Origin of the sequence: Nonomuraea sp. NPDC005730 (assembly GCF_040630865.1) — a bacterium.
GTDB lineage: Bacteria > Actinomycetota > Actinomycetes > Streptosporangiales > Streptosporangiaceae > Nonomuraea.
On sequence record NZ_JBEXYK010000009.1, the window covers coordinates 56,130 to 165,736 of the forward strand.

Sequence of the window (109,607 nt, forward strand, 5' to 3'; positions counted from 1 at the left end):
TCTCCGGCGCGCTCTGGCCATGCGGATGCCCTTCGTCGGCGGCCTGCGGTAGCTGATGTATAGCTGATGGGACGCTGCGTAACCGCCGTGTTGACGAATTCGGTCTGGAAGGGGGCGCGGCCCCGAATTCGGCGACTTGAGTTCGCCCATAGGCGAACTCCTAGCGTCTCTGCCATGACGGAGAACAACGCCGACAGCCGCCTCCGGATCGCCGTGGTGATCGGAAGCGTGCGCAGGCCCAGAATGGCCGACCCGCTCGCCGCCTGGCTGGAGCGCGAGCTCACCACGATCGACTGGCTCGACCTCGACATGATCGACCTGGCCGCGGTCTCGCTGCCGATGCACGAGCTGCAGCCCGGTGGAGGGGCCGCGTCCCCGATCGGCGACGCGCTCGCCTCCGCCGACGGGTTCGTGTTCCTCGTACCGGAGTACAACCACAGTTTCCCCGCCGCGGTGAAGAACGCGATCGACTGGCACTTCACCGAGTGGGCGTACAAGCCGGTCGCGTTCGTCGGGTACGGCGCCTCCGGCGGCGTCAGGGCCGTGGCGCAGTTGCGCATGGTCTTCCCCGAACTGCGGGCCGCCACGGTCCGCGAGTCGGTGCTGATCCCGATGGCGTGGGAGCACCTGGACGCCGACGGCCGTTTCGTTCCTCCGCCGGGCACGACGCAGGCGCTGCACACGACGATGGGCGAGCTGCGCACGTGGGCGCGGGCACTGCGTTCCGTCCGCGTCACGGACCTGGCCGGTCGGCGGTGAGCGGACTGACCGGGCCGGAGCTGCGCGCCGCGGTCGTCCTGATGGCCGGCGGGCTGCTGGCGGTGCTGGACGCCACGATCGTCGTGGTGGCGCTGCCTGCGCTGATGGCGACGTTCGGCGCGTCGCTGAGCTCCGTGCAATGGGTCATCACCGCGTACACGCTCGGGATGGTGGCGACGATGCCGCTCGCCGCCGGGCTGGCCGCGCGCTGGGGCGCCCGGCGGGTGTACCTGGCGGCGCTGGTCGGTTTCGCGGTCGCCTCCGCCGCGGCCGGCGCGGCCGGCGGCCTGGACGGGCTGATCGCCGCTCGCGCGGCGCAGGGCCTCAGCGGCGGCCTGATGGCGCCGCTGGGGATGGCGATCGGGTTCGGCGCGGTCGCGCCCGAACGCCGCAGCCGGATGACGGCGGTCGCCGGGCTGCCGATGTTGATCGGGCCGATCCTGGGCCCGCTGCTCGGCGCGGCGCTCCTGGGCGCCGGCTCCTGGCGTGCGCTGTTCTACGTCACCGTGCCGCTGGCGCTGCTGACCGCCGCGGTTGCGCCGGCCTGGTTGCCGGCCGACCCCGAGCGCGGCCGGCGCGTCCGGCTGGACCTGGTGGGGGCGATGTCGCTGGTGCCCGGCATCGTCGCGGTGGCGTACGGCATCAGTGCCCAGGACAGCCCGGCCTGGACGCGGATCGCCGCGGTGGCCACCGGCGCGGTGCTGGTCGTGGCCTTCTGCGCGCGGGCGCTGAGGCGTCCGGAACCGCTGCTGCGGATCCGGCTGCTCGGCGATCCGACGTTCGGCCGGGGCGCCGCGGTGCTCGCCCTGTACGCCGCCCCCTACTTCGGCTCGGCCCTGCTGATGCCCACCTACGTTCAGACGCTGCGTCTCGACAGCGCCTCGGTCACGGCCGCGCTGATGATCCCCGGCGCGGTCGGCATGGGCCTGAGCCTGCAGGTCGCCGCCCGGCTGCTGGAACGGCTCGGCCCTCGGCGGGTCGTCGGCACCGGGCTCGGACTCGTGATCGCCTCGGGCGTGGTCCAGGTGATCATCCTCGCGCCGGACACCCCCTATCCGGTGCTCGGCCTGTTCGCGCTCCTCCAGGGAGCGGGCACCGGCGCGATCATGATGCCGACGATGTCCGGTTCCAGCCGGAACCTCCACGGCCCCGACCTGGCCTCGGGTTCCGCGCTGTTGTCGCTGGTGAGCACGGTCGCCAACGGCATGGGCACCGTGGCGGTCGGCGCGCTGTTCACGGCGCTGACCGCCGCGATGACCGGTGGCGCGTCGCTCGCGGCCCTGGCCGCGATGGACGCGGCGGACCGGGCCGCGCAGGCTCTCACCGTCACCGACGCCCTGCGGCTGACCCAGGCGGCGGCCCTCGTGGTGATGTCGCTGGCCCTCGTCGTACGATTGCGCTCTCCGGCCCGGCCTTCGGCGATCGCGGGCCGGCGGGAGTCGGCTGAGAGGACGGTGGGCGCGCCATGACCGTCACCGCCCGTCCCGGCTCCGAGGCGATCCCGGCCTCGCTCACCGTCGGGCAGGTGGCCAGGGCCGCCGGGGTGACGCCCAACGCCGTCCGCTTCTACGAGCGCTACGGCGTGATCACCGGCCATCGCAACAGCGGCAACGCCCGCCGCTTCACCGTGGACGCGGTCTGCCGGATCAAGCTCGCCCTCGCCGCGCAGCGGGTCGGCATCACCCTCAAGGAGAGCGCCGACATCCTCTCCGGCATCCCGCCCCTGTCCCGCGACCTCGGCCAGTGGGTCGCCGCGGGCGAGGAGCTCGTCCGGATCGGCCGCGCCCGCATCGACCAGCTGCAGACGACCGTGAACGAGCTGGCCACCCTGGACTTCCTCCAGTCCCCTTGATCGCCCTGCGGGCAACGAGCGGCACGCCTGCCACCCGCCCGCCCGCGGCCTTCGGGTGACTCATCCCGATCGACAGGAACCCATCATGAGCAACCTCCATGGCAAGACAGCGCTCGTCACCGGCGCGAGCAGAGGGATCGGCCGGGCCATCGCCCAGCGCCTGGCCGGTGACGGCGCGCGCGTCGCCGTCCACTACGGCGGCAACGACCAGGCCGCCGCGGAGACCGTCGCCGCGGTCGAGGCGGCGGGCGGGCAGGCGTTCGCCCTGCGGGCCGAGCTGGGCACGCCCGGTGACGCCGAACGCCTGTGGGCCGCCTTCGACGCACGCGCCGACGGGCTGGACATCCTGGTCAACAACGCCGGCATCCTGAACGACGAGCCCGGTATCGAGCACGTCACCAGACAGCAGTTCGAACGGCTCTTCGCGGTCAACGCCACCGCGCCGTTCTTCGTCACCCAGCTCGCACTTCCCCGGCTGCGTGACGGCGGCCGGATCGTCAACGTCTCCACGATGCTGACCCGCGGCTCGGCGATGCCGACGGCGATCAGCTACGCCATGTCCAAGGGCGCGCTCGACGTGCTCACCTCGACGCTGGCCAAGCAGCTCGGGCCGCGCGGGATCACCGTCAACACCGTGGCGCCCGGCGTCATCGACACCGACATGCACCAGGGCAGACTCGTCGGGGAGGCGCTGACCTGGTTGTCGTCGCTGTCCCCCATGGGCCGCGTGGGCACCCCCGCGGACGTGGCCGACGCGGTGGCCTTCCTGGCCGGCGACGACAGCCGCTGGGTCACCGGCCACTGGCTGGACGCCTCGGGCGGCACCCTGCTCTGACGGCGCCGAACGGGCCGTCCCTAACCGAGCAACCACAGGACCCGCGCGGCCTGAACCGCCAGGGGGCCGTCGAGGCGGGAGATGTGCTCGCACAGCTCGCCCAGCTCGAAGGCGCGATCGTTGCGGCCGGAGTCCTCCCAGTCGACGAGCCGGACGCGGCGGTCGTGCTCGTCCCACAGGTAGTTCGCGCGGTTGCCGTCGGCCACGGCCGCCACGGGCCCCCAGGGGGGCGGGCCCGACCGTTTCCACCACCCGGCGCGGAAGCCGGTGCAGCCGGTTCAGGGCGCCGGCCAACGCCTGGATCTGCTCGTCGGTGGCCTGCTCGCCGCGCAGGACGCGGCCGGGCAGCCGGCTCATCACGATCATCGGCGGACGACCGTCGAGCGCGGCCCGCACCGGGGGCAGGGGCGAGGCCGGGGGCGTGTCGGGCGAGGAGGGTGAGCGCCTGCCATTCCCGGCGCGGTTCTCCCCGCCCCCACGAGGCGTAGCGCTTGATCACGACGTCGTCGTGGAGTTCGAGGTCGTGCGTGCATCGGCCGGCCGTCATTCGCCCCTTCCGGTCCCGTGCGGTCGGTGGACGGGTGGTCCTCCGGCCAGGTAGGCGGAGCGGAGCCCCGACAATGGGAACATTATGGACAATCACCTCACCGCAGCCACCAGGGGACGCGCGCGGGCGCGCGAACTGGGCGTCGTCGTCGGCGCCCTGCCGACCGGGCCGTTGAACGCGATCACCGACGTCGAAGGCGTCCTGGTCGGCCACACCACCCTCGACGACGGCGCCGATCTGCACACCGGGGTCACCGCCATCGTTCCCCGTCAGCTCACCGCCGAACGGCGGGCGCTGCCCGCGGCCGTGTACGCCGGCAACGGATACGGCAAACTGGTCGGCTCCACCCAGATCGACGAACTCGGCGTGCTGGAGTCGCCCGTCGTCCTGACCGCCACGCTGTCGGCGTTCCGGGCGGCGGACGCGCTGCTCACGTACCTGATGGAGCGCAGCCCGGAGGGGATCTCCTTCAACCCGGTCGTGGGCGAGACCAACGACGGTTTCCTGTCCGACATCCGGCGCCGCCCGATCACCGAACGGCACGTGCTCGACGCGCTGGAGGGTGCGTCCGGCGGGCTGCCCGCCGAAGGATGCGTGGGAGCGGGCACCGGGACGACGGCGCTGGGCTTCAAGGCGGGCATCGGCACCTCGTCCCGGCGGCCGGTGGCCGAGGGGGCAGCGGTGACGGTCGGGGCGCTCGTCCAGGCGAACTTCGGCGGCGTGCTGACCGTGGGGGGCGTCCCGATGCCGGTCGAAGAGCTCGTCCCGGGGGCGGCGAACGAGGAGCCGATCGGCAACTCCTGCATGATCGTGGTGGCCACCGACGCGCCGCTCGACGCGCGTCAGCTCGCCCGGCTGGCCCGCCGGGCGATCTTCGCGATGGGCCGCGTCGGGGCGTCGTACTCCAACGGGAGCGGCGACTACGCCATCGCCTTCACCACCGCGCCGCCGGAGCTCCCTCGCCTGCCCGACGCCGGCCTGAACCCGCTGTTCGCCGGGGTCATGGACGCGGTGGAGGAGGCGCTGCTCAACTCCCTGTTCACCGCCACGACCACCACCGGCGTCCGCGGCCGGACCCGGCACGCCGTTCCGTACGACCGGCTTCCGCGGACCGGCGCGGCAGAGCCGGTCGGCTAGTCACCGGTCAGGACGACTGGACCTCGTCGAAGACGGCGAGGGCCGTGGCGGGATCCGGGCCGACCAGACGTTCCAGGCCGTCCGCCGTCATCTTCGCCCACTTCCCGGCCCGTTCCCACATCCGCTCCTCGAAGGCGCGGACGGCCTCGTCCGGATCGCCGGGGGCGGCGGCGAGGGCCTCGGCGAGTTCGGCGCCCTCCAGCATCGCCAGGTTCGCGCCCACCCCCAAGGGCGGCATCAGGTGGGCGGCGTCCCCCAGGAGCGTCACCCCGGGGACGTGGGTCCAGGTGTGGGAGACGGGCAGGACGTAGAGGGGACGGTCGGCGAACGCGGTGCCGTGGCGCAGGAGGTCGAGCACGGGGTCGGCCCAGCCCTCGAACAGCGCCAGCAGGCGGGACCGCACGGCCTCCACGCCGTCCGTGCCCGCGTGCCGGTCCAGCGGCGCGCGGAACTGGGCGTACACCTTGACGTGGCCGCCGCTGTTGCGCTGGGCGACGATGGCGCGGTTGACGCCGTAGACGGCCAGGGAACCGTCGCCGATCAGCCGGGCGAGGTCCGGGTGGCGGGTGTCGACGTCGTCGAGCGAGGTCTCGACCGCGGTGACGCCGGTGTAGTGCGGCGTCGCGGCGGAGACCGCCGGGCGGACCCGGGACCAGGCCCCGTCCGCACCGACCACGAGGTCGAACGTCTCCTGCCGCCCGTCGGCGAAACGGACCGGCACGCCGTCCCGGGTTCCGGGCGCCACCTCCGTCACGCCGTGTCCCCACCGGACGTCCAAGGGGCCGAGCAGCAGGTCACGCAGCTGCCCGCGGTCGATCTCCGGATTTGCCACGTCGTCCGGACCGGGCCGCCAGTCGCGGAGCACGGCCCCGTCCGGGGCCAGGATGCGCATGGCCTGCCCCTCGGGACGGGACAGCGCCCGGAACTCCGCCAGCAGCCCCGCCTTGTCCAGCGCGCGCTGGCCCATCCCTTCGTGCAGGTCGATCGTGCCGCCCGGAGGACGGGCGTCGGGCGCGGCATCGCGTTCGAAGACGGTGACGGGGTGGCCATGGCGGTGCAGGACGCGGGCGAAGGTGAGGCCCGCGGGGCCGCCTCCCACTACAGCGATACGATGTCTCATGTCGATACACTGTATTTGGCCGAGACGCTGTATCGCAACACTACGATGTATCCATGACTGTGTGGGACCGCCCGGAGCCGCCGACCCGACCCGCGCCGCTCGACCGGCAGCGGATCGTCGACGCCGCCGTCGCGCTGGCCGACGAGGGCGGGCTGGAGGCGGTGTCGTTGCGCAAGGTCGCCGCCCGGCTCGACGTCGGCCCGATGCGGCTGTACGGATACATCTCCACCAAGGAGGAGCTGTTCGACCTCATGGTGGACGAGGTCCACGCCGAGATCCTCCCCGACGGGCGGCCCGGCGACTGGCGGGAGGCGTTGCGCGGCCACGCGGTCCGCACCAGGCAGGCCGCCCTCCGTCACGAATGGCTGGCCGACCTGCTCGGCGGCCGTCCGAGCCTGGGCCCGAACGCCCTCGCCGTGACCGAACGCACGCTGGCCGCCCTCGACGGCCACGCCGACCTCGACACCGTCATGCACGCCGTGCGGACCGTCGGCGCGTACATGACCGGCGCGATCAGGCGCGAGATCGCCGGCCTGCGGGCCGAGCGCGCCACGGGTCTGTCCAAGCTCGACTGGCAACGCGCCTACGGCCCGCACGTGAGCAGGATGCTGGCCACGGGCCGCTACCCCACCCTGGCCAAGTTCGTGCACGACGGCACGGAGGTGGACGCCGAGGAGTCCTTCGCGACCGGCCTGGAGTGGGTCCTCGACGCCGTGGCCGCCAGACTCGACCGGCCGCCGGCGTGACACCCCCCGGGCCACCTTCCGGGCCACCTTCAGTGCCCCCCGGGGGGTCGCCCGCGGCGGCGCGGCGGCGGATGTGGCCGCTGTACGCGGCCGGGTTCACCACCGCGTTCGGCGCGCACGGCATCGCCGCCAACCTCGGCGGGTTCTCCACGGACGCGGTCACCTCGCTGCTCGTCCTCGGCGCGCTGCTGGCCCTGTACGACGGCGCCGAGGTGCTGCTCAAGCCGCTGTTCGGCAGCCTCGCCGACCGCGTCGGCGCCCGTCCGGTGCTGGTGGGCGGGCTGGTGGCGTTCGCGATCGCCTCCGGCCTTTACGTCGTCGCCGACACCCCCGGCTGGTTGTGGGCCGCCCGCCTGGGCCAGGGAGCGGCGGCCTCGGCGTTCTCCCCGTCGGCCTCGGCGCTGGTGGCCAGGCTCAATCCGGCCGCCAAGCTCGGCCGGGCCTTCGGCGGCTACGGCTTCTGGAAGTCGATCGGCTACACCCTGGGCCCGCTGCTGGGCGGCGTGCTGGTGTGGGCGGGCGGCCTGCGGCTGCTGTTCGCGGTCCTGACCGTGCTGGGCGCGGCGGTCGCCGTATGGGCCGTGCTGGCCGTGCCCGCGGTGCCGCCGCTGCCCAAGGTCCGCCAGACGGTGCTGGACCTGGCGCGGCGCCTGGCCGATCCGGCCTTCCTCGCGCCGACCGCCGCCCTGGCCGGAGCCACCGCCGCGCTGTCGGTCGGTGTGGGCTTCCTGCCCGTGTCCGGCCGGGCCGCCGAGCTCGGCACGGTCGCGACCGGCGCGGCGGTGTCCGTCCTGGCGGCGTGCGCGGCGGTGGTCCAGCCCAGGGCCGGACGGGCCCTCGACGAAGAGCGGCTGTCGGCCCGTACCGGCCTGCTGGGCGGGCTGCTGGTCACCGCGGCGGGGCTGGCCTGCGCCATGCTGCCCGGCCTGGCCGGCATCCTGTCGGCCGCCGTGCTGATCGGGGCCGGGACGGGGCTCATCACCCCGCTCGGGTTCGCCGCCCTCGCCGCCCGCACCCCCGCCGAACGTATGGGCCAGACCATGGGCGCCGCCGAACTCGGCCGGGAGCTGGGCGACGCCGGCGGCCCGCTGCTCGTGGCCGGCGTCGCCACCCTGGCCTCCCTCACCTACGGTTACGCCGCCCTCGCGCTCCTGCTCGCCGCCGGCCCGCTCGTCGCCCTGGCCCTTCACCGCTCCCGCACACCCTGAAGACCCCCCGAAAGACCGCCACGACACCGAGGCGGTCCGGTGCTCACCGGGGCACGGGTGGTCGCCGGTGCCGGCCTGGTGCTCGCGCTCAGCGCCGTCCTGGGCGCGTACGCGGCGTTCGCGACGTGGCGGGCCCTGCGCCGCCGGGCCGCGCCGGGACCGCCCGCGCCGCCCGGGTCTGGCATCATCGCCGGGTGATCCCCATGACGACCGACCGGCTGCTCCTGCGTCTACCGGACGACGACGACCTCGTTTCCTTCACCGCCATGAACGCCGATCCCGAGGTCATGCGGTACATCGGCGACGGTTCCGTCCTGCCGCCGGACCGGGACCGCGCGGCGGCGTGGATCGCGCGCGCCCGCCGGGAATGGCAGGAACGCGGCCACGGCCCGCTCTCCGTCGTCGTGCGCGAGACCGGGTTGACGGCCGGCTGGGTCGCCCTGACGGTGCCCGCGTTCCTCCCCGAGATCCTCCCCGCCGTGGAGATCGGCTGGCGGCTCGGACGACCGCACTGGGGCAACGGCTACGCCACCGAGGCGGCCGGAAGGTTGCTGCGGTTCGGGTTCGCCGAGTGCGGCCTCGACCGGATCGTCAGCATCCGTCACGTGGACAACCAGCGGTCCCGCCGGGTGATGGACAAACTCGGCCTGCGGTTCGCGTTCGAGACGGTGGTTCCGGGCCACGGGCGGCCGGTCGCCGTGCACGAGATCACCAGAGCCGCCCACGACGACCCGGCGCCTCACCCGCGCCTGCCGTAGAGGAAGAGCACGAGCGGCCCGCACACCGCGGCGCCCCCCGCCAGACCGACAGCGAGCGGAACCGGTCGACGGCCCCCACGACGTCGTGCCGCCGCGCCTCGAACGTCATCCGGCGCGGCCAGGACACCGGCGACTTCGACCGGTCGCCCCCGCCGCCTGGCCGGCCGCCGCCGTCGTCGGGCTCCAGCACGCCGGCGGCCGCCTCACCGTCCGGACGGCCAGGCGACGTCGTCCACCGCGAGGAACGGCGAGAGCGCGACCGCGGCCGGCGTCACCCCCGCGAAGGTCATGACGTCCCTGTGCAGGTGCGACTGGTCGGCGTAACCGCTCTCGGCCGCCACCAGGGCGGCCCGCTCACCGGCGGCGAGACGGTGGGCCGCGTGGTCGAAGCGGATGAGCCGGGCGACCCGCTTGGGCGTGAGGCCGACCTGGGCCCGGAACCGGGACCACAGGCGCTTGCGGCTCCAGCCGGCCTCGGCGGCGAGCCGCTCGACGGGCACCCGCCCGCCGCTGGCCGCCATCCGCCGCCACGAGAAGGCGACCTCCGGATCGGCGGGCCTGCCCTCGTCGGCCCGCCTGGCCAGCGCGTCCCGCGCGATCGCGAACCGGTCCTCCCACGACCGGGCGGCCCGCAGCCGCTCCTGGACGCGTTCTGCCTCGCGCCCCCAGAGGTCGTCGAGCGCGACCACCGTGCCGCTCAGCTCGGCGGACGCGCCCAGGACGGCGTGCGCCGCCATCGGCGACAACCGGATCTGCAGGCACTCCATCCGGCGGGTCAGCCCGCTCCCCCGCACCTGCCGGGGCGCGAGGCCGGCGACGACACGTCCGAGCCGGCGCGAGCCGCGGTCGTCCTCGATGACGAACGGCTCGTCGCCGAGGTCGAAGAGCAGGGTGACCGAGGGGTGCGGGACCAGGGCGAGGTCGCGGAACTCGTTGGCCCGGTCGCTGAACCCCGCCATGACGACCCCGGGCAGGCCGCCGGGCCGCGACGGGACGGTGATCTCCCATCCGGGCATATGACCGCGAACCGGCGCAACTGACCGCACCCCGACATCGTACGAGCCCCGCGCGCGAGGCGGTGGACGGTCACCGGAAGGCCCGGCGCAGTGCGGAGACGCGGTTCGCGACGGCGCGGCGGGTGATCTCGGCGTCCGGGACCAGCTTCTCCGAGCCGTGGAAGACGCCGGGGTAGACCTGGAGCTCGGTCGGCACGCCGGCCTGGGCCAGGCGCATGGCGTACAGGATGGCCTCGTCGCGGAAGACCTCCAGCTCGCCGACGTCCACCAGGGCCGGTGGCAGGCCGGACAGGTCCTGCGCGCGGGCGGGGGCGGCGTGGCCGCCGACGGAGCCGGTGGCGCGGCGGTCGCCGAGCAGCGCCGTCCACGACTCGACGATGTAGGCCCGGTCGATCACGAGGACGTCCTCGTACTGGGTCATGGACGGAGTGCCGGCCCGGTCGTCCAGCATGGGCGAGCTCAGCGCCTGGAACACCGGGGAGGGGCCGCGCCTGTCCCTGGACAGCAGGGTCACCCCGGCCGCCAGGCACGCGCCCGCGCTCGCGCCGCCGATCGCGATCCTGGCGGGATCGACGCCGGGCCCGGCGGCGGCGACCCACACCAGCCCGGCGTAGCAGTCCTCGACGGGGGCGGGGTCGGGGTGTTCCGGGGCGAGGCGGTAGTCCGGGGAGACGACCACGCACCGCAGCTCGCGGACGAACCGGGCGGCCACGCGGTCGTCCTGCTCCGGCTGGCCCAACGTCATGCCGCCGCCGTGGATCCAGTAGACACAGGGCAGCGGCCCGTCCGGCTCACCGGCCGGGCGGTGCACCCGTAACCGCAGCTCAGGGCCGCCCGGGGGCCCCGGCACCCACACGTCCTCGATCGTGACCGCCGGGTCGGGCACGAGGGCGGCCCGCCGCGCCGCGGCCATGCGCGCCCGCACCCGCGCCAGCTCTTCGAGGCTGTAACCGCGGGCACCGGTCTCGGGCAGGTCGAGGTGGACGAGCGCGGCGGCGAGCTCGGGGTCGAGGTTCTGGAACATCTTCATGGACGGTCTCCTCTCCCCTGCTCCGAGCCGGGACCGCGCCCGGCGGATACCACCCGGCTTCGTTGCTAGGGTCACGCGCATGCGATCGACATATCTCGCCTGGGACGATGCGGTGGACCTGTTCGAGCGGCGCGGCCTGCCGAAGGAGACGTACGGGAACCTGTACGCGGAGGAGTACATCCTCGTGCCCGGTCCCGCCACGGTGACCGGCGAACTCCCCCTCGACGAGCACGAGCGCACGCCTTGGCAGGAGGGCACGCCCGACGCCGCGACCGGCTACATCGTGGACGGCGACCTGGTCGTCGACGGCAACGTCACCGACGTGGACGACGGCTCCGCCGCGCTGATCGTCCTGGGCGACCTGCGGGCACGGAACGTCTACCTGGCCGGTGACGCCAAGCTGGTCGTGCGCGGCCACGTGACGGCCGAGACGTTCGTCGGCGACATGACCGACAAGCTGGTGATGATCCATGGCGACCTGCGCACCACCGTCTCGATCTTCTGGAACGAGTTCTGCCCCGACCTGGTCGCCGGCACCCTGCACGGCAGGGCCCTCACGCCGGCCTACCTCGACCTGTCCGGCGCCGCCGTCGGCGCCCTGGCCGACCCGACGCCCGAGGTCCCGCTCAGTGACCTCCTCGTGCCCGAACTGCTGGTCAGCGGCGCCCCCGGCCCCGACGACCTGCCCGAGATCGGCGTCCGCGGGGACGTACTGCGCGACCGCCTGCTGTCCGGCCTGCCCCTCACGACCGCAGGATGGGCCCCGGACGCCGATCGCGCATGACAGGTGTTTCCACCACACCGGCCATGTCCCCCGAACCACCCACGACCACTGATCACGGTCAGACATTTTGACGACGTGCCTTCGACGGGGGCCGCGGTTCACGCTTTGGGAGCGAATTCCGCGATCTACCGAAGGACGGTCATGTCACTCCAGCTCAGGAAATGCCGGAAATCACTCCTGGCGGCGGCCGCCGTCACCGCGCTGACCGCGGTGACGGCGCTGACCGGCGCCACCGCCGCGCACGCCGCCGCCACCGATCAGAACGTCAGCACCTTACGAACGGGTGACGGGTTCGACGTGCTGATCGGCGGCCAGGCCCGCGTCCACCTCGCGCAACCGGAGAGGTCGGACGGCGTCGTGACCGCCGCCGGCCCCGGCCACGTCGCCGTCATCCCCGACCACGACGGCTCCCGCGGCAGCCGCCTGATGACCTACGACACCCGCACCGGGCGCACCCGCACCCTCGTCCGGGGCGAGGTCGTCTCCGCCGCCTTCTCCCCGGACGGCACCCGGCTCGCGTACACGGTCGCCGGGCAGGCCGGCGCCGACCTGTACGCGGGCTCCGCCGAGGCGCCCGGACGCCGGATCGCCGCGATCCCGGGCGCCCGTGTCGAGGTGGTGGGCCTGTCGGGCGACGCGAGCGCGGCGTTCGTGGCCGCCTACCCCGACGCCCGCGACGACCGGCGGTACGCGGCGAGCCTGCTGCGCGTCGCCCTCGCCGACGGCTCGGTGACGCCGCTCATCGCGAGCGACCCCGCCCACGGCCAGGTCTACGCCGACTTCCGCCTGGTGAACGGCGAGCGTCAGCTCGTCAGCTTCATCCGGCGGTCCGGGCCGTACCTGTGCTCGGGACGCTCCGAACTCGGGCTCGCCGACCTCGACGGCCGGACCGTGGCCACGTACGGCGCGAGCTCCGGGACGGCCTACCGCGAGGCGGTGTGGAGCGGGGACGGCGACCGCCTCGCCTACGCCGCCCAGCCGTGCGCGTCCCAGTCGAAGGCCGCGGCCGACCCGGCGGCGACGGCCGCCCGTACGCGCGAGGAGTCGGGCACCTTCGTGGCCCGGGTGTCGGGCGGCGCGCCCGTACGCGTGGTCAGCGGGGTGACGTCGGAGTTCGGGATCGACGGGTTCGACGGCGACCGGGTGCGGCTGGCCTCGGCCCGGCTCGGGGAGCGCACCGTCGGGGCGGACGCGGTGGCCCGCGGCGTGGCGCAGCCGCTCGCGGCGGCGAGCCTGGACGGCGTGTCCCGCTCGCCGGCCGGCGGCCGGACGAACCGCGCCGTGCACATCAACCAGATCTACGACACACGGGACGAGTTCGACGGGCGCGGCTCGTGCGGCCCGACCACCGCCGTCATGACGCTGGCCGGCTACCAGCTGGGCGAACGGGGCCTGTGGGTGAACTACGGCGGACGCCACTACTCGCCCTACGGCCTCTACATAACCGACCAGTACGACTACAACGGCTCGACGTTCTCCTGGACCGCGCCCGACTACTCCGGCAACGGCTCGTGGAAGGGAGCGCACGGCGCGATCTACGACCCGCAGTACGGCGCGGTCTGGGCGGACATGTTCGGATACATGAACCGGCACACCGGCTGGACCAAGCAGAGCGGCTGGAACCCGGACTTCGTCCGGAACCAGATCGACATCGGCAACCTCGTCGCCGTGTCCGGTCAGATGACCTCCGCCGGGCACATCGTCCTGATCAAGGGCTACACCGATGACGGCAGGTGGGTCGTCAACGACCCGTACGGGCCGCACACGAACGGCGGGCCCGGCGGCGCCGACCAGGTGTACGACACCGCCTACCTGCGCCCCGTCCAGGTCTGGGGCAACTGACCCGGGCAGCCCGCGCGCCGGGGCCGAGGACACCGCCCCGGCCCCGGCGCGCTCACAGCCGCCTGTGCGGCAGGCACATCGCACCCGCCAGGACGACGAGGAACACGCCGATGACGCCGACCGCCCCGACCGGCGCGCCCGCGACCGCGCCGGGCAGCACCGCCCCCGCCGCCGCGGACGTCGCCATCTGCACTCCTACCCGGCGCCTGCAACGAGGGTGTTCAATGCCTTCCGGCTTGCACTCACGCGCCCTGGGCAACGTCCAGCCCATCAGCCCAACTGGCCCGGACCCCTAAGTGTGAACCTTGAGGCTTTTTCAACCTGATCGGGCTGATCAGCAGGAGAGAACCGGGACGGGTTGGCATGAGAAGAGGCTCTCGGCAGCTCGTACGCCCGGGTCTGACCCCATGAAGACCAATAGGCTGCTGGTTGCCAGATGTGCCGGTTGAGCGGTCTTTGACGGCTCGGATCATGTGTGGAGGGATCTCGGTGATGATGATCAGCCAGCTCGTGATCGCCGGGCTGTTGTTACCGAACCTGTCCGTACCGGCACAGCCCCCTCTCCTCCACGTGATGACGTGGAACGTCTGTGCGGGCACCAACGCCGGGTGCGCGCTCTTTCGCCGCTCGAACGCCGAGCTGGCCTGGCACGTGGCAGTGCTGGCGACCGAGGCGGACGTGGTCTTCCTCCAGGAGTTCTGCACGGGCGCCGACGCCGACCTGGAACACGAGCTCGAACGCCGTACCGGCCGGAATTGGAGCGTCCGGTCGGCCGGGCTGATGTACTCGGACGGCTCCCCGTACCAGTGCCTGCCCGACAGAAATGGCAGGCCGCGTGGGGTGCTGAGCGTCACCCTGGCCGTGGCCGGAGCGGACACCGGCCTCGTCGTGCACGCGCTGACCTCGCCGCCGTGGGGAGCCCGCAGGTACGCCGTCTGCACGGCCGACCGGGCGTTCTGCACCGCGCACTTCTCGTCGGGATCGAGCTACGACGACAGGCAGAAGGGCAGGCCCTACCGCCACATCCAGTTGCGCGAGCTGTTCAAGCTCGGCCGGGGTGTGATCGGCGGCGACCTCAACCTTGTGCCGCGCGACGCCGCCGCGGCCTACAAGGGCCGCGACGAATGTGACCCGCGCCGGCGCTGGACCTACGTGACCCGCAAGCGGAAGATTGATTACGTGTTCGCCGGCGAGGGCCGCGTACGGAAATGCTTCGTCGATTACGCCCGGAGCACGTGGTCTGATCACGTCCCGCTGCACGCCTGGGTGAGAGCAGGCTCAACGCCGCCTGCACCACGTTGAGCCGGCCCAGCACCAGGTTGTTCGTCATGCCCTACCAGCGAAGCGCGGATTTGCGCATCCACCTCACCGGCCAGGGACGAATGGGGATGCGCCCTCCCTGAGGCCTTTCATCCGTGGGTGAGCTCGTAGTTCTGCAGGACGGCGATCGCCTTGCATGCTGTCCTGCCTTGTGCGGGCAGCAGCGAAGCTTGCGGAGGATGCGCCAGCCTTTGAGCCGGGCGTTGGCGCGTTCCCAGGGCCTGCAGAGCCGGGCGTGGGAGCGATTGGCCGCCTTTTGTGACAGGGGCTTGTCGTGGCCCTTGTACGGTGTGGCCATCGGGCCTTCGGCGCCTTGGTAGCCCTTGTCGGCCAGGGTCAGCATGCCAGCCTGCGCCAGCGCGCGGAGGACGGCCCAGATGCGAGCGGCGGTCAGGTCGTGGGTGCTGCCCGGCAGCGAGCCGGGGGTCCAGATGATCGTGCCGTCTGGAGAGGCGATGACCTGGATGTTCATCCCATGCATGCGGTGCTTGGCCGAGTAGTACGGCCGGTCGGCGCGCACGCGGTCGATGGGGATGAGCGTGCCGTCCAGCACCAGGTAGTGCAGGCCGTCTCGCGCGGCGTTGCGTAAGGCGCGGTCAAGCTTGGGGGCGCGGGCGCGCAGCAGGGCTACGGTCTCTTCCACGTACCGCCAGGCGGTGGCCACCGATACGCCGAACCCAGAGGCGAGCTCGTTGTACGTCTCGCCTTTGTGCAGGTAGATCAGGAGCCCCTGGTGGTGACGGCGTTGATTGTGGTGATCCACCCGTCTACCAGGGGTTCTTCGCGTCATCAGGCGAACGCCGAACTCGCGATCATGCTGTGATCAGGCAGCAGTTACTTGATCAGGGGCCGAAGCAAACTTCGGCCCGAGTCCGGTGGGATCGTGGCGGCCACCGCCGCGTGGTCCTCAAGGATCTGCAGCAAATGAGGTAGCGGGACCATCTCGCGCTCGCGGTGCACGAACGGAGCGATGGCCTGCCAGGTTCGAACGACTCTGTCGTTGAGCGTCATCAGGTACCGGTCGTCGATGATGCCGAGCCGCTCCAGAATCACGAAGTTGTGCAGGAAGAAGGCGACGTCGTAAACGGCTTCCTGGGCTTCCATGGGAAGGCCGGAGATACCGAGCTCGGGGTCGTGTTCGGCTCCGAGCCGCTGAACGACATACCGATGGTGTTGATGGAACGTCGGCGACCGGAAGACGTCGAGCAAGGCCAGGTACGCCGGAACGTAGTTGGCGCGCCTCATGGATGACACCTGCTGGAAGGCGAAGTAGACCGAGCTCAGCAGCGCCAGGACGGACAAGCCGATCGCCACAACGTTGAGTATCACGTCCAACCCCCAGCCCGCGAACCCGTATGGCAGTAGAACGGAACCAGTGAGATGTTGGTTCCAAAGTCCTTGAGCAACGCCGCGTCTTCGAGGCTGGACCGCAGTTCCGGTGAGCGAGGGAGCCCGCATGGTCGGCGAGAACGTCCATTCCGTGCCTGACTCCATGACACATGCGCGCGAGAAGGCGGCGATCGCCATGACGGGTGCTGCCACCGCCTGGCTGAGCTCCCTGAACGACCGCCAGTTGGCCCTGGCCGCATGGGCTTCCCCCATGGATGCGGCAGCGGAGACGGAACGGCTGCGCTGGTTCTACACCCCCACGGATCACGGCGGACTCGCCATTCGTGAACAGGACGCCCGTCAGCAGAGCCTGGCCATGCAGTTGGTGGCCACCGGGCTGTCGACAGAAGGCTTCGCCATCGTCGCCACGGTGATGGGAATGGAGAACATCCTGGACCAGGTCGAGGGCTGGGGGTCCGCTCTGGGCCGCCGGCGCGGCCGGGATCCGGGTCAGTACTGGCTCAGGCTCTTCGGCAGGCCTGGCGACCGCGTCTGGGCGTGGCGGTTCGGAGGCCACCACATCTCACTGAACAATGTGATCATCGACGGTAAGGCCGTCGCTACCACGCCCTGTTTCATCGGCGCCGATCCGGCCAGGACCGAGTTGCTAGGAGGCTCTTTGCGGCCTCTTCAAGGGGTCGAGGAGGCAGCCCGTGAATTGTTACGGACACTCAGTGACAGCCAGTTTCGGCAGGCGCTTCTCCATACTTCCGCGGTGTCGGACATCGTCTCCGGCAACCGGCCGCAGGTGTGCCATGGCGACACGATGATTCATATGCAGGATTTGTGGAGAAGACCGTTCCCTGACCCCGCGCTGGACGAACTCGTCAACGAGATCGACCGCCAGGCGGAAACGAGCAGCGGATACACCGAAGCCGACCACGCACGCGTGGCGATCACCATTCCACCCCAAGGCGTCAGCGCCCGGGACCTGGACGCCGAACAACGTCACCTACTACGGCGCCTTCTCAGCCGCTACACCGGGCGTGCCCCTCACGACCTCGCTGCCGCGCACGACGCCCATCATGCCCTCGACTCCATGCTCGACCAGATCCATTTCGCCTGGGCGGGAAGCGCTGACGAGGGTGAACCGCACTATTACCGGGTTCAAGGCGCTGGCATCCTGGTTGAGTACAACCACACCCAGCGGAATGGCAACCATGCCCACTCGGTCTGGCGTGACCTGAAATCGGACTTCGGCTTGAGCGAACTGGCCGAATTCCAAGCTCTCTGAGCAGCTCCAAGCGCCTCACCCTCAGCTACTCGGTGAGTGGATGTCCTCCCGACAGAGAACTGGACACGACGTACCCCGCGACGCCGAACGGCACGACGAAACCCAGCGCCTCGACCGGCTGTCGGAGGTCGAGCCGTACCGACGGCCAGGTGATGCCGCCCACGTTGTCGGGCAGGGCGATGGAGACATGGGCCACATAGGCCAGGAAGATCAACGGCACGCGAAGGCCACCCTTCCGGGCTGCGCATCAGGAGCGGAGCGGGCGCAGCACGCGTCGGACGAGATCAGGGATCCGAGTCAGCGCGTGCCGGGACGACCGGGTGGGGCCGCACCGGCCGTCCCGGTGCCGGACAGTTCCTCCATGGCGGGTGACGTTAGCGCCACGATCCGCACGATTCCGGCGCGTCGGTGGACGGCCGGCCCCCGGCCCGGTTGCTGATATCTCAACTTCTGCCTACTGTGATCCCAGTTTGGCCGGATAGGGGCGCGGGCCGTCGCGCTCGCCGGAGACACTGGACGGAGCATGTCGTGACCACTGCACTCCTCATCGGCGACATCCAGCGGGGCATCACGGGCGGTTACCCGTTCGCCCGGCAGGTCGTGCCGCCGCTCACCGAACTGCTGCCCCGTGCCCGCGCGGCCGGCGTCCTGGTGGTGTTCGTGCACTTCGCCTTCCGCGCCAACGGGGCCGACGTGCCGCCCGGCAGCGCGCTGATGAAGTCGTTCTTCGAGGCCGGGGACACCTTCCACGAGGGGTCGGCCGGAACCGAGCTCGCCCTGCCGGTCGCCGAGGAGGACGTCGTCGTGCTGAAGCGCCGTGGCAGCGCCTTCGCCGGCACCGACCTCGACCTGGTGCTCCGCGCGCGGGGTGTCACCACTGTGGCGGTCGCCGGGGTCGCCACCAGCGCGATGGTGGCCGCGACCTGCTACGACGCGGCCGACCGCGGCTACCAGGTGACGGTGCTGAGCGACGGCTGCGGCGACGGCGATCCGGCGCTGCACGACTTCTTCGTCGACGCCGTCTTCCCGAGCCGGGGGTTCGAAGTGGTGTCGTGCGCGGAGTGGCAGGTTTGATCGCGGACGGGCGGGGGGCGTCCCGGCCGCTCCACCCCGTGACCGGCGCGATGGCGCACCTTCCCGCGTTGCTGCTGGTCGGCCAGGAGGACACCGGTCTCGACCGCACCGGCCAGGCGTACCGGGCGATCAGGCGCCAGATCATCGACCTGACGCTGCCGCCGGGCAGCAGCTTCAGCGAGGCGTCGCTCGCGCGGCAGTGGCAGATGAGCAAGACGCCGGTGCGGGAGGCCCTGGCCCGCCTGCGGCGCGACGGGCTCGTGGACGCGCTGCCGCGCGCCGGTTACGTCGTCAGCCCGATCACGCTCCAGGACACCGACGACCTGTGCGCGCTGCGCACGCTCCTGGCCGGCGAGAGCGCCGCCGCCGCCGCGCGCCGCGGCGTCGCGGGCCCGGCGCTGGAGCGGCTCGAAGAGCTGGCCGAGGTGCCCCTCGCGCTCGCGGCGGGCGAGGCCGACCTGGAGCAGTCGCTGCGTGCCGGGATCGAGTTCGAGGCCGTCATCGCCGACTCCAGCGGCAACAACCGCTACGCCAAGGCGATCGTCGGCGTGCTCGACGAGCTGGAGCGGGTGCTGCGGATGGCCGCGTTGATCGCACCGGAGGTGGCGAGCCCGCCCGGGGAACTGGCGGGCGTGCACGAGCGCCTGCGCGCCCGGGACGCGGGCGGCGCCCGCGAGGCCATGCGCGGCCGGTGCGAACGCGTGCGCCGCGACGTGCTCCGGGTCCTGACGAAGAGCGCCTCCGTCAGCCGGACCGGCATCGAGATGCCACCACCGGCGTAGGGGCCGCACGATCTCCGCGACCTTGATTGCAAACAGTTCTTCGCGAACAAGTCTTTGCGAAGAACTGTTTGCGGTCTAGGGTTCGAGGCATGACCGAACCCTCCGAGAGCGTGGTCGTCCTCGACGCCAAGGGCCTGCGGGCACTGGCCCACCCGGTACGGGTGCAACTCGTGGACCTGCTGCGCAAACACGGCCCGTCCACCGCCACCCGCCTGGCCGAACGCCTGGGGGTGAACTCGGGCACCGCCAGCTACCACCTGCGCAGGCTCGGCGCCGCCGGGTTCGTGGCGGAGGACACCGAGCGCGGCAACGCCCGCGAGCGCTGGTGGCGCTCGGTCCACCACGTCACCCGGCTCAGCGACGACGAGCTGGCGGAGCGGGAGCCCGAGGCGGTGCTGGCCTACATGCAGTCCATCGCCGCCCTGTACAGCCTGCGCACCCAGCGGACGCTGAACGAGCTGTCGACCATGCCGGCGGAGTGGCGGCGGGTGCTCGACCTCAGCTCCGTCGCGCTGCGGATCACCCCGGAGGAGGGGCGGCGGCTGCGCGAGGAGCTGACGGAGGTCGTCGACCGCTACCGCCGAGACACGCCCGGCCAGCCGGCGCCCGAAGGGGCCGCGCGGGTCTCGCTGATCACCCAGCTCCTGCCCGAGCTGCCCGAGTCGCCCGAGGACGCGTGATGGCGTCGCGCGAGTCGTTACGCCCGATGGCCGGCCTGCTCGCGGCCATGACGGTGTCGCTGACCGCGACGCGGGTGTCGGCCATCGCGTTGCCCTGGTTCGTCCTGACGACGACCGGGAGCCCGGCGCGGACCGGGATGGTGGCGTTCGCCGAGATGGCCCCGTACGTGCTGGTCAAGGCGCTGGCCGGGCCGCTGGCCGACCGGGTCGGGCCGCGCCGGATCTCCTGGGTCGGGGACGTGGTGAGCGCCGCGGCGGCCGGGGCGGTCGTCCTCCTGCACGCCCTGGACCGGCTGCCGCTGGGGGCTCTGCTCGCCCTCGTCGCGGTGGTCGGCGCGGCCCGCGGTCCGGGCGACCTCGCCAAGGAGATCATGATTCCCGAGGCGGCCGAGCGCGGACGGGTGCCGCTGGAACGCGCCACCGGGCTGATGGGCGTGACCGAGCGGCTGGCCCAGACGGTGGGGCCCGTTGCGGGCGGTGCGGTGGTGGCGCTGCTCGGACCGCTGGCCAGCCTCGGCATCAGCGTCACCTGTTTCGGGCTCGGCTCGGTGATCGTGGCGTGGGCGCTGCCGCGCGGCATGGGGCACCGCGCGCCGGCGCAGGAGGCGCAGGAGGCGGAGGAGAGGTACTGGCGGCGGTTCGGTCAGGGCTTCACGTTCCTGCGCGGCGAACCGCTGCTGCTGTCCGTGGTCGTCATGGTCGGCATCACGAACCTGCTCGACGCGGCCTTCAGTCAGGTGCTGGTGTTCGTGTGGGCCAGGGAGTCCGGTCACGGCGCCGCCGTGGTCGGCCTGAACAGCAGCGTGATGGGGTTGACGGCGGTCGGCGGCAGCCTGGTCGCGGCCGCCGTGGCGCACCGGATGCGACGCAGGCCCGTCTTCTTCGTGGCGTTCCTGCTCGCCGGGCCGCCCCGGTTCCTCGTCCTGGCGGTGGACGCGCCGGTGTGGGCCATGGTGGCGGTGTTCGCGGTGGGCGGGTTCGCCGGCGGGTTCCTCAACCCGATCCTCGGGGCGATCTCCTACGAGCGGGTGCCCCGGAGCCTGCTGGGCCGGGTGAACGCGCTGAAGGACTCTCTCGCCTGGGCCGGCATCCCGCTCGGCGGGCTGGTGGGCGGGGCGCTGGTGGCTGCCGCGGGGCTGACGCCGGTGCTGCTCGCCGGTGGGGCGGTCTACGCCCTCACCACGAGCCTGACGGGACTTCGGCCCGAGTGGCGGCAGATGGACCGGCTCCGCGGCCAGGGCCCGCCCGTCCCGCCGGCGCCACCCGCGCCGCCCGCGCCGCAGGTCAGACGCCTGCGGCGATCTTGAGGAGCACCACGCCGCCGATGATCGCGGCGAACGAGGCGAGCTTGGCCGGCGTGATCTTCTCCTTGTAGATCAGCGCGCCGAGGACGACCGTGCCGATCGAGCCGATGCCGGTCCAGATGGTGTAGCCGACGCCGACGTCCAGGGACTTCAGGGCCAGGCTCAGGGTGAAGATGCCGCCGGCGGCCGACAGCAGGGTGAAGACGGAGGGCCACAGCCGGGTGAAGCCCTGGGTGGCGTTGGTGCCGAGCGCGAAGCCGATCTCGAAGACGATCGCGATGGAGAGGTAGATCCAGGCCATGATGACGTTCCTTGGGCAGTGGTGGGCGGATGGTCAGACTGCGGCGGGCTCGGTGGTGGCGGGCTCGGCGGCGGCGGGCTTGGCGGCGGACAGGTGGTCGGCGAGCTTGAGCCCCAGCACACCGCCGATGATCAGGACGAAGGCCAGCCCCTTCCAGACGGTCAGCTCCTCCCCGAAGATCACCGAACCGAGCAGCACGGTGCCGACCGAGCCGATGCCCGTCCAGACGGTGTAGCCGACGCCGACGTCCAGGGTCTTCAGCGCCAGGCTCAGGAAGAAGATCCCGCCGGCCGCGGCGGCGGCGGTCAGCAGGGACGGCCACAACTGGGTGAAGCCCTCGGTGGCGTTGGTGGCCAGGGCGAAGACGACTTCGAAGACGGCGGCGATGAGCAGGTAGATCCAGGCCATCTCAGGTTCCTTCTTTATTTGCATGTACGTGCAAGCGGTTGGGCGACAGAGAGAAGCTTGCATGTGCATGTATGCTTTTGTCAATCCCGCGTCCGAGAGACCCGGGTCCTCAGAGAAGGAGGAGGCTCCCATGGCTCCGACGGCACCCAGCCCACGCCCGGCCCCGGCGCCCTCGGCGGTGTCCAGCTCCTGGAACGACGTCCTGCTGCTGCACGCCCGCGTGGAGAACGCTCTGGCCACCGCCCTCCAGCGGCGGCACGGCATCGGCCTGTCGGAGTACCGGGCGCTCGGCCATCTCGCCACCTCGGACGCCGGCGAGCTGCGCATGCAGGAGCTGGCCGACAGGATCGGGCTCAACCAGAGCTCCGTGACCCGGCTGGTGACCCGGCTGAACACGGCGGACCTCACGTACCGGGACCTGTGCCCGGACGACAAGCGCGGGGTCTACACCGTCATCACCGACGCGGGCCGGGCCCGCTACGCCGAGGCGAACGTCACCTACGAGGCGACGCTCAGGACCGCCCTGGAGGAAGCCGCGCAGGCCGACCCGCGACTGGCCGCGGCGCTGCCGGTCCTGGGGCTGCTCGACCGGTAACCGCCATCCCGTTTGTCGCGAATATCGAGGAGTTGAACATGCGTGCTGTGCGGATCACCCGCTTCGGCGGCCCGGACGTCCTGACGGTCGCCGAGGCGCCGCCGCCCCGGGCCCGGGACGGCGAGGTGCTGGTGAGGGTCGTCGCCTCGGCCCTGAACCCGGTTGACGACAAGACCCGTGAGGGAGCCATCGGAGATGGCGCCCCTCCGCTGCCGATGACCTTGGGATGGGAACTGGCCGGCATCGTCGTGGACAGCCGGGACGATGCGTTGCCCGTGGGTGAGCGGGTCTTCGGCATGTCCCATCAGCTCGGTACCGGCCGGGGGACGTGGGCCGACCTCGTGGCCATGCCGGTCGGTTCGCTGGCCGTCGCGCCGTCGGCGGTCAGCCTGGTGGAGGCGGCGACGCTGCCGTTGCCGGGGCTCACCGCGCTGCAGACGCTCGACTGGCTGGCCGTCCGGGCGGGCGAGCGGCTGCTGGTGGCGGGCGCGGCCGGCGCGGTGGGCGGGCTGGCCGTCCAGCTGGCGCGGGCGCGCGGCGCGCGAGTGGACGCGCTGGTCTCCAGACCGGCCCAGGTCGAGGTGGCCACCGAGCTGGGGGCCGACCGGGTCACGACCGACCCCGCCGCCCTTCCGGCGGGGGCCTACGACGCCGTCTTCGACACCTTCGGCGCCTTCGCCGTCGAGGCCGTGGCCGACGGAGGCCGCTACGCCTCCGTCGCCACCCAGGCCGGGCCGGTGCCCGACCTGTCTCATCGATCGGTCCGCACCACCGTCAACCAGGTGCGCGAGGACGGCCCCGGCCTCGCCGAGCTGGCCAAGGCCGTCGACGCGGGCCAGGTCAGGGCCCGGGTCGAGGCCCAGTACGGCCTGCAGGACGTACGAGCGGCCCACGAGCACTTCCGGCGCGGCCGGCTGAACGGCAAGATCGCCCTGGTGTTCTGAGACCGACGCGCTCAGATCATGCGTCGCAGCGCGGTCTCCACGGCGTCGATCAGCGGATCGCCCTCGGTCTGCGGATGCCGGGCCAGGCCGAGCTCGACGTCGGGCAGGGCGGGCAGGGCGTCCTGGTCGTAGCAGGCCATGTCCGGTTCGAGGTTGCCGGGCATGAGCGCGGCGACCCCGAGCCCGGCCCGCAGCGCCGCGAGCACGCCGGCCAGGCTGTTGCTCTCGAACACCGGCCGCCACCGCCGGCCGGTGCGGTCGAGCGTGTCCACCACCGACGTACGCCACGCGCACGTCCCGGTGAACAGCACCACCGGCAGCGGATCGGCGGCCGGGTCGACGCCCTGGCCGACCGCCCACACCAGCGGCCGCCGCACGGTCCAGCGCGGCGGCCCGGGAAGGTCGCTCGCCTCGTCGAGCACGAGCTGCACGCGGCCCGCGTGGTAGGCCTCCCGGGTCGTGACGCCGGAGAGGCTCAGCACCTCCAGCGTCGCGCCGGGGTGCAGCCGGGCCAGGTCGGCGAGGGCCTGCGGCAGCTGTGCCGCGGCCAGGTCCTCCAGCAGGCCGACGCCGCAGCGGCCGGTGAGCGCGCGCCCGGTCGCGGTGAGCGCCTGTGCGGAGAGCGACAGGATGCGCTCGGCGTAGGGCAGCAGCTCCTCCCCCGCCCGGGTCGGCGAGACGCCGGACGGCGACCGGTGGAGCAGCGGGCGGCCGACCGCGCTCTCCAGCTTGCGCAACTGCTGGCTGAGTGCGGGCTGGGTGTGCCCGAGCGCGGTCGCGGCGCGACTGATGCTGCCCGCCCGCACAGCCGTGACGAACGACCGCAGCAACGCCGTCTCCAGATCCTTGGCCATAAGCATTCATTATGGCGGTTCCAACGAAACAACGTCTTCCTATGGCCTCCGATGATGACCTAGCGTCGCCCGGGTGACCGGATACCGACAGGTTCTCGCCGTGCCGGGGATGGCGGCGCTGCTGGGCGTCTCGCTGCTCGCCCGTGCCGCGATCACCGCCGACGTGACCGCGCTGACCATGTACGTCGTGCTGAGCCTGGACCTGGGCTATGTGGCGGCGGGCGGCGTCGCGGCCGCCCTGACCGCCGGGGTGGCACTGAGCGGGCCGCTGCTGGGGCGCATGACGGACCGGCGGGGGCTGCGCACCGTGCTCACGATCACCGTCACCGCGCAGGTGGTGTTCTGGGCGAGCGTGCCCGCCCTGCCGTACGCGGTGCTGCTGGGCGCCTCCTTCGTGGCGGGGCTGCTGATGGTGCCGGTCGGGGCGGTGGCCCGGCAGGCGATCGCCGCCATGACGACGCCGGGTCAGCGGCGGGCCGCGTTCGCGCTGGAGTCGGTGCAGGGCGAGCTGGCGTACATGGTGGGGCCGCCGGTGGTGATCCTCTGCGCGGCGGAGCTGTCCCCCCAGGCGGTGGCGTGGGGGCTCGGAGCGGTGATCGCGGCCGGCGGGATCGGGGTCGCCCTGCTCGATCCGCCGCTGCGGGCCGAGGGCGAGGCGGAGACCGGTTCGCCCGGACGTCCGGCGCGCCGGGAGTGGCTGGACCGCCGCATGGTCGCCATGCTGGCGATGGGGTTCGGCGCCATGGTGCTGCTCAGCGGCATCGACCTCGCCATCGTGGCCACGCTCAAGGAGGCGGGCCAGGTGTCCCGGGCCGCCGCGGTCGTGGCCGTGTTCGGCGTGACCTCCGTCGCCGGCGGCCTGGTCTACGGCACGCTGCGCCGTCCGCTGCCGACGTGGCTGCTGCTCGGGCTGCTCGGGCTGCTGACGATCCCCGCCGGGCTGGCCCACGACTGGCGCTGGTTGTGCCTGGCCGTCGTCGGCGCCGGGCTGCTCACCGCGCCGACCCTGTCCACGGTGGCCGACGCGGTGAGCCGGCTGGCGCCGGCCGCTGTACGGGGCGAGGCCACGGGCCTGCAGGCGTCGGCGGCGAGCGCGGGCTTCGCGCTCGGATCGCCGATCGCCGGGCTGGCGATCGACGCCGCACTGCCAGGTGGCGGCTTCGCTGCCGCCGGGCTGGCCGGCCTCGCCGCGGCCCTCGTCGGACACCTGCTGTCCCGCGCCTGGCGGGCGGACGACCGCCCGCCGGGCCGACAGCTTCGACTCACATCAGAAGAAAGGAAAAGTCCTGTTTCGTCCTCCGATTCGGTGGGATGTCGATCTTGATTCGGCGGGCGACCTCGTCCCGGCCGACGCCCAGCCCGAGGCCGATCAGCCGTTCGGGACGCAGCGGGACGGGATCGTCGAAGGCGACCGTGATCCGGACGGGCCACGGACTCTCGGGGACGGGCGGCGCGTCGAGCTCCCAGCACCCGTCCCAGTCGAACGCGTACCGGTTCCGGCGGGCGGTCGACGGGTCGAGCAGGACCCGCGCGACGAGGGACGGCGAGTCGTCCGAGTACCCCGCCAGCAGGCCGGCGTCCAGTGAGCGGACCGGAACCCGGTCGTGGACGGTGAGCTTGCCGGTCCGGTCACAGGCCACGCAGTTGACCAGGAGCCAGACGTCGAGCAGCTTGCCGTTGGCGTTGACGCGGAACCGGCCGTCACCGACGGTGGCCCGCCCGGATGGGCAGGCCACGCAGCGCAGGACGAGCAGGGGCAGGCGGGTGCGCCGCACCACCCAGGGCAGCACGATATGAGGATGTGAAGACATGATCTCTCTGAAGACCTGACGAAGAGCACGGAAAACAGAGCCGACGGCGTCCGTCGGCGACCGATGCGCAGGAAGGTGTCAGGTCTAAAGAGCAGGCGGCGTCATGCGCGCGAAGTCCTCACGAAGGGGTGGTCAGGGGGCGGCGCTCAGCTCAGGCGGGCGCGCAGCAGGCAGAACTCGTTGCCCTCGGGATCGACCAGGACGTGCCACTGCTCCTCGCCGGTCTGGCCGACGTCGGCCGGGCGCGCCCCGATCTTGAGCAGGCGGTCGAGCTCGGCGGCCTGGTCGCGGTCGGTGGCGTTGACGTCGAAGTGCAGCCGCAGCGGGCCCGTCTTGGGCTCGGTGGTGGGGCTGAAGACCAGAGTGGGCTGCAACCCGCCGAACCCTTCCCGCGGGCCGATCTCCACCGAGCCGTCGTCCGGGGTGTCGAGCACGACGAAGTCGAGCACCTCGCACCAGAAGGCGGCCAGGCCGTGGGCGTCTTGGCAGGGGACGATCAGTTCGGAGATGCGGCAGGCCATGATCGGCACCCTACCGGTCGCCGGCCGCCCCTTTCCAATGTTTAACGGCCCCTCGGCGACGTGCGGCCCCGGCATCCGCGGCGATCACTTTGCAGTGGCTTGATCGCCATCGTTCTCTCTCCGGGTACGTGAGCTGATACACCCTGTAAGGGAGGGGGCGGGCGATGACCGTGAGAATGGCATGGGTCTGCGCGCTGCTGGCCGTGATCGCCGCGGTGATCCCGCCGGCGCTGAGCGCGAAGCGCGCCAAGGGGCCGTCCGCCGCCCGCCCAGACCTGTCCGCCGTCCCGTTCGGGGTGTTCCTCGCCTCCGACTGGCGCGGGCCGTACCTGCTGGGCGCCTTCGAGTCGTGGCTGGGGGCGGAGGTCCGGGTGGGGCGGACGTACGTGCCGGGCGAGGCGTGGAACGCCCTGGGCGGCCCGGACTTCGTCCTGCAGCCGTGGATGCGGTGGCGGGCGGCCAAGCCGGGGCGCATGCTCGTGCTCAACGTGCCCATGGTCATGCCGAACGAGGGCGACCTGCCGGACGAGGCGGTGTCGGTGCTGCTGAACGCCGGCGCGGACGGCGCGTTCGACCCGTACTTCGACCGGCTGGCCCGGACGCTGGTGGCCGGGCGCGCGTCGGACACGGTGATCGTCCCGGGCTGGGAGATGAACGGCCTGACCTACTCCAGCCGCTGCTCGGCCGATCCGCAGGCGTGGCAGGCGTACTGGAGGCGGATCGTCGCCGTGATGCGGGCGGTGCCGGGGCAGCGTTTCCGCTTCGACTTCAGCCCCAACCGAGGCCCGGACGCGATCGGCTGGACCGAGTGCTACCCCGGTGACGACGTGGTCGACATCATCGGCATGGACAGCTACGACCAGGGCCCCGGCTACCGGTTCGCCGACTACGTCGACCAGCCGTACGGGCTGGCGGCGCAGGCCGACTTCGCCTCCTCGCACCGCAAGCCGATCTCCTTCCCCGAGTGGGGGCTGTTCCGGTACGGGGACCGGCCGGAGTTCGTGCGCGACATGCTCGACTGGATCGCCCGGCACGACGTGGCCTACCACTCGATCGTGGACTACTGCCCGCACGGCGTCTGGCAGTGCCCGGCCAACCCGCGGTCGTCGCAGGTCTTCCGGCAGCTCATGCGCGACCCCGGCTTCCGGCGCGGTCCGTCGGCGCCGCCGGCCTCCCCGCCCGCCACGTCCCCAGCCCCCTCCTCCGAGCCGAGCGGGAGCGGGTCGCCGGAGTCTCAGCCCCGCCCGGCCGTCACGTCCGCGCCCACGGCGGCACCGGCCGCGGGCTGACCCGGCCGGGCCAGGCGCAGCGTGTGCGCCGCCAGCCGGTCGAGGGTGACGCCGAGGTCGAACTCGGCCGCCCGCGGCGGCGCCGCCCGTTCCTCCGCGCGCCGCACGGCCGGGTCGGTCAGCCGGGCCACGATCGCCGCGGCCAGCGCCGGCGGGTCCTGCGGCTCGACGAGCGCTCCGGTGGCCGGGGTGACCACCTCCGTGAGGCCGGGGACGGCGGCCGCCACCACGGACCGTCCGCTGGCCATGGCCTCCAGCACGGTCAGCGGCAGCCCTTCCCAGCGGGAGGGCAGCACGACCAGGTCGGCGGCGGCGTACCAGGGCCGCGGATCGGCGCTGGCCCCCGGCATGAGGACGCCGGGCGGCGCGTCGCGGCGCAGGCGGGCGAAGTCGTCCCCGTCGCCGACGAGTGCCAGGCAGGCGTCCGGCACCCGGGCCGCGACCTGCCGCCAGGACTCCACCAGCAGGTCCTGGCCCTTCTGCCGGGTGATCCGGCCGACGCAGACGACCAGCGGCCCGCCCGGGGACAGGCCGAGACCCCGGCGGGCGGCGACGCGTTCGTCCGGCGTGGCGGGGCGGAAGCGGGCCAGGTCGACGCCGTTGCGGACGACGGCCAGCGGGCCGCGCACGCCCGCGTCCCCGGCCTGCCGGTGCTCCCCCTGGCCGACGCAGAGCACCAGCTGCGTCCACCGGGTGGCGGCACGCTCCCAGGAGGCGGCCGCGGCGGCCAGCGTGCCCCGGCCGGCCAGCCAGGACCAGCCGTGCGGCTGGAACAGCGTCGGCACGCGGCCACGCAACACCGCCCGGCCGACCAGCCCGGCCTTGGAGGAGTGCAGATGCACCACGTCGGGACGGAACCGGCGCACGATGCGGCCGAGGACGGCGGCGGCGGCCAGGTCGGCCGGATGCGGTGCCCGTACGGCGGGCCAGGGCAGATGCGGCAGCCCGAGGGCGGCCAGCCGTTCGCCGAGCGGTCCGCGCGGCGGCGCGGCGACGGCGACCGTCCAGCCACGCCGGCGCTGGTCGGCGCAGGCGCTCTCGACGTAGGCCGCGACGCCGCCCTCGGTGGGCTGGGTGACGTGCAGCACGCGCGGGGCGTGCGGGGTGAAGGTCGTCATCGCGGCCTGCGCAGGGCCCGGTCGAGCGCGCCCCAACGGCCGCGGAGCGCCCGGCCGCCGACCCGGGCGCGGGCGGCGAGGGCGTAGAGCGTCGCGGCCGGCGTCCTGGCCAGCAGGAGCCGGTTGCTGACCGCCTGCCGGCCGCCCCACTTGGTCTTGTGGGACTCGGCTCCGCGCAGCAGCGACATCGTCGGCCGGCCCAGCCGGTGGGCGAGCCCGAGATCGGTGCGCAGCAGCATGGTCACGACGTCGACCTGGGACCGCAGGTCGGGATGTGTGCCGTAGAGGTAGCCGCCGACGAAGTCCTTGCCCACGACCAGCAGGTCCACCGCGACGACCCGGCCGTCCAGGTGGTATTCGGTCAGCCGGGCCTGGCGGTCGGCCACCAGCCGCCGGGCGGCGCGGGCCAGGTGGGCGTGGAAGCGCGGCCTGGTGTGCTCGACGTTGACGCCGCGGCCCTGCCATTGGAGGGCGTGCAGGTCGAGCAGGCGCGCGACGGCGTGCTCCGCCTCCTCGGCCGGCACGTCCCGGACCTGGATCGGGGCGTCGTCCACGCGTCGGAGCTCGCGGCGCAGCTTGGTCCCGTGCCTGCCGGGCAGCCCGGCGAGCAGCTCGTGGAGGGGGACGCCGGGCAGTTCGACGCAGGTCGAGGCGGGCAGCCGCCAGGAGCGGCCCGGCCAGGCCGCCGCGAGCCGTTCGGCGTCGGCCCCGGGGCGTACCTCGGGCAGGTCGAGCACGTCCCACCCCGGCAGCTCGGTCAGGGCCCGGCCGAGCGCCGCCGGCAGGTCGGGGCCCCCGTCCCCGATCAGCACGTCCGTGTAGTCGGACTGGTCGCCGCCGAGCGGCCGCAGGACGCGCAGCCCCGCGCGGCGGACGGTCATGACGGGGGCCGCGGCCACCAGCCGTCCCCGCCGGCGCAGCAGGACCACGTTCAGGCTCGCGCCGTCGCCGTATGTCTCCCACCAGGACGACAACCAGGCGTGCGACTGGAACGGCGTCCCGGCCGGGGAGCGGTCGTGCAGGTCGGCCCACTCCCCCGCCAGGGTGCGCAGGCGTTCCGCGCCGGTCACGACCTCGGTGACCAGGTCCGAGACCTGGCGGATCGCGGTGGTCACGCCGACGCCGTCTCGGCCGGCCGGCGCGTGGGCGGGACCTGCTGGTCGTCCTGCCGGTCGTCCCGCCGTCGCCCGGCGGGGGCCGCCAGCCAGACCAGGGCGGCCAGCAGCAGGCCGCCGGCCGTGCTGACGGCGGTGGCGAGCAGGGGCCGGGGCGAGCTGGGCGTGGCGGGCGGCGCGGCGGGGGCGAAGCTGGACAGCCGGACGCCGGTGTCGGCGCTGTGCCGGTTGGCGTAGGCGGTGAGCGCGGCCGTCGCGCTGTTGGCCCGCCGGGCGGCCTCCTCAGGGGTGCCGGCGAGGGCGGCCAGCCGGATCAGCGGCGCGTCGGGCGAGGCCGACGCCTGCAGGGTGGTCCGCAGCAGCTCGCCGTCGGCCAGGTAGGCGTCGCCGTTCCCGGCGAGCAGGCCGGGATGGACGGCCACCCTGGCGTAGGCCTGCGCGAAGTCGGCTTCCTGGATGGGAACGTCCTGCCGTACCGAGCTGACGACCGCGTAGGCGTCGGCGGTGTAGACGGGCTCCTGGGTCAGTGAATACGCCAGCCCCGCCCCCATGCCGATCAGCGGGAGCGCGAGCAGGGACCAGGTGCGGAGCGCGCCGGCGGCGCGCTGGACCGGGTGAGTCATGACAGCCTTTCCTGGTGGCGCCTGGTGAGCAGGCGGTCGTAGAGGTCGTGCAGGCGCCGGGCTTGCCGGCGCACGTCGTAGCGGTCGAGGGCCGGGGGCGGCGGCAGGCGCGTGCGGGGCCCGGCGAGGGATGCGTCGAGGAGCGCGGCCAGCTCGGCGGCCAGCCGGTGGGGCGCCACCCGGCGGGCGCCGGGCACCGTCCCGGGGGGCAGGTCGTCGATCGCCGGGCACGCGCCGTACAGCACGGGCAGCCCGGCGGCGAGCGCCTCGACGACGGCCAGGCCGAACGTCTCCTCCTGCGAGGGGGCGGCCAGCACGTCCATGGCCGACAGCAGGGCGGGCACGTGCACGCTCTCCCCGGCGAGGACGACGCGCCGCCCGACGCCGAGCCGCTCGGCGAGCGAGCGCAGCCGGGGTTGTTCCGGGCCGGCGCCGACGAGCAGCAGCACCGCGCCGTCCAGCCGCGGCAGCGCCTCGACGAGCAGGTGGAAGTTCTTGCCCGCCACCAGGCGGCCGACCCCGCCGACGACGAACGACTCCGGCGGGATGCCCAGGCTCAGCCGGGCCTGGGCGGCGGCCCGCGGATCGTGGCGGAAGGCGGCCAGGTCCACGCCGTTGGGGATGGTGACGACGCGCGAGGGCGGCAGGCCCCAGCCGTGCAGCCGGTCGGCCACGGTGGGCGAGACCGCGACGACGGCGTGCGTCAGCCGGGCGGCCGCCCGGTACAGCGTGCGGACGGGCGCCGTGACCGGCCGCCCCTCGATGTGCCTGGCCCCCGCCGAGTGCTCGGTGGTGACGACGACCGGCACGGCGGCCAGCCGGGCGGCGAGTGGCGCGTAGACGCAGGCGCGGTACAGGTGCGCGTGCACGACCTGGTAGCGGCCGGCGCGCATGAGGCCGGTGAGCCGGGGCAGCGCCCGCAGGTCCCGGTTGCCGCCCATGCCGACGGCGTGCACGGGCGTCCCGGCGGCGCGGATGGCGTCGGCCAGGGCGCCGGGCCGGGTCAGGACGGCGACCTCGCCGGCGCAGTCCATGTGCGGCAGGAGCGTACGCAGCTGCTGCTCGGCCCCGCCGGCGGCCAGCCCGGTGATGACGTGCAGGACCTTCATCGGTGCCGCCCCCAGCGCAGCCGGTGGCAGGCGGTCTTGGCGAGCAGCCGGGCGGCGGTGTCGCGGTCGCCGACGTAGCGGCGGGGCAGGGCGTGCCTCCCGGCGAGCCGGCCGGGGCGGACGGCGCAGGCGTGCTCGTAGCCGGCCTGCCGTACGGCGGCGACCTCGCGGGCGGTCAGCTCGCCGTAGGGGTAGGCGAAGCCGGTGACGGGGGCGCCGAGCACGTCCTGGAGCACGAGTCTGCTGGTGGTCAGCTCGTCGGCGAGCTCGTCGGGGCCGGCGGCCGGCAGGTGGGGGTGGCTGCGGGTGTGGGAGCCGACCTCCATGCCGGCGGCGGCCACCCGGCGCAGCGTGCCGGCGTCCATCAGGGGGCGGGGGGCGACGTCGCGGTCCCAGGCGTTGTGGCCGCCGATCCGGCCGGCGACGACGTACACGGTCGCGGTGAAGCCGTATCCGGCCAGCACCGGAACGACGTCGGTGGCGAAGTCGGCGTAGCCGTCGTCGAAGGTGAGCCCGACGAGCCCGCGCCGGTCGCCGGGATGGTTCAGCAGTTCGCGCACCGACACGCCGCGCAGCCCGCGCCGGGCGAGCCAGCGTATGTGCGCGGCGAAGCGCTCGGGGGTGACGACGATGTCGAAGGGGTCCTCGCCGCGCTCGGCGACGGAGTGGTACATCCAGATGAGCGGCAGCGCGCCGATGCGCGTGCTCATACGCGCTCTCCTTCCCTGACGGTCGTGACGGCCCCCCGGAGCGGCGACAGGCCGAGGCGTTGGAGACCGGCCAGCATGAGGGCGGCGGTCACGGTGATCCCGGCGGCGTTGGCCAGGGCGATGCCGCCCTGTGCCATGCCGGGGACGAGCGCCGCGGCCAGCACCGCGGTCAGGGCCAGGCCGGCGGCCATCGCCAGGGCCGGGTACCACAACCCGCGCCACCCTCCGGCGCAGAAGTAGGCCCGGCAGACCACGCCCACGACGGTGTGGCCCAGCAGGCCGATCGTGTAGAGCCGCAGGACGTGCGCGGTGGCGGTGGCGGCGGCGTCGTCGAAGGCGCCGCGGCGCAGCAGCACGCCCACGATCGCGGGCGCGAAGGCGATCAGCAGCGCGGCGGCGGTGACCGTGACGGCCGCCGCCGTCGCCAGGTCGCGGGCCAGCAGCCGCCAGGCCCGGCGGGTGTCGCCCGCGGCGATGCTGCGGGCCAGGTGCGGATAGGTGACGGTGGCCAGCATCAGCGAGACCACCATCGGCACCTGGGCGATCTTCTGGGCGTAGTTGAGATGGGAGATCGCGCCCGCGGGCAGGTCGGCGGCGAGCACGCGCTCGACCAGCACCTGGCCCTGCCGCAGCAGCGTGAAGGCGATGATGGGCAGCAGCGCGGCGACCGGCAGCACCAGTCGCCGGGGCAGCCGCCGGGGCAGGCCGACCCGCCGCAGGTACGCCGGCGCCTGCATGGCCACCATGAGGACGGCGCCGGCGGCGACGCCCCACGCGGCGGCCCGCACGCCGAGCGAGTCGTGCCAGATCGTCAGGCAGCCGACGAGCGCCAGGTTGTAGGCGAGGCCGGTGGCCGCGGGCGGGCCGAAGACGTGACGGGCCCGCAGGGCCGCGCTGGCGTACCCGGCCAGCGCGAACGGCAGGATGCAACCGCAGCAGATCCGCCAGCACTGGACGGCCAGCCCGGTCTGGGGCAGACCGGGGACCAGCGCCGCCACCAGCCAGGGCGCGCCGGCCGCGGCGCAGACGGCGACGGCGGTGAGCGCGGCGGCCAGGGCGGGCAACGTCCGCTCCACCAGCGCCGCCCGCTGCCGCGCCCCGGACGCCGTGCTGAACAGCGGGACCAGCCACAGGGCCATGGCCCCTTCGATGAGCAGCGGCGCCGCGGTCTCGGGCACGGTCCAGGCGACCAGGAAGGCGTCGGTGTCGGCGTTGGCGCCGAACAGCGCGGCCATCAGCAGGTCGCGCACGTAGCCGAGCGCCGAGCCGGCGCCGACGAGCATCGTGGTGAGGGCCGCGGCGCGCAGGTCGGCCGCGCCCCGGCTCAGCACGCGGGCCGCCGCGACGGGAGCGCGGCGGAGCCGGTCCATCCCGTCGCCAGGCCCAGCATGACCGACATGACCAGGCTCGTCGCGCCGCCGATGTCGGCGTAGGCGAAGTCCACCGCCAGCCACGTCACGAAGCCCGCGGCGGCCAGCCCCGCCGGGCCGGAGCGGCCGGGCCGGGTGAGGGTGCGCACGAGTGCCCCGCCCATGAGCAGCGCGAACGCCGCCAGACCGAGGAGCCCCTGCTCGCTGAGCACCAGCAGGTACATGTTGTGCGGGGACAGCAGCGGCTGGCGGCGGTATCCGCCGGCCGGGTCCTCGACGTCGCTGCCCGAGGACAGGGCCAGCGGCGCGTAGGTGTCCCGCCAGGCGGCGAACCCCTTGGGGCCGACGCCGGTGACCGGGTGGTCCTGCCACATGCCGGCCGCCGCCTGCCAGAGCTGGTACCGGTCCGCCACGGACCGGTCGGGCTGGTCCACCGAGGAGGAGATGGAGGTGACGCGCTCGGCGATGACCCCGCCGCCGGGCCCGACCAGGAGCGTCAGGAGCACGGCGGCGGCCACGGCCGCCATGGCGGCCCGCGCGGCCAGCCGCGCGCCACGCAGCACGAGCATCACCGCGACGGCGCAGGCCACCGCGAGCCAGGTGCCGCGGCTGAGCGACAGGACGAGCGGCGGGCACAGCGCCGCCGCCGAGACCAGGGCGGCGGCGCGCCGGGCCGGGCCGCCGGTGAGTGCGACCGCCAGGGCGATGATCAGCCCGAAGCTGACCACGCTCGCCAGCGCCATGACCTCGCCGGCGCCGAACGTGCCGACCGCGCGGATCGGCAGGCCCGCGTAGGAGGCGCCGCTGCCCGTGAGCGCCTGCCAGCAGCCGAGCCCGGCCTGGACGACCGACACGGCGGCGACGGCTCCCCCCACCAGCAGCAGGTCGGACCGCTGCCGCACCGCCACCGTCACGGCGACGGGGACCAGGACGAACACCTGGAGGAACCGGGCCAGGCCGGGCAGCGTCAGCAGGATGTCGGGCGCCGCGAGGGCGGCCGCCGTCGCCGCGAGCGCCGCGGGCGCGGCCAGCAGGGCCCACCGGCCGGGACGCGCGCCGCCACGTGCCAGGCTCACCGCGACGGACACCAGCAACGCCAGCGACATCAGGTCGGCGAGCCGCGGCTGGACGACGTCGGCGGCGTGCGGTCCGGCGGGCACGCACACGGCGATCACGGTCAGCGCGGCCCACAGGCTGGGACGGGCCGGCAGGCGGCACAGGGACGGCAGGAACGCCCTGATCACGATCGGCCCCGCCACAGCAGGCAACCGACCGTCCGGATCATGATCTTGATGTCGCGGCGCAGGGACCAGGTGTCGATGTAGTGGTTGTCCAGCCGCGCCCGGTCCTCGATCGAGGTGTCGCCCCGCAGGCCGTGGGTCTGGGCCCAGCCGGTGAGGCCGACGGGCAACCGGTGGCGGCGCCCGTAATGGTGGTCGCCGCGTGAGAACAGCTCCACGAAGTGCGGCCGCTCGGGCCGGGGGCCGACCAGGCTCATGTCGCCGCGCAGCACGTTCCACAGCTGCGGCAGCTCGTCCACGGAGCAGGAGCGCAGCAGCCGGGCCGCGCGGGTCAGTCGGGGGTCGTCGTCGATGCTCCAGCGGGTGTCGGACTCGCCGGCGCGCAGCGGGGCGAACGTGCGGAGCTTGATGATCTCGATGGGCGTCCCGGCCATCCCCACCCGGACCTGGCGGAACAGCACCCCGGGCCCGCCCTGCCCGCGCAGCAGCAGCATGCAGGCGGCCAGCACCGGAGCGCTGACGACCAGCCCGGCCGCCGCCAGCACGACGTCCAGGGCGCGCTTGAGCGGCCAGGACGCGCGCCGCTGCGGCAACGGCCGCATGCGCAGCACCGGGAACCCCCGGACGTGCTCGCCGGCGGGCACGAAGTCGACCAGCACGCCGCCGGGTTGCGGCGCCAGGTACACCGGGTACCCCGCCAGCCGGGCCTGTCGCGCGAGCCGGTGGGTCTGCTCCTCGCCGCCCGGCGGCGGGGCCAGGACCACCACGCGGGCCCGGTGCCGGCGGGCCATGGTGAGCAGGGTCTCCGGATCGTCCACGATCGGCGCGTACGGGGCCTGGCCCAGCACGTCGCAGGCGCCGCCGACGGGCAGCAGGCCGTACTCGGTGTGCCGCACCAGGGTCAGCGCGAGGTTCCTGGCGTGCGCGCCGGACCCGACGACCAGCGTGGGCACCCGTGCGCCGCGGCGGCGGGCCTGGCGCAGCACCGCGCAGACCAGCCCCCGCCCCACCAGCGTCAGCCCGAGGTAGACGGCGACGATCCGCGCCGACTCGCCCGTCCAGGCGGCCAGCGTCGTCTGATGGTCGAGGGCGGCGACGGTCAGCGCGCCGGCGATGGCGGTGGCGCATCCGCCGCGCCACATCCACCCGTCCATCACGGACGGCGACAGCCGGATCCGGTACGTGCCGCCCGCCAGGTTCAGCAGGACGAGCAGCACCGCCGCCAGGCAGGCGAGCAGCGCGCCGTAGCCGGCGTCGAGCACGGGCGCGGCCAGCGCGGCGGCGTCGACGCTCGCGTCGGCGAGGGAGCAGATGGTCCAGCATGTCACCGGACGCCGCCGGCCGGGGGCGTGGCGGGGGCCGCCTCGCTGCGACAGCAGCATGCCCTTGGACGGGGAGTGCGGGAAGGGTTCCTCTTCCCGAAGGGGTGTGACCATATCTGCTCCACTGCGGAAAACCAACGGCGATCATTTCAGAGCGTGATATCCACGAACAGGGGGTGGATATGGCAGTCTTACTTATCGCGAAAATTCGCTCATCTTTGGCCTCCATTCCGATAATCGCCCCGATTCGCGGGCAGCGACCAACTTACTTGGAGTGTTCACGGGTACGACCGTGTGGACGGGATGGCGTCCCACAAAGATTGCGAATTTTCGGGTGTCGCGAAGCCCTGCTATTTGTCCCGGTTCGCCGCTCAGATAGTGATGAAGATCTTTGCCGGGCCATGGCGGCGGTATGACGCCGCAGGCCGGCCCGGAGGGTCAGCGGGGGGCCGATGTCCGCTGATCGGCGCCGGCGGTTGAGCCGCGAACTGAGGGCGTAGCCCGAATCGGCATTACCGCCATACTCAGGAACCGGGCGATAGCGACATTCCGTCCGTCGATTTCAGGACGTTTTTCCCAGCCGGTACGGCTTCAGGATGTTTTTCCCGGCCGGTATGGCTGACGTCGCCCGAACAGCCGTCCGAGCTGGTGGTCGACGATCGCCTCGGCGTCCGCGGCGGTGTAGTGGCCGATGAGGACGGGGTTCACCAGGCCCTGGGCGAGGGCGAACAACATGTCGGCCTCCTTGGCCGCGTCGACGTCGGCGGCCACCTGCCCGGCCGCCTGGGCCGCCCTGAGCTGACCGGCGTAGAAGTCGAGGACGATCGGCAGGCCCGCGCGCAGCAGCGCGGCCAGCGGCTCGCTCACCACGGAACGGGCGAGGAAGGCCAGCCCGACGCGCGCCTCGAAGCGGCGCTCCTCGTCCAGGGGCAGGAGTTCCAGGAGCGCCACGCGCAGCAGGCCGAAGGGGGTGCCGTCGTGCGCGGCGGCGGCGACGCGGGCGGTGATCCGGGTGTTGAGGTGCTGCAGGGCCAGCGTGAGCATCTCGTCCTTGGTGGCGAAGTAGTGCTGCACCGCGCCCATGGACATGCCCGCCTCGGCCGCGACCTCGCGCAGGCTGACGCTGTGCATGCCCTTGGCGTCGATGACGCGGTGCACGGCGTCGGCGATGTGCCGCCGGCGGGTCTCGTGGTCGACGATCTTCGGCATCGGTTCCCAGGTTTTTGTCATGCGGTCGCATTGTGAAACGCGTGCCCGCCGTTTACCATGCGAGTGCATGATAAACGGCGGGCGAGGAGGGCGTCATGCGCGTACTGATCGTCGGCGTGGGCACGCAGGGCGACGTGGCCCCGTACACGGGGCTGGGCGTGCGGCTGCGGGACGCCGGGCACGAGGTGGCGATCGCCTGCCACCAGCCGCACGCCGCCCTGGTGACCGGCGCGGGCCTGGAACATCGCGACATCCCGGGCGACCCGCTGCCCCTGCTGCCCGCGGGCAAGGGCGGCGCGCGGGTCTCCCTGTCCGCGAAGCTCGCCATGTTCGCCGAGTACGCCGGGCAGATCTCCGACGGCATCGTGCGGGCCGCGGCGGCGGGGACCGACGTCCTGCTGCTGAACGTGGCCGCCTCCGCCGGGCAGCACGTGGCCGAGGCGATGGGCGTGCCGAGCATGGGCGTGCACCTGCAGCCGGTGGCGCCGACGGGGGACTTCCCGCCGGTCATGAGCGTCCTGCGCCGCTCGCTCGGCCGGTGGGGTAACCGGACCGCCGCCCGGCTGGCCTTCGCCGTGCCCTCGCCCGCGCACTCCGGGTCGGCCAAGGAGTTACGGGCCCGGCTCGGGCTGCCGCCGATCAGCTCGCGGGAGGCGTACCGGCGGCTGGAGGCCGCGCGCTGGCCGGTCCTGCACGGGTTCAGCCCGGCGGTGCTGCCCCGGCCCGCCGACTGGCGGGACGGGCTGGAGGTGACGGGCTACTGGTGGCCGGTGCGTCCGGCCGGTTGGCGGCCCGCCCCCCGGCTGAGCGACTTCCTCGCCGCGGGCCCGGCGCCGGTGTTCGTGGGCCTCGGCAGCCAGGCGGGCCCGCGCGCCGAGCACTACACCGACCTGGCCCTTCGCGCCCTGCGGCGGGCCGGGCTGCGCGGCGTGCTGCAGACGGGCGTGTCCGGGGAGCTGGACGACGACGTGCTCGGCGTCGGGGACGTGCCGCACGACTGGCTGTTCCCGCGCATGGCCGCCGTCGCCCACCACTGCGGCAGCGGGACCACGGGGGCCGGGCTGCGCGCGGGCGTGCCCGCCGTCGGCCTGCCCGCGCTGAACGACCAGCCGTTGTGGGCGTCCCGGCTCGCCGCGCTCGGGGTGGGCCCGGCCGCCGTCCCGTTCCGCCGGTTGACCCCGGAACGGCTCGCGGACGCGCTGGGTGCCGCCGTGAGCGAGCCCTCGTACCGGCGGCGGGCCGCGGAGCTGTCGGAGCGGATCGGGGCCGAGGACGGGAGCGCGGCCGTGGTGGCGGCCGTGGGCAGACTGGCGTGACCGTTCCCTCCCCCCGGGCCGCCGTCCAGGGGCACGCAGGTCGGCATGACCATGCGCTGAGCTCACCTTTAAGGCAACTGAAAGATCATTTTCTAACGTTGCCCACATGAGATTCAGCCCATTCCTGGCGGCCATCGCCGCCGCCATGCTCCTCGCCCCCTCACCTGCCATGGCCACGGCCAAGGCCGCGGCCCCTGCCGCCACCGAGGAGTCCGACCGCGAGATCGTCCTGGCTCAACTCGACTACACGACCGGGCTGTCGGTGACCTTCACCGACAGCGTCCCGTCCAACGAGGTCGGGATGGTCCAGACCGGCCCGATCGGACGCGCCCCCCTCATCGTCCGTGACGACGAGGACACCCTCCTGGAGACCTATCTGGAGGTCACCCCGGCCGACGTCGCGGTCCCCCGGCGTCTCGTCGAGGACCACGGCGCCGACCTGCCCGCCGAGCTGCAGCGACGCAGGATCACCAGCGAGCCGGTCACGGCGGGTGGCCTGACCGCCCCGGCGAGCGCGGTCCGCTCCGGTGCGGCGACCTGCACCTGGTCGATCTTCGGCTGGACGGGCTGGCACGACGACGGCATGCCCGGCCTGCCGTTCAAGTCGTACAGTACGTTCGACTTCGGCGGCTTCAAGCAGAAGACCGCCGAGAGCTACATCGCCAACTGCACCCCGCCGAGCTCGACGAGCAACCTCTGGGCCCGGCACCGGGTCTACTACAGGAACGCCCTCGGCAACTTCGTGAAGCACTTCGAGGGAATTGTGCCGCCGGGGCACCACCAGGCCGTGACGAAGAAGGGCGTGATCAAGCGCCACCGCGCCGTCTCCTACGACGACAACTGGAACGCCGACCCGGCCTGCTTCGACTGCATCTACGCCCGTGAGGGCCGTTTCCGCAGCTAGAAGCTCCACGGCCGCTTCTCGCGCAGCGCGCGAGAAGCGGCTTGCCGCATGTCAGGCCCGGAGAACGTCCGCAGGGATGCCGTCCAGGCCCTGGTCCCCACCGTCCTGGAGGGCTGCGGACCGGTTGATCCGGCGGGTCGCGCTACTGTTCCGTAAAGGGAACGCCTGACGAAGAGGAGCCACATGACGTCCCAGGAAGACACGGCCGCTCCCGGCCGGCCCGTGCACGCGGGGCCCGCCGGCCCGGAGGCGCCCCTGGCCGGGCAGGTGGCGATCGTCACGGGCGGCTCGGCGGGGCTCGGCCGGGCCATCGCGCGGGGTCTGGCGTCCGCCGGATGCACGGTGGTGCCGGCCGGCCGGCGGTTGTCGGCGTGCCAGGAGGCGGCGGCCGAGATCACCGCCGCGACCGGCGTCGTCGCCTCGGGCATGGCCTGCGACGTCACCGACGAGGACGCGGTCCACGGTCTGGTGCGGGACGTCGTCGCCGCGCACGGCCGCCTGGACGTGCTCGTGACCAGCGCCGGAATCCAGGCCCGGGGCGAACTGGCGGCCCTCGACGCCGCCACGCTGCGCCGCTGCCTGGACGTCAACGTCGTCGGCACCTTCCTCGCCTGCCAGGCCGCCGTACCGGTGATGCGTGCGGCGGGGTACGGCCGCATCGTCACCCTGGCCAGCGCTCTCGGGCTCGTCGGCGCCGCGGGCCGGGCCGGCTACGCGGCCAGCAAGGGCGCGGTCGTCCAGCTCACCCGCAGCCTCGCCGTCGAGCTCGCGGGCACCGGCATCTGCGTCAACGCCCTGGCCCCCGGCCCGTTCCGCACCCCGCTGAACGAGGGCGTCGAGGACGACCCGCACGTGCGGGAGTTCCTCGACCACCAGGTCCCCATGAGGCGCTGGGCCGACCCCGCCGAACTCGTCGGCGCGGCGGTCCTGCTGGCCGGTCCGGCGGCCTCCTACCTCACCGGCGCCGTGCTGCCGGTCGACGGAGGCTGGACCGCCCACTGAAGGCGTCGGACCGCTGTCTGATCCCACGAAGCCCCGGGTGCTCTTTGGTGTCCCGCACGATTCGGTCCCGCCGCACGGTGCCGTAGCGTCACCGTGACACTTGAGCATTCGGAGGGCCGGCACGTTGATCGCGATCAGGGAACTCCATGGGATCGCGGAGTTCGAGCAGGTCAGTGAGCTGTTCGACGGGATCTGGCACTTCGACCCGGACAGCCGGCCGATCACGGTCGAGCTGATGCGGGCGATGTCGCACGCGGGCAACTACGTGGCCGGCGCGTACGACGACGCGGGCCGCCTGGTGGGCGCCTCCGTCGGCTTCTTCGGGGCGGCCAACACGTTGCACTCCCACATCACCGGCGCGGCGAGCGGCCACGGCGTCGGCTTCGAGCTGAAGCTGCACCAGCGCCGCTGGGCCCTGGAGCGCGGCATCGACCGCATCACCTGGACCTACGATCCGCTGGTGCGCAGGAACGCCCACTTCAACCTGGCCAAGCTGGGCGCCCGTCCCGAGGAGTACCTGCCGAGCTTCTACGGCGTCATGACCGACGCCATCAACCAGGGCAGCGACTCCGACCGGGTGCTGGCCTCCTGGACGTTGTCGGCGCCGCACGTGGCGGCCCTCGTACGGGGCGAGCCCTGCCGGCGGCCCCTCCCGGCGGACGCCGCGGTCGTGCTGGCCGACGAGGACGGACGGCCGGTGACGCGCGACAGCGACGCCTCCACCCTGCTGGTGGCGTTGCCGGAGGACATCGAGGCGCTGCGCGTCGCGGACCCCGGAGCCGCCAAGGCGTGGCGGCTGGCCGTCCGGGAGGTCCTGGGCGGCCTGCTCGTGGAAGGCGGCGTGGTGACCGCCTTCCACGACAAGGCGTTCTACGTGGTGGAGCGGCCCAGCCTGGGCACGGCCTCCAGCAACGACCGGGTGTAGCCGTGGGTGGGGGCGCCGACCACTTCCTCGGTCGGCCCCAGCTCCACGATGCGCCCCTGGTGCAGCACCGCGACCACGTCGGAGACGTAGCGCACCACGGCCAGGTTGTGCGAGATGAACAACATCGACAGGCCCAGCTCGTCGCGGAGCCTGCGCACGAGGTTCAGCACCGAGCCCTGGACGGACACGTCCAGGGCGCTGGTGATCTCGTCGGCGACCAGCAGGTCGGGCTCGGCACCCAGCGCCCTGGCGATGGCCACGCGCTGCCGCATGCCGCCTGACAGCTCGCGCGGGTAGCGCCGGGCCACCTCGGGCGGCAGGGAGACGAGCGACAGCAGCCTCTCGACCGAGTCCCTGCCGCAGCCCTCGGCGACGGACGCCCCGACCTTCATCCGGGGGTCGAGCGAGGCGTAAGGGTCCTGGAAGACCATCTGGACGCGGCTGGCGCCGGTGATGGTGCCGGTGTGCGGCACCAGTCCGCTCACCGCCCTGGCCACCGACGACTTGCCCGACCCCGACTCGCCGACCAGCCCGACGATGGACCCGCTCGGCACCTCCAGGGTGATGTCGTCGACGGCGGTGAACGAGCCGAACCGCACCGTCAGGTTCTCGATGATCATCAGACCTCCCAGCAGGCGACCTGGTGCGCCTTGCCGTACGTCGTCAATGGGGGACGCTCGCCGGCGCAGCGGGCCGTGGCCAGCTCGCAGCGGGCGGCGAAGGCGCAGCCGTCGCCCACGTCGGAGGGGGCGGGCTGACGGCCGGGGATGCTGGCCAGCGGCAGCGACCTGTCGGTGTCCATGTCGGGCAGCGAGTCGATGAGCGCCCGCGTGTAGGGGTGCGCGGCGCCGCCGGCCAGCAGTTCGACCGGCAGTTGCTCGACGACGCGGCCGGCGTACATGACGACGACCACGTCGCACAGCTCGCCGACGACGGCGATGTCGTGGGAGATGAACAGGGCCGCCGCGCCGGTCTCGTCGGTGACCTCGCGCAGCAGCTTGAGTATCTGCCGCTGCACGGTCACGTCGAGCGCGGTGGTGGGCTCGTCGGCGATGAGCAGCCTGGGGGTGCCCATGAGGCCCATGGCGATGACGGCGCGCTGCCGCATGCCACCGGACAGCTCGTGCGGGTGCCGGCGCGCCACCCGTTCGGGCGCGGGCAGGTGCACGTGGCCGAGCCGGTCGACGGCGCGCTGGTGGGCCTCCGTCTTGCCGGCGCCCTGGTGCACGATCGCGACCTCGGCCAGCTGGCCGCCGACCTTCAGCGCGGGATTGAGCGAGGCCATCGGGTCCTGGAAGACCATGGCGAGCGCGGTTCCGAGTTCCTTGGGCGACATCTCGGCGATCTCCTGGCCGGCCAGCGCCAGCCTGCCCGCCGTCACCACGCCCGGGTACGGCACCAGCCCGCCGATCGCGGCCGCGGTGAGGCTCTTGCCGCTGCCCGACTCCCCGACCAGCCCGGCGATCTGCCCGGGCGCGACGGTCAGCGACACCTCGCGCACCGGCGTGACGCCGCCGGGGAAGGTCACCGTCAGGTCCTTGACCTCCAGCACCGCCTCGGGGTCCGGCTCGCCGGGGACGGGCGGCGCGGCGGGCCTGGCCTCCCGCGTGTGCACGGCGGTGCGGGAGGCGGCCTTGGCCAGCGCGTCCCCCAGCAGGTTGAAGCCGATGCCGGCCAGCGCGACCGCCAGGGCGGGCCCCAGCGCCACCTCGGGCGTGACGTAGATGCGGCCGAACCCGTCGAACAGCAGCCGCCCCCAGTCGAAGGCGGGCGGCTGCACGCCGAGCCCCAGGAACGACATCCCGGCCAGGCCCAGCAGCGCGCCGCCGAGCGCCTGGGTGAGGTTGAGGATGAGCGGCTCGGCGATGTTGGGCAGCACGTGCCTGGTCAGGATGCGCATGCGCGGGACGCCGAGCATCCGGGCGGCCGCGACGTAGTCGGCGCCCGCGACGGTCGCGGCCAGCGTCTGGGTGAGCCGGGCGAAGCTCGGGGCGATGGCCACGCCGATGCCGAGCACCGCTCCCTTGGCCCCGAGCCCGGCGATCACCGCGGTGAACATGGCCAGCAGCAGGCCGGGGAAGGCGACGAGCGCGTTGACGGCGCCGGTGACGAAGCGGGCGCCGCGCGCCGGCAACACCGAGGGCAACGCGCCGAGCACGGTGCCGACGGCCGCGCCCAAGAGCGTGGCCGCCAGCGCGAGCAGGAGGGAGAAGCGGCCCGCGACCAGGACTCTGGCCAGCAGGTCGCGTCCCAGGTTGTCGGTGCCGAGCGGATGGGCGGCCGAGGCGCCCTGCAGGATGGCGCCCGCGTCGATCTTCTCCGCCGCCGCGCCCCAGATCGGCGGGCCGACGACGGCCAGGACCACCATGAGCGTGACCAGCACGGCTCCGGCGACGGCGGCCGGGGTGCGCAAACGCATCAGTTTTCCTTGATCTTGGAGGTGGGGTCGAGCGCGCCCAGGATCAGATCGACGGCGAGGTTCACGACGAGCACGATCGCGCCGTAGACGAGGATGACGCCCTGGGCGACGGGATAGTCCTTCTGCGTGATCGACTCGACGATCTTCAGGCCGAGCCCCGGCCAGGCGAAGACGTACTCCACGAGCACGCTGCCGGCGATCAGCGAGGTGAGCAGCAGCCCGCCCACGGTGAGCGTCGCGGTCAGCGTGTTGGGCAGCACGTGCCGCAGGTGCAGGCGGGCGGCGGGCAGCCGTTTCGACCGGGCCAGCCGCACGTAGTCGGTGGCGAGCTCGCGCAGGGTCTCCACCCGGGAGATACGGGCGATCATCGCGACCGGGCCGATCGCCAGCGAGGCCACCGGCAGGATGTACGACATCGCCCCTTCCTTGCCGGCCGGCGGGAACAGGCCGAGCCCGATCGAGAAGACCGCCACCAGCGCGATGGAGTAGAGGAACTCCGGGACGGCGACGGCGGTGCCGGTGACCGAGCTGAAGGTGATCTCGGTGCCCCGGTTCCTGCCGTTCTCCGTGCGGATGGCCGCCCACATGCCGAGCGGCACGGCCAGCAGCAGCGCCACCACCGTGGCCAGCAGCGCCAGGCCCAGCGTGTTGGGCAGCCGGGTGGCGATGACCTCGCCGACCGGCTCGCCCGTCAGGAACGAGGTGCCGAAGTCGCCGGTGAAGATGTGCCCGATGTAGGCGGTGAACTGCTCGGGCAGCGACTTGTCCAGCCCGAGCAGTTGCTTGCGGGCGTTGACCAGCTCGACCGGCGCGGCCGGGCCGAGCGAGGCCCGCACCGGGTCGCCGGGGATGAGATGGATCATCGCGAACGACGCCACGAGCAGCACCGCCAGCGACACCACGAAGCGCACGAGGCGCCGTAGGCTCACTCAGCCTCCCTGGGTGAGGCGGATCGTCGAGGGCAGGAACAGGCCGGCCATCGTCCGGAAGGTCGCGCCCTTGGTGGCGGTCAGCGTGTTCATCTCCATCACGGGCACCAGGTCGGCGGCGTCGAACAGGGCCGACTCCGACGCCTCCCACTTGGCGCAGCCCTCGGCGCCGGTCAGCTTGGCGGCCTCGGCGATCAGCGTCTCGTACTGGGCGTTCTTCAGGTGGGCGAAGTTGGCGCCCTTGGGGGCGGCGGGGCCGGACAGGAAGCCGACCAGCTGCGAGGGCAGCGTGACGCCGATGGGCAGCCAGACGACGTCCCAGTCCTGGGTGGCGTTGAGCGACTCCGCCAGCTTGGTGTCGATGACGCCGTTGAGCTTCACGTCGACCCCGACCTTCTTCCACGCCGCCGCCATGTACTCGGCGGCGGCCACGATGCCGGGGCCCTTGGTGGTGCCGTACATGAGGCGCAGGGAGAGCTTCTTGCCGTCCTTCTCCCTGATGCCGTCGGCCCCGGCCGTCCAGCCCGCCGCGTCCAGCGCCGCGGTGGCGGCCGCCGTGTCGAAGGCGGGCACGTGACCGGTGACGGTGTCGCCCTGGCACGGGCGGGGCGGGGCCACGAGCCCGGTGGCCGGCTTGCCGGTGCCGCCCGAGGCGATGCCGCCCAGCTCCTTCAGGTCGAGCGCCTGGGTCAGCGCCTTGCGGACGGCGGGATCGTGGCCGGGCCTGTCATCGCCCTGGTGGTAGAAGAACTGGCCGTTGCCCTGCGCCTCGATGATCTTGCCGAGGGCGGGGTTGGCCTCCAGGCGGGTGCGGTCCGGGCCGTAGAAGGTGGCGGCGTTGAGCGAGCCGGCGAGGAGCAGGTTGGCCGCGGTCTGCTCGTTCGGCACCACCTTGAGCACGAGCGTCTCGGGGATGTCCTTGGCGGTGGCACCGTCCGGGCCCCAGGTGTACTCCCGGCGCACCTTGAAGGTGTAGTGGTCGCCGGGGACGGCCTCGGTGAGCTGGTACGGGCCGGTCCCGGAGGTGGCGTGCGCGAGAAGCGAGCGGTCCTTGACGGCCTTGCCGCAGACGATGAACAGCAGCCGTGAGCTCTCCAGGATGAAGCTGAACGGCTCGGGCGTCGACAGGGTCACGGTGCCGGCGGCCTCGTCGGCCTCGGCCTTCATGCCGGCCGGTACGAGCACCCCGTAGATGGGCGACTTGGTGGCGGGGTCGGCGATGTGGTTGACGTTCTCGGCGACGTCGGACGGGGTGAGCTTGGAGCCGTCCGAGCAGGTGACGTCCTTGCGCAGGGTGAAGGTCACCCTGTCGGGCTTGACGTCCCACTTCTCGGCCAGGGCGGGGACGGTCTTGCCGTCCGCCGAGACGGAGACCAGGGTGTCGTAGGCCACCGACAGGGTCTCGTTGGTGACCGAGAGCACGCCCATGGCGGGGTCGAGCACCCCGGGGTCGGCGCTGATGGCGGCGGTGAACGTGCCGCCCGTGACAGGCTTGCCCGTGCTGCCCGCCGTACCTCCGCCACTGCCGCACGCGGCCGCTAGCAGGGCCAACGCGGTGAGCACCGCTGTCTTCTTCATGGCGACTCCAGGAGAGCGTGGGGTGGTGACCCACATTCGTCCCTCTCGGCCCGACGTTCTTCGTCGCCCGTCACAAAAAGCGGGGACGGCCTCGTGCTAGCGCCCGAAGATCCGCATCTGCAGCATCACTGTGAGTCGCGCGTCGGGGTCGGACAGGTCGAGCCCGCTGATCTCGGTGAGCCGTTTGAGCCGGTAGCGGAAGGTGTTGGCGTGCACGTGGACCTTCGCGCAGGCGGCGTTGACGTCGCCGAACGCGTCGAGGTAGGCCCGCAGGGTGGCCACCAGCTCGCTGCCGTGCTCGGCGTCGTGCGCGAGCAGCCGCTCGTACGGGCCGGTGGGCACCTGCTCCTCGGCGGCGACCACGTCGGAGACCTGGAGCAGCAGCGACTCGAAGTGCACGGCCGTGTAGCCGGCGACCTGGCCGGCCTGGCCGCGGGCGCGCAGCACGCGCAGCGCCCGGTCGGCGTCGGCGCGGGCCCGTGCGACCTGGGAGAGGTTGGCGGCCAGCCGGCCGACCCCGATGTTGGCCGCGTGCCGCGGCCCGACCCTGGACAGGAAGGACTCGGCGACGCGCACGGCACGCGTCTCCTCGTCGCCGCCCGAGCTCAGCGGGAGGACGGCGTAGGCGACCGAGCCGATCATCGCGGCGGCCGCCTTGGGATGGATGGCGCCGACGTGCAGCGCCAGGGCGTCGCAGAAACGTTGCCGGTCGCTCTCGGCGCGCGCCGGGTCGGCCGCGTCGCCGTCGGCGAGCTGGGCGGCGAGCACGCACAGGCGCTCGGTGGCGATGCCGAGCCGGCCCGCGGCGTCGGCCGCGTCGGAACCGCCGGCCAGGACCGTGGACAGCAGGTCGGCGCGCAGCCGCCGCTGGGTGTCGGCGCCGGCGCGCTCGCGCAGCAGCTGCAGCGCGACGATCTTGGCCGCGTCGGCCAGGGCGCGCTCGCGCTGCGGGGTGAGCGGCTCGCGCACGGCGACCCAGATGGAGCCGAGGATCTCGTCCCCGATCCGCACGGCCACGGCCGCCCGGTTGATGCTGTCGCCGTCGAGCTCGATGTAGATCGGGTCGCGGCTCTGGTAGAGCTTCTTGAAGAAGCCGCGCTCGTCGAGCATGCGCTGGAAACGCTCGGGCACCTGGCGGCCGAGCACGGTCTCGACCCGGCCGGGGTCGGCTTCGTCCTGCCTGCCGGAGAAGGCCAGGACGCGGGTCGACCGGTCCTCGATGGTGACGGGCGCGTCGAGCAACGCGCAGACGGCGTTGGCCAGCGCGAACAGATCGCCCTGCGGCCCCTTCTCCGGCATGGCCAGGTCGCCCTCGGCCAGCAGGGAGCGCAGCAGCGCGGCGACCTGCGACCAGGACGCGGCCCTGGTCAGCCCGAGCACGGCGACGCCGGTCTCCAGGACCTTGCTGCGCACCTGCTCGTCGACGTCGACCGGCAGCTTGACGACGATGCCGCTGGCCTCGCGGGCGGCGTCCAGCAGGCCGCAGATGGCGGTGGCGCCCTGTACGCCGACGGCCAGCAGCAGCCCACCCGGCGGCACGTACAGCTCGTCGAGCGGGTCGTAGATGTGCACCCCGGTGACCTCGGTGTCGAGGTCACCGGGTGAGGCGGCCACGTCGAGGACCGTGCTGCCGAGATCGAACAGGATCCGCTCAAGGCTGGCGCGCGGACGGCTGTTCATCCGCTCACGATAGTCGACGTAGACCGTCATCAGCCGCGCAGGTGCTCGACGGCGAGACGGGCGGCCTCGCCGATGGCGGCGTCCGCGGCCGGAATGCGGAAGGCCAGGTTGTCGCCGTGCAGGAACACCGCGACGGCGTACCGGCCGCCGTCGGGGTACTCCACGACGCCCGCCTCGTTGCGCACGCCCCACAGGGTGCCGGTCTTGGCCGACACCCGCACCTCGTCCGGGAAGCCCGAGGAGAGGCGGTGCGGCCAGATCTGCCTGCTCATGATGTCGCGCACCTCCGCGCACGCCTCGGCGGGGCCCGCCTCGTCGCGCCAGACGGAACCGAGCAGGGTGGTGATCTCGCGGGGCGTGCCCGCGGTGGTCCGTTCCGGATCGCGCACGGCCAGCGCCCTGATGCGCTCCTCGGGGATGCCGGCCACGTCGATGGTGCCCAGCTCCTCGACCACGGACTCGAACAGCGTCGCGCAGCCGCCGATCAGACGGGTGCGCCTGAGCCCGAGGCCCTCCAGCGTGGCGTTGACGCGGTCGAGGCCCACCCGGCGCAGCAGCACGTCGGTGGCCGCGTTGTCGCTCATCGACATCATGAAGTGGGCCAGGTCGCGCAGCGTCAGCGACACGTCGTCGGCGCAGCCCGAGGTGCCGATGCCGCCGTCCTTGTCCGCCGCGGTGACGGTGAGCCGTTCGGTGCGGTCCACCTCGCCCGCCGCGGCCTGCCTGGCGTACTCCAGCAGGATCGGCAGCTTGAACACCGAGGCCAGGACGACCGGGGCGTCCGGGTCGAGGCCGATCTCGGCCGCGCCGTCCACGTCGCGGGCGTGCACGAAGCCGCGCACGCCCGCCGCCGCGAAGACCCTCTGCGCGTCCCGTTCAAACACGCGGGACCGCCCGGCCGTTGTGCAGGTGCGTGGCGACCCCGTCCCGCACGACGAACGTGACGGTGTCGTGCCTGCCCTCCTCGGGCTGCTCGGCGATGAAGGTGTCCTCGGCGAGGTGGACGTACCTGGCGGTGGTGCCCTGCTGGCCCATGCTGGCCATGAACGCGCCGGGGATCAGGGTGACCTCGACGCCGCCGTCCGCGGGCGAGACCTCGTAGGCCAGCTGGGGCCCCTCGTACCGGCCGGTGTACGGCGCGGGGTCCACGGCCCGCGGCTGCTCCGGCGGGGCGGGCAGGTCGGGGGCCGCCAGGCCGCCCTCCCTGAGCAGCGGCAGGAGCAGGTCGTTCATGACGCCGAAGAAGTTGCCGCCGTTGATGCTCATCGCGATCGCGTACGAGCCGTCGTCGGCCACCCGCCAGAACGTGCTCTGGCCCGGGGTCCCGCCGTCGTGCCCGTAGGCGCCCCAGGTGAACAGCTCGAAGCCGAGCCCCCAGTTGGCGGCCATCAGGCCGGGCACGCCCGGCACCGCGGCCTGCGGGGTGCGCATCGCGGCGACGCTCTCCGCCGACAGCACCCGGGTGCCGTCCTCGGCCAGGCCGCCCGCGGCGAACATGCGGCCGAACCGCACCAGCTCACGCGGGGCCAGGCACATGGTGGCTCCGGCGGGCGCGTTGGAGCGGGGCATCTGCCACTGGGGGCAGACGTCGTTGCCCGGCCCGATGTGCCCGGCCGCCGCGCGGAACAGCACGGCCTCCTCGGCCAGCAGCGCCGCGTGGGTGGCGCCGAGCGGCTTCAGCAGGTGCTCCCGCATGGCCTGCTCCCAGGTCGTGCCGCGCAGCCTGGCCACGATGGCGCCGAGCACGCAGTAGCCGGCGTTGCAGTACGAGAACAGCTCGCCCGGCTCGTGCACCTTGCCCGCGCCGTGCAGGTAGGCCACGAACTTCTCGAGGCTGTCGTCGCCGCGCCCGGTGTCCTCGAACAGGTCGCCGTCGAAGCCGCCGGTGTGCGTCAGCAGCTGCCGGACGCTGATCACGGCGTCGTAGGACAGGGCGAACTCGGGCAGGTACGCCCCGATCTCCTCGTCCAGGTCGAGCAGGCCCTCCTCGACCAGCTGCATGATCAACGCGGCCGTCCACACCTTGGTGGTGGAGCCGACCTGGAAGACGCTGTCGGGGGTGGTCTCGACGCCGGTGTTGCGGTTGACCACGCCCGTGGCCGCCTCATGCAACTGGCCGCCGGACCACACGGCGATGGCCGCGCCCGGCACGTTGTGGGCCTTGGCCGCTTCGTCGAGGCGTTTCTGCAGATCCATGCGGTCTCCTCAGGCGATCTTGGGGGTGGCGCGGACGCCGAGGTGGAAGTAGGGCGAGCCGTCGTCGAGCTGGTAGAACACGCCCGAGACCCAGTCGGGGTCGCCCTCGCGGCGGCCGACGAAGGTGACGTCGTCGACGGCGACGAGGTCGAGGTCGAACGGCTCCTGCAGGGCGGCGAGCGCGCCCGTCGCCTCGACGCGCAGCCTGAGCGCGCCGTCGTGCATGCTGGCGGTCATGCGCGCGCCGACCCGCTCGTAGACGCCGGCGTAACGCTCGACGTCCACCTGCACGGGGGTCTCCGGCGGGCCGAGCACCGGCGGCACGGCCAGGCCGTCGAGCTCGGCGAACAGCTCGGTGGCCACGGCGTGGGTGAGGGCGCCGCTGTGGCCGCCGTTGGTGGTCACGCACACGACGGTGCCGGTGTCGGGCACGACCCAGAGCATGGCGTGCTGGCCGATGGTGTTGCCGCCGTGCGAGATGACGCGGTGGCCGGACCACTCGTCGAGGATCCAGCCGATGCCCCACTGCCTGCCCAGGGTGTGCGGGTTGGGGATGTCGACCTGCGGCTCCCACATCGCCCGCGGGTCGTCCAGCAGGCCGCCCTCCAGGTGGGCGCGGCCGAAGGCGACCACGTCCCGCGGACGGGCGCAGATGAGGCCGGCCGGGCCGCACGAGCGCATGAGGCCCCACACCGGGGCCGCCTTGCCGTCCTCGACGTGGCCGTGCGCGGCGCGGAAACGCAGCACGTCCTCCGGCAGCGTCCAGGTGTGGGTCAGGCCGAGCGGCTCGCAGATGTTCTCGCGCAGCACCTCGTCCCAGGTCTTGCCCTCCAGCACCTCCAGGATGCGCCCGGCGATGACGAAGCCGGAGTTGCAGTAGGACTGGGTGGCGCCGAGCGGGTGGTTCTGCGCCAGGTCGGCGCAGGCCTCGACGTACTTCTGGATGCAGTCGTCGCCGCGGCCGGTGTCGAGGAACAGGTCCCCGTCGATGCCGCTGGTGTGCGACAGCAGGTGCCGGACCGTGACGGTCTTGGTCACCTCGGCGTCGGCGACCCGGAAGCCGGGCAGCAGCTCGGCGACCGGGGTGTCCAGGGTCAGCCGGCCGCGCTCGACCTGCTGCATGAGCAGGGTCGCCGTCCAGACCTTGGAGACCGAGCCGATCTGGAACAGGGAGTCGGGGGTCGCCTCCACGCCGGTGTCGACGTTGAGCACGCCCGCGGCGAACTCGTGCAGCTCCCCGTTGTGCAGGTAGGCGAGCGCCGCGCCCGGGACCTCGTACTTCTCGATCAGTTCGGCGAGACGCTGACCCATTGTTCCAGCCACGCGAGGATCCTTTCGTTGTAGTCGAAGCGGTGTGAAGGCCGTCCGTTGAGGATAAAAAGGTGTGAACCACCGGGATACCGGACCAGGCGGACCGGCACCCGGCGCTCGCGCAGCGCCTCGAACCACTGCTCGGCCTGGCCGATCGGGCAGCGGTCGTCCGACCCGCCGTGCAGGATCAGGGTCGGGGTGACGACGTCGCCGGCGTACGTGATCGGCGACTGCTCGACGAACTCGTCCCTGACCTCGTGCTTGGCCAGGAAGTAGCCGAGGTCGGCGGTGCCGAGCATGCTGCGCAGGTCGACCACGACCCCACCGGGGACGGCCGCGGCGAAGCGCCCGGTCCTGCCGGTGAGCCAGCACGTCATGTAGCCGCCGTAGCTGTAGCCGGTGACCGCCAGCCGGGCGGGGTCGGCGACGCCCTCCTCGACCAGGACGTCGAGCGGGGTGTGGAAGTCGTCCTCGTCCGAGAGGCCCCAGGCACCGGCCGTGGCGGTGTAGAACGCCTCGCCGTACCCGTCGCTGGCCCGGGGGTTCACCAGCAGCACGGTCCAGCCCTGGGCGGCGAGCGCCTGGTGGTAGAGGTGCACGCCGTCGAAGACGGGCGCCCAGGCGTTGTGCGGGCCGCCGTGGATGTCCAGCAGCAGCGGGCCCGGCTCGGTGAGCGTCTCGTCGCGCAGCACGAACGCCTCGACCGGCGTGCCGTCGGGGGCGGTGAAGGTGCGGCTGCGCGCCTGGAACAGCTCGACGCCCTCCGGGGCGTGGTCGGTGAGGGCGTCGCCGTCGAGGTAGACGTCACCGGCGCTGCGCGGCGTGGAGGCGACGTAGGCCACCCGGCCGGCGGCGACGCTGACGCCGGCCACGTTCCGGTCGGCGTCGACGATGCGCTCGGCGACACCGCCGGGCGCCAGCCGGTACAGATGGGTGAATCCGCGGTCGCGGACGCAGAACAGCAGGTCGTCGCCGTTGAGCGTGGGCGTCGCCCCCGGGTAGCCGGGCGCGCCGATCATCACGTTGCGGTCGAGGCCGGTCTCGATCTCGGCGAAGTCATCCCCTTCCAGGGCGAACAGCCGGGTGTGGCCCTCGGGCACGCCGCGGTAGCCGGCCACGATCCAGCGGCCGCCCAGCCACCAGACGCCCATGCAGATCACGTCGTCGCCGCCCGCGCGTTCGAGCGCGCCGTCCTGCTTGGGCTCGACCAGGTAGAGGCCGCCGCAGATGTCCAGGTCGCGGTCGGGGTCCAGGCCGGCGGTGAAGGCCAGCAGGTCGCCGTCCGGGGCCCAGGCGGGCGCGCCGGCGTGGAAGTCGCCCGAGGTCACCTGTGCCGAGACGCCGTCCTCGACGTCGACGACGAACAGGTGTGTGGTCAGGCCGCACAGCAGCCCGGCGCCGTCGGCCTTGTACTCCAGCGTGTCGATGACGATCGGCGCGTTCGGGTCCACCTCGCCGGCCGGCCCGGCGTAGGCGATTCGGGTGCCGTCGGGCGACCAGACGGGCACGCCGGCGCCGAGCGGCGCCGAGGTGAGGACGCGCGGCTCGCCGCCGTCCATGGGCAGCAGGTGGATCTGCGGCGGCCCGCCGGCCGGGCGCAGGAAGGCGAGGGTGCGGCCGTCGGGCGACCAGCGGGGGGCCGCACCGGTCGCCAGCCTGCGCGGGGCGGCGCCCGGGGTGGCCAGCCAGATCTCGGTCACGTTGGCATCGGACTCGCGGTCCGCGGTCGTCAGGGTGTAGGCGACGGCGGAGCCGTCCGGACGCAGCTGCGGATCACCGGGTACGGCCAGGCCGTACAGGTCGTCGAGGGAGAGGCGGCGCATGACCGAACGCTAGGCCAGGCCGCCGCAGTCCTCTTCATCGTGGACGACGAATAGCGTCTGAGACCTTGTGCCCGGGGCCAAAGCGCCCCCCGGGCCGCCCGTCTACCGCGTCGTGGCGCTCTCGCGCTCTGCCCGCTCCCTGATCAGCTCCTCGACCGCGCTCGGCAGGGTCGTCTCGAAGTCGATCAGCTTCACCCACGTCGGGGTGACGACGATGCGGACCATGCCGTCGTAGAGCGAGCGGACCTCGGCCTCCCACTCGACCCGCTGCTCGGGCGTCATCTCGTACGAGCCGTTCATCTGCAGGAACTCCTCCGGGATGCCGTCCACGACGTCCAGTTCGGCCCGGCCGCGGATCAGCAGGATCTTGGGCGGGTGCACCTCGGTGTCGATCGTCAGGGCGACCATCGGGTTCGCGCGCAGGGCCGCGAGCTTGGGGGCGTTCTTCGTGGTGCACATGACGATCCGGGAACCGTTCCAGGTGAACGAGATCGGGACGTTGCGCGGCGTGCCGTCCTTGGCCACGTACGCCAGCCGGGTCAGGTCGCGGGCCAGCAGCTCCCGGCTGATCGGCCGGTCCATGATCTCGGTGATCTCGGTCGTTCGCATGGTCGTCCCTCCAGGGTCGTCGTGTTCCGCCCCTGGGACGGAGCCGCCGGAGCGTTCTCGACATCCGCCGGCGAAGTTTTTTCGGCCTACCGATGGCTATCCCCGCCGGCCGGACGGAGTACCCGGCGCACGGCGTCACGCAACCACCGGTGGGCCCCGTCGGCGGTGTGGCGCGGGTGCCAGGCCGTGCCGATGGTCAGCGGCGGCAGCGGCACCGGGATCTCCAGCAGGCGCAGCCCGAGCGCGCGCGCCGCGTCGCCCAGCGGCGAAGGCGGCTCCCCCGGCAGCTCGGCCGGCACCAGGCAGACCGCGTCACCGGCCGCGGCCAGCGCCATCGCCGCCAGATGTCCGGGCAGGACGGCGCTGACCCGCCGGCTGAGCCCCTGCTCGGCGAGGGCCACGTCCAGCGGGCCGGTGAAGCGCCCCCGGCGGCTGACCGCCACGTGCTCGGCGGCGGCCAGCCCGGCGGGCGTCAGGGGTCGCCCGGCGAGCGGGTGCCCGTCCCTCACCCCGGCGGCCATCCGCAGCGTGACCAGCTCCTCGACCCGGGTCTCCGGGTCGACGTGGTCGATGGCCCCGATCTCCAGGTCGACACGGCCCTCGCGGAGCGCGGGGCCCGCCTCCCACTCCTCGGCCAGCACCCGCAGCGAGACGCCCGGCGCCCCACGCCGGGCCAGGTCGAGCAGGCCCGGCGCCAGCGCCGCGCCGACCAGGTCCGACGCCTGGACGGTGAAGGTGCGCCGCATCGCGGCCGGATCGACCCCGCCGCTCGGGGTGAGCAACGCCTCCAGCCGGCGCACCACCGCGGCGGCCTCGTCCCGCAGCGCCTCGGCGCGGGGCGTGGGCACCATCGCCTGCCCCGCCCGCACCAGCAGCGGGTCCTGCAGCACCCGGCGCAACCGGGCCAGGGTGCGGCTCATCGCCGCGGGTGACGTTCCCAGCCGGGCGGCGGCACGGGTGACGCTCTGCTCGGCCAGCAGGGCGTCGAGGGCGACGGCGAGGTTGGCGTCCAGGTTCGGGGTCGTGCTGGTCAACGGCGTCATTCCAGTTCGGGCAAGGATTGCATGCTGAAGTTCCCATTGTGGCAATACGGGCCGGATCTGCACGATGAAAGCGCTGTACCGATCCGACAAGAACCGCGAGGTTTCTCATGATTGTCATCACCGCCCCCACCGGGAACATCGGCCGGCGGCTGCTGTCCCTGCTGGTCGAGGCCGCGCCCGCCCGCGGAGAGGAGGTGCGCGTCGTCGTCCGCGACCCCGCCCGGCTCCCCGACGCCGTCCGCGGCCGGGTCGAGGTGGTCACCGGCTCGCACGGCGACGCCGCGACCGTCGAGCGCGCCTTCGCCGGGGCCGACGCCGTCTTCTGGCTGGTGCCGCCGGACGCCTCGGTCACGCCCGAGAAGGGGTTCAGCGGCTTCACCCGACCGGCCGCACGGGCGTTCGCCGCCTCCGGCGTCGGCCATGTCGTCGGCGTCTCGGCGCTCGGCCGCGGCACCCCGCAGGCCGCCCGGGCCGGGCTGGTCACCGCCTCCCTGGCCATGGACGACCTGATCGCCGCCTCCGGCGTCGCCTACCGCGCCCTGGCCTGTCCGTCCTTCCACGAGAACCTGCTGGAGGAGGCCGGCTCGATCCGCGCGGACGGCGTCTTCACCGACACCGCCGCCGCGGACCGTCCGGCCCCGATGGTGGCCGTCGCCGACATCGCCGCGACGGCGGCCGGGCTGCTGCTGGACCGCTCCTGGACCGGCGTCGGCAGTGTTCCGGTGCTCGGCCCGCAGGACCTGTCGCCCGACGACCTGGCCCGCATCATGACCGAGGAGCTGGGCCGTCCGGTCCGCTACCGGCGTCAGCCGTTCGGCGAACTGCGGTCGGCCCTGCTCGGCCACGGCCTCGACGAGGCGTTCGTCGAGGCCGTCGTCGAGATGAAGCGCGCCAAGGACGAGGGCCTGGACGCGGGCGTCCACCGCGCGCCGCAGGCCGCACAGGCCACCGGATTCGCGCAGTGGTGCGCGCGCACGCTCAGGCCCGCCGTCCTCGGCACGCCGGAGGCAGCCGATGCCCGCTGACCGGACCGAACCGCCGGTCACCGCGTTCATGCTGGTCAAGACCACGCCCGAGTGGCTGGCGATGACCGTGGCCGAACGCGTGCACGCCTTCACCACCCAGGTCGTCCCGGTGATCGAGGCCCGCACCCGCGGCGTGCGCTCCCGCTTCTACGACACGGAGTTCTACTCGGCTCGGGTCACCGACATCTGGGTCTGGGAGGCCGACGACCACGACGCCTACCGGCTGCTGATCGACGCGCTGCGCGAGACCCCCTTCTGGGACCGCTACTTCGACGTCGTGGACCTGCTCGTGGGCACCGAGAACGGCTACGCCCGCACCTACGGCGTGGCCCCGGTGGCCACCCTCGCCACCTGATCCGACTCAGGGGGACATCAGCCGGCCGGCCTGCCGAACCAGCGGGACAGGTGGCCGTCCAGGTCCCGCTGGTCGTCGCCGATCCAGGCGACGTGGCCGTCCGGACGCAGCAGGACGCACGGAACGTCCAGGGCCGCGGTGGGATCCGCGACGTGGTCGACCCGGTCCGACCAGCCGCCGGCGGTCAGGCGTTCCGTGCGGTCGAGCAGCAGGCCGCGGCCGCGGCGCAGCAGATCGTAGAGGCGGCCCTGTTTCACGTCGATGTCGCGCAGGCGGCGGCCGAGCAGGTCGGGACCCTCACCGAAGTCGTAGCGGACGCCGATCGCGGTGATCTTCTCGATCAGGTGCCGGTTCACCTCGTCGAAGTCCATCAGCTCGGTGAGCAGCCTGCGCACGGCCCGCGGCCCCGGTTCGGCGGACAGCAGTTCCGCCTGGGCGCGGGTGTTGTCCAGCACGTCCGCCGCGACCGGCCGGCGCTCGGCCTGGTAGGTGTCCAGGAGCGGGTCCGGCGCCCGGCCGCGGATCTGCGCGGCCAGTTTCCAGCCGAGGTTGACGGCGTCCTGAACGCCCAGGTTCAGGCCCTGTCCGCCGATGGGCGGGTGGATGTGCGCCGCGTCGCCGGCCAGCAGCACCCGCCCGACCCGGTAGTGCTCGGCCAGCCGGGTGGCGTCCCCGAACCGGGACAACCAGCGCGGGGAGTGCACGCCGAAATCGGTTCCGGCGACGGCGCGCAGTTGTCGCCGGAACTCGTCGAGGGTGGGCGGCGCCGCGCGGTCGCCGGCCTCGGCGGCGGGCACGACGACGCTGTAGATCCCCTGGCCGAAGGGCCGGAGCCAGAACGGCTGAGGCTTCTCGCGCATCCCGGCCACCGTGGCGGCGATCTCCTCCTGCGGTACGCCCACCTCCATCTCGCCCATCAGCGTCCCGGTCCGCGAGGGCTCGCCCGGGAAGCCGACGCCGAGCAGTTTGCGCACTGTGCTGCGCGCGCCGTCGCAACCGACGAGATAGCGGGCACGCACCCGTTCCCCGTCGGCCAGTTCGACGGTCACGCCCTCGTCGTCCTGGTCGAGACCGGCCACCGCGCGACCGCGCCGGACGTGCGCGCCCAGTTCGAGCGCGTGTTCTTCGAGCAGCCGCTCGATGACCGGCTGCGGGATGCCCACCATGTAGGCGTGCGCGGAATCCAGGCTCTTGGGCGCGGGCTTGTCGATGGCGGCGAAGAAACCGGCGGCCGGACGCTGTCGTCCCTGCTGGAGCACGCGCTCCAGCAGCCCGCGCATCGCCATCAGTTCGAGGCTGCGAATGTGCAGACCGACGATGCGGACGAACGACTTCGGCTCGGTCTCCTTCTCCAGGACGAGGACCCGTACGTCGTGCAGCCGCAGTTCGGCGGCGAGCATCGCGCCGGTCGGCCCGCACCCGGCGATGACCACGTCGTAGGCGAGGGGTGCTGCGGTGGACTGCGGAGAATGCATGGTTGTTGCCTTTCGGGAGTGCCTGCTGGCGCGGCGCTCCCGGCGACACCTGCCTCAGTCGCCGACCGTGACCCCCAAGGGGAGCACCCATGTCGTTGTTGTTGCCAGGGGTACCACCTCCTCGATCTCCTGCACGGCCACCGGCAAACTAGCAGCGGCCGCCGCGGGCCGCCAACAGGTTTTCACGCAGGCTCCTGGCGACAGGCGGACGGCGCCTGGTAGCGGGCGGCGAGCGCGGTCGCGCGGGCGTGCAGGGAGTCGCGCAACCACTGCGGGGCCAGGGCCTCGGCGTCCGTGCCGAGCTGCCACAACGCCCAGACGGCGTGCCGGTCGTCCTGGAAGGTCACCTCCATCCGCAGCAGGCCGTCGGCGTCGGCCTCCTCGGCGAGGACGGCCAGCGCGGTGCCCAGCAGCTCCTCCCGCCGCCTGGGAGCCATCCGCACCAGCACGGTGACCTGGTCGCCGCCGCTGCGGAACCGGGTGCTGCGTTCCTGCCAGGCCCGGCCCAGGTCGACCCGGTCGGGCCGCTGCGCGGGTTCGGGGAGCGCCCTGGCGGCCTGGACGCGCGACAGCCGGTAGGTACGGTCGGCCCCGGACCTCGTGGCCAGCAGGTAGCCGCGGTCGCGGATGGTGACCAGGCCGATCGGGTCGACCGTCCGCCACTCCGGTGCCCCGCCGAAGGGCGCGTAGTGGATCTCCAGCTTGCGTCCGGCGAAGACCGCGCGCAGGACCTCGGCTGCCACGGCGTCGGGAACCTCCTCGGCGGCCGGCCGGCGGGACAGCAGGTCGGTCTCCGGGTCGATGAGCAGCCGCTCGGCCGCGCCGGCCGCGGTGTCCCGGTAGCTCTCGGGGAGCGCGTCGACCACCTTGAGCATCGCGGAGGCGAGCGCCGAGCCGAGGCCGAACGCCTGCGCGCCGCGCCGCGATCCGGCGACCAGCAGGGCGAGCGCCTCGTCGGGGTTGAGGCCGGTGAGCTCGGTCCGGAAGCCGGGCAACAACGCGAAACCGCCGTGCCGGCCGCGTTCGGCGTAGACCGGGACGCCCGCCGCGGACAGCGCCTCGATGTCGCGCAGCACCGTGCGGGTGGACACCTCCAGCTCGCGGGCGAGGGTGGTCGCGGACAGCCGTCCGTGCTGCCGCAGCAGCAGCACCAGGGAGACCAGCCGGTCGGCACGCATGCGAAAACCCTACCGAGATACACGACACAGGATGTCGTGATTCGTTGGGAGGCTGATCACCATGACGTCGAAGAACGTGACATCGAACGGAGCGGACGTGACATTGGAACGAACGGCGATCAACCCGGTCACCTGGTCGGTCGAGATGGGGTTCAACCAGGGCGAGCTGGTCTCCGGGCAGACCCGCACCCTGTACTGCTCCGGGCAGACCGCGATGGGCGACGACGGCACGCCCCGGCACGACGGTGACATGGCGGCGCAGCTGGCGTTGAGCCTCGACAACCTGGAGGCCGTCCTCGGGAAGGCCGGCATGTCCTTGGCGAGCCTCGTCCGGCTCAACGTGTACACCACGGACGTGGATCTGCTCTTCCAGCACTACGGCGTGCTGGCGGCGCGGCTCGGGGCCGCCGGGGCGGCGCCGGCCACCACGATGCTCGGCGTGACCCGGCTGGCGATCCCCACGTTGATGGTCGAGCTGGAGGGGACCGCGGTCGCCTGACGCGACCGCACCGCCGGCGGCCGGTGTCGGTCGAGTGACAGCCCCGCCGCCTCGCCACCCGGGACGCCGGCCTGGTGCGGCTGCTCACCGAAGGCGACCCGCGGACGTCCTCGCCGACGCCGTGGCCCTCCTCCTCGACAGCGCGATCGCCCCCGTCGGCCAAGCCGTCCCCGCGGACTGAACCCGGCCTGCGGTGACGGACGCGGTGTCACCTGTGTCAGCTCAGGTGGAGGGTGTCGATCAGTCCGCCATCCCGGCGAACATGCCGGGCTCGTAGGAACCGCCGGGCTTGCGCACGATCACGTTGAGCCGGTTGTTCGCGTTGATCATGGCGACCAGGGAGACCAGCGCGACGGTCTGGTCGTCGTCGTAGTGCCTGCGCACCTCGGCCCAGGTCTCGTCCGACACGCCGTGGTGGCCGTCGGCGATCCGGGTGCCCTCCTCGGCCAGCGCCAACGCGGCCCGCTCTGCCTCGGTGAACACCGTCGACTCACGCCAGGCGGCGACCAGGTGGACGCGGGTGGCGCTCTCACCGGCGGCCGCGGCGTCCTTGGTGTGGTAGTCGACGCAGAAGCCGCAGCCGTTGATCTGGCTGGCACGCAGCATCACCAGGTCCTGGACGGTCTTGGGCAGCGGCGACTTCTCGATCAGCACGGCGACGTTGTAGACGCGCTTCGCGATCTTGGCGCCGAGTTCGTTGGTCAGCAGGTCGAGACGTTCCATGACGGGGGTCCTCACTTCGCGGGCTGTGTGTCGTGGGGGTCGTTCACCGGGCGGCGGGCTGGTAGGCGCCGCCGCGCTGCCGGTTGATGACGGCGAAGCGGTTGGTGGCGTTGATGAGCGCGATGAACGCCACCAGGGCGGCGAGCTGGTCGTCGTCGTAGTGCTCGGCGGCGTTCGCCCAGGCCTCGTCGGTGACGCCGCCGGCGCCGTCGGCGATGCGGGTGCCCTGCTCGGTCAGCTCCAGGGCGGCGCGCTCGGCGTCGGTGAACACCGTCGACTCGCGCCACGTGGCGACCAGGTTCAGGCGGGTGCTGGTCTCGCCGGCGTGCGCGGCGTTCTTGCCGTGGACGTCGGTGGCGTAGCCGTCGCCGTTGATCTGGCTCGCGCGCAGCATCACCAGGTTCTGGGTCGTGGCGGGCAACGCCGACTCCTGGATGAGCACCGGGGCCACAGCGCCGTAGTGCCCCATGGCCTTGGCGACGACCGGGCTGCCGAAGAGGTTCAGGCGGGTTTCCATGATGTGCTCCTTGCTTCTCGGTGGTTCGACCAAGAGATGCCGGAGACCCGCGTCCTGTGACAGATGGAAACGTGACGTGCGCCACACCGGCGCGGGACGGTCAGCCAGGAGCCGGCTGGGTGCGCCGGGCGTAGGCGCGGGCGGCGCGGGCGCGGTCGCCGCATCGCGTGGAGCACCAGTGGCGGCGGCCGTGCCGCAGCAGGTAGCGGTTGCAGGGCGGAGATCCGCAGCTGGTGAGGCGTTCGGCGTCGGGGCCGGTGAGCAGGTCGGCCGTGTCGGCGGCCAGGGTCGCGAGAGCGCGGTCGAGGATCTCGTTGGTGGGGCACGGCGTCGCGCGGTAGGGGCCGTTCTTCTCGTCCCAGTACAGCAGGGCGGCGGTGGGGGCCTTGCTCAGCGCGTCGTTGACGGCGGACAGGGCCGTGGGCAGGACGGGCAGCCCCGCGACATGCGCGCTGAACAGCGCCCTGACGTGCTCGCGCAGCGAGCGCAGCTGCGTCGCGCACATCTCCTGCACCCCGGCGTCGGCCGGCGCGAGGCCGCGTTCGGTGAGCCAGCGATTCGTCGCCGCCGGGGTGCCGAGGAGGTCGATGAACTGCCCTCCGGGCAGCGCGATGGCGCTGTTGACGAAGTCGAGGGCGAGGTGGTCCGCCGCCCCCGGCGCGGGCGGCAGCACGGACTCGGCGGTCGGCGTCTCGCTCATGTGTCTCATGGTACGGCTTGCGCTCGTCCGTGAGACACCGTTACCGTCATCACGGATAAACCACTTCCCATCCGTGAGGTATTGCGCATGGCCAGTTTCGGCGCGCCCATCGAGCAGATCCCCGTCCGCGTCCTGGGCGGTCCCACCGCCCTCTTCGAGTACGGTGGCCTGCGATTCCTGACCGACCCGACCTTCGACGCCCCCGGCGACTACGACGTGCCGGGCGGCCGGCTGACCAAGACGGCTCCCCCGTCCGCCACGCCCGCCGACCTCGGCCGCATCGACGTGGTCCTGCTCTCCCACGACGAGCACCCCGACAACCTGGACCATGCGGGCCGCGCGCTGCTGGCCGACGTCCCGCTCACGCTCACCACGCCCGGGGGCGGGCAGCGCCTGGACGGCGGCGCCAAGGGCCTGGCCGACTGGGAGTCGGTCGAGCTGGACCGCCGCGACGGCGGCACGATCACCGTCACCGGTGTGCCCGCCGTGCACGGCCCCGGCCCGCGCGAGGAGGTCGAACCGATCACCGGCCAGGTCGTCGGGTTCGTCCTGACCGGGGAGGGCCTGCCCACGGTCTACGTCAGCGGCGACAACGCCTCGCTGGACGCGGTCCGGCAGATCGCCGACCGGTTCGGCCCGGTGGACACCGCCGTGCTCTTCGCCGGTGGGCCCCGGTTCTCCGTCCTGTTCGACGGGCGGCTGATCGTTCTCGACAGCGCGCAGGCCGTGGAGGCGGCCGGGATCCTCGGCGCCCGCCGGGTGGTTCCCGTGCACTACGACAGCTGGGCCCACTTCACCGAGGGCCGCGACGAGCTGGTGGCCGCCTTCACCGCCGCCGGCCTGCTCGACCGCCTGGACCTGGGCGACCGAGCCTGACCACGCGTGCGGCCCGGGCAGCCGTCCGGGCCGGAGCCAACGCCGTCGACGGCAACCCCTCTCGAAAGAACTCTCTCGTGACGACCAATGTGCCCGTCCGGACATCCGACGTCCCGCGCGTCGAGGCGCAGCGCCACTCCCTGATCGTCCTGGTCATCGCCCAGGTCCTCAGCGGCGTCGGGCTGGCGGCCGGCGTGACCGTCGGCGCCCTGCTCGCCCAGGACATGCTCGGCTCCACCGGCCTCGCCGGGCTGCCCAGCGCCGTGGGCACCGCCGGCTCCGCCCTGGCGGCCGTCGCCGTCGGGCGCGTCTCCCAGGCCCGCGGCCGCCGCCCCGGCCTCGCCCTGGGGTATCTCGCCGGCGCCGTCGGCAGCGGCGGCGTCATCGCCGCCGCCGTCGCCGGCGACCCCGTCCTGCTGTTCCTCTCACTCTTCCTGTACGGCGCCGGCACCGCCACGAACCTCCAGGCCCGCTACGCCGGAGCCGACCTGGCCGCCCCCGCACGCCGGGCGGGCGCCGTGTCCACCGTGCTGGTCGCCACCACCCTGGGTGGCGTGGCGGGACCCAACCTCGCCGCGCCCACCGGCAGCCTCGCGGCCGTCCTCGGCGTCCCGTACCTGGCGGGGCCGTTCCTGCTCGCCGGGGTCGCGTACGCGCTGGCCGCCCTGGTCCTGGCCGTCTGGCTGCGTCCCGACCCACTCCTGCTGGCCCGCGCCCTGGAGGCCGACCCCGCAGCCACCCCGCACGCACAGCCGGACGACGTCGGCAGCCGGACCCGGCCGTCCGTCGCTCGGCGCCGCCCCGGCGTGGCGGTCGGCGCGCTGGTCATGGTGCTCACCCAGGTCGTCATGGTCGCGATCATGACCATGACGCCCGTCCACATGCACGACAGCGGGTCCGGCGCCGCCGCGTCCGGCCTGGTCATCGCGATCCACATCGGCGCGATGTACCTGCCCTCGCCCCTGACCGGCCGGCTCGTCGACCGTCACGGCCCGCTCGCGGTCGCCGCCGCCTCCGGGCTGGTCCTGCTGGCCGCCGGTACGCTCGCCGCCATCGCCCCCGACGACTCCGTCGCCGCCTACGCGGTGGCCCTGGCGCTGCTGGGGCTGGGCTGGAACCTCGGCCTCGTCACCGGTACCGCGATCATCACCGACGCCGTCCCCCTGGCCACCCGTGCCAGGACACAGGGCTGGGTCGACGTGTCCATCGCGATCGCCGGCGCCGTCGGCGGCATGGCCTCGGGTCTCGTCGTCGCCGTCGCCGGTTTCCCTCTCCTCGCCGTCGGCGGCGGCGTCCTGGCGCTGGCCATCGTGCCGGTGGTCGTCATCGCACGCAGACGGTGAGCGTCACCCCATGCGGACGGGCGCGCCCGCCCACCGCGTCAGGGCGTCGGTGAGGCCCGAGACGTCGGTGACCGAACCGGCCCAGCAGACATAACCGTCGGGCCGTACCAGGACGGCGTCCGCCCCGAGCTCCGCCTGCACGTGCACCCGGCCGATCCTGGCCGACCACGGCTCGGCGGCCCGGGCGAACGCGGCCTCGTCGGCGGTCGTCAGCAGCAGGCCGCGGCCGTCGCGCAGCAGCCGGGCCACCCGGCCGGGCCCGGACGCCGTCACCAGGTCGAGATCGGGGACGTGGCGTCCCAGCAGGTGGTGGCGCCGGCCGGGCAGGTCGTAGCGGATGTCCAGCCCTGAGATCATTCCGGCGACGATCCGGTTGGCCTCGGGCACCCGGACGAGCTGCTCGACGATGTCGCGCAGGGCCACGTTCTCCTCCTCCGGCACGATCAGGACGGCCTGCGCGCGGGTGTTGGCCAGGACGCGCGCGGCGACCGGATGCCGTTCGGAGTGGTAGGTGTCGAGCAGCCCCTCGTGCGCCCACCCGCCGATCTCGGCCGCCAGCTTCCAGCCCAGGTTGACCGCGTCCTGCAGCCCGAGGTTGAGTCCCTGCCCGCCCATGGGCGAGTGGATGTGCGCGGCGTCCCCGGCGAGCAGGATCCGGCCATGGCGGTACCGTTCGACCTGCCGCGAGGCGTCGGTGAACCGGGACGCCCAGCGAACGCCCGTCAGCCGGACCCCCGGGCCGAACTCGTTGTGCAGCGCCCGCTGCACCTCCTCCTCGGTGATCGGGGTGTCGCGGGACAGCGCCTGCTGCTCGGCCCCGTAGAACAGGAACCGGTGGACGCCGTCGCCGATGGGCGCGATGTAGCCCTTGCCGGTCTTGTCGGGCGTCATGACGGGCAGGGTCCAGGTCTCCGGCACGGCGCCGTCCGGGTCGGCGATCGTGATGTCGGCGACCACCGAGAGCAGCTTGCCGTCCAGGCCGGGAAAGCCGACGCCCAGCAGCTCGCGGACGGTGCTGCGGCCGCCGTCGCAGCCCACCAGGTAACGCGCCGTGAGCCGCGATCCCCCGCCCGCGGGCCCGCGCAGGGTCGCCTCGACCCCGTCGGCGTCCTGCGACAGCGCGGTCACCTCGTGCCCGCGCAGGACCCGCACGCCCAGCTCGCCGAGCCGCTCCTCCAGCAGGGCCTCGACGCGCCCTTGGGGGATGCCGATCGAGTACGGATGCCGGGTGTCCCAGGCGGTGTAATCCAGTCGAAGCCCCGCGAAATGCCCGCCGGGCACCCGCTGGATCGCCCGGTCCATGAGGCGTTCGAGCAGACCTCGTAACTCGAGCGCCTCCGCGGAGCGGGGCTGGATGCCGAGCGCCTTGGACTGCCCGCTGCGCCGGGGAAGCCGTTCGACGACCACGGCCTCCACCCCTGCGAGGCCCAGCTCTGCGGCGAGCATGAGCCCGGTCGGCCCGGCTCCGACGACGATCACATCGACGTTCATCACGGATGCTCCGTTCGACAGGGATCGGCGATGAGGTCGCCGACCGCTGCGCAGACGGTAACGGCGAGGGTGCCGGTTCCCGCAACGATAGTCACCGAGATCCACACCTTCTGCGGCGATCTATAATTTCGACTGATATCGAATCAAGGAGTCGCGTCATGGCCGCCCCCGGCAACCGCCTCGCCGTGGAGAGCACCGCCGGACTCTGGCACGCCCGCATCGTCGTCAGCGCCACGGGCACCCTCCCGCTCCTCGCGCGCGCCGTCCGGCCGAGCATGTCGTGATTTTCTTCGGCACGGACGTCGAGACCGGCGCCCCCGCTCCGACTCAGCTGCGAGTCGCTCCGGACAGAGGAGCGGCCGACGGCAAGGGAGTCGACATGGGGACGCTGGAGAACAAGAACGCACTGGTGACCGGCGGGTCGCGGGGTATCGGGCGGGCGATCGTGGTGCGGCTGGCCCGTGAGGGCGCGGCGGTGCTGTTCACCTACCACCGCGACCAGGCGGCGGCAGAGGCGGTGGTGGCCGAGGTGGCGGCCTTCGGCGGGCGGGCGATCGCCGTACGGGCGGACCAGGGACGCATGGAAGACCTCAAGCACCTCTTCGGCGAGGTCGACCGCTGCCTGGACGGCCTGGACGTGGTGGTCAACAACGCGGCGATCAATCCCATGGGGGACATCCGCGACGCAGTCGAGAGCGACTTCGACGAGGTGATGGCGGTCAACACCAAGGGGCCGTTCTTCGTCATGCAGGCCGCCGCGGAAAGGCTCGGCGAGGGCGGCCGGATCGTCAACATCTCCTCCACCGGCGCGGCGCCGGGCCTGGCCCTGTACTTCGCCAGCAAGGCGGCGCTGGAGTCGATCACCGCGGTCGCCGCCCGCGAGTTCGGCCCCAGGGGCATCACGGTCAACAGCGTCTCCCCCGGCGCCACCGACACGGACATGATGCGCGCCGCCGCCGGTGAGCATCTGGAGCAGGCCATCGAGCACACCGTGGCCCTGACGCCGCTGCAACGGCTCGGACGCCCCGAGGACATCGCCAACGTCGTCGCCTTCCTGGCCGGGCCCGACTCCCAATGGATCACGGGCCAGAACCTGCGGGTCTCCGGCGGCCTGGTGATCTGACCGGCGGCAGCGGGCCGTTCCGTCCCGGTCAGGAGCCGTCGAACGGCTCCAGAGGGCGGGCGCCGAGCACGCACCGGGCCGGCACGTGCGGCAGGCACGCCTGCACACCGGCGATCTCCTCCTCGCCGATCGTCCAGTCCATGGTGGCCGGGCCGCCGCCGAGGAGGACCGCCTCCATGAAGTCGTTCCAGCGTCCGTACGAGCTGAGCAGGACCATGTCGTCCGGCACGTCCAGGTCCAGGACGACGTAGCGGGCGTACTCCTCGTCGGTCTGCGGGCAGAGGAGGGCCTCGGCCGTCACGGCCACCGTGTCGTCGCGGGTGTCCGGGCCGGGCCACGCCCACACCGGCGGACGGCCCCGGCAGTCGAGGCCGCGCCTGGCCATCTCCGTCACCATCTCCTCGTAGATCTGCCGGTACGACGGGATCGACAGGCGGGCCCAGTCGCCGGCCAGTTCGCCGTCGGTCTCCAGCGTGACCAGGACCGCCCGGTGCTGCACCGTCCACAAACGCATCGGACGATTGTGGCAAGACAGCACAGCACGATCCACGCGGTTTCTGACATGAAAGCGCGGCCGCCGGCGATCTCGCGTATCGCGGGTGTATCGAAAAACGCATACATCACGGCAACAGCCGTCCCCCTTCACTGGAGGCATGGAAAGGGAGAAGGCTTCGGCCGATGACGGGAGATGGGACCGGCGTTCGTTGTTCCGGGGGGCCGCCGCGCTGGCCGGCGCCGCCGCGACGGCGCCGCTGCTGGACGGGGCGGCCACGGCGCTGGCCGACGGCGGCGACGCCGACGCGCTGTTCAAGGCCGGGGAGTTCGAGCAGGCCGGCCGCGCGTACGAGGAGATCCTGAAGAAGGACCCCGGGAACCTGCACGCGGCCCGCCGGCGCGGCCATGTCGGGCTGCTGTCCAACCGGTTCCCCGAAGCCGAGAAGTACCTCAAGACGGCCGTCCGCCTGGCGCCCGCGGACAAGGAGGCCAACGAGCTCCTGGGCGACTGCTACATCCGGCAGGACAAGTTCGCCCTCTCCGTTCCGTGCTGGCAGGCGGCCGGCGCGGAGGACTACGCCAAATGGTTCGCGGCGATCAGCGGGGATCCGTACCAGATCAAGGGCGACGTCGGCCGGGCGCGGTTCCTGCAGATGGACCCGCGGCCGCTGGTGGAGGCCTCGGTCAACGGCGGACCGGCGAAGCGCTTCACGTTCTACACCGGCGCCCCGAACCTGAGCCTGACCGCGTCGGCGGCCAAGGAGGCCGGGCTGAAGGCCGTCGTCAGTCAGAAGACCGACTTCGAGGGCACGCCCATCTGGGTGTACTACGGGGTGCTGGACTCCTTCAGGCTGGGCGGCATCGAAGTGCGCAACGTCCCCGTCGGCTGGTCGTCGACGGAATCGGGCGCGGACGTCGGCACCGACGGCGACGGCCTGATCGGCACGTGGCTCTTCTACCACCTGCTGACCACGTTCGACTACGCGGGCCGGCACCTGATCCTGCGCCGCCGCACCCCCGAGACGGCCAGGAAGGCACGCGCCGCCGCCGCGCGGGCGGGCGCCGAGCCGCTGCCGATGTGGCTGGCCCGTGACCACGACGTGCACAGCCTGGGCAGCATCGCGGGGTCCGGCCCGCGGGTGGTGGGCGTGAACCTCGGCGGGGTCGGCGAGGTCGCCGCGGGCATGCCCGGAGAGGTGGCCAAACGCCTGGGGGTCCGGATCGACCACGACCGCCCGATCGAGACGTTCGCCCACAGCCACCCGACCATCACCCACCCCTGCTATCCGGAGGAGATCCGGCTCGGCGGCGCCGTCGCCGAGCGGGTCTACTGCGAGGCGGACCCGAACATGCCGGTCAACGTGCCCTGGCCCTACGGGACGGGCTTCGACGGGATCGCCCACTTCGCCCACTGCTTCTTCAAGCCCTACAACCTCACCCTCGACTTCACCGACATGAAGCTCTACATCGCCCGCGGCAAGGCCACCTGATCATCGCGACCGCGGCCGGTCGCGGCGGCGGGTCAGGGAGGCGGTCTCGGCGGTGTTGCCGGCCAGTTCGATGGCCTTGTCGTAGGCGGCGCGCGCCTCCTGATCGCGGTCCAGCCGGCGCAGCAGGTCGGCGCGGGTGGCGTGGTAGGCGTGGTAGCCGGCCAACCTGTGCCCGAGACGGTCGACGGCCGCCAGTGCCACCTCCGGCCCGTCGAGCTCGGCGACCGCGACGGCCCGGTTGAGCGCGACGATCGGCGAGGGGTCGAGGCGGACGAGCTGGTCGTAGAGGGCGAGGACCTGCGACCAGTCGGTGTCGCGCATGTCGCGGGCGGAGGTGTGCACGGCGTTGATCGCCGCGAGGATCTGGTAGCGGCCCGGCGCCGCCCCGGCGGCGGCCGCGGCCAGGCGCTCGCGCACCAGCCGGTGGCCCTCGGCGATCAGCGCCACGTCCCAGGCCCCGCGGTCCTGCTCGTCGAGCGCGACCAGTTCGCCGCCGGCCGAGACGCGGGCGGGGCGGCGGGCCTCGATCAGCAGCATCAGCGCCAGCAGCCCGGTCACCTCGCCGTCGTCCGGCAGGAGGGCACGGATCAGGCGGGTGAGCCGGATCGCCTCGGCGGTCAGCTCGTGCCGTACGGGATCGGTGCCGGGGCCGGTGGCCAGGTAGCCCTCGTTGAATACCAGGAACAGGACGGCGAGCACGCCGGAGACACGCGCCGGGAGATCTTCGGCGGACGGCACCCGATAAGGGATGCGCGCCGCCTTGATCTTGGCCTTCGCGCGGGTGATCCGCTGCCCCACGGCACTCTCCTGCGCCAGGAAGGCGCGGGCGATCTCGGGCATGGTCAGGCCGGCGACCAGGCGCAGCGTCAGCGCCACGCGGGCCTCCATCGCCAGCGCCGGATGACAGCAGGTGAAGATCAGCCGGAGCCGGTCGTCGTCGATGGCGCCGGCAGGCCCGGGCAGGTCGTCGTAGGACATCTGAGCCTTCCTGTGCTTGTCGTCACGCTTGTTCTCGCGCCGGATCCGGTCGATGGCCTTGCGGTTGGCGGTGGTGGTCAGCCAGGCGCCCGGATTGGGCGGAACGCCGTCGGCCGGCCACCGTTCGACGGCGGTCGCGAACGCCTCGGCGGCCGCCTCCTCGGCGATGTCGAGGTCACCGAAGCGCCTGGTCAGGGCGGCGACGACCCGGGCCCACTCCTCACGGTGGGCCCGGATGACCACCTCGCGGGCGTCGTTCACAGGAACGGTCCCACCTCGACCCTGCGGTTGCGGTGCTTCGCCCCGTCGGCGGCGAGCCGGAGCGCCACGTCGAGGTCGGGGGCCTCGATGATCCAGAAGCCGGCGAGGTACTCCTTGGACTCCAGAAAGGGCCCGTCGGTGACCATCGCCTCCGCGCCCCGGTTGTCGATGACGGTGGCCGAGTCGGTGCTGTGGTCGATCACGGAACTCAGGTATCGCATGTGAAGATCGTCTCCTGTGGAGTCAGGGCGGCGGGCGTCACTCAGGCCGTGGCGTACCGCGGGCGCCCGGCCGGTCGGTAGACCTGGATCGTCACGCCCTTGGTGTCGACCCGCGACTCGACCAGGTCGAGCGCGAGATCGGGGCCGGCGTCCGGGAACAACCGCGCGCCCTGGCCGAGAACCACCGGAACGACGATCAGGGTCAGCTCGTCGACCAGGTCGTTCGCCAGCAGCCACCGGACCAGCGTGCCACTGCCGTGCACCTGCACCTCACCCCCCGGCTCTGCCTTCAGTGCCCTGACGGCGGTCCTGAGGTCGCCGGGCAGGACGGTGGTGCCCGCCCATGCCGGATCGGTGAGCGTGGCCGACGCCACGTACTTGGGCCGCATGTTCAGCGCGCCCAGGACGGTCTCCCAGCCGGGGACGTCCCGGGCCGTCAACGACCCCCACGAGCCGGCGAACAGCTCGTAGGTGCGCCGCCCGAACAGGAACGCGTCGGCGCGCCCGTAGGTCTGGTTGATGAACGTCGTGGTCTCGTCGTCACCCCTGCCCAGGGCCCATCCGCCGCGCTCGAACCCGTTCCCGCGGTCCTCCTCCGACGCGCCGCCGTTGCCCTGCATCACTCCGTCGACGGTGACCTGGGTCATGGTCGTCAGCTTCATGGTCGCGCTTCCTCCGCCTGTGGCGCCGCCCCTCGCGGGCGGCCTCACCCCTGCTACGAACGCCGCCGCCGCGATCCGACACCGCCGCCCGGATCTCTTGTGCGTACTTTTACATGGAACGCCGAGGGCGGGACGCCCGATCATCTGGTGTGCTCCTCAGCAACCGTGCCGTCTTCGCCAGCTCCGACCTCGACGAGGTCCGCGGCGAGGTCGCCAAGGTGTTCTGCCCGCACCGGCTGGACCTGGCCGGGGACGCGAACCTGCTGTCGGCCCGGTTCAACTCCGTGCAGCTCGGCTCGGTCCGCGTGAGCTACCTCGACTACGGGGCCGACGTGCACATCGAGCCGGGCGACCTCGACACGTTCTTCCTGGTCATGATCCCGCTCGCCGGACGCAGCCTGATCCGCGCCGGCGACGAGGAGATCGTCTCCACCCCGTTGCTGGCCTCGCTGCCCTCGCCCACTCGCCACCTCGACATGCGCTGGGCCGCCGGCTGCCCGCAGTTGCTGGTCAAGTTCGAGCGCTCGGCGATCGAACGCTCGCTGGAGCAGATGCTCGGCGAGCCGCTCGACGGCCCGGTCATCTTCGACCTCGGCATGGACCTGACGACGGGCTGGACCCGTTCCTGGCGCGACATGGCCGACCTGCTGGTCAGGGAGGCCGAACGGGACGACGGGCTGGCCGGCCACCCGCTGGCCATCGCCCATCTGGAGAACGCCCTGATCACCCTGCTGCTGACCATGCAGCCCTCCAACTACCTGAAACGACTGACCGCTCCCAGGCCGCCCGCGCTGCCGAAGGTGGTGCGCCGGGCGATGGAGTTCATCGAAGGGCACGCCCACCTCCCGCTGAGCACCACGGACATCGCCGGCGCCGTCGCGGTCAGCAGCCGCTCCCTCCAGGAGGGCTTCCGCGCGCATCTCGGGCTGTCCCCGATGGCCCACCTCAGGCAGGTCCGGCTGACGCGCGTGCACGACGAGCTCAGGACGGCCGACCCGGCCAGGGCCACGGTGACCACGGTGGCCGCCCGATGGGGATTCCTGCACCAGGGACGATTCGCCGCCCAGTACCGCGAGAGGTACGGGCAGCCGCCGTCGGAGACGTTGCGCAGAGGTCCCGCGTCAGGCGGATGAGATCCGCGCTCAGCGGATGGCACGGGCGCACACGCCGCCCGTACCGTTCTTGTCAGGCGCCGATCAGATCCTCCACACCACACCAGAAGGACACCACCATGCGTGACATCCTCATCGTCGGCGCCGGCCAGGCCGGTCTCCACCTGGCCATCGGCCTGCTCCAGCACGGCTACGACGTGACCGTGGTCTCCAACCGCACCCCCGAGTCCATCCGCGACGGCCGGGTGATGTCCGGCCAGGCCATGTTCGGCACCGCGCAGGCCCACGAGCGCGAGCTCGGCCTCGACTGGTGGGCCGACGTCTGCCCGCCCATCGAGGGCATCGCGCTCACGGTCCCGAGCCCGGAGGGCGGCAAGGCCCTCGACTGGGCGGCGCGGCTGGACGTCCCGGCCCGCTCGGTCGACCAGCGGCTGAAGATGCCGGCCTGGCTGGGCGAGTTCGAGCGGCTCGGCGGCAAGCTCGTCCTGCACGACGCCACCCCCGATGACCTGGAGAGCTACGCGGCCCGGTACGACCTGGTCCTGGTCGCCGCGGGCAAGGGCCAGATCGCCTCGCTCTTCGAACGGGACCCCGCCCGCTCCCCCTACACCACCCCGCAGCGCGCGCTGGCCGTCACCTACGTCAACGGCCTCGCCCCCCGTCCCGATCACTCGGCGGTCTGCTTCAACCTGCTGCCCGGCGTGGGCGAGTACTTCGTCTTCCCCGCGCTCACGCACACCGGCCCCTGCGAGATCATGGTGTTCGAGGGCGTGCCGGACGGCCCCATGGACTGCTGGGGCGACGTCCGCGGCCCCGCCGAGCACCTGGCCCGCAGCCGCCGGATCCTGGAGACCTTCTTCCCGTGGGAGGCCGAGCGCTGCGCCGGGATCGAGCTCACCGACGCCAACGCGGTGCTGACCGGCCGCTTCGCCCCCACCGTCCGGCAGCCGGTGGCCGTGCTGCCCTCCGGCGCGCCGGTGCTCGGCGTCGCCGACGTCGTGGTGCTCAACGACCCGATCACCGGGCAGGGCAGCAACAACGCCGCCAAGTGCGCCGCCACCTACCTGCGGGCCATCGTGGAACGCGGCGGGCAGCCGTTCGACGCCGACTGGATGCGGCAGACCTTCGACCTGTTCTGGGCGCAGGCCCAGCACGTCACCAACTGGACCAACGCCCTGCTCGCGCCGGCCGAGCCCCACCACCTGGCGCTGCTGGGCGCCGCCGGCCGGCGCCCGGAGATCGCCTCCCGGTTCGTCAACGGCTTCGACGACCCGGCCGACTACGCCGAGTGGTTCATGGACGCCGGCCGTGCCGAGACCTATCTGGGCAGGGTGACGGCATGAGGTCGCTCCGCGAGGCCTTCGGGCAGTTCGCGACCGGGGTCGCGGTGATCACCACGGTGACCGCCGACGGGGAGCGGGCCGGCGTGACCGTCAACTCCCTCACCTCGGTCTCGCTCGATCCGGCGCTGCTGCTGTGGTGCCTGTCGAACCGGGCGCCCAGCGCGCCGCTCTTCCTGCGGGCCGGGCGGTTCGCCGTCAACGTCCTGGCCGCCGACCAGGGCGACCTGTCCAGGCGCTTCGCCACCCCCGCGGCCGACAAGTTCGCCGGGGTGGAGCTGCTCGGCACGCCGCTGCCGATACTCGCCGGGGCGCTGGCCAGCTTCGTCTGCCGCACCGAGCGCGTCCATGACGGCGGCGACCACCACATCCTCGTCGGGGCGGTGGAACGTTACCAGCGGGCCGGGGGCGAGCCGCTCGTCTTCCACTCCGGCCGGTACCGGGAGTTCTGGCCCGAGATGAGCGCCGGCGAGGGCCGCGTGGCCAGCCACGCGTGACGGCCTCTGGGGGGTGTCACTTCTGCCCCGGCGCCGCCGCCACGGCCGGGCGCCGGCAGACGTACGTACGCGCGGGCGGCAGGTTGCGCCAGACGGTTCTGGTCGTCAGCACCTCGTCGAAGGCGGCGTCCAGCCGTCCGCGGAACCGCCTGCCCGGGCCGGACCGCGTGCCGGTCAGGTAGGCGATCGTGGTGAAGCTGCCGCCGGGCGCCAGGACGCGCGAGACCGCATCGAGGATGCGCTCCTGGGCCGGTTCCGGGATGAGCGTCCACGGCAGCGCGCTCACCACGGCGTCCACCTCGCCCGCGCCGATGCGTGACCCCAGGTCGGCGGCGTCCATGTGCAGCACCTCCAGCCACGGACGGGTCTGCGCCAGATGGTCGACCATCGCGCGGTCGGTCTCCACCGCCACGAACCGCGCCCGGGACGGCAGCCGGGACCGGATCAGCCCGCTGATCGCGCCGGTCCCGGGCCCCAGCTCCAGCACGGTCGGCGCGCCCCGCTTCGGCACCACCTCGACGAGCTGCGCGGCCAGCAGCTCCGACGTGGGGGCGAAAGCGCCGATCACCAGGGGCCTGCTCGCGGCCGCCCTCAGGAAGACGCCAAGATCAGATCGCATGCCTCGACGCTAGTGACGCGCCGGTCCGGACGACTCCTGCCTGGTGGCGATTCCCCGCCTCCGACCATGAGCCGGGCTCGGCGGCCGGCCGGCCGGACCGGTCCTCCTCCCGGAGGACCCGTCACGCCCGGCAGGCCACCCGCTAAGGGCGTGAGCCATGCCAGGAGTTCCACAACGCCTGATAGACCCCGCCGGCCGCAAGCAGCTCGTCGTGCGCGCCGACCTCCACGACGCGCCCGCCCTCCATCACCACCACCCGGTCCGCGTCCCGCGCCGTGTGCAGCCGGTGCGCGATCGCGATCACCGTGCGTCCGTCCAGCACCGCCGCCAGCGACCGTTCGGCGCGCCGGGCCGTACGCGGGTCGAGCATGGCGGTGGCCTCGTCGAGGATGACGGTGTGCGGGTCGGCCAGGATGACCCGGGCCAGGGCGAGCTGCTGCACCCGGTCGGGGCCGAGTTCGGTGCCGGAGGCGTGCGGGCCGAGCTCGTCGTCCAGCGAGGTCACCCAGTCGGCGCCGACCGCCGCCAGGGCCTTCTCCATCCGGTTGTCGTCGGCCGTGGGGTCGGCCAGGTGGAGGTTGTCGCGGACGGTGCCGAGGAACAGGTGCTGTTCCTGGGTGACCAGCACGACGTGCTTGCGGAGCTGGGCGGGCGACAGGTCGGCGACCGGGACCGCGCCGACGGTGACCGTGCCGAGGCGGGGCCGGTCGATGCCGGCCAGCAGCTTGCCGAGCGTGGACTTGCCGGCTCCCGAAGGGCCGACGACGGCCAGGCGCTCGCCGGGCCGCACGGTCAGTTCCACGCCGCTGACGACGTCGCCGGTGGATCCGTAGGCGAAGTGCACGCCGGCCGCCACGATGTGGTCGTCCTGGGGGTCGGGGGCGGCCACGTCGGTCAGCGCCGCCGGGGTCTGGAGCCCTTCGATCCGGGCGAAGGAGGCGCCGCTGCTCTGCAGCTGTTCCATCCACAACAGGATGGTCTCGATGGGCTGCTGGAGCTGGCGCAGGTAGAGCACGCACGAGACGACGGCGCCGAGGGTGACCTGGCCGCTGTCCAGCAGTGCGCCGCCGAGCAGCAGGACCAGCACCGGAGGCAGGAGGGCGGAGACCTCGACCGACGGCCAGAGGACACCGCGCAGGAAGAGGGTTCGCAGCTGGGCGACCCGGCTGCGCTCGATCACCCGCTCGGCGGCGCGGGTGCGCCGGTCCTGCAGGCCGAGGGCTTCGATGGTGCGGGCGCCGGCGGCGTTGGCGGCCAGGTGTTCGGCCAGTTCCGAGCGGGCGGCGCCCTCCTCCAGGTAGGCGTCGCGGGCGCGGCGCAGGTACCAGCGGGAGGCGGCGGCGACGCCGGCGAGCGCGACCAGACCGCAGGCTCCCAGCATCGGGTCGACCACGAAGACGGCCGCGACGAGGAAGATCGCCTGCAGGGCGGAGACCAGCACGGCCGGGGCGGCGTCGCGCAGGGTGCGCCCGACCACGCCGACGTCCGTGGTGCCGCGGGCGGTCAGGTCTCCGGTGCGGATGTGCTCGACGGTGGCGGCGGGCAGGGCGAGCACGCGGTCGAGGAACTCCTGCCGGATGTGTTCCTGGACGCGCTCGCTGAAGCGGGTCCCGGTCCGCTCGGCGTACCGGGACAGGACGAGCTGCAGCAGCGCCCCGCCCACGGCGACCGCGGCGAGGAGGTCTATCGTCCCGCCGGCGGAGATGGTGTCGATGATGCGGCCCAGCAGCCACGGGCTGACCAGGGCCGCGGCCGCCGCCAGGCCGTTGAGGAGCAGGGTGGCGGTGAACCCGGGGACGTCGCGGCGGATCAGGCGCAGGGCCGCCTGCCGTACGCGCCTGCGGTCGGCGACGGGGAGGTCGCGGGTCACGACACCACCGCCCGGTACTCGTCGCTGGATTCCAGCAGGTCGCGGTGGGTGCCGGTCGCGGCCACCCGGCCGTCCTCGATCAGCACGACTTCGTCGGCCTGGGCGAGCAGCAGCGGCGACGTGGTGGCGATGACCGTCGTACGGCCGGCGCGCGCCGTACGAAGGCGCTGCGCGAGCAGGGATTCGGTGTGCGCGTCCAGCGCGGAGGTGGGGTCCACCGCCAGCAGCAGCTCGGGATCGGCCACCAGCGCCCTGGCCAGGCGCACCCGCTGGCGCTGGCCGCCCGACAGGTTGCGGCCGCCGGGCTCGATCACGGAGTCCAGGCCGTGGCGCAGCCCGGCGACCACGTCCTGGGCGGCGGCGACGGTGACGGCGCGACGGATGGTCTCGTCGTCGGCCTCGCCCCGGCCCTGCAGCACCTCGCGCAGCGTGCCGGCGAACAGCGCGGCGTCGTGGTCGGCGATCAACGACGTGCCGTCGAACCCGCCGAGGCCCTCCAGCAGCGCCACGCTCTCCTCGGGACGGGCGCTGACCAGCCCCACGAAGCTGCCCGGCGTGATCGCCGGTTCGGTGGAGCGGGGCCGGTCGCCGGGCCGCAGCGCGAGGAAGTCGGTGACCCGCCGGGCGGAGACCAGGCCGTGGCTGATCTGGAAGCTGCCCTCGATGAAGAAGGACACCGGAACCACCAGCATGGCGATGTATCCGTACACGCCGACCAGCTCGCCCACCGTGATCGTGCCTTCCGCGGCCAGCCTGGCGCCCAGCCAGGTCACCGCGGCCAGGAACAGCGCCGGCAGCCCGACGCCCAGCGCGCCGATCCAGCTCGTCAGCGACGCCACCCGGTACCCCTGCTCGCGCAGGCGTGCCGAGTCGGCGAGGTGACGCTCGGCGTAGGCGCCCTTGCCGCCGAACGCGTTGAGCACCCGCAGCCCCTCGATCAGGTCCACCAGGCGGGCGGTCAGCCTGCCCTGGCTCTCGCGGTAGCCGTTCTGCACCTTCATCAACCGCCCGAGCAGCGGCCCCAGCACGACCCCCAGCACCGGCACGCCGAGCAGCACCACCACGGCCAGCACCACGGAGACCTGCAGCAGCAGCGCCGCCACCACCCCGTAGCTGATCACCGCGCCCACCCCGGGCCCGGTCACCGTCAGCGCGGCGGCGATCGTGATGACGTCGCCGATGCCGATCGTCACGACCTCGCCCGCCGAGGTGCGCCTGTTCAGGTCCGCGCCGAGCGTGTTGATCTGCTCCACCAGGGCGCGCACCGTGCGGAAGTTGGCGTCCATCCGGATCTTGGTCATCGTGCGGTGCCGCATCATCGCCAGCCAGGCGTTGACGAGGCCGGCGCCGAGCAGCGCCAGCACCCAGCCGGGCGCCAGGTTGTCGTCGATCGCCCGGGACAGCAGGTACGGCGGGAGCGTGAGGCCCACCGTCCACAGGGTGCCCAGCGTCGCGCCCAAGGCGACCCGGCCCTTCTGCGCCCACGCCAACCAGCATAAATACCGAGCAGCCGCCTTCATGACGATCACGCTAGACCATGGCTTCACCGATCCGCCGACGGGGGTTCCTGCGTGGCGGCCCCGCCTGCCCGGCTGGACTTTCCGCTTCACCCGGGCGGCGTTCCGGACGGGTACGGCGGGCCGACCGGGTGGTCAGCGGGTCGCCGACCTGCCGGCCCGTCGTCGCGTTCCATCGGCGGCGAACGGCTCGGCCGCACGGTCCTGGACGTGCTCTCATCCGGCGTCGAAGGGCGGCAGGTCGGCCAGCTCCAGAACGGCCGCGGGCGGGAAGTCCGGCCACGAGCTCGGCGGATCCTGGTCCAGGTTGCGCAGGCGCCTGTCGATGAAGCGCTGGGTGTCGCGCAGAACCCTGACTGTGGTGGCGGCGTCGATGGCGCCGTCCTGCAGCGCGTCGGCGAGCTCGTCGAGGTCCAGGACCTCGTAGCGCCGGCCGGCCGGGAGCACGACGATGTCCATGTAGAGGTCGCGGACCGTCAGCCGCTTCGGGCCCGTCTCCTCCACCTCGACCAGGTCGACGTACCAAGCGCCTTCGAGTGCGTCCACGAAGGTGACCGGCTTCCGGATCTGTACCCCTTCGTCGGCGATCACGAAGCAGCGGTCGGTCGTGGGACGGCCGGGAACCAGCCATGGAGGAAGGATCTCGACGTCGTAGGCCACGATGTCGTCGCCGGTCCGGACGCCGGAGCACCATTGCCCGGTGCGGTGGTGGACACGTACCTCTTCAAGAGTCACGCATCGCAGTATGACCGCGCCGGGACACTGACTGCCGTGCCTGGTCATCGGTCCGGAGCGCAGGCGTTCAGGTCAGCAGTTCTTGGCCGGCGGCGCGCAGGATCGCACCTCGGGGTAGCGCTTGGAGGGTCTGTTCAGCAGGGGTTGCGGCCTGCCGCGCAGGTGCAGGTCGAAGAGGGCGGCGACGTACCCGCGGGTGACGTCCATCGAACGGGTTCCCTTCAGGCCGCTGCCGAGGTCGGCGCCGAGCCGCTGGAGCAGCATGTCGTAGTCGGTGAAGGACGGGTGCAGCGCCCCCTCCACCACCGGCCGGCGTTTCCACCCGGTCAGGCGTTCCCAGTCGCGTTTCCAGGTGCCGTCGTTCGAGGGGGCGCCCATCAGCATGAACGGTCGTGCCGGTCCGCTGTCGGGGATCGGGAGGAACAGGCTGCCGTCCAGGTTGATCCCCGCGCGTACCCGGGCATCCTGCACCATGCTCTCCGGGACGGCGGCCCCTCCGATGGACCGGCCCGCCATCGCGATCCGGGCCGGATCGATCAGGGCGCTGCCCTTCCATGTGGGCCGCGACCCGGTCAACTGGTCGAGCACGAAGCGCATGTCGATCGCCCTGGTCCGTCACCGTTGATCGGCGTCTTCTTGCGAGGTGGCCGTGGTGCGGGCGGCGTCGAGGCGTTCGAAGGGGCCTGGGCCGTCGTGCGGCTTCGGCGGAGTGTCGAGGTGGCGGACGCGCAGCTCGTCCATGAGCTCCTCGATGAACGCCGGCCCCTCGTCCCGCATGGCTTGCTGCCGGCTCCGGAGCTCGTCGCTGCCCGGACGCCAGTCGAGGCCCCAGTTGCCGAGGGCGTAGATGATCGGCAGGGTCTGGATGCCGGCTTCGGTGAGGCTGTAGCGAGCGCGCTGCCCCCGTGCGGCGGTGCCGCGGGTGAGGATCCCCGCCTCGACGAGCCGCACGAGTCGGTCGGCCAGGATGTTCGAGGCTATGCCCTCGATCGACCCCGTGAGCAGCGCCCGGAAGTGGCGGCGGTCGCCGAAGATGACGTCGCGCAGCACGAGCAACGTCCAGCGATCTGCGAGCACCTCGACGGCGGCGTTGATCGGGCATCCGGACCGTGGTTCCACGATTCCGCTCCTCCTTGACAGGGTTTTCGCTCCCAATATAGTAGTTGCAAATTGCAAGCACTATTCCGAGGAGGAGCCGATGGGTCGCTTCGTCTACTCGATGCAGGTGTCCCTCGACCTGCGGATCGAGCAGGTGCCGGGGGACGCCGGCGCCGGCGAATGGCTGCGTGTCGACGAGGAACTGCACCGCGAGGCCAACGCGCAGATGCGGGCGCTCGCGCTCATGGTCCACGGCCGGGTCCACTACGAGGTCATGGAGGAGCACTGGCCACGGGCGAGCGAGGACACGTCGCTGCCGGACTTCATGCGTGAGTACGGCGAGATCTGGACCGCCAAGCCCAAGGTGCTCGTCTCCCGCACGCGCCGCAGCGCCGATCACAACACCCGGATCATCGGCGGGGACGACGCGATCGAGCAGCTCGCCGCCCTGCGTGCCGAGACCGACGGCGGCATCGGCGTGGGTGGCGCGGCGCTCGCGACGCAGCTGCTCCGGGCCGGGCTTCTGGACGAGTTGCTGCTCTTCACCCACCCCGCGATCCTCGGCTTCGGCAGGCCGCTGTTCGACGACTACGACCTGCCGATCGACCTCGACCTGACAGAGCAGCGAACGTTCGAACAGGGCGTCACGATGCATCGCTACGCCATCCGGGACGCGAAGGAGGCGAGCTCGTGCTGAGGCAGGTCGCGGAGGGCGTGTGGGTCCACGAGAGCGCGTTCGTGCAGAGCAACGCCGTTGCGGTGCGGGGCCGGGCCAGTGTCCTGCTCATCGACCCCGGGGTGACCGGCGCCGAGATCGACTGCCTCGCGCACGACCTCGGCGAATTGGGTCGGCCCGTTGTGGCGGGGTTCTCTACGCATCCGGACTGGGATCACCTGCTCTGGCACGATCGCCTCGGCGAGGCGCCCCGTTACGGCACGGCGCGCTGCGCGGCCACCGTCCGCGAGCAGCTGCCGGACGAAGACGCGAAGACCCGCGTGGCCGACCACCTGCTGGAGACGGAGATCGCCGGCCAGGTACCGCTGGACCTGCTCGGCCGCATCACCGGCCTGCCCGCCGGAACCACGCGGATCCCTTGGGACGGCCCCGAGGTCCGGATCGTCGAGCATCAAGCACATGCCCCGGGCCATGCGGCGCTGTTGATCGAGGAACGCGGGGTTCTCGTCGCCGGCGACATGCTGTCCGACGTCCTGATTCCGATGCTCGACCTGGACGGCACCGCCGACCCCATCGAGGATTACCTCACCGCCCTGCGGCTGCTGGAGGACGTGGCGGGCGGCGTTGACGTCGTCGTCCCCGGCCATGGTTCCGTCGGCGGATCCGACCAGATGAAGGCGCGGATCGAACAGGATCGGGCGTACGTGCTCGCGTTGCGGAACGGCCACGTCTCCGCCGATCCGCGGATCGGCCCGTCGGCCAAGCCGGGCTGGGAGTGGGTGAGCAGCGTGCACGAAGGGCAACTCCAGAGCCTCGCCCGGAGAAGCCGGCGCGACGGGACGTCCCGCCAGTTGTAGCGTCCCGGTCCGCCGACCGCCACAGGTCGCGTCAAGGGGCGTCAATACAGGAAGGCGATCCAGGCCGATCAAGCGTCCGGGGCGGGATCTGGCGCAGACGCCGGCGGGAGCCGCAGGCCAGGGGCCTTGTCGGGCAGGCCATCCGGCGGGTGAGACCAGTCGGCGACCCCATCGAACCGAACCTGGCCGCCAGAGAACCTCGCACCCACGAATCCGACCCGGCTGCCGCAGAACGTCGCACCCACGAATCCGACCTGGCCGCCGGAGAACGTCGCGCGACCGAACCCCACCTGGCCGCCGGAGAACGTCGCGCCATCGAACCCGATCTCGCCGCCGAAGAACGTCGCGTTGTGGAACCAGACCTGGCTGCCGGAGAAAGTCACATTGCCGAACCCGACCTGGCCGCCGGAGAACGTGGCGCGACCGAACCCGACCTTGCCGCCCGAGAACGTCGCGCCACCGAAGCCGACCTCGCCGCCGGAGAACGTCGCACTGTGGAACCAGACCTCGCCCCCGGAGATCGCCGCGCCGCCGAACCAAGCCTTGCCGCCGGAGAACGTCGCGTGATCGAATCTGACCTGGCTGTCGGAGAATGTCGCATTCTGGAACCAGACCTCGCTGCCGGAGAACGTCGCGCCGCCGAACGAGACCTCGCCACCGGAGAACGCCGCGTCGCCGAACCAAATGTGGCCGCCGGAGAACGTCGCGTGATCGAATCCGACCTTGCCGCCGGAGAACGTCGCGTGACCGAACCTGACCTTGCCGCCCGAGAACGTCGCGCGACTGAACCGGACCTGGCCGCCGGAGAACGTCGCACCATCGAACCAGACCTCGCCGCCGGAGAACGTCGCGCCGTTGAACCTGACGATGCCGGCGGGAAAGACAGTGTTGGAGAAGTCGATGTCTTGGGCGATGGGGACGCCGGTGAAGTCGAGGTCGGCCCCATGCCAGGGGATGCGAGCGTAAGCCTTGAGATGGGTTGCGATCAGGCGCCATATCGTGGCGCGGACCTCGCCCATCCCCAGCCAGACGGTGTGCTCGGCCGCATCGGTAGTGGCGTCGGGTTCAGGACCTGGGGGCATGCGGAGGTAGGCGCATAGAACGTCGATGCACATCTGCCGACCGCCTTCCCAATCGTCGGCCAGCGCCGACAGGGCGTGCACGCCTGCGAGACGTACGGCTGGCGAGTCGTTGCCGAGTTGGCCCGAGGCGGTGGTGAAGCGTTCGTGGAAATGCTTGGCCTGCTCCCGGGTCTCGCCGGCTTCGGTGACGCGTTGCTTGCGGTAGGCGACGACGAGCGCGACCACGCCACCGATGCCGGCGACGACGGCCAATGAGATTTTGACGATCTCCAGGGCCTCAGCCGTGGTCGGCTGTTCGGCTCCCAGAATGGCTCTGCCCAGCGGGGACAGTGCCAGAGCCACCAGGCCGGCCGCCGAACCTGTGGCCAGCGTGAGCGTCACGGCCAGGGCCACCCTGACGGGCATCAGCGGCGCGTGGCGTTCGACGCGCTGCTCCCGCCAGAGGTCTGACCGTTGCGGGCGGGGAGCGCGGCGCAGGCGCGGCAGTCGCATGCGCCCAGGATGGCGGCTACCCGCTGGTCATGGAGGGGTATACCGCACCTGCAAGACCCGACCGAGCAGGCTGGTGCCTCACCATCCTCACCGACGCCGTCATCACTTGGACGACCGAGTACTACGTGATGGCATCAAGGAACTGCGCGCCCAAGGCCGCGATGTCCCCGACGAACTGCTGCCGTTCATCGCACCCGGCCACCGGGAGAACATCCACTTGTTCGGATTCATCGAGGTCGAAATTGAAGGCGAGACCGCCAAACTCGATCAACCTCTGAACGTTGGTGACCGGGCCCGCAATTTGTCGCCCAGGTCGCAGACCTCCTCTGGGGAGGCAGAGATGAACTCGTGCCATCGGTGCAGCTTGCTGTGGGGGTAGCCGAGCAGGTTGACGATCACGCTGTTGACCACATCCTCCACCTCATCGGCATCGGCATCGGCAACGACCGGCCATGAGTCAGCGATCTCCACGAGGCGATCCCACTCGACCCCCATGTAGGTCGGGAACTCGCTGTCGTTGTCGAAGAACGGCCCTCGCGCGGCGGCCGTCAGGCACTCACCGACGATCTGGAGTTCCCGGTCGCTCATCGAGTCAGGCTGTCGGCCCTCCACTGTGATGGCGGCCTCAAGGTGCCGGGCCACGGTCAGCAGGTCACGGGTGCGGAAGTACTCGAGCTGGTCGTCGCGCGAGCGTGCTGGTCGGAGGCGGGCGGTGAGCTGGTCGATGCAGTCGGCCAGCAGTCGACGCTGCTCGGGCGGGAGATGACCGCCCGTAGCGAGGCACGTCTGCACGCATTCACCAAGAAGCTGCGAAGGCTTGTCGTCATCGACGATCAGGACCGCGAGCCGTCGCTGGTGCCAGAAGGACACAGCATGGAGGGCCGCTTCTCGGCGCGCGCCGTACCAACAGGTCAGGATGTAGGGGTTGAGGTCGTCAGGGCGGGGGCTGCGCTGACCCCGCTGCTTGGCCTCGCGTCGAGCGAACGCGTAGGCCAGCTTCTCCGCCTGCCAGGCTGAACGGCTGGCTTCCAGCACGGCCAAGGCTCGCAGAAGTGCGGACTCATCGGTGCGGAACGGCCCAGCCTTGGCTTGCAGGAAACTCAAGGTCGCCTCGAAGCCGATCGGACGGTAGAGCTGCACGCAGGAGCGAAGCGCGGACAGCCGTCGCTGGTGAGGCAAGGCTGTATCGCGCGCCTTGCGAGCGAAGTTGCCGAAGCTCATCTGGCCGCGCTACCCCCGTCGCCGATCCCATCCCATGTACGTGATGACAGCCTATTCTCACGTACATGAACGACCGCGGTCTCACGCCGAGCAGGGAATCCGCCTCCGGCGGACATACGTTATCCGGTACATCGATGCCACCTCTGCAGGGTCGGCATGAGCCGGCGTGTTCATGGCGACGCTGTCACCGGCGTGAGTGACCAGGACGCGGCCGTGGTGCTGCTGTCCGCGGCACTGATCGAGATCCGCTACCTTTCCAGGCACGCCCGGCGCGGGACCGACGGGGTCTCACCGGCCGATGACCTGCAGCACATCTGGTTTCTGTCCGACCTCTGCCACAACCTGCCGGGCGTCACCCGGCTGTCAGTCTGGCCGCCCTCCCGTAAGAACGGCACGCTGAGCAGCCGGCAAGGAGCGATGCGAGAGCGGCCGATGAGCTGGACCTGGAACACCGCCGGGCCGGAAGGACGCGCCTGGATCATCGGGCAACTCGATGACGCCGACTGTCCGTGGACTCCTCCACCTCCGCTCCCGAACGCGTCCAAAGGGCCCCCGAACTGCCGCCGGCCGCGGCCGACTTGGCGGGCCCGTCCCGGCCGGCTCGGCGTCGCCTCCGCAGCCGCTGAGCACGGCTGTCGCAACCAGCGCCAGAGCGGTCTTTCCGATGGTGTTCATGGTCGGTCCCCGGCATCTCATCCGTCACGCGCGCATGCGACCGCCCGGGCGCCTGTACGGCTCGTGGTGGCGTCCGGCGCGTGATCTGCTTCAGCGACCCTTGCGGCTAGCGCCCAGCGCTGCCGTGGCGGTCGCCCGCCTGGACGTGCTGTGGCCCGTCTCCTGCGCCCCGGTCGAAGGCCGGGGACGCTACGATCACGACCAGCGCCCATGTGGATCTTCCTGGCATGCCCCGGGACAATATTCTGTTCAATGGAGTATGGTCAATCGCGATGGTCTCCCGCGACCCGAGCGGACGTCGTGAGGCGCTGCGCCTGAGCGCGACCCACCGAGGCGGCCCGCTCGAGATAGTCGGCGATCAGGGCGAGGGCGTCGTCGTCGTATTGGTCGAGCATCTCGACGAACGCCCTGCCCGGAACGTCCCAGGCCGAGCCGATCCGGGCGCGGGCCTCCGGGGTCAGCGCGACCAGAGCGCGCCTGCGGTCGGCCGGGTCGGCGTGCCGTACGACGAGACCCGCCTTGTCCAGGCGGTCGACCAGGCGGGTGGCCGATCCGGGGGTGAGGCCGGCCAGGCGGGCGATCTCGCCGGTGCTGATCGGCCCCTGCTCCAGGTCGAGCAGGGCCACACACTGCAGGTCGGTCGGGTGCAGGCCGAGCCGGTCGGCCATGGCCTGGTTGAACAGCGTGTAGGCCGCGTAGTGGCGCTGACTCTCGTCGCTGATGCGCTTGAGCATCTCGGCTCGATTTGACACGTGCGGCTCCATACTCCTCATAATGTTCGTCACGCAATACTTGTGTGACGCAACTTCTGTGTCGCGCTTTCATTCTATCGACAGACGTCGCGCTCAGGTCGCGAATAGTCTGCGAAGGGATCTGTACCGATATGACCATTCTTGTCACGGGCGCTCGCGGCAGCGTCGCGACCGCCCTCATCGGCCTCCTGCGCGAGCAGGGCTTGTCTGTACGACCGGCCTCCAAGGCCCCCGCCGACCCGTCCGTCGTCAGGTGTGACCTGGGCGATCCGTCCACCTTTGGCGGTGCGCTCGCAGGTGTGACCTCGGTGTTCCTCTACGCCGAGCCGTCACACGCGCAGGAGTTCGCCGCGGCGGCCGAGGCGGCCGGGGTCGAGCATGTCGTGCTGCTGTCCTCCGCCGCCGTGCTCGTGCCCGACCCCGACAGCAGCCCCTTGGCCGCCTCGCATCTCGTCTCCGAACGCGCCCTGGCCGCCTCGCCCGTGCCGAGCACCGTGCTGCGGCCCGGCACCTTCTGCGGCAACGCGATGGCGTGGTCGTGGGCGATCAAGTCGGGGGCGCCGATCACCCTGCCCTACCCGCACGCGCACGTCGACGCCATCCACGAAGCGGACATCGCGGCGGTGGCGGCCGCCGTTCTGGCCGACCCCGCCCTCGGCGGCAGGACGTACACACTGACCGGGCCCCAGTCGCTCACGTTCACCGACCAGATCGAGATCCTCTCCCGCGTCACCGGGCAGGACATCGCGATCACGCCCGTCACCCGGCAGGAGTGGACGGCCGAAATGGCGCAGTACATGAACGCGGCCTTCGCGGACGCCCTGCTGGACTACTGGCAGAGCTGCGACGGCCGGCCGATCGAGCTCACCCCGGTCGTGGAGGAACTGACCGGGACACCCGGGCGGACGTTCGCCTCCTGGGCCGAGGAGAACCGGGCGGCGTTCCTCGGCTAGCGGTCTCAGCGCGCCGCTCCATGGACACCACCGGCAGCGCGGCCCCTTGCGACTCCGGTCGCAGACAGGTCGCGGAGGTCATACCGGGGTCGCAGGCAACTCTCGGCCTCGGGCCCGATGTCCCTGCGAGGTCATTGCGCCACGGTGATCACATGAATGTGACCGTGTTCGGCCTGTCCCTCATGGAGCTCCTGGTCCTGGCGTCCGCCGTCGTGCTGGTGCTGGCCCGCTGGCTGCCGCCCGGAGCGCGCCGGCCATCGACCCTGGCCGGTGCGGCGGCCCTCGTGGTGTCCGCGACCGTGCTGGCCGTGCTCGGGATCCGCTGGCAACTCCTTCCCGTCCTGGCGGGAGGGGTCATCGCGCTGGCGTTCGCCGCGCCCTCGCTGCTGGGGTGGCGTGCCGGGCGGCGGGCTCGATGGTGGCTGGCGCTGCCGGGGTCGGCGGCATGCCTGGCCGTGATCCTCGCGGGGGCGACGGCGGCGTGGGCGCTGCCCCTGCCCGTGTTCCCCGAGCCGTCGGGCGCCTACGCAGTCGGCACCACCGTCCTCCAGTGGACCGACCCTGATCGCGCGGAAGTCGCCACGTCCCGGACCGATGACCAGCGGACGGTCGTCGTCCAGCTCTGGTATCCCGCGCAGGCCGCTCCCCCCACCGCCCAGCGCGCGCGGTACCTCGGCCGCACGGTACGAGAAGCACAGCTCGTCGCCCGCGGCGAGGCCGACTACCTCGGCCTTCCGGCCTTCGTTCTCGACGAGCCGACACGCGCCCGCACGCGCTCGGTGCCCGATGCGCCGGTGGCCGGCGGCGGCGACCGGTTCCCCGTGGTGCTGTTCTCGCCCGGGCTCGGAGGTGTGCGCACCCAGAACACCGCCTGGGCCGAGGAACTGGCCAGCCGCGGGTACGTCGTGGCGGCCATCGACCACCCGTACGACTCGGCCGTCGTCACCCTCGCCGACGGCCGAGCGGTCCGCACCAAGGTCGCGGCCACCGGCGACCAGGCGGAGGACGACAGACGCGCGGCTGGATGGACGGCGGTCAGGGCCGCCGACCTCAGCTTCGTCCTCACCCAGTTCGGCCCCCTGGACCGGGGAGAGATCCCCGGCCCGCTGAGCGGGCGGCTCGACACCCGCCGCGCCGCGGCGACCGGTCACTCCCTCGGGGGCGCCGCCGCCCTGCAGGCCGCCCGCCAGGACCCCCGGTTCGCAGCCGTCATCGACCTGGACGGCTTCCCCCGCGACCCCGCGACGCGACCGTTCCACCAGCCCGTGCTCGCGCTCACCCACGACGTCCAATTGGGCGAGGAGCCCGACTACATCCCGCGCCTCACGCGGGTGCTCCAGCTCAGTACGGCGACGGGCTACCGGCTCACCGTCCCCGGCACGGCGCACCTCACCTTCACCGACGCCCCGCTCTTCATGCCGCCCCTGCCCGCGCTCATCGGCTCTCTCGGCCGGACTGCCGGGCCGCGCATCACCGCGGCGGCCACCGTCGCCTTCCTGGACGCCACACTCCGCGGCAGATCCGGCGACCTGGCCGCCACCCTGTCCAGGTACGGCCGGCTGACCGTGCTGTGACGGCCGCTTGCCGTGCCAGAGGATGCAGTGCTCGCACACCCCGCGTCCGCCCGCCTCGACAGCGGCGCTGAACCTGCGCTCGAAGTCCTTGTCGGACCCGCATCGGTGGTCATGCCGCAGCTCTCTCCTGGAGGACGCGCCCGAAGCCTCGCACTGATCGTCATGTTCAGCGGCGTGACAGGAACGGCAGCAGTCGGCTGATCTCGTGGTCGACTGCCTGCTGTTCGTCCCGCGAAAAGCTGCCGAACGGGGTCAGTCGTACTTCGCCCGCGGTGAAGGACCAGGTGCCGCGGACGTAGCCGTCGATCAGCACGGTGGGCAGGACTCTGGCCTGTCCGGGGGTGACGTGCCTGCGGTCGGCGTCGGCGATGATGCGGCTGCGGTCGGCGTGGCCCAGAAGGGCGTTGTCGTAGGCGGGCAGCAGCCGTACCGGGGCGGGGGTGTCGGGGTCAGGGAGCGGGACGTCGGGCAGGTCGAGCAGGCGGCGGCCGTCGGGGCCGGTGTGGTGGCGCAGGTCCGCGCCCATCTCCGCGACGATCTCGTCCAGCCGGGTCAGCCCGGACCACGCCTGGACGTCCGCCACGGTGGCGGGCCCGAAGGCGGCCAGGTAGCGGCGAACCAGGTCGCGGAGCGCGGCGGGCTGCGGGGCGTCGACCGGGGCGGCGCTGACGGTGATCGATGAGCGGGTCCCCCAGCCGCCCCAGGACGCGGTGGCCGGATCGTGGACGAGCGGGGTGCGCAGCTCGATCTCACCTGCCAGGATGCGGCTGTCGCGGCCCGGGTGCAGGGTCGCGAGGTGGCCGGCGAGCTCCTTCCTGGGCAGCGGCCCGGTCCGCAGCAGGGCGCGTCCCTCGGCCACCAGCGTTTCGGGGTCGAGTCCGGCGTTGTTGCGCCGGAAGTGCGCCGAGTCGGCGGTGCGGTTCAGGACGGGCTGCAGCACCGGCCGCAGCCGACGGAAGTCGTCGGCGGCGGCGAGGTGCATCGTGCTGCGCAGGAATCCGGACCGCACGACCCGTCCCTGGGCGAGCAGGGTGGTGAGGTCGGCATGGGTGAAGTGGCGGATGCGGGCCCACAGTCCGACGTAGGGCCAGTTCGGCTCCTGCGCCTGCATGGCGACCAGGTGGCCGATCACCTCCAGGGCGGTCAGGTCGGCCCGCTCCAGCAGGAACTGCCGCTGGAGCAGGGCCCGGTTGAGCGCTCGGCGGGACAGGACGGTCATACCAGCCGCACCGAGACGTTGCCGCGGTACTCGCCGCGCAGCAGGGCCAGGAACGCGCCGGGCACGCCGTCGATGCCGGTCTCGACGACGGTCCGCGGGTAGACGAAGCGGCCCTGGTCGAGCGCTGTGCGGAAGTGGCGGTGCCAGGCGGCGATCTGGTCGGGGGTGTGGTGGCAGGAGAACGGCAGCAGCTCGACGCCCCTGGCCAGGGCGGCGTCGCGATCGGGTGCCGGGAAGCGGTCGGACGCGGCGCCGAGCTGGGTGGACAACGACCCGCACAGGGCGAACCTGGCACCCGGCACGGCGGCTTCGAGCGCGGCGTCGTACAACGCGCCGCCGACGGTGTCGAAGAAGACGGTGATGCCTTCCGGGGCCAGCTCCTTGAGCGCGGCGGCCGGGTCGTGGTGGTAGTCGAAGGCGGCGTCGAAGCCGAGTTCGTCCACGAGGTAGTCGGCCTTGGCCCGGCTGCCCGCGCTGCCGATCACCTTCCTGGCGCCCAGGTTGCGGGCGATCTGCCCGGCCAGCGAGCCGACGCCGCCGGCCGCGCCGGAGACGAAGACGACGTCACCCTCGCCGACCTCGGCCACGTCCGCGACGCCGTGGTAGGCGGTCGGGCCCTGGGCCAGGTGGTAGCTCGGGTCGGGATAGGCGTCCGGGTCGAGCTTGACGTAGGAGGCCGCCGGTCCGGCCGAGTGCGTGCTCCAGCCGCTCATCGACTGGACCAGGTCGCCCTCCCGCAGGTCAGGGCTGGCCGAGCTGAGCACGGTGCCGATCGCCATGACGCCCACCCGCCGGCCGGGCCGCCAGGCGGGGACCGGAAGGTGGCAGTCGGCGCGCATGAGTTCGAGGTAGGTGGCGGCCAGCCCCAGGTAGTCGGTACGGACCACGACCTCCCCCTCGATCTCGGCCGGAGCGACGGTGAAGTGCTCGGGGCCGGGGACGGCGGCGATCTGGGCGGTCAACTGAACCTCGTGAGTCATCATGGTGACCACCCTAGGAAGGCTTCCGGCCAGTTTTTGACCGGAAGTACCCAGATAATGGGGGTATGGCCAACACCAGTTCCCGCACGCTCACCCTGCTGTCGTTGCTGCAGACGCACCGCCACTGGCCGGGCGCGGATCTGGCCGAGCGGCTCGGCGTGTCGGAACGCACACTTCGCCGGGATGTCGATCGCCTGCGCGAGCTGGGCTATCCCGTGCACGCCTCCCGAGGCACCGACGGCGGCTACCAGCTGGCGCCCGGGGCCGTGCTGCCGCCGTTGCTGCTCGACGACGAAGAGGGCGTCGCGCTGGCGGTCGGCATGGGAGACGCGGCGCAGAGCGGCATCGCGGGGCTGGAGGAGGCGGCGGTGCGCGCGTTGACCAAGGTGGTGCAGGTCCTGCCGCCCCGTCTGCGGGCCAGGGTGAACGCGCTGCGCGCGATGACCGTCTCGGCGGCCTCCGCCGGGCCGGTGATCCCGGCGGAGGTGCTGACGCTGATCGCCCAGTCGTGCCGGGACCAGGAACGGCTGTGCTTCCACTACGCCACACGCGCCGGCGCGCGAACCGAACGCGAAGTGGAGCCCCATCGCCTCGTCGCGCTCGGCGGCCGCTGGTACCTGGTGGCCTACGACCTGACCAGGCACGACTGGCGCAGCTTCCGCCTCGACCGGCTGGCCCAGCCACGCAACACCGGCGCCTCCTTCCTGCCGCGGCCGCTGCCCGGCGGGGACGCCGCCGCGTTCGTACGCACCGCGGCCCAGGTTCCCACCGCCAAGACCGTGGTCGCACTGGTTCACGCACCGGCGGAACAGGTGCGCCGGATGGTCGGCCAATGGGGTGAGATCCAACCGGTCGCCCCCGATCGATGCCGGCTCACGATGATCTCCACCAGCCTGGACTGGCCCACGCAGGCGCTGGGCAACATCGGCGCCGAGTTCGAGGTGCTCGAACCGCCGGAGTTCGTCGATCACCTGAGAAACTGGGGCGCCCGCTTTCTCGACGCCGTCGACAGATCGGCCCCGGGGTCGCGGTGACAGCCGCGACTGAGGTACGAACTCAAGTTCGACTATTCACTCCCACCGCCTCGGCGGCCGACTCCACCACATACCTCGAAGGCGTCACCAGTGCCGGTGACGTGGCCGCGGGCGGCGGCAAGGTCTTCCCGACGCACCTGTCGCTCTCGGGCGACCGGCTGTGGGTCGGATACGGGTGCACGTTCGGCGGCGAACGGGAGGGTCGGCAAGCAACTCGTGCTCGGCGGCGCCCTGGACATCGGCGGCCATTCTCCGGCCCCGCTCTCCTACGGGAAACTGGTGCGCACCATCACCGACGACAGTGGCACCACGACCGTGTCGCGGTCGGTGCCGCTCGCCACGGACGGCTCGTTCAGCACGGCCGACACGCCCCGCGTCAACGGCCGGTTCGCCTGCACCGTCGAGTGGGCCGGCGACGGCGCGACACTGCCGTCGCAGGCGAACCACACCATCACGGTGAAGGACTGAGAACGGCACCACCCGCGCCGGGGGGCGGTGCCGTCACCGGGCGAGAGGTCCTTGTATCGCTGGAGAGAGTCACTGAAGGTAATCATGCAAGCACATACTGTGATGGACGTGGTCGCCTTCGAAAGGACTTCCCATGCGACCCATTCCCGCCATCTCAGCCGCAACAGCCGCCGTCGCCCTGGCGCTCGCCTGCGCCACCCCTGCGGCCGCCGCCCCCGGCGTCGTGCGCCTGTTCTCACCTGACGGTCAGAGCAGGCTCATCACGGACCCCCAGCCCAACCAATGCCACCCCGGCTTCGGCCCCGACAGCGGCCTGTTGAACCGCACCTCAGGCACCATCCTGGTCTTCCCGGACTCGAACTGTCGGATCAGGGTCTTCGACCCCGTGCAGCCCGGGGCCACCAAACAGGGCAACATCGGAAGCTTCCTCGCCCTGAACTGATCCAGCACAGGTCGGTCGCTCGACCGGTCAGGGCAGGCCGAGGGTGAGGCGGATGCGCTGCACCGCCCGGCGGCAGCTCTCGGCCGACACCCCCAGCTCGCGCCGCGCCGCCGCCAGATCGACGTACGAGCCGACAGCGTCCGGGGTGCCGGCCACGTCGAAGGACTCGTCCTTGAAGGCGTCGCTGATGGTCATGTCGAGGAAGGCCAGCGCGGACAACCCGGTCACCGCCAGCCTGATCGGCTGTTCCTCGGGGCCGGCCGCGGCCGGCTGGTCCAAGGCGAGCTCGGCGAGTTCCTTCAGCGCGGGACGGAGCTCGCCGAGCCCGGCATCCGGCTCGAAGAAGCCGTCCAGCAGGCGGAGCCGGTCGAGCACCGCGCCCCATTCCGGGCTGATCGACGCGCCGGCGATCTGGCTCCGGGTGCCGATGACCGCCTCGTGGATCTCCTCCCGGATCAGCCGGTCGGCCAGTTGCGACAGGCGCAGCTCGTACTCGAACTCGATGTTGATCTCGACGAGCCGGCGCGCCACCCGGATGAGCTCGCGAGGCAGGCCGCCGGACAGCGCCAGGCCGAGCCGGACGAACGCGTCGGTGAATCCGGGCACGCGCCGCTGCAGCAGCTGCCTGGACAGCTCGAACGACAGGGGCTCCAGCGAGATGATCTCGTCGAAGGCGTTGTCGACGGGCGAGCGTCCGGCGATGGCGCGGCGCGCGAAGGCGGCGCCCAGCTCGTCGGCGACGGCGACGAGGAAGTAGCAGTTCACCGACCCGAAGACGGCCTTGACCTCGCTGAGGAACCGGGTGGCCTCCTCCGCCGAGCCGATCCGGTCGACCTCGTCGATGCAGATCAGCACCCGCCGGCCACGGGCGTGCTCGGTCCTGGTGACCTCCCCCAGGAACCTGCACAGGTGACCGACCAGCTCCGGCATCGTCCAGGGCAGGATCTTCAGCGCGACACTGCGGTTGAGCGCGGCCTGCAGCAGCGGCAGGCCGCCACCGGCCTGGGTGGTCGCGGTCTGCTCGGCCTGCAGGCGCCGGCAGTGCCGTCGAGCCTCCCTGACGAGCGGCGGTTCGGACTGCCACGACAGCCGCCGCCAGTCCCGCTTGGGCACGACGGCGACGATCAGCAGCAGCAGCGCGATCTGGACGAGCTGGTGGTCGCCGGCCCACCAGGACACGAACGCCTCCCGGAGCGCGGTCAAGTTCCCGCCGGCGAACGTGGCCGCCGCGTCGCCCATCCGGGCCAGCTCGGCGGCGAGCGTCCAGAGCAGGAGGGCGGTCAGCGCGCAGGCCAGCGCCACGCGTAGCATCGGCGCGCCGGCCACGCGCAGGTAGCGGAACAGGCTCCCGCGCCTCTTCAGCACGCTCGCGCGTTCGGCGCCGAACCCCTGGTCGGTGATGTACGCGGTGCACAGGCGCTGGAAGAGCTCGGTGAGGAACTCCTTCGGCACGTAGTGCACGGGCGCGGACACCACGACCGAGAACGTGGCTTCGCCCCCGCACAGCCCGTGCAGCAACGTGGTCTTGCCCGAGCCGCGTGGCCCGGCGACGGCGATGCTGGCCCCCTCCGACCGCCGCAGCGCCTCCTGGGCCCGGCGGGTGGCCCTTGTGGGCACCAACAGCCCAGGGTGGTACATCGCACGCAGCCGGGCGGTGTCCTGGACGAGCAGCCGCTTGCCCAGCGAAGGCTGCAGCAGCCGGTTGATCGTCTGGATCAGTTCCGGCATGACCGCGTTCTCCCGGGCGTCCTCCAGCCAGTGTCGCCGGGCCCGTGCCGCCTGGCCCTCCAGGCCGGCCACGGCGGGCAGGAGCAGGAACATCTTCGCCCGCCGGCTCAGCGGCCGGCCCGCGTGACTCACCGCCAGGATCCAGACCATGCAGGCGAAGACGCCCATGAGCAGGATCGAACCGAACGAGAACGGCAGCCCGACCGCGGGCGCCACGGCAGGCAGGGTCAGGCCGGCCGCGGCGGCGAGGCCGGCGAGCAGGAGTCTCGGCAGGCTGCGCGTGGCCCGGCCGGCCCGCCAGCTCAGACCGGCCACCGGGATCAGCGCCACCGCCGCGATCTGGCACAACAGCAGCAGCAACCCGGCCCATGAGTAGATCAGCAGCGACAGCGCGGCGATCAGCAGGAGCACCGTCCTGGTTGTCAGGAACCGCCGTAGGGCGGCCGGGCCGAATCCGGCGGCGAGCCGCTCGAAGTCCGTTCTGGCCCGAGTGCTCGCATGGGCGAGCCGGGCGAACTCGGTGTAGCTGTCGAGCGCGGCCGCGTCGCGGAAGGCCCGGTCCCTGCTGCTCTCCGCGAGCACCTGCGTCCAGTCGACGAGCTGGCGCACGGCCGTGGCGTGGGACGATTCGCGATCGACGTAGAAGCGGATGCGGGGGTCGTCCCGGCAGCCGCCGGCGAGCTCGTCCCAGGGGAACAGTCCCCGGGGCGCGGTCCTCGGCTCAGCCATCGCCGCCGTCCGCGGGCCGTGGACCGGCGGGGGCGCGGGCGTCCCTCATCGTGCGAAGCTCCCGGTCCTCCTGGGCCTGCCGATCCTCCTCGTCCGCGGCGGGTGCGGGGATGACCGGTTGCTCCCGCTGCTCCGGCTGGTGCGCCTCGCGCTCCCAGACCTCCTCGAGGGTGACCTGGTCGCCGTCGTGGTCCTGGGACGCGAGCCGCGCCTCGAACTCCCGCAGCGCCCTCCGCTCGTGCTCGGCCAGGATCTGCTCGTACACGCCCGGTCGTTGCATGAGCTTGACGGCCACCGGCAGGCACTCGATCAGCGTCAGGAACAGGAAGAGCAGCAGCATGACGGCGTACAACGTCCCGTCGCTGGCCGACAGCTCGTCGAGCGCCTGAAGCCGCAGGAGCAGGCCGCTGGAGCTGTGGTTGTCGGCGTCGAAGTTCGCGCGCAGCGCCGTGCGCTGCTCCAGACGCCGGTCGAGCTGGTCCTGGTAGCCGGGCAGGTCGGCGGTGGCCTCGGCCAGCCGGGCCCGCTTCGCCTGCTCTCCGGTCGAACTGAGGTGGCGCCTGCGGTCGTCGATCTGCCGGGTGAGCGTGTCGAGCCTGCTGCGGGCGGCCTGGTAGCCCTCCTGCGCCTTGCGGGCCTGCACCCCGTTTCCCCGCACCGGACAGGATTCGCCGCCGTAGAGCTGGCACTGCCATTCGTCGTAGTACCTGTCCGCCTCCCGCTGGGCTTCGGTGCGGGCTGCCAGCAACGTCGTCAGCTTCGGGTCGCGGGCCGGGTCGATCCCCGTCGCGCCAGCCGAGTTGATCACATTGCGCAGCTCGCGCACGACTTCGGTCAGGCGGGCGATCTGCGTGCCCAGGTCCCCCTCGGCGAGCTTCTGCTGGAACGCCTCCGAACGTTCCTGCTGGATGACGGCGATCCGCGCGTCGATCTCCGGTTCGAAGATATGCAGAACCAGCGGGGTGGCGATGACGATCCCCATCAGCAGGGACAACAGGACCCTGGGCAGGACGATCATGAACCGCCCCGGCCCGCGCAGGGACAGGGACGCGACCATCCACCGGTCCAGGCTCAGGACGAACAGCCCCCACATCAGCCCGGAGGTCACCGCGACGACCAGGTTGACGCCGAGCGCCGAGACCAGCGCGAACGTCATGGAGACGGAGGCCAGCAGGCTTGTGAGAAGCACGGCGCCGCCGACTCCCACGAATCTGTCGGAGTCCGTCGGGCACCGGGAGAGGATGTCGGGCCGGGCGCCCGCCAGGACGATCAGGAAGCGTCGCATCACCGCCCTCTCCGACCGGCGCTGCCGCCGTCCGTGTGAGCATCCTAATCCAGCGCACGGGCCTGGTATGAGAGCATGCGGCAATGTGCGAGGCGCTTTCCACCGCTGTCGCAGGACTCCCGCCGGGCCGGTCGCTCACCGTTCTCGCACCGGGGAGGGCCGGGGTCGCGGCCTTCCGTGTCGAGATCGATGACGTGGGCATACCGCGGCTCTCGCCGGCCGGCGGAACCCCGGGTACGGGCGACGACGTGCTCCTCGTCGACACCGCCCCGACGGAGCCGCACGCCCCGACGGAGCCGCAGGCCGCGGCGGCGCTGCGCCGGCTGCGCGCCAGGCACCCCGACGCCCCGGTCCTGGTCGCCACAGGTGCCGACGTGGGCGAACTCCTCACGCAGGCCATCGCCGCCACCCCGATCAGGCGCGCCCACGGCCTGCTCGCCGCCCAGGTCGACCCGGGCACCGGGCAGATCAGGCTCACCTCCAGGGTGCTGTTCGAGGCGGGCTCGCGGCGCGGCGACGTCGCGGCGCTGACCGTACGCGGCGAGGCCGAACACGGCCTGGTGTTCGCAGTGATCACCTCGGACGGTTCCACGCCCGTCCTGCTCTCGGCCAGGTCAGCGCCGCTGCGGCCGGGCCCGCACCGGGTCACGGCCAGGCTCCGGGGGCCGGGCGACGTCGAGTTCCTGGCGCCCGCCGGTCTGGTCCCCGACCCGCGCAGTGTGTCCGAGCTGATGGACGCGGTCCCGGCCGCGCTCGATCCCGTCGAGCCGGTGCATCTCGTCTGCGCGATCGAGGTCTCCGGGCCCGCCGCCCGCGTCGCCGCGCGGCTCGACTGCGCCGAGAAGGTCATCAGGACCGCGCACCGACGGCTCCCGCTGCCCGGGACGCTCCGCGTCGGCCTGCTGGCCTACGGAGGACACCGGTTCGACCGGCATGGCCGCCGCGAGGGCGTGGTCGTCACCAACTGGCTGGCCACGCCCGAGGAGGCCCTGGCCGCGCTGGGCTGGCTGGGCGCCGCCGAGCTCGGATACCCGCGTGCCGCCCAGGTCGAGGACATGCTGGCCGTGGTCGTCCGCCGGCTCGACGCCTCCGGCCGCCCGCGGCGGACGGCGCTGCTGGTCATCGGCGACCGTCCGCCGCACCCGCCGGGCCTGGGCGGGGAGGTAGCGCCGTGCCCGCGCCGGCACGACTGGCAGCGGCTGCTCGGCGACCTCGAACTGCGCCCGCACGTCACGCTCGCCGCCGTCCGCGACCAGCCGGGTTCGCCAGGTGGCGCCGCCTGGGCCAGGCTCGGGGCGGTCGCGCTCAAACCGCTCGACACGGTGGACCCCGACGCGCTGGGCGTCCAGCTCGGCCTGGTCGTGCCGACGCTGCGCCGGCTGCCGATCCCGCTGGTGGATCGGCACGCGTGAGGTGATCGGAATGTCGATCCGCCACGGCCAGGGCCGGTCGGCCGCCTGCCGGACAGCGCGCGTGCCGGCGACCGCCCGGTGCGACGATCCCCGCCGGGCCGGTCGCGCTGAACTGCGCCGGGACGGAGTATCCGAGCCAGTAGCCGTACAGCCTCCCGTCCGCCTGCGCGACAACCGCCCGCGCCGCGTCGTCGACCATCACCGACAGCAGCACGCAGTCCCATGTGGCAGCTGCAGAACCAGCACCACTGCCGTACCGGCGCTGCTGATGGGGCCGTGTCGACGGCCCATGCCGCGGCCGACGACGGCGACGGAAAGCGCCCCTGCCCGCACGCCTGCCCGCCGGGACGCCCCGGCCCGCCCGGACCTCCCGGACCGACCCAGATCATCCGGACCCCGCACACGCTGACGTCCGGGCTCAACACAGGAAGCGCCGCCTGCCCGGCGGGAACCGTCATCACGGGCGGTGGACTGGTGACGCCCCTCGGCGGCAACTCGTGGCGCCCGTCATGGCGTCGGCGCCGGTCAGCGAGCTCCGGCCGGGTCGCGAGGCGCGGTCACGCCACCAGGCGCAACCAGGCCGCCGCGAGTGCGGCGTGACCGGCCGGTGTCGGGTGCACGCCGTCCACGGCCCAGTGCTCCGGCCGGGTCGTCGCGGCGAGCTCGGCGAACATGCCGTCCGCGGCGAGCAGGTGCGCGCCGTACTGGCGGCCGAGCTCGCGCACGGCCTGGATCTTCGGGTCCAGGTCGGCGCGCCACTCCTTCCGCTCCTCCTCGCCGACGTGTGCGGGGCCGACCTCGACGAGGCCGCGAATCGGCAGGAGGAACGGTTCGATGAGGATCAGGGCGACGCCGGCCGCGGCGAGGGGCGCGAGCAGGCGGTCGTAACCTGCCGCGTAGTCCTCCGCGGTGATCACGTAGCCGTCGGGGTCGTACGTGTGCCAGCCCATGTCGTTGGCACCGACGAGGATCGACACCACGTCGGGGCGCGCGTCGAGCACGTCCGCCTGCCAGCGGGCTTCGAGATCCATCACCTTGTCGCCCCCGTTCCCGGCGTTCACCCAGGTCACGGGCCGGTCCGGGTGCCGGAGACCCCACTCCCCCGCGATGCGCAGCGGGTAGCCGGACCCGAGGCCCTCCTCGCTCTCCAGCCGCCGGCAGTCGGTGATGGAGTCGCCGGTGAACATCACGGTGCTGCCCGGGCGGAGGGTGATCGTCATGTGGTTCTCCTGGAGATCGGTTGAGGAAAGGTTCACATCGGTCGAGTGCCGCGCCGTTCAGCCGGCTCCGGATCCGGATCCGATCGCCGGACGACCGAACCAGCGGCTCGCGGCCCGCTCGAACCCCTCACGATCAGGGACGGGATCACCTGCCCAGGCGACCACGCCGTCAGGCCGGACGAGCACCGCAGCCGCTCCGAGGTCGTCCCTCGCCGGCCCGGCCGCGTACCGGAACCGGCTCTCCCATCCCGTCGCCGGCTCGCGCAGGCGTCGGTCGATGCTGAGGTCGAGTGCGACGCCTCGTCCGTCCCGCATCAGGTCGCCGAGGCGAGTGCCGTCCCCGAGACGGAGGTCCGGGGCGTTGCGGCCGGTCAGCGGGTGGTCGCCGCCGAGGTCGTAGCGGATCGACGATCCCGATGTCCTCTCGAACACGTAGGTCGTTCCGTCACGGGTGCCGATCAGGTCACGAACGACAGCGTTGCAGACCCGGGACCTGCCGATCCTGTCGCTGGTGGCGGTGAACGCCGCCGCGTACGCCGAGGCGCACGGGCGGCATCACGACTCGGCAGTGCTGCTCGGCGCCGCGTCCCGGCTGCGCGGGGCTCATGACCACACCGATCGGCAGGTCGGCGAGCTCGGCCGCCGAGGGCGGTCCGCGCTGGGCGAGGAAGCCTTCGCCGCGGCGTACGGGAAAGGCCGGCGACTGGACGGGAGGACGGCCGCGACCGAGGTCGACCCGGCCCGGCTGCGCGGAGAACGCGGGACGGCGCACCCGGACCCGGAGTGATCCGGCGCGGCACGCCGCTCGGATGCCTCGCGGACCGGGATCCGTGCGTCACCCGCCACCCGGCTCCGCCGCCTGCTCCGTCCAATAGGCGAGGTTGTGCCGGGTGAGCAGGGTGGCGGGGTGCTCGGCGCCCAGGACGCGTTCCGATCCGACCGGGTCAGCCGTCAAACGCCCTTCAGCACGCGATCAAGTGCCGCCCGGCCTGCGGGTCCCCAGTTCGGCTTGCCGCCGGGAAGGCCGCGATCTCCGTTCTGCCCCATGAGCATCAGGAAGAGGCTCTTCATGGCGGCCAGCCCGCGGGCGCGCCGGATCGCCGCCTGGTCCGCAAGCCCGTACGCGTCGAAGAACCGGGCGGCCGTGTCCGCGGGGAGCAGCACCCATGCGGCGGCGAGGTCCCACGCCGGATCGCCGGCGAACAAGGAACCGAAGTCGACGATGCCCGCGAGCGTTCCGTCCGAGACGACGACGTTCGCGGGATGGAGGTCGCCGTGCACCCACACCGGCGGGCCCTCCCACGCGGGGGCGGCGACCGCATCCGCCCACACGGCACGGACGGCGCCGACATCACCGACGGCGTCGGGGTCGACGGCCTGCAAGAACTGCTCGAAGCCGCTCGTGCACCTCTCGGGGGGAGCGCCGAGGTCCGCACTGGCCGGGGCCTCGGCGGGCGCCTCCACATGAAGCGCCCTGAGGAAGCCCGCCAGCGTGTCGGCCGCGTGGGCGCCCCTGCTGATCGAGCCGTGGTCCAGCGGCTCGCCGGGAACCCACGTCATCACGGTCCAGTGCTTGGGAAAGCGCCCGGACGGTTCGCCGAACCGTACAGGGACCGGCACCGGCAGCGGCAGGCGCGGGGCCAGCACGGGTAGCCACCGCCGCTCCTTGAGCTGGAACTCCGGGGTGGGGTCCATACGCTGCATGCGCACCGCCAACTCGTCCCCGAGGCGCCACATCTGGTTGCCCCAACCACCCGCCACCTCACGGACGGCCAGCCCGGCAAGGTCTGGATGTTGCTCCTGCAGCAAGTCGCGGACCAGGTCAGCGGTGATCTCGATCTCAGTGTCGGTCATGCGAAGCCACAGTACCGAGGCGGCAGGCGGAGCGGCTCTCGCCCTGACAGGGCAACCTGGCGGATCTCCCCTGGCGGGAAGGCCGCCCTCTCAGTCGATGCGCTGGCAGATCGTCACCGGCAGGCGCGGGGACCAGGTGCGGGTGGCCTCGTCGTAGGCCTGCGCGTAGCCGTTCTTGCTTCCGGAGCAGGGGGCGGCGATGGTCGTCTCCACGTAGATGGCGCCGCCGGGTGTGACGGGGTGGGTGCGGGCGATCACCCACCTGGAGAACTTCGTGACGCCGTTGTTGAACTTGACGGTCACGAAGACGCGGCGGTCGGCGGTGAAATTGCCGCCGGCGACCTTGAGGTGGTCGTTGAACGTGTAGGTGAACAGGAAGGAGCGCGCCCGCGCGAGGTCCTGGGCGTGGCTGGTGTCGTTGAGGTCGGAAGGCGAGGCCGGTGACGCGCTCGCCGCGTTGCTCATGGCCGGGACGGTCAGGGCGATGGTCGCGGCGGTGGCGGTCAGGCCGAACAGGGTGCGCAGGCTGCGGTTCATCGGAACCTCCTGTTGTATGGGGACTTGACCACCATTGAGCGGCAGGCCGCCTGCAACGCGCTTTCAATCCTCCGGACACAGCGAAGGGCCCGCCCGCCCCGGAGCACGGCCTGACCCGGCACCGCCACCAGCACGCGAAGTTCGGCCACGGAATGCATGAAGAATCTTCATGCATTCCGCCTCATCCACAAATCCCGCCCGCTACCTGCGTAACCGTGCGGCTCCTAGCGTCTACGGCATGAGAGCGATGATTGCCGAACGCCTTGGCGAACCCGATGTCCTGACCTCCGCCGACCTTCCCGACCCGGCGCCGGGCCCCGGCCAGATCCTCCTTGACGTCGAGGCCGCCGGTCTCAACTTCGCCGACGCCGAACGCCTGCGCGGCACCTACTTGCCGCCGCAACTGCCGTTCATCCCCGGCGGTGAGGTCGTCGGCCGTGCCCCGGACGGTCGCCGCATGCTCGCCTTCGCCGCCGGCGCCTTCGCCACCAAGGCGCTGGTCAAGGATCCGGTCGAGATCCCCGAGGACCTCTGCGCGGGTGTCGCGCTCGCCCTCCTGGTCCAGGGCTTGACCGCCTGGCACCTGCTGCGTACGGCCGCGCGGGTCCGCCCCGGCGAAACCGTCGTCGTCAACGCCGCCGCCGGAGGCGTCGGCCACCTGGCGATCCAGCTGGCCAGGGAGTTCGGCGCCGGACGGGTCATCGGGACCGCCTCCACCCCCGGCAAACGTGCCCTGGTCCTCCGGCTCGGCGCCGACGCCGCCGTCCCCGGCGAGGCCGACGGCTACGCCGAGCGCGTCCGCGAAGCCAACGGCGGCGCCCTCGCCGACGTGATCCTCGACGCCGTCGGCGGCCCCGTCTTCGAGGCGGCCCCTCATGTGCTGGCCCCCTTCGGCCGCCTGGTCGCCTACGGCACCTCCGGCGGGATCGACGCCGCCCCCATCGACCCCGGGATCCTGAGCGAGCGCAACATCGCCGTCGGCGGCTACTGGCTGGGCGCCCACCTGCGCCTCCCCGGCAGCCGTGCCGCCGCGCCGCTCCACGACCTGCTCGCCCTGGCCGCCGCGGGACGCGTCCATCCGATGGTGGGCGCCGAATACCCGCTCGACCAGGCCGCCACCGCCCTCACCGCGCTGACCGCCCGCCGCACCACCGGCAAGGTCATCCTCCGCATGACGTGAAGCCGTTCTGGAGCAGAAGCCCGCCCTCCGGGCCGGGCTTGTGGGCACCGATCGCAACCTGTAGGTTGCCATAAATGGCAACCTACAGGTTGCGAATAAGGGTGGCCTGATGCGGAGGGGCGGGCGTCGCTGGAGGAGCTCGGACGAGCCGGGCCCGCAACCGTCACGGATCTGGCGCGACGGTTGCCGCTCAGCCGCCAAGCGCCTCGGCCGGCCCGCCGAAGCGCGACACGAAAGGAGTCGAACAACAATGAGCAAGCCTGCATTCACCGCCGGCCTGAACATCGCCATGAAGATCCCCAAGGCACAGTACGAGGCCACTGTCGCCTTCTACCGCGACACCCTGGGTTTCGAGGTCAAGGAGGATGACGTCTCCTACGCACCGACCGTCTCGAGAACCCATTCGGTGCGGTTCGGCCCCAATACGCTGTGGCTCGACTGCGTCGACAACTACAGCCGGCCCGATCTGTGGCTGCAATTGCACACCGATGACCTGGACGCGGCAGCGGCCCAATTGGCCGACCTCGGTATCCACCCGTGTGACGAGGTCGAACCCCTGGAGGGTCTCGATTCCCGAACCCACTGGATCAGGAACCCGGCCGGTGTCGTGCATCTCCTCGCGGAGTCCGGCTGATCCCGATGTCGCGAGGAGGCGTCCCTCCTCGGCCACCAGCTCAGTTGCGGACGGCTCGTTGCAGGACGGCTTGGATGTGAGCCGGGTCGGCGGGCACGTTGTCGAGGAGGATCGCGGTGCACAGCCCGTCGGAGGCCGCGACGAGGGCGGCGACGGCCGCGGGGTCGTCGGTCAGCGTGGTGGCGAGTTCGGCGATGTTCTGCCGCCAGCGTCGTGCCACGGGTCGCAGTGCGGGGCGGCGGGCGGCCAGGGTCGCCAGCTCGCGTTCGGCCAGGGCGCGTTCACGTCCGGAGCCAGCGGATTCGGCGATGAGGTGGGCCAGGCCGCTGAGCTTGTCGCCGGGTTTGTCGATGATGTCGCGGATGCTGGCGGTGTAGGCGTCGGCGACCGTCGTCAGGGCGGCGACGAGCAGGTCGTCGAGGGTGGCGAAGTAGTAGATGCTCAGGGACGTCGTGGTGCCGGCCTGCTTGGCGACCGTGCGATGGGTGACGCCGGCCGCGCCGTCGCGGGTGACCACGGCAAGGGTGGCCTCGATGATCTCGGCGCGCCGTTTCTCGCCACGCGCGCGGCGTCCGTCGACGTGCTCGCTGTCGTCGGCGGTGTCGTCCTTACTGCTCCTCGGCACGACGTCCAGGATAGTCGGACCATCGTTCAGACGCCGGTGTCGCGGTTCTGCGTCTCCCCGAGCGCGGGCACGTGACGCAGCATCCCTAGACACAGCGCCGTGGCGGCGGCGATGGCGACCCCCGCGACCAGGGAAGCGACGTTGAGCCCGGTGGTGAAGGCCCGCTGGGCCGCCTCGACGGTCCCGGGCGGAAGGCTGTCGGTGATCACCGCGGTCGCGTTCAGGCTGTCGGTGAGGGCGCTGGAGCTCTCCGGCGTCAGACCTTCGGGCACCGTCACCCGATTGCGGTAGACGGCGGTGGTGAGGCTGCCGAGCAGGGCGACGCCGATGGCGATGCCGAGTTCCTGCACCGTCTCGGAGATCGACGCCGCCGACCCGGATCGCGCTGCCGGCACCGCGCCCACCACCATGTCGGTGCCCAGGGCGGCGAGGGCGCCCAGCCCGAGATAGACGAACGTGAAGCCGACCGCCACGGACACCTCGTCGTCGAGTCCCGCGGTGGCGAGCAGCGCGTAGCCGGCGAGGGACGCCCCGAGGGCGGCGCCCATGACCGAGCCGGGGCGGAAGCGCCGGGCGACCAGCGGAGCACCGATGGCGGCGGCGAACATCGCCAACGCCGGCGGCCCCATCCAGAGCCCTGCTTCGAAGGGCGTGAGCCCCTCGACGAGCTGAAGGTACTGCGTGACCAGGTACATCGAGCCCCCGACTCCGACCAGGCCGATGAGCAGCACGCCCAGGGCCACGACGAAGGCCCGGTTGCCGAACAGTGCCACGTCCAGCAGCGGATCGGGGAGGTGGCGTTGGCGGCGTACGAACACGATCGCGGCCAGAACGCCCGCCACCGCACAGAGGAGGGCCGGGCCGCCGGGACCGTCGGAGGCGATGTGCTTGACGGCGTAGATGACCGGAAGGATCGCCGCCAGGGACAGGCCCACGCTGACCAGGTCGAGCCGGCCGCTGGACGGGGCCACGTACTCGGGTAGCAGGGCGCGCGCCCCGGCCAGGACGACGACGGCGACGGGCACCGCCGCCAGGAACGGCGCTCCCCACCAGAAGGCGTCCACCAGAGCTCCGCCCACGATCGGCCCGGCGGCCATGCCGAGCGCGAACATCGTGGCCCAGACCCCGATCGCGACCGCGCGCTGACGCGCGTCGGGGAACATGTTCGAGATCAGCGACAGCGTGGAGGGCATGAGCGTCGCCCCGGCCACCCCCAGCAGGGCTCGCGCGAGGATCAGCAGCTCGGCCGTGGGGGCGAACGCGGCGAACACCGAGACCGCGGCGAAGGCGATCACCCCGGCCTTCAGCAACCGGCGCCGCCCGATCCGGTCGCCCAGCGTGCCCATGGTGATCAGGAACCCGGCGACGAGGAACCCGTAGGCGTCCATGATCCACAGCAGTTGGGTGGCCGACGGTGACAGGTCGGCCGCCATGCTCGGCGCCACCAGGTACAGGACGGTCACGTCCAGCCCCAGCAGCACCGTCGGCATGGCCAGCAGTCCCAGGCCCGCCCACTGGCGCGTCCCTGCTCGCGTGAACTGTTGCTGCGTCATCAGGTCCCCCTCGCTCCCATCATGTTGAACGCTAGTACAACTTGTACGAACGTTCAATATGATGGATGCGACGGGCGCGCGGAACCCGAGTCAGCGATCGCCGTGCGCGCCGGTGAGGGTGGCGCCGATCTCCGCCATCCGCTCGGCCGCGTAGCCGGAGTCGATCAACGCCTCGGGGGTGTGGAGGCCGGGCGGCACGGGGGCGCCGCGCAGGCCGAGCAGGCGCTCGACGCCGAGGGCGACGCCGAGCGCCGTCAGGGGGCGCTGCCCCTCCGGGTGGAAGAGGTAGCGGCTCGTCCTGAGCGGCGCGCCCGCGTGGTCCACGCCTTCGAGGTCGATCCTGACCTCCGCGGACGCCGGACCGCCGCGCCGCCTGCCCGCCGATTCACCGACCGCGAACGCGAAGCGGACGTTGGGCGCGCCCGTCGCGAGGGCCAGGCTCGGCACGTCGAGGATGGGGACGATCCGGCCGGGCAACACGGTGCCGTCGATGTCGGTGACCTCCACCTCCACGTCGGAGCCGCCGATCCAGCGGAAGACGCCGTCGCGGCGGACATGCCCCGCCGAGGCGGCGGCCAGCAGGCGTTCCATGTCCGCGATGGCCGCGGGGCCGCCGCTGTCCCGTTCGTCCAGCACGCCGCCGACCTCGATGGTGTCGAGCCGGTCGAACTCCCCGGCCAGGCCGAGCACCGCGAGGACGACGAGCCCCGCGTACCAGTGGCCGGCCAGCAGGATCGGCGCCGCGCCGGCCCGCAGTCCGGCGGCGACGACCTCGGGGCCGACGTCGACCAGGCCGCTGGAGATGCCGACGTACGGCAGGCCACGGTCCTGCGCGAAACGCAGTCCGTTCAGATGGCTGTCCCACACCGTCGCCACGACCGCCGAGTAACCATCGGCCCCCCGGAGGCCGAGGTCCCCTCGGCGCAGGTCGATGGTCGCGGCTGTCGCGCCGCCGAGCTCGTCGGCGACCCGCCGGGCGCGGCCGAGATCGCGGCCCGCGATCGTCAGCGGCAACTCCGGGTACCACCGGCGCAGCAGGGCCGCGGTGCCCGCGCCCGCCTGGCCGGATCCGCCCATGATCAGTACGGAGTGTTCCATGGTGATGTCCTCCCGCTAACCTACATTCTGTAACTTACATTTTGTAGCTTAAGCTGGGAGGCGACGCAAGGGAGGACGATGACCACGGGATCAGCTCGCCTGTCCAAGCCGGCCAGGCGGGAGCAGCTGCTCGACACCGCCATGACGATCGTGCGCGCCCACGGCACCGACAGCCTCACGCTGCTCAGCCTGGCGGAGGCCGCCGGGGTCAGCAGGCCGGTCGTCTACGACCACTTCGGCACCCGTCCCGGCCTGCTGATCGCGCTCTACCGGCGGCTCGACGAACGACACCGGGCCGCCTCGGAGAAGGCTCTGCGCGACGCCCCGGCCGTCCCCCGCGAGATCGCGCGCGTCCTGAGCGCGGCCTACTTCGCCTGCGCCACCGACATGCCGGAGTGGACGGCCGTCTCGGCCGCGCTCAAGGGGAGCCAGGAGATGGAGGCGATCGAGCGCGAGCTGCTCGACGACTACACGGACCTGATGGCCACCGCCCTGCGGCCGTACTCCGGGCTCACGCGGGAAGCCCTCCGGCTCCGCTGCGTCGGCGTGCTGGGCGCGGCCGAGGCGATCGCCGCGGAGCTGAACCGGGGGCGCGCCACCGTCGCCACGGCCATCGCGGCGCTGACGGACCTGACCGTCGGCAGCATCGAGGCCGCCACCCAGGACTGACGCCGTCGCGGGGTCAGCACTTGACCGTGAGCGTGGGGCCGGTCAGCACGGTGGTGCCGCTGGTGACCACGCGGGGTCCGGCCGCTGCCAGTGCGGGATATCGGGGATCTTCGTCTTCCTCTGCAGCCGGCGGTGGGCTGACCGGAGCCATGAGATCGTCCCTTCCTCGTCGGTGTGCCTGGTGGGAAGGACGGTAGGCCGGCGCTGGTCGAGGATCGGTCGGGGTCCTGCCAGGTGCCTTTCTGCGCGCCGGGGGATGGCGATCCCGGCGCGCTCCAGGGGGCTGCCGGCGTCAGGTCACGGGTTGGCCTTCGGGGTGATCAGGTGCAGCAGGCCCGGCGTCATCGCGTTGCGCATGGCGTAGACCATCTGGTCGATCGTCATGTAGTGGTGCCTGGCCTCCTGCGGGTCCCACACCCGGAACCGGTACGTCTGGCCGCCGCCGCCCGTCGGCTGGGTGGAGAAGCCGTGGATGACCACGTAGTGCCGCAGCAGGCCGTTGTTGACGTCGACCCAGGGCAGGTAGTCGGACTTGGCGAGCAGGATGGAGGGCTGGCTCTTGGTCGTCAGCGACCACCACACCGCGCTGAAGGTGTTGGCGATGGCCACCGCGTTGTCCTCGTCGGTGTTGCGCAGGTAGTTCTGGTTGTAGGTGTAGCCGACGATCGTGTTGCCGTAGTGGGCCATGTTGGTGGGCAGGGTGCCGAGCTGGCTGGTGCCGACCTCGTCGGCGATCTCCCGCTGGGAGGGCACGGGATCGGCGCCGGTGGTGGACAGCACCGCCTGCATCGCCGCCGGCCCGCAGAAGGTGTTGTTCTCCTGGGCCGCGCCGCGGAAGCGCAGGTCGCCGACGTTGCGGTTCTGGGTGTCGCCGTTGAAGGCGTAGGCGACGCTCAACTCCACCGCTCCGATGAACTGGGGACGCCAGGCCGTGGCACAGGACCGTACCGAGTCCAGCAGGGCCGACTCGCAGCGCACCTCCACACTGGAGCCCGATCCCGGCAGGTCGGACAATCGCAGGTTCAGGTGCGCGCGGGTGACGGTCGGCCTGGCCGGGAAGACGTAGGCGACGCCGCGCACCTCCTCCCAGCCGCGCTCCTTGCGGAACTCCAGGCAGGTCATGTTCCAGCCGCCGCCGGGCACGGTGTCGAGCCTGGTGGTGCAGTTCTCCTTGTCCGGCTCGTCGTAGCCGGGGTCGCCGGACCGCTCCCAGACCGTGGAGGAGTCGGCCAGCGGCGAGACCACCGCGTAGATCGGCGAGCCGTGCCCGCCGGGGTGGGCGCCGTACGGGGAGAAGGAGGTGACCTTCGTGACCGCGTTGCCGTAGTTGCCCTCGATGGTGGTGATCAGTCCGTTGCCGTCCGCCTCCACCACCACGCCGACATGGGTGCTGTTGCCCGCGCTCGTGCCGTACAGCACCAGGTCACCCGGGCGGATGTCGCTGAGCGAGCGCAACGTGCCGCGGCTCTTGCCCCACCAGTAGAAGTCGCCGCTGTAGGGCAGGAACACGTCGATGCCGGCGTGCCGCCACGTCCAGCTCGCGAACATGCTGCACCAGGCCCAGCCGCACTTGACCGAGCCGCCCGAGCCGTAGGGGTTGCAGTTGTCGCCCCACTCGGCGACGCCCAGCTGGCTGTAGGCGGCCCGGACGATCTGGTCGCGCACGTTGCCGCGGTCGACGGTGCCGCTGCCCGGAGGCATCGGCGTACCGGGGTTGCCCGTGCCGCCACCGCCGCCCGCGGGCTTGGGGTCGTTGTCGCAGCGCGGCAGGACGATGTCGGACGAGCCGGTCTTGACGTAGTAGTCGGCCACCCACAGCCCGTCGGAGGTCTTGTCCCAGACGGCCGAGCCGCCGTAGTTGAACTCGCCGTAGGCCTGGCAGACGATCGCGATGTAGCTGTTGCCGGCGTACCTGTCCTCCTCGCGGGCCGAGCTCAGGCTCTTGCCGTGGTAGCCGTTGAGCGTGGTGCGCACCAGGTAGCGGTTCCCGCCGCCGCCCGAGGGGCCGTCGTTGTCGCAGCGGTTCATGACGATGTCGGTGGAGCCGGTGCGCACGTAGTAGTCGGCCACCCACAGCCCGTCGACGGTCTTGTCCCAGACGGTGGAGCCGCCGTAGTTCGTCTCGCCGTAGGCCTGGCAGACGATGGTGATGTAGCTCTCCTCGGAGTACCTGTCCTCCTCGCGGGCCGAGCCCAGGCTCTTGCCGTGGTAGCCGTTGAGCGTGGTGCGGATCGGGAACTGGCGGCCGCCGCCCGGCTGCGTGCCGCCGCCGCCCGGGATGCCGAGCGAGGAGCAGGAGGGCATGCCGGGGATCCAGCCGGTGGTGCCGGTGCTGATGTGGACGTCGGGCACCCACAGACCCTGGGAGGTGTAGTCCCACAGCGTGCTGCCGTTGACGGCGCCGCCGTAGTCCTGGCACTTGATGAGGATCTGGCTGTCACGCATGTAGGCGTCGATCCGTACCCGGTCGTCGGGGTTGGCGCTGCCCCTGCCGTCCAGGTCGACCTTGACCCGGTACGGTCCGTGCAGCGAGCCTTTGTTCGCGTAGCCGTCGATCCCGATGGACAAGCAGCGGGGGACGTCGGGCAGGAAGCCGTCGATCCCGGTGCGCACGTAGGTGTCGGGCACCCACACCTTCTTGGTGGTGTAGTCCCAGACGGCGCTCCCGCCGACCGCCGGACCGGTGTCCTGGCAGACGATGGTGACGTCGGCGTCGGCGAGGTAGGCGTCGGTGCTGACGCGGTCGGCCGGGTCCATGCTGCCCCG

At 72.5% G+C, this 109,607-nt stretch carries 113 protein-coding genes and 2 pseudogenes (1 of these 115 only partly in view); 49 read left to right on the forward strand and 66 right to left on the reverse strand.

All coding sequences use genetic code 11. From position 1 onward, the window contains the following. Positions 1 to 174 precede the first annotated feature (174 nt). The 4 genes from ABZ444_RS14450 (at position 175) to ABZ444_RS14465 (ending at position 3,446) form a co-directional block, all read left to right on the forward strand. A complete protein-coding gene (locus ABZ444_RS14450; RefSeq protein WP_357995761.1) occupies positions 175 to 759 on the forward strand; it encodes an NAD(P)H-dependent oxidoreductase in 585 nt (194 codons plus the stop codon). Further along, positions 756 to 2,228: a DHA2 family efflux MFS transporter permease subunit gene (locus ABZ444_RS14455; RefSeq protein WP_357995764.1), complete on the forward strand. Its 1,473-nt coding sequence runs from the start codon at positions 756 to 758 to the stop codon at positions 2,226 to 2,228. Before ABZ444_RS14450 ends, ABZ444_RS14455 begins: the two co-directional genes overlap by 4 nt. Beyond that, positions 2,225 to 2,611, forward strand: coding sequence for a MerR family transcriptional regulator (locus tag ABZ444_RS14460; RefSeq protein WP_357995767.1), 387 nt, complete (start codon positions 2,225 to 2,227; stop codon positions 2,609 to 2,611). The genes ABZ444_RS14455 and ABZ444_RS14460 overlap by 4 nt, the downstream gene beginning before the upstream one ends. 85 nt (positions 2,612 to 2,696) lie before the next feature. Beyond that, positions 2,697 to 3,446: an SDR family oxidoreductase gene (locus ABZ444_RS14465; RefSeq protein ID WP_357995769.1), complete on the forward strand. Its 750-nt coding sequence runs from the start codon at positions 2,697 to 2,699 to the stop codon at positions 3,444 to 3,446. 20 nt (positions 3,447 to 3,466) lie between these two features. Here ABZ444_RS14465 and ABZ444_RS14470 read toward each other — a convergent pair whose 3' ends face one another. Then, positions 3,467 to 3,661 (reverse strand): phosphotransferase, encoded by a 195-nt coding sequence (locus ABZ444_RS14470; RefSeq protein WP_357995771.1) that lies wholly within the window; start codon positions 3,659 to 3,661, stop codon positions 3,467 to 3,469. Continuing rightward, positions 3,567 to 3,812 (reverse strand): annotated as a pseudogene (locus tag ABZ444_RS14475) (phosphotransferase); the annotation flags it as partial. The gene ABZ444_RS14470 and the pseudogene ABZ444_RS14475, both read right to left, overlap by 95 nt. 265 nt (positions 3,813 to 4,077) lie before the next feature. Between ABZ444_RS14475 and ABZ444_RS14480 the strand changes: the two are divergent. Continuing rightward, positions 4,078 to 5,130, forward strand: coding sequence for a P1 family peptidase (locus ABZ444_RS14480; protein ID WP_357995774.1), 1,053 nt, complete (start codon positions 4,078 to 4,080; stop codon positions 5,128 to 5,130). 7 nt (positions 5,131 to 5,137) lie between these two features. Here ABZ444_RS14480 and ABZ444_RS14485 read toward each other — a convergent pair whose 3' ends face one another. Next, positions 5,138 to 6,250 carry an NAD(P)/FAD-dependent oxidoreductase gene (locus ABZ444_RS14485; protein ID WP_357995777.1) on the reverse strand — a complete coding sequence of 371 codons (1,113 nt, stop codon included), beginning with the start codon at positions 6,248 to 6,250 and terminating at the stop codon, positions 5,138 to 5,140. A gap of 53 nt (positions 6,251 to 6,303) precedes the next feature. Here ABZ444_RS14485 and ABZ444_RS14490 point away from each other — a divergent pair, with 53 nt between their 5' ends. The 4 genes from ABZ444_RS14490 (at position 6,304) to ABZ444_RS14505 (ending at position 8,962) form a co-directional block, all read left to right on the forward strand. After that, positions 6,304 to 6,996 (forward strand): TetR/AcrR family transcriptional regulator, encoded by a 693-nt coding sequence (locus ABZ444_RS14490; RefSeq protein WP_357995780.1) that lies wholly within the window; start codon positions 6,304 to 6,306, stop codon positions 6,994 to 6,996. Positions 6,997 to 7,067: 71 nt separating this feature from the next. Beyond that, a complete protein-coding gene (locus tag ABZ444_RS14495) occupies positions 7,068 to 8,204 on the forward strand; it encodes an MFS transporter (protein ID WP_357995783.1) in 1,137 nt (378 codons plus the stop codon). A gap of 39 nt (positions 8,205 to 8,243) precedes the next feature. Beyond that, positions 8,244 to 8,402, forward strand: coding sequence for a hypothetical protein (locus ABZ444_RS14500; RefSeq protein WP_357995786.1), 159 nt, complete (start codon positions 8,244 to 8,246; stop codon positions 8,400 to 8,402). A 5-nt stretch (positions 8,403 to 8,407) separates the two neighbouring features. Further along, positions 8,408 to 8,962, forward strand: coding sequence for a GNAT family N-acetyltransferase (locus ABZ444_RS14505; protein WP_357996220.1), 555 nt, complete (start codon positions 8,408 to 8,410; stop codon positions 8,960 to 8,962). Positions 8,963 to 9,165: 203 nt separating this feature from the next. On the opposite strand, the gene ABZ444_RS14510 is transcribed toward ABZ444_RS14505, so the two are convergent. Beyond that, positions 9,166 to 9,978 carry a helix-turn-helix domain-containing protein gene (locus tag ABZ444_RS14510; RefSeq protein WP_357995789.1) on the reverse strand — a complete coding sequence of 271 codons (813 nt, stop codon included), beginning with the start codon at positions 9,976 to 9,978 and terminating at the stop codon, positions 9,166 to 9,168. Between the two features lie 70 nt (positions 9,979 to 10,048). Then, complete coding sequence (locus ABZ444_RS14515) at positions 10,049 to 11,008, reverse strand: alpha/beta hydrolase (RefSeq protein ID WP_357995792.1); 960 nt, start codon at positions 11,006 to 11,008, stop codon at positions 10,049 to 10,051. A gap of 79 nt (positions 11,009 to 11,087) precedes the next feature. Here ABZ444_RS14515 and ABZ444_RS14520 point away from each other — a divergent pair, with 79 nt between their 5' ends. Next, positions 11,088 to 11,792: a polymer-forming cytoskeletal protein gene (locus tag ABZ444_RS14520; protein ID WP_357995795.1), complete on the forward strand. Its 705-nt coding sequence runs from the start codon at positions 11,088 to 11,090 to the stop codon at positions 11,790 to 11,792. 141 nt (positions 11,793 to 11,933) lie between these two features. Beyond that, positions 11,934 to 13,634, forward strand: coding sequence for a C39 family peptidase (locus ABZ444_RS14525; protein WP_357995798.1), 1,701 nt, complete (start codon positions 11,934 to 11,936; stop codon positions 13,632 to 13,634). Between the two features lie 52 nt (positions 13,635 to 13,686). Here ABZ444_RS14525 and ABZ444_RS14530 read toward each other — a convergent pair whose 3' ends face one another. Continuing rightward, on the reverse strand, positions 13,687 to 13,821 hold the full coding sequence (locus ABZ444_RS14530) for a hypothetical protein (RefSeq protein ID WP_357995801.1): 135 nt from the start codon (positions 13,819 to 13,821) through the stop codon (positions 13,687 to 13,689). A 305-nt stretch (positions 13,822 to 14,126) separates the two neighbouring features. On the opposite strand from ABZ444_RS14530, the gene ABZ444_RS14535 reads away from it, so the two are divergent. Beyond that, entirely contained in the window at positions 14,127 to 14,936 is an 810-nt protein-coding gene (locus ABZ444_RS14535; RefSeq protein ID WP_357995804.1) for an endonuclease/exonuclease/phosphatase family protein, read from the forward strand. 107 nt (positions 14,937 to 15,043) lie between these two features. Here the strand turns inward: ABZ444_RS14535 and ABZ444_RS14540 are convergent. After that, positions 15,044 to 15,681: pseudogene (locus ABZ444_RS14540) on the reverse strand (transposase family protein); the annotation flags it as partial. Positions 15,682 to 15,788: 107 nt separating this feature from the next. Then, entirely contained in the window at positions 15,789 to 16,268 is a 480-nt protein-coding gene (locus ABZ444_RS14545) for a hypothetical protein (protein ID WP_357995807.1), read from the reverse strand. Between the two features lie 142 nt (positions 16,269 to 16,410). Between ABZ444_RS14545 and ABZ444_RS14550 the strand changes: the two genes are divergently transcribed. Further along, complete coding sequence (locus tag ABZ444_RS14550) at positions 16,411 to 17,577, forward strand: DUF3500 domain-containing protein (protein WP_357995810.1); 1,167 nt, start codon at positions 16,411 to 16,413, stop codon at positions 17,575 to 17,577. Positions 17,578 to 17,602: 25 nt separating this feature from the next. Here ABZ444_RS14550 and ABZ444_RS14555 read toward each other — a convergent pair whose 3' ends face one another. After that, on the reverse strand, positions 17,603 to 17,797 hold the full coding sequence (locus ABZ444_RS14555; RefSeq protein WP_357995813.1) for a hypothetical protein: 195 nt from the start codon (positions 17,795 to 17,797) through the stop codon (positions 17,603 to 17,605). 308 nt (positions 17,798 to 18,105) lie between these two features. On the opposite strand from ABZ444_RS14555, the gene ABZ444_RS14560 reads away from it, so the two are divergent. The 4 genes from ABZ444_RS14560 to ABZ444_RS14575 all read left to right on the forward strand — a co-directional run bounded on the left by ABZ444_RS14560 (position 18,106) and on the right by ABZ444_RS14575 (position 21,420). Beyond that, complete coding sequence (locus ABZ444_RS14560; protein ID WP_357995816.1) at positions 18,106 to 18,651, forward strand: cysteine hydrolase; 546 nt, start codon at positions 18,106 to 18,108, stop codon at positions 18,649 to 18,651. Further along, complete coding sequence (locus ABZ444_RS14565; RefSeq protein WP_357995819.1) at positions 18,639 to 19,433, forward strand: GntR family transcriptional regulator; 795 nt, start codon at positions 18,639 to 18,641, stop codon at positions 19,431 to 19,433. Before ABZ444_RS14560 ends, ABZ444_RS14565 begins: the two co-directional genes overlap by 13 nt. Positions 19,434 to 19,522: 89 nt before the next feature. After that, positions 19,523 to 20,113, forward strand: a complete 591-nt coding sequence (locus ABZ444_RS14570; protein WP_357995822.1) for a helix-turn-helix domain-containing protein — start codon at positions 19,523 to 19,525, stop codon at positions 20,111 to 20,113. Beyond that, positions 20,113 to 21,420, forward strand: a complete 1,308-nt coding sequence (locus ABZ444_RS14575; RefSeq protein WP_357995825.1) for an MFS transporter — start codon at positions 20,113 to 20,115, stop codon at positions 21,418 to 21,420. The genes ABZ444_RS14570 and ABZ444_RS14575 overlap by 1 nt, the downstream gene beginning before the upstream one ends. Here the strand turns inward: ABZ444_RS14575 and ABZ444_RS14580 are convergent. Next, positions 21,398 to 21,718: a multidrug efflux SMR transporter gene (locus ABZ444_RS14580; protein WP_352330784.1), complete on the reverse strand. Its 321-nt coding sequence runs from the start codon at positions 21,716 to 21,718 to the stop codon at positions 21,398 to 21,400. The genes ABZ444_RS14575 and ABZ444_RS14580 overlap by 23 nt on opposite strands. A 33-nt stretch (positions 21,719 to 21,751) precedes the next feature. After that, entirely contained in the window at positions 21,752 to 22,126 is a 375-nt protein-coding gene (locus ABZ444_RS14585; RefSeq protein WP_357995829.1) for a multidrug efflux SMR transporter, read from the reverse strand. Between the two features lie 130 nt (positions 22,127 to 22,256). On the opposite strand from ABZ444_RS14585, the gene ABZ444_RS14590 reads away from it, so the two are divergent. Beyond that, positions 22,257 to 22,721, forward strand: coding sequence for a MarR family transcriptional regulator (locus ABZ444_RS14590; RefSeq protein WP_357995832.1), 465 nt, complete (start codon positions 22,257 to 22,259; stop codon positions 22,719 to 22,721). 38 nt (positions 22,722 to 22,759) lie between these two features. Continuing rightward, positions 22,760 to 23,665: an NADP-dependent oxidoreductase gene (locus ABZ444_RS14595; protein ID WP_357995835.1), complete on the forward strand. Its 906-nt coding sequence runs from the start codon at positions 22,760 to 22,762 to the stop codon at positions 23,663 to 23,665. Between the two features lie 11 nt (positions 23,666 to 23,676). Here the strand turns inward: ABZ444_RS14595 and ABZ444_RS14600 are convergent, their stop codons facing one another. After that, positions 23,677 to 24,519: a LysR family transcriptional regulator gene (locus ABZ444_RS14600; RefSeq protein WP_357995838.1), complete on the reverse strand. Its 843-nt coding sequence runs from the start codon at positions 24,517 to 24,519 to the stop codon at positions 23,677 to 23,679. 73 nt (positions 24,520 to 24,592) lie between these two features. Between ABZ444_RS14600 and ABZ444_RS14605 the strand changes: the two genes are divergently transcribed. Then, positions 24,593 to 25,843, forward strand: coding sequence for an MFS transporter (locus ABZ444_RS14605; RefSeq protein WP_357995841.1), 1,251 nt, complete (start codon positions 24,593 to 24,595; stop codon positions 25,841 to 25,843). Here the strand turns inward: ABZ444_RS14605 and ABZ444_RS14610 are convergent. Together ABZ444_RS14610 and ABZ444_RS14615 are read right to left on the reverse strand one after the other, a co-directional pair. Next, positions 25,782 to 26,309: a DUF1062 domain-containing protein gene (locus tag ABZ444_RS14610; protein ID WP_357995844.1), complete on the reverse strand. Its 528-nt coding sequence runs from the start codon at positions 26,307 to 26,309 to the stop codon at positions 25,782 to 25,784. The genes ABZ444_RS14605 and ABZ444_RS14610 overlap by 62 nt on opposite strands. A 167-nt stretch (positions 26,310 to 26,476) precedes the next feature. Then, positions 26,477 to 26,851 (reverse strand): VOC family protein, encoded by a 375-nt coding sequence (locus tag ABZ444_RS14615; RefSeq protein WP_357995847.1) that lies wholly within the window; start codon positions 26,849 to 26,851, stop codon positions 26,477 to 26,479. A 164-nt stretch (positions 26,852 to 27,015) separates the two neighbouring features. Here ABZ444_RS14615 and ABZ444_RS14620 point away from each other — a divergent pair, with 164 nt between their 5' ends. Further along, complete coding sequence (locus tag ABZ444_RS14620) at positions 27,016 to 28,140, forward strand: glycosyl hydrolase (protein WP_357995850.1); 1,125 nt, start codon at positions 27,016 to 27,018, stop codon at positions 28,138 to 28,140. On the opposite strand, the gene ABZ444_RS14625 is transcribed toward ABZ444_RS14620, so the two are convergent. The 9 genes from ABZ444_RS14625 to ABZ444_RS14665 form a co-directional block, all read right to left on the reverse strand. After that, complete coding sequence (locus ABZ444_RS14625) at positions 28,086 to 29,258, reverse strand: glycosyltransferase (protein ID WP_357995852.1); 1,173 nt, start codon at positions 29,256 to 29,258, stop codon at positions 28,086 to 28,088. The two genes, ABZ444_RS14620 and ABZ444_RS14625, sit on opposite strands and share 55 nt — an antisense overlap. Then, positions 29,255 to 30,373, reverse strand: a complete 1,119-nt coding sequence (locus ABZ444_RS14630; RefSeq protein ID WP_357995855.1) for a GNAT family N-acetyltransferase — start codon at positions 30,371 to 30,373, stop codon at positions 29,255 to 29,257. Before ABZ444_RS14630 ends, ABZ444_RS14625 begins: the two co-directional genes overlap by 4 nt. Beyond that, complete coding sequence (locus tag ABZ444_RS14635) at positions 30,370 to 30,996, reverse strand: hypothetical protein (RefSeq protein ID WP_357995858.1); 627 nt, start codon at positions 30,994 to 30,996, stop codon at positions 30,370 to 30,372. The genes ABZ444_RS14630 and ABZ444_RS14635 overlap by 4 nt, the downstream gene beginning before the upstream one ends. After that, positions 30,993 to 32,105 (reverse strand): glycosyltransferase, encoded by a 1,113-nt coding sequence (locus ABZ444_RS14640; protein WP_357995861.1) that lies wholly within the window; start codon positions 32,103 to 32,105, stop codon positions 30,993 to 30,995. Before ABZ444_RS14640 ends, ABZ444_RS14635 begins: the two co-directional genes overlap by 4 nt. After that, complete coding sequence (locus tag ABZ444_RS14645) at positions 32,102 to 32,815, reverse strand: polysaccharide deacetylase family protein (RefSeq protein ID WP_357995864.1); 714 nt, start codon at positions 32,813 to 32,815, stop codon at positions 32,102 to 32,104. Before ABZ444_RS14645 ends, ABZ444_RS14640 begins: the two co-directional genes overlap by 4 nt. Beyond that, complete coding sequence (locus ABZ444_RS14650) at positions 32,812 to 34,185, reverse strand: lipid II flippase MurJ (protein WP_357995867.1); 1,374 nt, start codon at positions 34,183 to 34,185, stop codon at positions 32,812 to 32,814. Before ABZ444_RS14650 ends, ABZ444_RS14645 begins: the two co-directional genes overlap by 4 nt. Further along, entirely contained in the window at positions 34,140 to 35,429 is a 1,290-nt protein-coding gene (locus ABZ444_RS14655; protein WP_357995870.1) for an O-antigen ligase family protein, read from the reverse strand. The genes ABZ444_RS14650 and ABZ444_RS14655 overlap by 46 nt, the downstream gene beginning before the upstream one ends. Beyond that, complete coding sequence (locus ABZ444_RS14660; protein WP_357995873.1) at positions 35,426 to 36,862, reverse strand: exopolysaccharide biosynthesis polyprenyl glycosylphosphotransferase; 1,437 nt, start codon at positions 36,860 to 36,862, stop codon at positions 35,426 to 35,428. The genes ABZ444_RS14655 and ABZ444_RS14660 overlap by 4 nt, the downstream gene beginning before the upstream one ends. A 477-nt stretch (positions 36,863 to 37,339) precedes the next feature. After that, a complete protein-coding gene (locus ABZ444_RS14665) occupies positions 37,340 to 37,978 on the reverse strand; it encodes a TetR/AcrR family transcriptional regulator (RefSeq protein WP_357995876.1) in 639 nt (212 codons plus the stop codon). A gap of 74 nt (positions 37,979 to 38,052) precedes the next feature. Here ABZ444_RS14665 and ABZ444_RS14670 point away from each other — a divergent pair, with 74 nt between their 5' ends. The 4 genes from ABZ444_RS14670 (at position 38,053) to ABZ444_RS14685 (ending at position 42,104) form a co-directional block, all read left to right on the forward strand. Beyond that, positions 38,053 to 39,273: a glycosyltransferase gene (locus ABZ444_RS14670; RefSeq protein WP_357995879.1), complete on the forward strand. Its 1,221-nt coding sequence runs from the start codon at positions 38,053 to 38,055 to the stop codon at positions 39,271 to 39,273. Positions 39,274 to 39,379: 106 nt separating this feature from the next. Then, positions 39,380 to 40,177 carry a hypothetical protein gene (locus tag ABZ444_RS14675; RefSeq protein ID WP_357995882.1) on the forward strand — a complete coding sequence of 266 codons (798 nt, stop codon included), beginning with the start codon at positions 39,380 to 39,382 and terminating at the stop codon, positions 40,175 to 40,177. A gap of 183 nt (positions 40,178 to 40,360) precedes the next feature. Then, positions 40,361 to 41,179, forward strand: coding sequence for an SDR family oxidoreductase (locus ABZ444_RS14680; protein WP_357995885.1), 819 nt, complete (start codon positions 40,361 to 40,363; stop codon positions 41,177 to 41,179). Between the two features lie 100 nt (positions 41,180 to 41,279). Continuing rightward, the gene (locus ABZ444_RS14685; RefSeq protein WP_357995888.1) at positions 41,280 to 42,104 is read left to right on the forward strand and encodes a GNAT family N-acetyltransferase; all 825 of its coding nucleotides are present in this window, start codon (positions 41,280 to 41,282) and stop codon (positions 42,102 to 42,104) included. Here ABZ444_RS14685 and ABZ444_RS14690 read toward each other — a convergent pair. The 11 genes from ABZ444_RS14690 to ABZ444_RS14740 form a co-directional block, all read right to left on the reverse strand. After that, entirely contained in the window at positions 42,050 to 42,724 is a 675-nt protein-coding gene (locus tag ABZ444_RS14690) for an ATP-binding cassette domain-containing protein (RefSeq protein WP_357995891.1), read from the reverse strand. The genes ABZ444_RS14685 and ABZ444_RS14690 overlap by 55 nt on opposite strands. Next, positions 42,724 to 44,523 (reverse strand): dipeptide/oligopeptide/nickel ABC transporter permease/ATP-binding protein, encoded by a 1,800-nt coding sequence (locus ABZ444_RS14695; RefSeq protein WP_357995894.1) that lies wholly within the window; start codon positions 44,521 to 44,523, stop codon positions 42,724 to 42,726. Before ABZ444_RS14695 ends, ABZ444_RS14690 begins: the two co-directional genes overlap by 1 nt. Continuing rightward, positions 44,523 to 45,452 carry an ABC transporter permease gene (locus ABZ444_RS14700; protein ID WP_357995897.1) on the reverse strand — a complete coding sequence of 310 codons (930 nt, stop codon included), beginning with the start codon at positions 45,450 to 45,452 and terminating at the stop codon, positions 44,523 to 44,525. Before ABZ444_RS14700 ends, ABZ444_RS14695 begins: the two co-directional genes overlap by 1 nt. Beyond that, positions 45,453 to 47,030, reverse strand: coding sequence for an ABC transporter substrate-binding protein (locus ABZ444_RS14705; RefSeq protein WP_357995899.1), 1,578 nt, complete (start codon positions 47,028 to 47,030; stop codon positions 45,453 to 45,455). It lies immediately after the preceding gene. Between the two features lie 96 nt (positions 47,031 to 47,126). Continuing rightward, positions 47,127 to 48,710, reverse strand: coding sequence for a helix-turn-helix domain-containing protein (locus ABZ444_RS14710; RefSeq protein ID WP_357995902.1), 1,584 nt, complete (start codon positions 48,708 to 48,710; stop codon positions 47,127 to 47,129). Between the two features lie 29 nt (positions 48,711 to 48,739). Then, on the reverse strand, positions 48,740 to 49,594 hold the full coding sequence (locus tag ABZ444_RS14715) for a serine hydrolase (protein WP_357995905.1): 855 nt from the start codon (positions 49,592 to 49,594) through the stop codon (positions 48,740 to 48,742). Next, entirely contained in the window at positions 49,587 to 50,906 is a 1,320-nt protein-coding gene (locus ABZ444_RS14720; protein ID WP_357995908.1) for a serine hydrolase domain-containing protein, read from the reverse strand. The genes ABZ444_RS14715 and ABZ444_RS14720 overlap by 8 nt, the downstream gene beginning before the upstream one ends. Before the next feature lie 9 nt (positions 50,907 to 50,915). Next, positions 50,916 to 52,229 (reverse strand): serine hydrolase domain-containing protein, encoded by a 1,314-nt coding sequence (locus ABZ444_RS14725; RefSeq protein ID WP_357995911.1) that lies wholly within the window; start codon positions 52,227 to 52,229, stop codon positions 50,916 to 50,918. Then, on the reverse strand, positions 52,193 to 54,040 hold the full coding sequence (locus ABZ444_RS14730) for a S9 family peptidase (RefSeq protein ID WP_357995914.1): 1,848 nt from the start codon (positions 54,038 to 54,040) through the stop codon (positions 52,193 to 52,195). The genes ABZ444_RS14725 and ABZ444_RS14730 overlap by 37 nt, the downstream gene beginning before the upstream one ends. Positions 54,041 to 54,142: 102 nt before the next feature. Then, complete coding sequence (locus ABZ444_RS14735; protein WP_357995916.1) at positions 54,143 to 54,649, reverse strand: pyridoxamine 5'-phosphate oxidase family protein; 507 nt, start codon at positions 54,647 to 54,649, stop codon at positions 54,143 to 54,145. 86 nt (positions 54,650 to 54,735) lie between these two features. Beyond that, entirely contained in the window at positions 54,736 to 55,683 is a 948-nt protein-coding gene (locus tag ABZ444_RS14740) for a LysR family transcriptional regulator (protein WP_357995919.1), read from the reverse strand. Between the two features lie 116 nt (positions 55,684 to 55,799). Between ABZ444_RS14740 and ABZ444_RS14745 the strand changes: the two genes are divergently transcribed. Then, on the forward strand, positions 55,800 to 56,717 hold the full coding sequence (locus ABZ444_RS14745; protein WP_357995922.1) for an NAD(P)H-binding protein: 918 nt from the start codon (positions 55,800 to 55,802) through the stop codon (positions 56,715 to 56,717). After that, positions 56,707 to 57,072, forward strand: coding sequence for a darcynin family protein (locus ABZ444_RS14750; RefSeq protein ID WP_357995925.1), 366 nt, complete (start codon positions 56,707 to 56,709; stop codon positions 57,070 to 57,072). Before ABZ444_RS14745 ends, ABZ444_RS14750 begins: the two co-directional genes overlap by 11 nt. 17 nt (positions 57,073 to 57,089) lie before the next feature. Here the strand turns inward: ABZ444_RS14750 and rox are convergent, their stop codons facing one another. Beyond that, on the reverse strand, positions 57,090 to 58,547 hold the full coding sequence (rox, locus tag ABZ444_RS14755) for a rifampin monooxygenase (RefSeq protein ID WP_357995928.1): 1,458 nt from the start codon (positions 58,545 to 58,547) through the stop codon (positions 57,090 to 57,092). 182 nt (positions 58,548 to 58,729) lie between these two features. Further along, positions 58,730 to 59,725, reverse strand: coding sequence for a WYL domain-containing protein (locus tag ABZ444_RS14760; RefSeq protein WP_357995931.1), 996 nt, complete (start codon positions 59,723 to 59,725; stop codon positions 58,730 to 58,732). A gap of 103 nt (positions 59,726 to 59,828) precedes the next feature. Between ABZ444_RS14760 and ABZ444_RS14765 the strand changes: the two genes are divergently transcribed. Beyond that, positions 59,829 to 60,224: a RidA family protein gene (locus tag ABZ444_RS14765; protein ID WP_357996224.1), complete on the forward strand. Its 396-nt coding sequence runs from the start codon at positions 59,829 to 59,831 to the stop codon at positions 60,222 to 60,224. Positions 60,225 to 60,464: 240 nt separating this feature from the next. On the opposite strand, the gene ABZ444_RS14770 is transcribed toward ABZ444_RS14765, so the two are convergent. From ABZ444_RS14770 to ABZ444_RS14780, 3 genes are all read right to left on the reverse strand, one after another. After that, positions 60,465 to 60,947, reverse strand: coding sequence for a carboxymuconolactone decarboxylase family protein (locus tag ABZ444_RS14770; protein ID WP_357995934.1), 483 nt, complete (start codon positions 60,945 to 60,947; stop codon positions 60,465 to 60,467). A gap of 43 nt (positions 60,948 to 60,990) precedes the next feature. Next, a complete protein-coding gene (locus ABZ444_RS14775) occupies positions 60,991 to 61,464 on the reverse strand; it encodes a carboxymuconolactone decarboxylase family protein (protein ID WP_357995937.1) in 474 nt (157 codons plus the stop codon). 100 nt (positions 61,465 to 61,564) lie between these two features. Beyond that, positions 61,565 to 62,164, reverse strand: a complete 600-nt coding sequence (locus tag ABZ444_RS14780) for a CGNR zinc finger domain-containing protein (protein WP_357995939.1) — start codon at positions 62,162 to 62,164, stop codon at positions 61,565 to 61,567. Between the two features lie 87 nt (positions 62,165 to 62,251). Between ABZ444_RS14780 and ABZ444_RS14785 the strand changes: the two genes are divergently transcribed. Together ABZ444_RS14785 and ABZ444_RS14790 are read left to right on the forward strand one after the other, a co-directional pair. Continuing rightward, positions 62,252 to 63,040: an MBL fold metallo-hydrolase gene (locus tag ABZ444_RS14785; protein ID WP_357995942.1), complete on the forward strand. Its 789-nt coding sequence runs from the start codon at positions 62,252 to 62,254 to the stop codon at positions 63,038 to 63,040. A gap of 77 nt (positions 63,041 to 63,117) precedes the next feature. Next, on the forward strand, positions 63,118 to 64,383 hold the full coding sequence (locus tag ABZ444_RS14790; RefSeq protein ID WP_357995946.1) for an MFS transporter: 1,266 nt from the start codon (positions 63,118 to 63,120) through the stop codon (positions 64,381 to 64,383). Between the two features lie 3 nt (positions 64,384 to 64,386). Here ABZ444_RS14790 and ABZ444_RS14795 read toward each other — a convergent pair whose 3' ends face one another. Further along, positions 64,387 to 65,874: an FAD-dependent monooxygenase gene (locus ABZ444_RS14795; RefSeq protein WP_357995948.1), complete on the reverse strand. Its 1,488-nt coding sequence runs from the start codon at positions 65,872 to 65,874 to the stop codon at positions 64,387 to 64,389. Between the two features lie 158 nt (positions 65,875 to 66,032). Between ABZ444_RS14795 and ABZ444_RS14800 the strand changes: the two genes are divergently transcribed. Beyond that, a complete protein-coding gene (locus tag ABZ444_RS14800) occupies positions 66,033 to 66,158 on the forward strand; it encodes a hypothetical protein (protein ID WP_357995951.1) in 126 nt (41 codons plus the stop codon). A 95-nt stretch (positions 66,159 to 66,253) separates the two neighbouring features. Beyond that, positions 66,254 to 66,997 carry a glucose 1-dehydrogenase gene (locus ABZ444_RS14805; protein ID WP_357995954.1) on the forward strand — a complete coding sequence of 248 codons (744 nt, stop codon included), beginning with the start codon at positions 66,254 to 66,256 and terminating at the stop codon, positions 66,995 to 66,997. Between the two features lie 28 nt (positions 66,998 to 67,025). On the opposite strand, the gene ABZ444_RS14810 is transcribed toward ABZ444_RS14805, so the two are convergent. Beyond that, positions 67,026 to 67,511, reverse strand: a complete 486-nt coding sequence (locus ABZ444_RS14810; protein WP_357995957.1) for a hypothetical protein — start codon at positions 67,509 to 67,511, stop codon at positions 67,026 to 67,028. 139 nt (positions 67,512 to 67,650) lie between these two features. Here ABZ444_RS14810 and ABZ444_RS14815 point away from each other — a divergent pair, with 139 nt between their 5' ends. After that, entirely contained in the window at positions 67,651 to 68,982 is a 1,332-nt protein-coding gene (locus ABZ444_RS14815) for a tetratricopeptide repeat protein (protein ID WP_357995960.1), read from the forward strand. Here the strand turns inward: ABZ444_RS14815 and ABZ444_RS14820 are convergent, their stop codons facing one another. Genes ABZ444_RS14820 through ABZ444_RS14830 form a run of 3 tightly spaced genes read right to left on the reverse strand, consistent with a single transcriptional unit; the run spans position 68,983 to position 71,104 of the window. Continuing rightward, complete coding sequence (locus ABZ444_RS14820) at positions 68,983 to 70,221, reverse strand: DUF6596 domain-containing protein (RefSeq protein ID WP_357995963.1); 1,239 nt, start codon at positions 70,219 to 70,221, stop codon at positions 68,983 to 68,985. Then, positions 70,218 to 70,442: a YciI family protein gene (locus tag ABZ444_RS14825; protein WP_357995966.1), complete on the reverse strand. Its 225-nt coding sequence runs from the start codon at positions 70,440 to 70,442 to the stop codon at positions 70,218 to 70,220. The genes ABZ444_RS14820 and ABZ444_RS14825 overlap by 4 nt, the downstream gene beginning before the upstream one ends. Positions 70,443 to 70,483: 41 nt before the next feature. Further along, positions 70,484 to 71,104 (reverse strand): dihydrofolate reductase family protein, encoded by a 621-nt coding sequence (locus ABZ444_RS14830; protein ID WP_357995969.1) that lies wholly within the window; start codon positions 71,102 to 71,104, stop codon positions 70,484 to 70,486. A gap of 149 nt (positions 71,105 to 71,253) precedes the next feature. Between ABZ444_RS14830 and ABZ444_RS14835 the strand changes: the two genes are divergently transcribed. The 3 genes from ABZ444_RS14835 (at position 71,254) to ABZ444_RS14845 (ending at position 74,053) form a co-directional block, all read left to right on the forward strand. Continuing rightward, positions 71,254 to 72,237, forward strand: a complete 984-nt coding sequence (locus ABZ444_RS14835) for an AraC family transcriptional regulator (RefSeq protein WP_357995971.1) — start codon at positions 71,254 to 71,256, stop codon at positions 72,235 to 72,237. Positions 72,238 to 72,335: 98 nt separating this feature from the next. Further along, complete coding sequence (locus ABZ444_RS14840; protein WP_357995974.1) at positions 72,336 to 73,559, forward strand: styrene monooxygenase/indole monooxygenase family protein; 1,224 nt, start codon at positions 72,336 to 72,338, stop codon at positions 73,557 to 73,559. Beyond that, entirely contained in the window at positions 73,556 to 74,053 is a 498-nt protein-coding gene (locus ABZ444_RS14845) for a flavin reductase family protein (protein WP_357995976.1), read from the forward strand. The genes ABZ444_RS14840 and ABZ444_RS14845 overlap by 4 nt, the downstream gene beginning before the upstream one ends. Positions 74,054 to 74,069: 16 nt before the next feature. On the opposite strand, the gene ABZ444_RS14850 is transcribed toward ABZ444_RS14845, so the two are convergent. The 6 genes from ABZ444_RS14850 to ABZ444_RS14875 form a co-directional block, all read right to left on the reverse strand. Next, on the reverse strand, positions 74,070 to 74,672 hold the full coding sequence (locus ABZ444_RS14850; RefSeq protein ID WP_357995978.1) for a methyltransferase domain-containing protein: 603 nt from the start codon (positions 74,670 to 74,672) through the stop codon (positions 74,070 to 74,072). A 142-nt stretch (positions 74,673 to 74,814) separates the two neighbouring features. Beyond that, a complete protein-coding gene (locus ABZ444_RS14855; RefSeq protein ID WP_357995981.1) occupies positions 74,815 to 76,542 on the reverse strand; it encodes an ABC transporter ATP-binding protein in 1,728 nt (575 codons plus the stop codon). Beyond that, positions 76,539 to 78,032, reverse strand: coding sequence for an ABC transporter ATP-binding protein (locus ABZ444_RS14860; RefSeq protein WP_357995984.1), 1,494 nt, complete (start codon positions 78,030 to 78,032; stop codon positions 76,539 to 76,541). The genes ABZ444_RS14855 and ABZ444_RS14860 overlap by 4 nt, the downstream gene beginning before the upstream one ends. 243 nt (positions 78,033 to 78,275) lie before the next feature. After that, positions 78,276 to 78,794, reverse strand: coding sequence for a DUF402 domain-containing protein (locus ABZ444_RS14865; protein WP_357995987.1), 519 nt, complete (start codon positions 78,792 to 78,794; stop codon positions 78,276 to 78,278). A 72-nt stretch (positions 78,795 to 78,866) separates the two neighbouring features. Further along, positions 78,867 to 79,391, reverse strand: coding sequence for a hypothetical protein (locus ABZ444_RS14870; protein WP_357995990.1), 525 nt, complete (start codon positions 79,389 to 79,391; stop codon positions 78,867 to 78,869). Between the two features lie 18 nt (positions 79,392 to 79,409). Then, on the reverse strand, positions 79,410 to 79,913 hold the full coding sequence (locus ABZ444_RS14875) for a helix-turn-helix domain-containing protein (RefSeq protein WP_357995993.1): 504 nt from the start codon (positions 79,911 to 79,913) through the stop codon (positions 79,410 to 79,412). 79 nt (positions 79,914 to 79,992) lie between these two features. Here ABZ444_RS14875 and ABZ444_RS14880 point away from each other — a divergent pair, with 79 nt between their 5' ends. Beyond that, positions 79,993 to 80,589: a dihydrofolate reductase family protein gene (locus ABZ444_RS14880; RefSeq protein ID WP_357995996.1), complete on the forward strand. Its 597-nt coding sequence runs from the start codon at positions 79,993 to 79,995 to the stop codon at positions 80,587 to 80,589. Next, entirely contained in the window at positions 80,583 to 81,425 is an 843-nt protein-coding gene (locus ABZ444_RS14885) for an MBL fold metallo-hydrolase (RefSeq protein WP_357995999.1), read from the forward strand. The genes ABZ444_RS14880 and ABZ444_RS14885 overlap by 7 nt, the downstream gene beginning before the upstream one ends. Positions 81,426 to 81,493: 68 nt before the next feature. Here the strand turns inward: ABZ444_RS14885 and ABZ444_RS14890 are convergent, their stop codons facing one another. The 3 genes from ABZ444_RS14890 to ABZ444_RS14900 form a co-directional block, all read right to left on the reverse strand. After that, positions 81,494 to 82,999, reverse strand: a complete 1,506-nt coding sequence (locus ABZ444_RS14890) for a pentapeptide repeat-containing protein (protein ID WP_357996001.1) — start codon at positions 82,997 to 82,999, stop codon at positions 81,494 to 81,496. Between the two features lie 121 nt (positions 83,000 to 83,120). Continuing rightward, entirely contained in the window at positions 83,121 to 83,270 is a 150-nt protein-coding gene (locus ABZ444_RS14895) for a hypothetical protein (protein ID WP_357996004.1), read from the reverse strand. Continuing rightward, positions 83,267 to 84,220, reverse strand: a complete 954-nt coding sequence (locus tag ABZ444_RS14900; protein WP_357996007.1) for a hypothetical protein — start codon at positions 84,218 to 84,220, stop codon at positions 83,267 to 83,269. Before ABZ444_RS14900 ends, ABZ444_RS14895 begins: the two co-directional genes overlap by 4 nt. Positions 84,221 to 84,412: 192 nt before the next feature. Here ABZ444_RS14900 and ABZ444_RS14905 point away from each other — a divergent pair, with 192 nt between their 5' ends. Next, positions 84,413 to 84,979 carry a hypothetical protein gene (locus ABZ444_RS14905; protein ID WP_357996010.1) on the forward strand — a complete coding sequence of 189 codons (567 nt, stop codon included), beginning with the start codon at positions 84,413 to 84,415 and terminating at the stop codon, positions 84,977 to 84,979. Between the two features lie 179 nt (positions 84,980 to 85,158). On the opposite strand, the gene ABZ444_RS14910 is transcribed toward ABZ444_RS14905, so the two are convergent. Beyond that, positions 85,159 to 85,647: a MarR family transcriptional regulator gene (locus ABZ444_RS14910; protein ID WP_357996013.1), complete on the reverse strand. Its 489-nt coding sequence runs from the start codon at positions 85,645 to 85,647 to the stop codon at positions 85,159 to 85,161. Between the two features lie 131 nt (positions 85,648 to 85,778). Here ABZ444_RS14910 and ABZ444_RS14915 point away from each other — a divergent pair, with 131 nt between their 5' ends. Both ABZ444_RS14915 and ABZ444_RS14920 read left to right on the forward strand, forming a co-directional pair. Continuing rightward, positions 85,779 to 86,600 (forward strand): NAD(P)H-binding protein, encoded by an 822-nt coding sequence (locus ABZ444_RS14915; RefSeq protein ID WP_357996015.1) that lies wholly within the window; start codon positions 85,779 to 85,781, stop codon positions 86,598 to 86,600. A 152-nt stretch (positions 86,601 to 86,752) separates the two neighbouring features. Further along, a complete protein-coding gene (locus ABZ444_RS14920) occupies positions 86,753 to 88,174 on the forward strand; it encodes a hypothetical protein (protein ID WP_357996018.1) in 1,422 nt (473 codons plus the stop codon). Between the two features lie 166 nt (positions 88,175 to 88,340). Here ABZ444_RS14920 and ABZ444_RS14925 read toward each other — a convergent pair whose 3' ends face one another. Next, positions 88,341 to 89,393 (reverse strand): winged helix DNA-binding domain-containing protein, encoded by a 1,053-nt coding sequence (locus ABZ444_RS14925; RefSeq protein WP_357996021.1) that lies wholly within the window; start codon positions 89,391 to 89,393, stop codon positions 88,341 to 88,343. Next, a complete protein-coding gene (locus ABZ444_RS14930) occupies positions 89,390 to 90,376 on the reverse strand; it encodes an NADP-dependent oxidoreductase (protein WP_357996024.1) in 987 nt (328 codons plus the stop codon). The genes ABZ444_RS14925 and ABZ444_RS14930 overlap by 4 nt, the downstream gene beginning before the upstream one ends. A gap of 62 nt (positions 90,377 to 90,438) precedes the next feature. Between ABZ444_RS14930 and ABZ444_RS14935 the strand changes: the two genes are divergently transcribed. From ABZ444_RS14935 to ABZ444_RS14945, 3 genes are all read left to right on the forward strand, one after another. Then, entirely contained in the window at positions 90,439 to 91,407 is a 969-nt protein-coding gene (locus tag ABZ444_RS14935) for a YafY family protein (protein WP_357996027.1), read from the forward strand. Between the two features lie 216 nt (positions 91,408 to 91,623). Further along, entirely contained in the window at positions 91,624 to 91,875 is a 252-nt protein-coding gene (locus tag ABZ444_RS14940) for a hypothetical protein (protein WP_357996030.1), read from the forward strand. A 133-nt stretch (positions 91,876 to 92,008) separates the two neighbouring features. Next, complete coding sequence (locus ABZ444_RS14945) at positions 92,009 to 92,317, forward strand: hypothetical protein (protein ID WP_357996033.1); 309 nt, start codon at positions 92,009 to 92,011, stop codon at positions 92,315 to 92,317. Positions 92,318 to 92,344: 27 nt separating this feature from the next. Here the strand turns inward: ABZ444_RS14945 and ABZ444_RS14950 are convergent, their stop codons facing one another. Together ABZ444_RS14950 and ABZ444_RS14955 are read right to left on the reverse strand one after the other, a co-directional pair. After that, a complete protein-coding gene (locus ABZ444_RS14950) occupies positions 92,345 to 94,774 on the reverse strand; it encodes a hypothetical protein (RefSeq protein ID WP_357996036.1) in 2,430 nt (809 codons plus the stop codon). Beyond that, a complete protein-coding gene (locus ABZ444_RS14955; RefSeq protein WP_357996227.1) occupies positions 94,767 to 96,059 on the reverse strand; it encodes a DUF4407 domain-containing protein in 1,293 nt (430 codons plus the stop codon). Before ABZ444_RS14955 ends, ABZ444_RS14950 begins: the two co-directional genes overlap by 8 nt. A gap of 248 nt (positions 96,060 to 96,307) precedes the next feature. Here ABZ444_RS14955 and ABZ444_RS14960 point away from each other — a divergent pair, with 248 nt between their 5' ends. After that, a complete protein-coding gene (locus ABZ444_RS14960; RefSeq protein ID WP_357996039.1) occupies positions 96,308 to 97,471 on the forward strand; it encodes a hypothetical protein in 1,164 nt (387 codons plus the stop codon). A gap of 557 nt (positions 97,472 to 98,028) precedes the next feature. Here the strand turns inward: ABZ444_RS14960 and ABZ444_RS14965 are convergent. Together ABZ444_RS14965 and ABZ444_RS14970 are read right to left on the reverse strand one after the other, a co-directional pair. Beyond that, a complete protein-coding gene (locus tag ABZ444_RS14965) occupies positions 98,029 to 98,691 on the reverse strand; it encodes an SGNH/GDSL hydrolase family protein (RefSeq protein WP_357996042.1) in 663 nt (220 codons plus the stop codon). 57 nt (positions 98,692 to 98,748) lie between these two features. Beyond that, the gene (locus ABZ444_RS14970) at positions 98,749 to 99,123 is read right to left on the reverse strand and encodes a hypothetical protein (RefSeq protein WP_357996045.1); all 375 of its coding nucleotides are present in this window, start codon (positions 99,121 to 99,123) and stop codon (positions 98,749 to 98,751) included. 46 nt (positions 99,124 to 99,169) lie between these two features. Here ABZ444_RS14970 and ABZ444_RS14975 point away from each other — a divergent pair, with 46 nt between their 5' ends. Then, positions 99,170 to 99,478: a hypothetical protein gene (locus ABZ444_RS14975; RefSeq protein ID WP_357996048.1), complete on the forward strand. Its 309-nt coding sequence runs from the start codon at positions 99,170 to 99,172 to the stop codon at positions 99,476 to 99,478. 164 nt (positions 99,479 to 99,642) lie between these two features. Here the strand turns inward: ABZ444_RS14975 and ABZ444_RS14980 are convergent, their stop codons facing one another. Then, positions 99,643 to 100,545 (reverse strand): phosphotransferase, encoded by a 903-nt coding sequence (locus ABZ444_RS14980; protein WP_357996051.1) that lies wholly within the window; start codon positions 100,543 to 100,545, stop codon positions 99,643 to 99,645. A gap of 90 nt (positions 100,546 to 100,635) precedes the next feature. Then, positions 100,636 to 101,082, reverse strand: coding sequence for a hypothetical protein (locus ABZ444_RS14985; protein WP_357996054.1), 447 nt, complete (start codon positions 101,080 to 101,082; stop codon positions 100,636 to 100,638). 238 nt (positions 101,083 to 101,320) lie between these two features. Between ABZ444_RS14985 and ABZ444_RS14990 the strand changes: the two genes are divergently transcribed. After that, positions 101,321 to 102,262 carry a zinc-binding dehydrogenase gene (locus ABZ444_RS14990; protein WP_357996057.1) on the forward strand — a complete coding sequence of 314 codons (942 nt, stop codon included), beginning with the start codon at positions 101,321 to 101,323 and terminating at the stop codon, positions 102,260 to 102,262. 250 nt (positions 102,263 to 102,512) lie between these two features. Further along, complete coding sequence (locus ABZ444_RS14995) at positions 102,513 to 102,896, forward strand: VOC family protein (RefSeq protein ID WP_357996059.1); 384 nt, start codon at positions 102,513 to 102,515, stop codon at positions 102,894 to 102,896. A 40-nt stretch (positions 102,897 to 102,936) separates the two neighbouring features. Here ABZ444_RS14995 and ABZ444_RS15000 read toward each other — a convergent pair whose 3' ends face one another. The 3 genes from ABZ444_RS15000 to ABZ444_RS15010 all read right to left on the reverse strand — a co-directional run bounded on the left by ABZ444_RS15000 (position 102,937) and on the right by ABZ444_RS15010 (position 106,172). Continuing rightward, positions 102,937 to 103,521, reverse strand: a complete 585-nt coding sequence (locus ABZ444_RS15000) for a TetR family transcriptional regulator (protein ID WP_357996062.1) — start codon at positions 103,519 to 103,521, stop codon at positions 102,937 to 102,939. 26 nt (positions 103,522 to 103,547) lie between these two features. After that, entirely contained in the window at positions 103,548 to 105,074 is a 1,527-nt protein-coding gene (locus tag ABZ444_RS15005; RefSeq protein ID WP_357996065.1) for an MFS transporter, read from the reverse strand. Between the two features lie 90 nt (positions 105,075 to 105,164). Next, the gene (locus ABZ444_RS15010; protein ID WP_357996068.1) at positions 105,165 to 106,172 is read right to left on the reverse strand and encodes a hypothetical protein; all 1,008 of its coding nucleotides are present in this window, start codon (positions 106,170 to 106,172) and stop codon (positions 105,165 to 105,167) included. A 78-nt stretch (positions 106,173 to 106,250) separates the two neighbouring features. Here ABZ444_RS15010 and ABZ444_RS15015 point away from each other — a divergent pair, with 78 nt between their 5' ends. Beyond that, complete coding sequence (locus tag ABZ444_RS15015) at positions 106,251 to 106,841, forward strand: TetR/AcrR family transcriptional regulator (RefSeq protein WP_357996071.1); 591 nt, start codon at positions 106,251 to 106,253, stop codon at positions 106,839 to 106,841. A gap of 297 nt (positions 106,842 to 107,138) precedes the next feature. Here ABZ444_RS15015 and ABZ444_RS15020 read toward each other — a convergent pair whose 3' ends face one another. Then, on the reverse strand, positions 107,139 to 109,607 hold the 3' portion of the coding sequence (locus ABZ444_RS15020; protein WP_357996074.1) for a C39 family peptidase. The gene runs 99 nt beyond the window's last position; 2,469 of the gene's 2,568 nt are visible here — the last part of the coding sequence; its start codon lies beyond the right edge, outside the window; it ends in the stop codon at positions 107,139 to 107,141.

Bases quoted from the DNA above. Each gene is read 5' to 3' on its own strand.
- ABZ444_RS14450 (WP_357995761.1), top strand. From the start codon at position 175: ATGACGGAGAACAACGCCGACAGCCGCCTCCGGATCGCCGTGGTGATC.
- ABZ444_RS14460 (WP_357995767.1), top strand. From the start codon at position 2,225: ATGACCGTCACCGCCCGTCCCGGCTCCGAGGCGATCCCGGCCTCGCTC.
- ABZ444_RS14465 (WP_357995769.1), top strand. From the start codon at position 2,697: ATGAGCAACCTCCATGGCAAGACAGCGCTCGTCACCGGCGCGAGCAGA.
- ABZ444_RS14480 (WP_357995774.1), top strand. From the start codon at position 4,078: ATGGACAATCACCTCACCGCAGCCACCAGGGGACGCGCGCGGGCGCGC.
- ABZ444_RS14485 (WP_357995777.1), bottom strand. From the start codon at position 6,250: ATGAGACATCGTATCGCTGTAGTGGGAGGCGGCCCCGCGGGCCTCACC.
- ABZ444_RS14490 (WP_357995780.1), top strand. From the start codon at position 6,304: ATGACTGTGTGGGACCGCCCGGAGCCGCCGACCCGACCCGCGCCGCTC.
- ABZ444_RS14495 (WP_357995783.1), top strand. From the start codon at position 7,068: ATGTGGCCGCTGTACGCGGCCGGGTTCACCACCGCGTTCGGCGCGCAC.
- ABZ444_RS14505 (WP_357996220.1), top strand. From the start codon at position 8,408: ATGACGACCGACCGGCTGCTCCTGCGTCTACCGGACGACGACGACCTC.
- ABZ444_RS14510 (WP_357995789.1), bottom strand. From the start codon at position 9,978: ATGCCCGGATGGGAGATCACCGTCCCGTCGCGGCCCGGCGGCCTGCCC.
- ABZ444_RS14515 (WP_357995792.1), bottom strand. From the start codon at position 11,008: ATGAAGATGTTCCAGAACCTCGACCCCGAGCTCGCCGCCGCGCTCGTC.
- ABZ444_RS14520 (WP_357995795.1), top strand. From the start codon at position 11,088: ATGCGATCGACATATCTCGCCTGGGACGATGCGGTGGACCTGTTCGAG.
- ABZ444_RS14525 (WP_357995798.1), top strand. From the start codon at position 11,934: ATGTCACTCCAGCTCAGGAAATGCCGGAAATCACTCCTGGCGGCGGCC.
- ABZ444_RS14530 (WP_357995801.1), bottom strand. From the start codon at position 13,821: ATGGCGACGTCCGCGGCGGCGGGGGCGGTGCTGCCCGGCGCGGTCGCG.
- ABZ444_RS14535 (WP_357995804.1), top strand. From the start codon at position 14,127: ATGATGATCAGCCAGCTCGTGATCGCCGGGCTGTTGTTACCGAACCTG.
- ABZ444_RS14550 (WP_357995810.1), top strand. From the start codon at position 16,411: ATGGTCGGCGAGAACGTCCATTCCGTGCCTGACTCCATGACACATGCG.
- ABZ444_RS14570 (WP_357995822.1), top strand. From the start codon at position 19,523: ATGACCGAACCCTCCGAGAGCGTGGTCGTCCTCGACGCCAAGGGCCTG.
- ABZ444_RS14575 (WP_357995825.1), top strand. From the start codon at position 20,113: ATGGCGTCGCGCGAGTCGTTACGCCCGATGGCCGGCCTGCTCGCGGCC.
- ABZ444_RS14580 (WP_352330784.1), bottom strand. From the start codon at position 21,718: ATGGCCTGGATCTACCTCTCCATCGCGATCGTCTTCGAGATCGGCTTC.
- ABZ444_RS14585 (WP_357995829.1), bottom strand. From the start codon at position 22,126: ATGGCCTGGATCTACCTGCTCATCGCCGCCGTCTTCGAAGTCGTCTTC.
- ABZ444_RS14590 (WP_357995832.1), top strand. From the start codon at position 22,257: ATGGCTCCGACGGCACCCAGCCCACGCCCGGCCCCGGCGCCCTCGGCG.
- ABZ444_RS14595 (WP_357995835.1), top strand. From the start codon at position 22,760: ATGCGTGCTGTGCGGATCACCCGCTTCGGCGGCCCGGACGTCCTGACG.
- ABZ444_RS14600 (WP_357995838.1), bottom strand. From the start codon at position 24,519: ATGGCCAAGGATCTGGAGACGGCGTTGCTGCGGTCGTTCGTCACGGCT.
- ABZ444_RS14615 (WP_357995847.1), bottom strand. From the start codon at position 26,851: ATGGCCTGCCGCATCTCCGAACTGATCGTCCCCTGCCAAGACGCCCAC.
- ABZ444_RS14620 (WP_357995850.1), top strand. From the start codon at position 27,016: ATGACCGTGAGAATGGCATGGGTCTGCGCGCTGCTGGCCGTGATCGCC.
- ABZ444_RS14625 (WP_357995852.1), bottom strand. From the start codon at position 29,258: ATGACGACCTTCACCCCGCACGCCCCGCGCGTGCTGCACGTCACCCAG.
- ABZ444_RS14635 (WP_357995858.1), bottom strand. From the start codon at position 30,996: ATGACTCACCCGGTCCAGCGCGCCGCCGGCGCGCTCCGCACCTGGTCC.
- ABZ444_RS14640 (WP_357995861.1), bottom strand. From the start codon at position 32,105: ATGAAGGTCCTGCACGTCATCACCGGGCTGGCCGCCGGCGGGGCCGAG.
- ABZ444_RS14645 (WP_357995864.1), bottom strand. From the start codon at position 32,815: ATGAGCACGCGCATCGGCGCGCTGCCGCTCATCTGGATGTACCACTCC.
- ABZ444_RS14650 (WP_357995867.1), bottom strand. From the start codon at position 34,185: ATGGACCGGCTCCGCCGCGCTCCCGTCGCGGCGGCCCGCGTGCTGAGC.
- ABZ444_RS14660 (WP_357995873.1), bottom strand. From the start codon at position 36,862: ATGGTCACACCCCTTCGGGAAGAGGAACCCTTCCCGCACTCCCCGTCC.
- ABZ444_RS14665 (WP_357995876.1), bottom strand. From the start codon at position 37,978: ATGACAAAAACCTGGGAACCGATGCCGAAGATCGTCGACCACGAGACC.
- ABZ444_RS14670 (WP_357995879.1), top strand. From the start codon at position 38,053: ATGCGCGTACTGATCGTCGGCGTGGGCACGCAGGGCGACGTGGCCCCG.
- ABZ444_RS14675 (WP_357995882.1), top strand. From the start codon at position 39,380: ATGAGATTCAGCCCATTCCTGGCGGCCATCGCCGCCGCCATGCTCCTC.
- ABZ444_RS14680 (WP_357995885.1), top strand. From the start codon at position 40,361: ATGACGTCCCAGGAAGACACGGCCGCTCCCGGCCGGCCCGTGCACGCG.
- ABZ444_RS14690 (WP_357995891.1), bottom strand. From the start codon at position 42,724: ATGATCATCGAGAACCTGACGGTGCGGTTCGGCTCGTTCACCGCCGTC.
- ABZ444_RS14695 (WP_357995894.1), bottom strand. From the start codon at position 44,523: ATGCGTTTGCGCACCCCGGCCGCCGTCGCCGGAGCCGTGCTGGTCACG.
- ABZ444_RS14705 (WP_357995899.1), bottom strand. From the start codon at position 47,030: ATGAAGAAGACAGCGGTGCTCACCGCGTTGGCCCTGCTAGCGGCCGCG.
- ABZ444_RS14710 (WP_357995902.1), bottom strand. From the start codon at position 48,710: ATGAACAGCCGTCCGCGCGCCAGCCTTGAGCGGATCCTGTTCGATCTC.
- ABZ444_RS14720 (WP_357995908.1), bottom strand. From the start codon at position 50,906: ATGGATCTGCAGAAACGCCTCGACGAAGCGGCCAAGGCCCACAACGTG.
- ABZ444_RS14730 (WP_357995914.1), bottom strand. From the start codon at position 54,040: ATGCGCCGCCTCTCCCTCGACGACCTGTACGGCCTGGCCGTACCCGGT.
- ABZ444_RS14735 (WP_357995916.1), bottom strand. From the start codon at position 54,649: ATGCGAACGACCGAGATCACCGAGATCATGGACCGGCCGATCAGCCGG.
- ABZ444_RS14745 (WP_357995922.1), top strand. From the start codon at position 55,800: ATGATTGTCATCACCGCCCCCACCGGGAACATCGGCCGGCGGCTGCTG.
- ABZ444_RS14750 (WP_357995925.1), top strand. From the start codon at position 56,707: ATGCCCGCTGACCGGACCGAACCGCCGGTCACCGCGTTCATGCTGGTC.
- rox (WP_357995928.1), bottom strand. From the start codon at position 58,547: ATGCATTCTCCGCAGTCCACCGCAGCACCCCTCGCCTACGACGTGGTC.
- ABZ444_RS14760 (WP_357995931.1), bottom strand. From the start codon at position 59,725: ATGCGTGCCGACCGGCTGGTCTCCCTGGTGCTGCTGCTGCGGCAGCAC.
- ABZ444_RS14770 (WP_357995934.1), bottom strand. From the start codon at position 60,947: ATGGAACGTCTCGACCTGCTGACCAACGAACTCGGCGCCAAGATCGCG.
- ABZ444_RS14775 (WP_357995937.1), bottom strand. From the start codon at position 61,464: ATGGAAACCCGCCTGAACCTCTTCGGCAGCCCGGTCGTCGCCAAGGCC.
- ABZ444_RS14780 (WP_357995939.1), bottom strand. From the start codon at position 62,164: ATGAGCGAGACGCCGACCGCCGAGTCCGTGCTGCCGCCCGCGCCGGGG.
- ABZ444_RS14785 (WP_357995942.1), top strand. From the start codon at position 62,252: ATGGCCAGTTTCGGCGCGCCCATCGAGCAGATCCCCGTCCGCGTCCTG.
- ABZ444_RS14795 (WP_357995948.1), bottom strand. From the start codon at position 65,874: ATGAACGTCGATGTGATCGTCGTCGGAGCCGGGCCGACCGGGCTCATG.
- ABZ444_RS14800 (WP_357995951.1), top strand. From the start codon at position 66,033: ATGGCCGCCCCCGGCAACCGCCTCGCCGTGGAGAGCACCGCCGGACTC.
- ABZ444_RS14805 (WP_357995954.1), top strand. From the start codon at position 66,254: ATGGGGACGCTGGAGAACAAGAACGCACTGGTGACCGGCGGGTCGCGG.
- ABZ444_RS14810 (WP_357995957.1), bottom strand. From the start codon at position 67,511: ATGCGTTTGTGGACGGTGCAGCACCGGGCGGTCCTGGTCACGCTGGAG.
- ABZ444_RS14815 (WP_357995960.1), top strand. From the start codon at position 67,651: ATGGAAAGGGAGAAGGCTTCGGCCGATGACGGGAGATGGGACCGGCGT.
- ABZ444_RS14825 (WP_357995966.1), bottom strand. From the start codon at position 70,442: ATGCGATACCTGAGTTCCGTGATCGACCACAGCACCGACTCGGCCACC.
- ABZ444_RS14830 (WP_357995969.1), bottom strand. From the start codon at position 71,104: ATGAAGCTGACGACCATGACCCAGGTCACCGTCGACGGAGTGATGCAG.
- ABZ444_RS14840 (WP_357995974.1), top strand. From the start codon at position 72,336: ATGCGTGACATCCTCATCGTCGGCGCCGGCCAGGCCGGTCTCCACCTG.
- ABZ444_RS14845 (WP_357995976.1), top strand. From the start codon at position 73,556: ATGAGGTCGCTCCGCGAGGCCTTCGGGCAGTTCGCGACCGGGGTCGCG.
- ABZ444_RS14850 (WP_357995978.1), bottom strand. From the start codon at position 74,672: ATGCGATCTGATCTTGGCGTCTTCCTGAGGGCGGCCGCGAGCAGGCCC.
- ABZ444_RS14870 (WP_357995990.1), bottom strand. From the start codon at position 79,391: ATGCGCTTCGTGCTCGACCAGTTGACCGGGTCGCGGCCCACATGGAAG.
- ABZ444_RS14880 (WP_357995996.1), top strand. From the start codon at position 79,993: ATGGGTCGCTTCGTCTACTCGATGCAGGTGTCCCTCGACCTGCGGATC.
- ABZ444_RS14890 (WP_357996001.1), bottom strand. From the start codon at position 82,999: ATGCGACTGCCGCGCCTGCGCCGCGCTCCCCGCCCGCAACGGTCAGAC.
- ABZ444_RS14900 (WP_357996007.1), bottom strand. From the start codon at position 84,220: ATGAGCTTCGGCAACTTCGCTCGCAAGGCGCGCGATACAGCCTTGCCT.
- ABZ444_RS14915 (WP_357996015.1), top strand. From the start codon at position 85,779: ATGACCATTCTTGTCACGGGCGCTCGCGGCAGCGTCGCGACCGCCCTC.
- ABZ444_RS14920 (WP_357996018.1), top strand. From the start codon at position 86,753: ATGAATGTGACCGTGTTCGGCCTGTCCCTCATGGAGCTCCTGGTCCTG.
- ABZ444_RS14925 (WP_357996021.1), bottom strand. From the start codon at position 89,393: ATGACCGTCCTGTCCCGCCGAGCGCTCAACCGGGCCCTGCTCCAGCGG.
- ABZ444_RS14930 (WP_357996024.1), bottom strand. From the start codon at position 90,376: ATGATGACTCACGAGGTTCAGTTGACCGCCCAGATCGCCGCCGTCCCC.
- ABZ444_RS14935 (WP_357996027.1), top strand. From the start codon at position 90,439: ATGGCCAACACCAGTTCCCGCACGCTCACCCTGCTGTCGTTGCTGCAG.
- ABZ444_RS14945 (WP_357996033.1), top strand. From the start codon at position 92,009: ATGCGACCCATTCCCGCCATCTCAGCCGCAACAGCCGCCGTCGCCCTG.
- ABZ444_RS14950 (WP_357996036.1), bottom strand. From the start codon at position 94,774: ATGGCTGAGCCGAGGACCGCGCCCCGGGGACTGTTCCCCTGGGACGAG.
- ABZ444_RS14955 (WP_357996227.1), bottom strand. From the start codon at position 96,059: ATGCGACGCTTCCTGATCGTCCTGGCGGGCGCCCGGCCCGACATCCTC.
- ABZ444_RS14965 (WP_357996042.1), bottom strand. From the start codon at position 98,691: ATGACGATCACCCTCCGCCCGGGCAGCACCGTGATGTTCACCGGCGAC.
- ABZ444_RS14980 (WP_357996051.1), bottom strand. From the start codon at position 100,545: ATGACCGACACTGAGATCGAGATCACCGCTGACCTGGTCCGCGACTTG.
- ABZ444_RS14985 (WP_357996054.1), bottom strand. From the start codon at position 101,082: ATGAACCGCAGCCTGCGCACCCTGTTCGGCCTGACCGCCACCGCCGCG.
- ABZ444_RS14990 (WP_357996057.1), top strand. From the start codon at position 101,321: ATGAGAGCGATGATTGCCGAACGCCTTGGCGAACCCGATGTCCTGACC.
- ABZ444_RS14995 (WP_357996059.1), top strand. From the start codon at position 102,513: ATGAGCAAGCCTGCATTCACCGCCGGCCTGAACATCGCCATGAAGATC.
- ABZ444_RS15005 (WP_357996065.1), bottom strand. From the start codon at position 105,074: ATGACGCAGCAACAGTTCACGCGAGCAGGGACGCGCCAGTGGGCGGGC.
- ABZ444_RS15010 (WP_357996068.1), bottom strand. From the start codon at position 106,172: ATGGAACACTCCGTACTGATCATGGGCGGATCCGGCCAGGCGGGCGCG.
- ABZ444_RS15015 (WP_357996071.1), top strand. From the start codon at position 106,251: ATGACCACGGGATCAGCTCGCCTGTCCAAGCCGGCCAGGCGGGAGCAG.